The sequence below is a fragment of the Jidongwangia harbinensis genome, assembly GCF_020216025.1.
GTDB lineage: Bacteria > Actinomycetota > Actinomycetes > Mycobacteriales > Micromonosporaceae > Actinoplanes > Actinoplanes harbinensis.
This window is the reverse complement of the sequence record NZ_JAIWNC010000036.1, coordinates 1-111583: the sequence shown is the minus strand read 5'-3', so window position 1 is coordinate 111583 and position 111583 is coordinate 1. Positions and strand designations below refer to the sequence as shown.

The 111583-nt window shown below is 71.9% G+C and carries 107 protein-coding genes, 2 tRNA genes and 1 pseudogene (1 of these 110 cut by a window edge); 49 read left to right on the top strand and 61 right to left on the bottom strand.

Annotation, left to right across the window (positions count from 1 at the left end; translation table 11 throughout):
- A protein-coding gene (locus tag LDL48_RS33605; RefSeq protein WP_225259166.1) for a Gfo/Idh/MocA family protein crosses the window boundary here: on the bottom strand, positions 1-658 show its 5' portion. It extends 356 nt beyond the left edge of the window; the window shows 658 of its 1014 coding nt (coding positions 1-658); the start codon lies at positions 656-658; its stop codon lies off the left edge, out of view.
- A 196-nt stretch (positions 659-854) separates the two neighbouring features.
- Between LDL48_RS33605 and LDL48_RS33600 the strand changes: the two genes are divergently transcribed.
- Complete coding sequence (locus LDL48_RS33600; RefSeq protein ID WP_225259165.1) at positions 855-2321, top strand: methionine--tRNA ligase; 1467 nt, start codon at positions 855-857, stop codon at positions 2319-2321.
- Positions 2322-2412: 91 nt separating this feature from the next.
- The gene (locus LDL48_RS33595) at positions 2413-3237 is read left to right on the top strand and encodes a methyltransferase domain-containing protein (RefSeq protein ID WP_225259164.1); all 825 of its coding nucleotides are present in this window, start codon (positions 2413-2415) and stop codon (positions 3235-3237) included.
- A 1-nt stretch (position 3238) separates the two neighbouring features.
- Here the strand turns inward: LDL48_RS33595 and LDL48_RS33590 are convergent, their stop codons facing one another.
- Genes LDL48_RS33590 through LDL48_RS33580 form a run of 3 tightly spaced genes read right to left on the bottom strand, consistent with a single transcriptional unit; the run spans position 3239 to position 5022 of the window.
- Positions 3239-3550: an HPF/RaiA family ribosome-associated protein gene (locus LDL48_RS33590; RefSeq protein WP_225259163.1), complete on the bottom strand. Its 312-nt coding sequence runs from the start codon at positions 3548-3550 to the stop codon at positions 3239-3241.
- Between the two features lie 16 nt (positions 3551-3566).
- Entirely contained in the window at positions 3567-4289 is a 723-nt protein-coding gene (locus LDL48_RS33585) for an EAL domain-containing protein (RefSeq protein WP_225259162.1), read from the bottom strand.
- A 52-nt stretch (positions 4290-4341) separates the two neighbouring features.
- Complete coding sequence (locus LDL48_RS33580) at positions 4342-5022, bottom strand: YqeB family protein (RefSeq protein WP_225259161.1); 681 nt, start codon at positions 5020-5022, stop codon at positions 4342-4344.
- Positions 5023-5154: 132 nt separating this feature from the next.
- Between LDL48_RS33580 and LDL48_RS44755 the strand changes: the two genes are divergently transcribed.
- From LDL48_RS44755 to LDL48_RS33565, 3 genes are read left to right on the top strand one after another with little or no spacing between them, the layout of a single operon-like run.
- Entirely contained in the window at positions 5155-6282 is a 1128-nt protein-coding gene (locus LDL48_RS44755) for a sensor histidine kinase (protein ID WP_225259160.1), read from the top strand.
- Positions 6279-6959 (top strand): response regulator transcription factor, encoded by a 681-nt coding sequence (locus LDL48_RS33570; protein WP_225259159.1) that lies wholly within the window; start codon positions 6279-6281, stop codon positions 6957-6959. The genes LDL48_RS44755 and LDL48_RS33570 overlap by 4 nt, the downstream gene beginning before the upstream one ends.
- A 58-nt stretch (positions 6960-7017) precedes the next feature.
- Entirely contained in the window at positions 7018-7836 is an 819-nt protein-coding gene (locus LDL48_RS33565; protein WP_225259158.1) for a methyltransferase domain-containing protein, read from the top strand.
- Here LDL48_RS33565 and LDL48_RS33560 read toward each other — a convergent pair.
- The 4 genes from LDL48_RS33560 to LDL48_RS33545 form a co-directional block, all read right to left on the bottom strand.
- The gene (locus LDL48_RS33560) at positions 7833-9320 is read right to left on the bottom strand and encodes a glycoside hydrolase family 130 protein (RefSeq protein WP_308016522.1); all 1488 of its coding nucleotides are present in this window, start codon (positions 9318-9320) and stop codon (positions 7833-7835) included. The two genes, LDL48_RS33565 and LDL48_RS33560, sit on opposite strands and share 4 nt — an antisense overlap.
- Before the next feature lie 8 nt (positions 9321-9328).
- The gene (locus LDL48_RS33555; protein WP_225259156.1) at positions 9329-10414 is read right to left on the bottom strand and encodes a glycosyltransferase; all 1086 of its coding nucleotides are present in this window, start codon (positions 10412-10414) and stop codon (positions 9329-9331) included.
- Entirely contained in the window at positions 10411-11559 is a 1149-nt protein-coding gene (locus tag LDL48_RS33550; protein WP_225259155.1) for a glycosyltransferase, read from the bottom strand. The genes LDL48_RS33555 and LDL48_RS33550 overlap by 4 nt, the downstream gene beginning before the upstream one ends.
- Positions 11560-11691: 132 nt before the next feature.
- The gene (locus tag LDL48_RS33545) at positions 11692-12693 is read right to left on the bottom strand and encodes a glycosyltransferase family 4 protein (protein WP_225259154.1); all 1002 of its coding nucleotides are present in this window, start codon (positions 12691-12693) and stop codon (positions 11692-11694) included.
- Between the two features lie 110 nt (positions 12694-12803).
- On the opposite strand from LDL48_RS33545, the gene LDL48_RS33540 reads away from it, so the two are divergent.
- Positions 12804-14507, top strand: coding sequence for a glycoside hydrolase family 13 protein (locus LDL48_RS33540; protein WP_225259153.1), 1704 nt, complete (start codon positions 12804-12806; stop codon positions 14505-14507).
- Here LDL48_RS33540 and LDL48_RS33535 read toward each other — a convergent pair.
- Positions 14497-14643, bottom strand: coding sequence for a hypothetical protein (locus tag LDL48_RS33535; protein ID WP_225259152.1), 147 nt, complete (start codon positions 14641-14643; stop codon positions 14497-14499). The genes LDL48_RS33540 and LDL48_RS33535 overlap by 11 nt on opposite strands.
- 101 nt (positions 14644-14744) lie before the next feature.
- On the opposite strand from LDL48_RS33535, the gene LDL48_RS33530 reads away from it, so the two are divergent.
- Positions 14745-15236, top strand: coding sequence for a TspO/MBR family protein (locus LDL48_RS33530; protein WP_225259151.1), 492 nt, complete (start codon positions 14745-14747; stop codon positions 15234-15236).
- On the opposite strand, the gene LDL48_RS33525 is transcribed toward LDL48_RS33530, so the two are convergent.
- The 5 genes from LDL48_RS33525 to LDL48_RS33505 form a co-directional block, all read right to left on the bottom strand.
- Entirely contained in the window at positions 15233-16354 is a 1122-nt protein-coding gene (locus tag LDL48_RS33525) for a serine hydrolase domain-containing protein (RefSeq protein WP_225259150.1), read from the bottom strand. The genes LDL48_RS33530 and LDL48_RS33525 overlap by 4 nt on opposite strands.
- A 39-nt stretch (positions 16355-16393) precedes the next feature.
- Positions 16394-16741, bottom strand: a complete 348-nt coding sequence (locus LDL48_RS33520; RefSeq protein WP_225259149.1) for a VOC family protein — start codon at positions 16739-16741, stop codon at positions 16394-16396.
- Between the two features lie 91 nt (positions 16742-16832).
- Complete coding sequence (locus tag LDL48_RS33515) at positions 16833-19160, bottom strand: ATP-binding protein (protein ID WP_225259148.1); 2328 nt, start codon at positions 19158-19160, stop codon at positions 16833-16835.
- A 27-nt stretch (positions 19161-19187) separates the two neighbouring features.
- Positions 19188-19397, bottom strand: a complete 210-nt coding sequence (locus LDL48_RS33510; protein WP_225259147.1) for a DUF5999 family protein — start codon at positions 19395-19397, stop codon at positions 19188-19190.
- Positions 19398-19511: 114 nt separating this feature from the next.
- Complete coding sequence (locus LDL48_RS33505; protein WP_225259146.1) at positions 19512-20321, bottom strand: alpha/beta fold hydrolase; 810 nt, start codon at positions 20319-20321, stop codon at positions 19512-19514.
- Positions 20322-20423: 102 nt separating this feature from the next.
- Here LDL48_RS33505 and LDL48_RS33500 point away from each other — a divergent pair, with 102 nt between their 5' ends.
- Positions 20424-21389 carry a sigma-70 family RNA polymerase sigma factor gene (locus LDL48_RS33500; RefSeq protein ID WP_225259145.1) on the top strand — a complete coding sequence of 322 codons (966 nt, stop codon included), beginning with the start codon at positions 20424-20426 and terminating at the stop codon, positions 21387-21389.
- Here the strand turns inward: LDL48_RS33500 and LDL48_RS33495 are convergent.
- On the bottom strand, positions 21303-21692 hold the full coding sequence (locus tag LDL48_RS33495; protein ID WP_225259144.1) for an STAS domain-containing protein: 390 nt from the start codon (positions 21690-21692) through the stop codon (positions 21303-21305). The genes LDL48_RS33500 and LDL48_RS33495 overlap by 87 nt on opposite strands.
- Positions 21693-21823: 131 nt before the next feature.
- Here LDL48_RS33495 and LDL48_RS33490 point away from each other — a divergent pair, with 131 nt between their 5' ends.
- The gene (locus tag LDL48_RS33490) at positions 21824-22492 is read left to right on the top strand and encodes a sigma factor-like helix-turn-helix DNA-binding protein (protein ID WP_225259143.1); all 669 of its coding nucleotides are present in this window, start codon (positions 21824-21826) and stop codon (positions 22490-22492) included.
- Here the strand turns inward: LDL48_RS33490 and LDL48_RS33485 are convergent.
- Entirely contained in the window at positions 22464-24545 is a 2082-nt protein-coding gene (locus LDL48_RS33485) for an N-acetylmuramoyl-L-alanine amidase (protein WP_225259142.1), read from the bottom strand. The genes LDL48_RS33490 and LDL48_RS33485 overlap by 29 nt on opposite strands.
- Positions 24546-24718: 173 nt before the next feature.
- Here LDL48_RS33485 and LDL48_RS33480 point away from each other — a divergent pair, with 173 nt between their 5' ends.
- Positions 24719-27040, top strand: a complete 2322-nt coding sequence (locus LDL48_RS33480; protein WP_225259141.1) for a putative bifunctional diguanylate cyclase/phosphodiesterase — start codon at positions 24719-24721, stop codon at positions 27038-27040.
- A gap of 10 nt (positions 27041-27050) precedes the next feature.
- Here the strand turns inward: LDL48_RS33480 and LDL48_RS33475 are convergent, their stop codons facing one another.
- Entirely contained in the window at positions 27051-27956 is a 906-nt protein-coding gene (locus tag LDL48_RS33475; protein ID WP_225259140.1) for an NADP-dependent oxidoreductase, read from the bottom strand.
- An 87-nt stretch (positions 27957-28043) separates the two neighbouring features.
- Here LDL48_RS33475 and LDL48_RS33470 point away from each other — a divergent pair, with 87 nt between their 5' ends.
- The 5 genes from LDL48_RS33470 (at position 28044) to LDL48_RS33450 (ending at position 31823) form a co-directional block, all read left to right on the top strand.
- Positions 28044-28628: a hypothetical protein gene (locus tag LDL48_RS33470; protein WP_225259139.1), complete on the top strand. Its 585-nt coding sequence runs from the start codon at positions 28044-28046 to the stop codon at positions 28626-28628.
- Between the two features lie 43 nt (positions 28629-28671).
- Complete coding sequence (locus LDL48_RS33465) at positions 28672-29307, top strand: bifunctional 4-hydroxy-2-oxoglutarate aldolase/2-dehydro-3-deoxy-phosphogluconate aldolase (protein ID WP_225259138.1); 636 nt, start codon at positions 28672-28674, stop codon at positions 29305-29307.
- Positions 29308-29320: 13 nt separating this feature from the next.
- Entirely contained in the window at positions 29321-30244 is a 924-nt protein-coding gene (locus LDL48_RS33460; protein ID WP_225259137.1) for a sugar kinase, read from the top strand.
- Positions 30245-30313: 69 nt separating this feature from the next.
- Positions 30314-30910 (top strand): cysteine hydrolase family protein, encoded by a 597-nt coding sequence (locus LDL48_RS33455; RefSeq protein ID WP_225259136.1) that lies wholly within the window; start codon positions 30314-30316, stop codon positions 30908-30910.
- A gap of 7 nt (positions 30911-30917) precedes the next feature.
- A complete protein-coding gene (locus tag LDL48_RS33450; protein WP_225259135.1) occupies positions 30918-31823 on the top strand; it encodes a GlxA family transcriptional regulator in 906 nt (301 codons plus the stop codon).
- 4 nt (positions 31824-31827) lie between these two features.
- Here the strand turns inward: LDL48_RS33450 and LDL48_RS33445 are convergent, their stop codons facing one another.
- Positions 31828-32724 (bottom strand): pyridoxal-phosphate dependent enzyme, encoded by an 897-nt coding sequence (locus LDL48_RS33445; protein WP_225259134.1) that lies wholly within the window; start codon positions 32722-32724, stop codon positions 31828-31830.
- Between the two features lie 31 nt (positions 32725-32755).
- Between LDL48_RS33445 and LDL48_RS33440 the strand changes: the two genes are divergently transcribed.
- A complete protein-coding gene (locus LDL48_RS33440) occupies positions 32756-33430 on the top strand; it encodes an HAD family hydrolase (protein WP_225259133.1) in 675 nt (224 codons plus the stop codon).
- On the opposite strand, the gene LDL48_RS33435 is transcribed toward LDL48_RS33440, so the two are convergent.
- Genes LDL48_RS33435 through LDL48_RS33425 form a run of 3 tightly spaced genes read right to left on the bottom strand, consistent with a single transcriptional unit; the run spans position 33427 to position 36358 of the window.
- Positions 33427-34329 (bottom strand): GNAT family N-acetyltransferase, encoded by a 903-nt coding sequence (locus tag LDL48_RS33435; RefSeq protein WP_225259132.1) that lies wholly within the window; start codon positions 34327-34329, stop codon positions 33427-33429. The two genes, LDL48_RS33440 and LDL48_RS33435, sit on opposite strands and share 4 nt — an antisense overlap.
- Positions 34322-34885, bottom strand: coding sequence for a nucleotidyltransferase family protein (locus LDL48_RS33430; protein ID WP_225259131.1), 564 nt, complete (start codon positions 34883-34885; stop codon positions 34322-34324). The genes LDL48_RS33435 and LDL48_RS33430 overlap by 8 nt, the downstream gene beginning before the upstream one ends.
- 33 nt (positions 34886-34918) lie before the next feature.
- Positions 34919-36358, bottom strand: a complete 1440-nt coding sequence (locus LDL48_RS33425) for a hypothetical protein (RefSeq protein WP_225259130.1) — start codon at positions 36356-36358, stop codon at positions 34919-34921.
- Positions 36359-36469: 111 nt separating this feature from the next.
- Between LDL48_RS33425 and LDL48_RS33420 the strand changes: the two genes are divergently transcribed.
- The 5 genes from LDL48_RS33420 to LDL48_RS33400 all read left to right on the top strand — a co-directional run bounded on the left by LDL48_RS33420 (position 36470) and on the right by LDL48_RS33400 (position 40665).
- Positions 36470-37432, top strand: coding sequence for a hypothetical protein (locus LDL48_RS33420; protein ID WP_225259129.1), 963 nt, complete (start codon positions 36470-36472; stop codon positions 37430-37432).
- Positions 37429-37857, top strand: coding sequence for an ABA4-like family protein (locus LDL48_RS33415; RefSeq protein ID WP_225259128.1), 429 nt, complete (start codon positions 37429-37431; stop codon positions 37855-37857). The genes LDL48_RS33420 and LDL48_RS33415 overlap by 4 nt, the downstream gene beginning before the upstream one ends.
- Positions 37858-37866: 9 nt before the next feature.
- A complete protein-coding gene (locus tag LDL48_RS33410) occupies positions 37867-39102 on the top strand; it encodes a sensor histidine kinase (protein WP_225259127.1) in 1236 nt (411 codons plus the stop codon).
- Positions 39099-39728, top strand: a complete 630-nt coding sequence (locus LDL48_RS33405; RefSeq protein ID WP_225259126.1) for a response regulator — start codon at positions 39099-39101, stop codon at positions 39726-39728. Before LDL48_RS33410 ends, LDL48_RS33405 begins: the two co-directional genes overlap by 4 nt.
- Before the next feature lie 460 nt (positions 39729-40188).
- Positions 40189-40665 carry an HIT family protein gene (locus LDL48_RS33400; protein WP_225259125.1) on the top strand — a complete coding sequence of 159 codons (477 nt, stop codon included), beginning with the start codon at positions 40189-40191 and terminating at the stop codon, positions 40663-40665.
- On the opposite strand, the gene LDL48_RS33395 is transcribed toward LDL48_RS33400, so the two are convergent.
- Positions 40653-41201 carry a hypothetical protein gene (locus tag LDL48_RS33395; RefSeq protein WP_225259124.1) on the bottom strand — a complete coding sequence of 183 codons (549 nt, stop codon included), beginning with the start codon at positions 41199-41201 and terminating at the stop codon, positions 40653-40655. The genes LDL48_RS33400 and LDL48_RS33395 overlap by 13 nt on opposite strands.
- Before the next feature lie 434 nt (positions 41202-41635).
- Between LDL48_RS33395 and LDL48_RS33390 the strand changes: the two genes are divergently transcribed.
- From LDL48_RS33390 to LDL48_RS33370, 5 genes are all read left to right on the top strand, one after another.
- On the top strand, positions 41636-43030 hold the full coding sequence (locus tag LDL48_RS33390; protein ID WP_225259123.1) for a S8 family peptidase: 1395 nt from the start codon (positions 41636-41638) through the stop codon (positions 43028-43030).
- A 399-nt stretch (positions 43031-43429) separates the two neighbouring features.
- Positions 43430-43963, top strand: a complete 534-nt coding sequence (locus LDL48_RS33385; protein WP_225259122.1) for a winged helix-turn-helix domain-containing protein — start codon at positions 43430-43432, stop codon at positions 43961-43963.
- A 118-nt stretch (positions 43964-44081) separates the two neighbouring features.
- Positions 44082-45419, top strand: coding sequence for an FAD/NAD(P)-binding protein (locus LDL48_RS33380; RefSeq protein WP_225259121.1), 1338 nt, complete (start codon positions 44082-44084; stop codon positions 45417-45419).
- A 194-nt stretch (positions 45420-45613) separates the two neighbouring features.
- Positions 45614-46645, top strand: coding sequence for a S1 family peptidase (locus LDL48_RS33375; protein ID WP_225259120.1), 1032 nt, complete (start codon positions 45614-45616; stop codon positions 46643-46645).
- Positions 46646-46769: 124 nt separating this feature from the next.
- On the top strand, positions 46770-47951 hold the full coding sequence (locus LDL48_RS33370; protein ID WP_225259119.1) for a cytochrome P450: 1182 nt from the start codon (positions 46770-46772) through the stop codon (positions 47949-47951).
- A 54-nt stretch (positions 47952-48005) separates the two neighbouring features.
- Here LDL48_RS33370 and LDL48_RS33365 read toward each other — a convergent pair whose 3' ends face one another.
- Positions 48006-50870: a glycosyl hydrolase gene (locus LDL48_RS33365; RefSeq protein ID WP_225259118.1), complete on the bottom strand. Its 2865-nt coding sequence runs from the start codon at positions 50868-50870 to the stop codon at positions 48006-48008.
- Between the two features lie 158 nt (positions 50871-51028).
- Positions 51029-51727 carry a hypothetical protein gene (locus LDL48_RS33360; RefSeq protein WP_225259117.1) on the bottom strand — a complete coding sequence of 233 codons (699 nt, stop codon included), beginning with the start codon at positions 51725-51727 and terminating at the stop codon, positions 51029-51031.
- Between the two features lie 99 nt (positions 51728-51826).
- Between LDL48_RS33360 and LDL48_RS33355 the strand changes: the two genes are divergently transcribed.
- The gene (locus tag LDL48_RS33355; RefSeq protein WP_225259116.1) at positions 51827-52738 is read left to right on the top strand and encodes a serine hydrolase; all 912 of its coding nucleotides are present in this window, start codon (positions 51827-51829) and stop codon (positions 52736-52738) included.
- On the opposite strand, the gene LDL48_RS33350 is transcribed toward LDL48_RS33355, so the two are convergent.
- Genes LDL48_RS33350 through LDL48_RS33340 form a run of 3 tightly spaced genes read right to left on the bottom strand, consistent with a single transcriptional unit; the run spans position 52716 to position 54627 of the window.
- A complete protein-coding gene (locus tag LDL48_RS33350) occupies positions 52716-53315 on the bottom strand; it encodes a DedA family protein (RefSeq protein ID WP_225259115.1) in 600 nt (199 codons plus the stop codon). The genes LDL48_RS33355 and LDL48_RS33350 overlap by 23 nt on opposite strands.
- Positions 53312-54127 carry an MBL fold metallo-hydrolase gene (locus LDL48_RS33345; RefSeq protein ID WP_225259114.1) on the bottom strand — a complete coding sequence of 272 codons (816 nt, stop codon included), beginning with the start codon at positions 54125-54127 and terminating at the stop codon, positions 53312-53314. Before LDL48_RS33345 ends, LDL48_RS33350 begins: the two co-directional genes overlap by 4 nt.
- Entirely contained in the window at positions 54124-54627 is a 504-nt protein-coding gene (locus tag LDL48_RS33340) for a DUF1990 domain-containing protein (RefSeq protein WP_225259113.1), read from the bottom strand. Before LDL48_RS33340 ends, LDL48_RS33345 begins: the two co-directional genes overlap by 4 nt.
- A 36-nt stretch (positions 54628-54663) precedes the next feature.
- Here LDL48_RS33340 and LDL48_RS33335 point away from each other — a divergent pair, with 36 nt between their 5' ends.
- The 4 genes from LDL48_RS33335 to LDL48_RS33320 are packed head-to-tail and all read left to right on the top strand — an operon-like array spanning position 54664 to position 58963.
- Positions 54664-55662: a diacylglycerol/lipid kinase family protein gene (locus tag LDL48_RS33335; protein WP_372472248.1), complete on the top strand. Its 999-nt coding sequence runs from the start codon at positions 54664-54666 to the stop codon at positions 55660-55662.
- Positions 55659-56660 (top strand): YihY/virulence factor BrkB family protein, encoded by a 1002-nt coding sequence (locus LDL48_RS33330; protein ID WP_225259111.1) that lies wholly within the window; start codon positions 55659-55661, stop codon positions 56658-56660. The genes LDL48_RS33335 and LDL48_RS33330 overlap by 4 nt, the downstream gene beginning before the upstream one ends.
- A gap of 30 nt (positions 56661-56690) precedes the next feature.
- Positions 56691-58166 (top strand): phosphatase PAP2 family protein, encoded by a 1476-nt coding sequence (locus LDL48_RS33325; protein WP_225259110.1) that lies wholly within the window; start codon positions 56691-56693, stop codon positions 58164-58166.
- Positions 58163-58963, top strand: coding sequence for an endonuclease/exonuclease/phosphatase family protein (locus LDL48_RS33320; protein ID WP_225259109.1), 801 nt, complete (start codon positions 58163-58165; stop codon positions 58961-58963). Before LDL48_RS33325 ends, LDL48_RS33320 begins: the two co-directional genes overlap by 4 nt.
- 112 nt (positions 58964-59075) lie before the next feature.
- Here LDL48_RS33320 and LDL48_RS33315 read toward each other — a convergent pair whose 3' ends face one another.
- From LDL48_RS33315 to LDL48_RS33305, 3 genes are all read right to left on the bottom strand, one after another.
- A complete protein-coding gene (locus LDL48_RS33315; protein WP_225259108.1) occupies positions 59076-59882 on the bottom strand; it encodes an alpha/beta fold hydrolase in 807 nt (268 codons plus the stop codon).
- Positions 59866-61497 carry a GGDEF domain-containing protein gene (locus tag LDL48_RS33310; protein WP_225259107.1) on the bottom strand — a complete coding sequence of 544 codons (1632 nt, stop codon included), beginning with the start codon at positions 61495-61497 and terminating at the stop codon, positions 59866-59868. The genes LDL48_RS33315 and LDL48_RS33310 overlap by 17 nt, the downstream gene beginning before the upstream one ends.
- Before the next feature lie 261 nt (positions 61498-61758).
- Positions 61759-63657 (bottom strand): fibronectin type III domain-containing protein, encoded by a 1899-nt coding sequence (locus LDL48_RS33305; RefSeq protein ID WP_225259171.1) that lies wholly within the window; start codon positions 63655-63657, stop codon positions 61759-61761.
- Positions 63658-63735: 78 nt separating this feature from the next.
- Between LDL48_RS33305 and LDL48_RS33300 the strand changes: the two genes are divergently transcribed.
- Complete coding sequence (locus tag LDL48_RS33300; protein WP_225259106.1) at positions 63736-64644, top strand: hypothetical protein; 909 nt, start codon at positions 63736-63738, stop codon at positions 64642-64644.
- Between the two features lie 7 nt (positions 64645-64651).
- Here LDL48_RS33300 and LDL48_RS33295 read toward each other — a convergent pair whose 3' ends face one another.
- The 4 genes from LDL48_RS33295 to LDL48_RS33280 all read right to left on the bottom strand — a co-directional run bounded on the left by LDL48_RS33295 (position 64652) and on the right by LDL48_RS33280 (position 67004).
- Positions 64652-64834 (bottom strand): DUF4236 domain-containing protein, encoded by a 183-nt coding sequence (locus LDL48_RS33295; protein WP_225259105.1) that lies wholly within the window; start codon positions 64832-64834, stop codon positions 64652-64654.
- A 67-nt stretch (positions 64835-64901) separates the two neighbouring features.
- On the bottom strand, positions 64902-65357 hold the full coding sequence (locus LDL48_RS33290; protein WP_225259104.1) for an RrF2 family transcriptional regulator: 456 nt from the start codon (positions 65355-65357) through the stop codon (positions 64902-64904).
- A 72-nt stretch (positions 65358-65429) separates the two neighbouring features.
- Positions 65430-66329, bottom strand: a complete 900-nt coding sequence (locus LDL48_RS33285; protein WP_225259103.1) for a helix-turn-helix domain-containing protein — start codon at positions 66327-66329, stop codon at positions 65430-65432.
- 243 nt (positions 66330-66572) lie between these two features.
- A complete protein-coding gene (locus LDL48_RS33280; RefSeq protein ID WP_014446635.1) occupies positions 66573-67004 on the bottom strand; it encodes an SsgA family sporulation/cell division regulator in 432 nt (143 codons plus the stop codon).
- A gap of 349 nt (positions 67005-67353) precedes the next feature.
- On the opposite strand from LDL48_RS33280, the gene LDL48_RS33275 reads away from it, so the two are divergent.
- The 3 genes from LDL48_RS33275 to LDL48_RS33265 all read left to right on the top strand — a co-directional run bounded on the left by LDL48_RS33275 (position 67354) and on the right by LDL48_RS33265 (position 69100).
- Complete coding sequence (locus LDL48_RS33275; RefSeq protein ID WP_225259102.1) at positions 67354-67782, top strand: TIGR02611 family protein; 429 nt, start codon at positions 67354-67356, stop codon at positions 67780-67782.
- Positions 67783-67850: 68 nt separating this feature from the next.
- Positions 67851-67922, top strand: a tRNA-Val gene (locus tag LDL48_RS33270).
- 671 nt (positions 67923-68593) lie between these two features.
- On the top strand, positions 68594-69100 hold the full coding sequence (locus LDL48_RS33265; protein ID WP_225259101.1) for a hypothetical protein: 507 nt from the start codon (positions 68594-68596) through the stop codon (positions 69098-69100).
- Between the two features lie 274 nt (positions 69101-69374).
- On the opposite strand, the gene LDL48_RS33260 is transcribed toward LDL48_RS33265, so the two are convergent.
- Positions 69375-69746 (bottom strand): hypothetical protein, encoded by a 372-nt coding sequence (locus tag LDL48_RS33260; RefSeq protein ID WP_225259100.1) that lies wholly within the window; start codon positions 69744-69746, stop codon positions 69375-69377.
- Between LDL48_RS33260 and LDL48_RS33255 the strand changes: the two genes are divergently transcribed.
- Positions 69733-70302 (top strand): SMI1/KNR4 family protein, encoded by a 570-nt coding sequence (locus tag LDL48_RS33255; RefSeq protein ID WP_225259099.1) that lies wholly within the window; start codon positions 69733-69735, stop codon positions 70300-70302. The two genes, LDL48_RS33260 and LDL48_RS33255, sit on opposite strands and share 14 nt — an antisense overlap.
- A gap of 134 nt (positions 70303-70436) precedes the next feature.
- On the opposite strand, the gene LDL48_RS33250 is transcribed toward LDL48_RS33255, so the two are convergent.
- The 5 genes from LDL48_RS33250 to LDL48_RS33230 all read right to left on the bottom strand — a co-directional run bounded on the left by LDL48_RS33250 (position 70437) and on the right by LDL48_RS33230 (position 73341).
- Entirely contained in the window at positions 70437-71273 is an 837-nt protein-coding gene (locus LDL48_RS33250) for a hypothetical protein (protein ID WP_225259098.1), read from the bottom strand.
- Between the two features lie 275 nt (positions 71274-71548).
- Positions 71549-72007 (bottom strand): DUF3592 domain-containing protein, encoded by a 459-nt coding sequence (locus LDL48_RS33245; RefSeq protein WP_225259097.1) that lies wholly within the window; start codon positions 72005-72007, stop codon positions 71549-71551.
- Between the two features lie 29 nt (positions 72008-72036).
- Complete coding sequence (locus LDL48_RS33240) at positions 72037-72387, bottom strand: GrpB family protein (RefSeq protein ID WP_225259096.1); 351 nt, start codon at positions 72385-72387, stop codon at positions 72037-72039.
- Positions 72388-72582: 195 nt separating this feature from the next.
- Complete coding sequence (locus LDL48_RS33235) at positions 72583-73104, bottom strand: GNAT family N-acetyltransferase (protein ID WP_225259095.1); 522 nt, start codon at positions 73102-73104, stop codon at positions 72583-72585.
- 109 nt (positions 73105-73213) lie between these two features.
- Positions 73214-73341, bottom strand: a tRNA-OTHER gene (locus tag LDL48_RS33230).
- A 152-nt stretch (positions 73342-73493) separates the two neighbouring features.
- Here LDL48_RS33230 and LDL48_RS33225 point away from each other — a divergent pair.
- Positions 73494-74645 carry an IS110 family RNA-guided transposase gene (locus LDL48_RS33225; RefSeq protein ID WP_225259094.1) on the top strand — a complete coding sequence of 384 codons (1152 nt, stop codon included), beginning with the start codon at positions 73494-73496 and terminating at the stop codon, positions 74643-74645.
- Positions 74646-75065: 420 nt separating this feature from the next.
- Here the strand turns inward: LDL48_RS33225 and LDL48_RS33220 are convergent, their stop codons facing one another.
- Entirely contained in the window at positions 75066-75227 is a 162-nt protein-coding gene (locus tag LDL48_RS33220; RefSeq protein ID WP_225259093.1) for a hypothetical protein, read from the bottom strand.
- 741 nt (positions 75228-75968) lie between these two features.
- Complete coding sequence (locus LDL48_RS33215) at positions 75969-76211, bottom strand: nuclear transport factor 2 family protein (RefSeq protein WP_225259092.1); 243 nt, start codon at positions 76209-76211, stop codon at positions 75969-75971.
- Between LDL48_RS33215 and LDL48_RS33210 the strand changes: the two genes are divergently transcribed.
- Positions 76198-76386, top strand: a complete 189-nt coding sequence (locus LDL48_RS33210) for a hypothetical protein (RefSeq protein WP_225259091.1) — start codon at positions 76198-76200, stop codon at positions 76384-76386. The two genes, LDL48_RS33215 and LDL48_RS33210, sit on opposite strands and share 14 nt — an antisense overlap.
- Before the next feature lie 68 nt (positions 76387-76454).
- Here LDL48_RS33210 and LDL48_RS43870 read toward each other — a convergent pair whose 3' ends face one another.
- From LDL48_RS43870 to LDL48_RS33185, 6 genes and pseudogenes are all read right to left on the bottom strand, one after another.
- Positions 76455-76589 (bottom strand): hypothetical protein, encoded by a 135-nt coding sequence (locus LDL48_RS43870; RefSeq protein WP_255629609.1) that lies wholly within the window; start codon positions 76587-76589, stop codon positions 76455-76457.
- Between the two features lie 745 nt (positions 76590-77334).
- Positions 77335-78195: a hypothetical protein gene (locus tag LDL48_RS33205; protein WP_225259090.1), complete on the bottom strand. Its 861-nt coding sequence runs from the start codon at positions 78193-78195 to the stop codon at positions 77335-77337.
- Positions 78192-78692, bottom strand: a complete 501-nt coding sequence (locus LDL48_RS33200) for a SigE family RNA polymerase sigma factor (protein ID WP_225259089.1) — start codon at positions 78690-78692, stop codon at positions 78192-78194. The genes LDL48_RS33205 and LDL48_RS33200 overlap by 4 nt, the downstream gene beginning before the upstream one ends.
- Before the next feature lie 54 nt (positions 78693-78746).
- Positions 78747-79028, bottom strand: a complete 282-nt coding sequence (locus LDL48_RS33195) for an SDR family NAD(P)-dependent oxidoreductase (protein ID WP_308016521.1) — start codon at positions 79026-79028, stop codon at positions 78747-78749.
- Positions 79029-79189: 161 nt separating this feature from the next.
- Positions 79190-79336, bottom strand: a pseudogene (locus LDL48_RS33190) (pentapeptide repeat-containing protein); the annotation flags it as partial.
- A 104-nt stretch (positions 79337-79440) separates the two neighbouring features.
- Complete coding sequence (locus tag LDL48_RS33185) at positions 79441-79791, bottom strand: hypothetical protein (RefSeq protein WP_225259088.1); 351 nt, start codon at positions 79789-79791, stop codon at positions 79441-79443.
- A 272-nt stretch (positions 79792-80063) separates the two neighbouring features.
- Here LDL48_RS33185 and LDL48_RS33180 point away from each other — a divergent pair, with 272 nt between their 5' ends.
- A complete protein-coding gene (locus LDL48_RS33180) occupies positions 80064-80678 on the top strand; it encodes a hypothetical protein (RefSeq protein WP_225259087.1) in 615 nt (204 codons plus the stop codon).
- Between the two features lie 228 nt (positions 80679-80906).
- Here LDL48_RS33180 and LDL48_RS33175 read toward each other — a convergent pair whose 3' ends face one another.
- Entirely contained in the window at positions 80907-81821 is a 915-nt protein-coding gene (locus tag LDL48_RS33175) for a tyrosine-type recombinase/integrase (RefSeq protein WP_225259086.1), read from the bottom strand.
- Between the two features lie 240 nt (positions 81822-82061).
- Here LDL48_RS33175 and LDL48_RS33170 point away from each other — a divergent pair, with 240 nt between their 5' ends.
- Positions 82062-83168 (top strand): hypothetical protein, encoded by a 1107-nt coding sequence (locus LDL48_RS33170; RefSeq protein ID WP_225259085.1) that lies wholly within the window; start codon positions 82062-82064, stop codon positions 83166-83168.
- 2166 nt (positions 83169-85334) lie between these two features.
- Here LDL48_RS33170 and LDL48_RS33165 read toward each other — a convergent pair.
- Both LDL48_RS33165 and LDL48_RS33160 read right to left on the bottom strand, forming a co-directional pair.
- Complete coding sequence (locus LDL48_RS33165) at positions 85335-86417, bottom strand: winged helix DNA-binding domain-containing protein (protein ID WP_225259084.1); 1083 nt, start codon at positions 86415-86417, stop codon at positions 85335-85337.
- Between the two features lie 12 nt (positions 86418-86429).
- Entirely contained in the window at positions 86430-87542 is a 1113-nt protein-coding gene (locus tag LDL48_RS33160) for an epoxide hydrolase family protein (protein WP_225259083.1), read from the bottom strand.
- Positions 87543-87603: 61 nt separating this feature from the next.
- On the opposite strand from LDL48_RS33160, the gene LDL48_RS33155 reads away from it, so the two are divergent.
- Positions 87604-88584, top strand: a complete 981-nt coding sequence (locus tag LDL48_RS33155) for a helix-turn-helix transcriptional regulator (RefSeq protein ID WP_225259082.1) — start codon at positions 87604-87606, stop codon at positions 88582-88584.
- 429 nt (positions 88585-89013) lie between these two features.
- Here the strand turns inward: LDL48_RS33155 and LDL48_RS33150 are convergent, their stop codons facing one another.
- Positions 89014-89943 (bottom strand): Tn3 family transposase, encoded by a 930-nt coding sequence (locus LDL48_RS33150; RefSeq protein ID WP_225259081.1) that lies wholly within the window; start codon positions 89941-89943, stop codon positions 89014-89016.
- Between LDL48_RS33150 and LDL48_RS33145 the strand changes: the two genes are divergently transcribed.
- Together LDL48_RS33145 and LDL48_RS33140 are read left to right on the top strand one after the other, a co-directional pair.
- Positions 89887-90453 carry a winged helix-turn-helix domain-containing protein gene (locus LDL48_RS33145; protein ID WP_225259080.1) on the top strand — a complete coding sequence of 189 codons (567 nt, stop codon included), beginning with the start codon at positions 89887-89889 and terminating at the stop codon, positions 90451-90453. The two genes, LDL48_RS33150 and LDL48_RS33145, sit on opposite strands and share 57 nt — an antisense overlap.
- Before the next feature lie 41 nt (positions 90454-90494).
- Positions 90495-91709 (top strand): MFS transporter, encoded by a 1215-nt coding sequence (locus tag LDL48_RS33140; protein WP_225259079.1) that lies wholly within the window; start codon positions 90495-90497, stop codon positions 91707-91709.
- A gap of 1198 nt (positions 91710-92907) precedes the next feature.
- Here LDL48_RS33140 and LDL48_RS33135 read toward each other — a convergent pair.
- Positions 92908-93570, bottom strand: a complete 663-nt coding sequence (locus tag LDL48_RS33135) for a response regulator (RefSeq protein WP_225259078.1) — start codon at positions 93568-93570, stop codon at positions 92908-92910.
- On the bottom strand, positions 93567-94835 hold the full coding sequence (locus LDL48_RS33130) for a sensor histidine kinase (RefSeq protein WP_225259077.1): 1269 nt from the start codon (positions 94833-94835) through the stop codon (positions 93567-93569). The genes LDL48_RS33135 and LDL48_RS33130 overlap by 4 nt, the downstream gene beginning before the upstream one ends.
- 121 nt (positions 94836-94956) lie before the next feature.
- Here LDL48_RS33130 and LDL48_RS33125 point away from each other — a divergent pair, with 121 nt between their 5' ends.
- On the top strand, positions 94957-96606 hold the full coding sequence (locus tag LDL48_RS33125) for an alpha/beta fold hydrolase (protein WP_225259076.1): 1650 nt from the start codon (positions 94957-94959) through the stop codon (positions 96604-96606).
- 430 nt (positions 96607-97036) lie between these two features.
- Here LDL48_RS33125 and LDL48_RS33120 read toward each other — a convergent pair whose 3' ends face one another.
- From LDL48_RS33120 to LDL48_RS33110, 3 genes are all read right to left on the bottom strand, one after another.
- Positions 97037-97357: a hypothetical protein gene (locus tag LDL48_RS33120; protein WP_225259075.1), complete on the bottom strand. Its 321-nt coding sequence runs from the start codon at positions 97355-97357 to the stop codon at positions 97037-97039.
- 458 nt (positions 97358-97815) lie between these two features.
- Positions 97816-98268 carry a hypothetical protein gene (locus LDL48_RS33115; RefSeq protein WP_225259074.1) on the bottom strand — a complete coding sequence of 151 codons (453 nt, stop codon included), beginning with the start codon at positions 98266-98268 and terminating at the stop codon, positions 97816-97818.
- Positions 98269-98768: 500 nt separating this feature from the next.
- Positions 98769-99596, bottom strand: a complete 828-nt coding sequence (locus tag LDL48_RS33110) for an enoyl-CoA hydratase/isomerase family protein (protein ID WP_225259073.1) — start codon at positions 99594-99596, stop codon at positions 98769-98771.
- 123 nt (positions 99597-99719) lie between these two features.
- Between LDL48_RS33110 and LDL48_RS33105 the strand changes: the two genes are divergently transcribed.
- The gene (locus LDL48_RS33105; protein ID WP_225259072.1) at positions 99720-100115 is read left to right on the top strand and encodes a winged helix-turn-helix transcriptional regulator; all 396 of its coding nucleotides are present in this window, start codon (positions 99720-99722) and stop codon (positions 100113-100115) included.
- A gap of 220 nt (positions 100116-100335) precedes the next feature.
- Here the strand turns inward: LDL48_RS33105 and LDL48_RS33100 are convergent, their stop codons facing one another.
- Complete coding sequence (locus LDL48_RS33100; protein ID WP_225259071.1) at positions 100336-101016, bottom strand: hypothetical protein; 681 nt, start codon at positions 101014-101016, stop codon at positions 100336-100338.
- A 255-nt stretch (positions 101017-101271) separates the two neighbouring features.
- Between LDL48_RS33100 and LDL48_RS33095 the strand changes: the two genes are divergently transcribed.
- The 3 genes from LDL48_RS33095 to LDL48_RS33085 all read left to right on the top strand — a co-directional run bounded on the left by LDL48_RS33095 (position 101272) and on the right by LDL48_RS33085 (position 107433).
- Positions 101272-102129 (top strand): SDR family oxidoreductase, encoded by an 858-nt coding sequence (locus LDL48_RS33095; protein WP_225259070.1) that lies wholly within the window; start codon positions 101272-101274, stop codon positions 102127-102129.
- Positions 102130-102889: 760 nt separating this feature from the next.
- Positions 102890-107077 carry a polymorphic toxin-type HINT domain-containing protein gene (locus tag LDL48_RS33090; protein WP_225259069.1) on the top strand — a complete coding sequence of 1396 codons (4188 nt, stop codon included), beginning with the start codon at positions 102890-102892 and terminating at the stop codon, positions 107075-107077.
- The gene (locus LDL48_RS33085) at positions 107077-107433 is read left to right on the top strand and encodes a DUF7674 family protein (protein WP_225259068.1); all 357 of its coding nucleotides are present in this window, start codon (positions 107077-107079) and stop codon (positions 107431-107433) included. Before LDL48_RS33090 ends, LDL48_RS33085 begins: the two co-directional genes overlap by 1 nt.
- A gap of 419 nt (positions 107434-107852) precedes the next feature.
- On the opposite strand, the gene LDL48_RS33080 is transcribed toward LDL48_RS33085, so the two are convergent.
- Entirely contained in the window at positions 107853-108716 is an 864-nt protein-coding gene (locus LDL48_RS33080; RefSeq protein ID WP_225259067.1) for an alpha/beta fold hydrolase, read from the bottom strand.
- Between the two features lie 212 nt (positions 108717-108928).
- Entirely contained in the window at positions 108929-109348 is a 420-nt protein-coding gene (locus LDL48_RS33075; protein WP_225259066.1) for a hypothetical protein, read from the bottom strand.
- 312 nt (positions 109349-109660) lie between these two features.
- Here LDL48_RS33075 and LDL48_RS33070 point away from each other — a divergent pair, with 312 nt between their 5' ends.
- Complete coding sequence (locus LDL48_RS33070; protein ID WP_225259065.1) at positions 109661-110521, top strand: TIGR04222 domain-containing membrane protein; 861 nt, start codon at positions 109661-109663, stop codon at positions 110519-110521.
- 155 nt (positions 110522-110676) lie between these two features.
- Here the strand turns inward: LDL48_RS33070 and LDL48_RS33065 are convergent, their stop codons facing one another.
- Positions 110677-111486 carry an aminoglycoside phosphotransferase/kinase family protein gene (locus LDL48_RS33065; RefSeq protein ID WP_225259064.1) on the bottom strand — a complete coding sequence of 270 codons (810 nt, stop codon included), beginning with the start codon at positions 111484-111486 and terminating at the stop codon, positions 110677-110679.
- Between the last annotated feature and the right edge of the window lie 97 nt (positions 111487-111583).

Here is a 111583-nt window from a genome sequence, read left to right as displayed (position 1 = left end):
TGCCCCAGAGGTGCGACTCGGCGCCGTCGCGGTGCCGCAGCGCCACGAACACGTCGTCGTCCCGTTCGCCGCGGCCGTGCATCTCCGCGTACACCCGTTCGGCCGGGCCGCACAGCAGCAGGGCCTGGTCCACCAGGTGGGCGCCGAAGTCGAGGAGGGTGCCGCCGCCGGCGGCGGGCGGCTCGCGGTCCGGCGCCCAGCGCTCGAAGCGCGACTCGAACCGCCGGATCTCGCCCAGCGTGCCGGAACCGGCCAGCTTGCGCACGGTCCGGAAGTCGGCGTCCCACCGGCGGTTCTGGTAGACGCTCAGGGGCACGCCGGCGTCCGCGGCGGCGTCGGTGACCGCGCGGGCCGCCGGCGCGTCCAGGGTGAACGGCTTGTCCACCACCACGGCCAGCCCGAGCCGGATCGCCTCGTGCGCCAGCTCGGCGTGGGTGGCCGCCGGGGTGGAGACGGTCACCGCCTCGACGCCGGCCGCGGCCAGGTCGGCGAGCGTGTCGAAGGCCGGCACCCCGGCGGGCAGCTCGGCCCGGCGTTCCGGTGACCGGGTGACCACGCCGGCGAACGCGACGCCGGCCGCCGACGCCAGGAACGGGGCGTGGAACAGGCGCCCGCCCGAGCCGTACCCCACCAGTCCGAACCGCACCGCCTCCGTCATGGCAGCAGCTTCGCACACGCGGCGGAAATCCGGTTCCGCCGCCGGGGCACCGGATGCCACCATGACGGCATGACCGCACGCCGAGAGCAGATGATGCGCCCCGACCCGGGGCTGTTCGACGTGCGCTGACCACGACCAGGCCCGGTTTCACCGGGCCCGTGGTTCCGCCGGCCCGGTGGCCGGCGGAAGGACCGTCATGACCGACTTCTACGTCACCACCGCCATCCCGTACGTCAACGGCGCGCCGCACCTCGGGCACGCGCTGGAACTCGTCCAGGCCGACGTCCTGGCCCGGCACCGGCGCGCCCGCGGGCAGGGCGTGCGGTTCCTCACCGGCACCGACGACAACGCGCTGAAGAACGTCACCGCGGCGCGGGCGGCCGGCGTGGACGTGCGCACGTTCGTGGCCGGCAACGCGGACCGCTTCGCCGCGCTGCGCGAGCCGCTCGGGCTCTCCTTCGACGACTTCATCCGGACCAGCGCCGACGCCCGGCACGCGACCGGCGTGACGCGGCTGTGGCGGGAGACCGCGGCGGCCGGCGACTTCTACCGCCGCCGGTACGCCGGGCTGTACTGCGCCGGGTGTGAACAGTTCTACCGGCCGGAGGACCTGGTCGACGGCGCCTGCCCGGAGCATCGGGTGGCGCCGGAACCGGTCACCGAGGAGAACTGGTTCTTCCGGTTGTCGCGCTACCGGGACCGGCTGGCCGAGGTGATCGGGTCCGGGCAGGTCCGGATCGAGCCGGCCGCCCGCCGCAACGAGGTGCTCGGCCTGCTGCGCGACGGCCTGGACGACATCAGCGTCTCCCGGCCGGCCGCGCGGGCCGGGGGCTGGGGCATTCCGGTGCCGGGCGACGCGGACCAGGTGGTGTACGTGTGGTGGGACGCGCTGGCCAACTACGTGACGGCCCTGGACGGCGGTGCCGACGGCCCGGCGTACCGGCGCTGGTGGGTGGAATCGGCCGAGCGGGTGCACGTGATCGGCAAGGGCATCGTGCGGTTCCACGCCGTGTACTGGCTGGCGCTGCTGCTGTCCACCGGCCGCCCGTTGCCCACCGCGGTGTTCGTGCACGACTACCTGACCGTGGACGGCGGAAAGATCGCCAAGAGCGGTGGCCGTACCGTGGACCCGGTCGCGCTGGTGGACGCGTACGGCCCGGACGCGCCGCGCTGGTGGCTGCTGCGCGAGGTGGCCCGCACCGGCGACACCGACTTCACCACGGCGCGGCTGGTGCACCGGGCCGACTCGGAACTGGCGAACGGCCTCGGCAACCTGGTGAACCGCACACTGGCGCTGGTGCACCGGTACCGGGGCGGCCGGGTGCCGGCGACCGGTGCGGTGCCGGCCGGATGCGCCGGGCTGCCGGACCGGATCGACCGCGCGCTGGCCGGTTACGACTTCCGGGCCGCCACCGACGCACTGCAGGCGGCGGTGGACGCGGGGAACCGGCTGGTCGAGGCGGAACGCCCGTGGGAGCTGGCCCGGGCCGGTGCGGCGGACCGGCTGGACGCCGTGCTGGGCACGCTGGTCCGGCTGTGCCGGCTGCTGACCGCGGAACTGGAACCGTTCCTGCCGGCCGGCGCGGCCCGGTTGCGCGGACAACTGCGCGACGGTGACCGGGTAGGTCCCGCGGAGCCGGTCTTCGCCCGATTGGGCCGCTAGTATCCCTGCTGCGCAGGGCACTATCCCATGAGCGTTGTCGGATGGTTGACCACCACCCACATCGGGCCGACGCCGGATAAACAATGGGCCGATGGAGCCCGTCCAGACTCATACCCACACCCCGTTCGCCGACGTCGACGCCATGCCGGCCGAGATGATCACTTTGCTCATCGCGGCGCTCGAGGCGATGTCCCGGCATCCGGAGATCCGGCGCGTGCGGCAGATCGCGCACGACGCGCTGCGGCCGGCGTCCGGGCAACGTCTGCTCGACGCGGGATGCGGCGGCGGCGACGTGGCCCGTGGGCTGGCCGCCGAGGTGGGCCCGGACGGCTGCGTGGTGGCGCTGGACTTCTCGGCGAGCACCATCGAGGCCGCCGGGCGGCGGCACGACGGCAGCCCGGTGGAGTACCGCCTCGGTGACGTGTGCGCCCTGGACCTGCCGGACGACTCGGTGGACGGGGTCTGGTGCGAGCGGGTGCTGCAGCACCTGGACCGTCCGGACACGGCGGTCGCGGAGTTCGCCCGGGTCACCCGGCCGGGCGGGCGGATCTGCCTGATCGACACCGACTGGGACTCGCTGGCGTTCGACGGCCTGCGCGAGGATCTGTCCACGGCGCTGTTGCGCTTCAGCCGGGACCAGTTCCGCCGCGGTCAGCTCGACATGGGCCGGTCGCTGCGCCGGCGGCTGCTCGGTGCCGGTCTGACCGACCTGCAGGCCGTGCCGGTGACCTGTTTCTTCGGTACGCCGGAGTCGGCCGCCGTGGTGCTGCCGATGGTGAACCCGGACCTGCCCGCGGACGCCGGGATGTGGCCGGACGGCCTGCGCGAGTCCTGGTTCGCCGAGGTGGACCGCGCGGGGGCGGCCGGCGAGTTCCTGGCCGTGCTGACCCTCTGGGTCGCCGCCGGCACGGTCTGACTCACCCGCCCGCGACGGACCCGCGGCGCAGGTGGCGCAGCTGGCTGTGCAGGCGTTCGTGCATCAGGTCCACGGCCTCCCGGACGCTCGGCGCCATGGCGTGCGCGTGCAGCATCACGCCGTCCGCGTCGACGTGGGCGACCGCCCAGTCCCCGGCGCTCATCGACTCCAGCAGCAACTGGACCTCGAGCACCGGCCCGGGCACCCGCCGCAGCGCGTCGCGGACCTTGTCGATGGCGTACTGCTCGCAGTCCGCCGCGTCGCGGCCGTGTGCGCGGACGCGCGGCACCGGCAGTTCGGCGAGATACGTCATGTCGGCCTCCGACGGCTCAACCGGGCAGGCGGCCGGGTACGGCCATCAGGTAGCCCTGGCCCAGGACCACGCCGAGGCTCTGCAGCTTGTCCCGCTCCGCGTCGGTCTCGATGCCCTCCGCGATGAGCAGGGCGTCGATGTCGTGCGCGAAGCTGACCAGGGACCGGGCCAGGGCCGAACGGACCGGGTCGGCGTCGATGTTCCGGGTGAGCGTGATGTCGAGTTTGATGATGTCGGGACGCAACTGCAGGATGTGACTGAGGCTGGCGAAGCCGGCACCGGCGTCGTCCACGGCCAGCAGGATGCCGGCCTCGCGGAGCCGGTTGGTGGCGGCCACCAGCGCCGGGTAGTCGGTCACCTGGATGTGCTCGGTCAACTCGACCGTGATGTCCCGGTGCGCGTGGGCCAGCAGGGTCTCGCACACCCGCGGGCTCATCAGCGCCTCGACCGAGAGGTTGGTGCTCAGCCACACCCCGGACGGCAGGTCGTCGAGCCGTTCCAGAGCGCACTCCACGGCGAGCAGCTCCAGGTCCACGCCGATCCCGGCGTCGTGGGCGGCCGCGAAGGCGTGCGTGGGCGACGGGAAGTGCTTCTGTTCGAAGCGGGCCAGCGCCTCGTAGCCCCAGACGGTGCCGTCGTCGAGCTGCACGACCGGCTGGAAGGCCATCTCAATGGCCTGGGCATCGATCACTTCGCCGACCGTGCGGCGACTGGTGGTCCCGAGCAGCGAAGGTGTCATGGCCGAAACGATCGGCGCCCTACCTCAACGCATCCTCAATGACAGGTCAGGTTCACCCATCGACCCGGCGCCAGTACTGTCGCTTGCGTTCGTCCCGCACCACGAACCCCAGCCGGGCCAACTCGTCGCGCAGTTCCGCGGTGTCCCGGTCGTCGCCGGTCCGGATCGCCTCCTGCCGTGCCGCGAAGACCGCGTGGGCCTCCGGCGGCACCTGCGGCGAGTCCGGGATCCACCGCCGGTACGCGTCGGCGTACGGGTCGCGGTCCGACCAGGCCACGCCGTGCGCCGCGAACGCCGGCCGCAGCCGCTTCGGGGACAGGTGCGCCGGCTCCCGGGCCAGCTCGCGTCCGGTGCGCCCGAGCAGGACCAGCCGCTCGCCGTCGCGGAACGCCATCGCCACGTCGGCCCGCGGCACCGTCCGGGTCACCCCCGGCCGGTGCAGCACCACGTCGGTCCCGGACACCCGGACGGTCAGCGACTCCGCGTCGATCAGCAGCGCCAGCACCGTGCCGGCCACCCCGCCCAGCACCAGCGCCCCGATCGTCGCCTGCGGCTCCGGAATCTGCCCGATCACCCGGAGCGGCCCGCGCAGCGGCGCCCAGGGCAGCTCGACGGCCCAGTCCGCGAGCCGGTCCAGCAGCAGGCACAGGCCGGCCCCGGCGGCCGGTACGCCGAGCCACACCGCGGCCCGCAGCCACCATGCGGTCGCCACCGTCGTCGTCTGTTCGAGCACACGTCGAGTCTTCGACCCGGCGGCCCGGACCCGCTACGGTCGCCGGGCGACGCCCGGATCGACCAAAGTCGGCGCGCGGATCGACCGTCGGCCGCTGCCCGGCCGGCCCGGTGCCGGGTAGCGTCCGGTGGCGTGTGGCGCGGACGGACGGCCCGGCAGTGGCTGCTGGAGGTGGGCCTCGCGGCCCTGGCCGGCCTGCTCGGTGCCGGTTTCCTGCTGATGTCGGTGGCCGAGGACCAGCCGGGGGCGCCGCTCGCCCTCGAGGTTGCCTCCGGCCTGCTCGCGGGCACCGGGCTGGTGCTGTTCCGGCGGACCCGCCCGGTGGCGCTGACGCTGGTGCTGATCCCGCTCGGCATCGTGTTCGGCCTGCCGATGGGCGTCACCCCGATCGCGCTGTTCGCGGTGGCCCTGCACCGGCCGGCCCGGATCGCGGTGGCGCTCGCGGCGCTGCACGCCGCCGCGGTCGTGGTGATCTACTGGATCGCGCTGGGCGCCACCCGGGCCTACGTCGAGGCGGTCGTCTTCCTGGTCCTGCTGCACGTCAGCCTGGTGGCGGTGGCCATGCTGGTGCGGTCGCAGCGGATGCTGGTGCGGTCCTGGGCCGAGCGGGCGCGGCAGGCCGAACAGGGCCAGCGGATGCGCATCGACCAGGCCCGGCTGGCCGAGCGGGAACGCATCGCCCGGGAGATGCACGACGTGCTGGCGCACCGGATCTCGCTGCTCGCCGTGCACGCCGGTGCGCTGGAGGTGCGGCGCGCGGCGTCCGGTGCGGAGAAGCAGGCGGCGGGCGTCGTCCGGCAGTGCGCGTACCAGGCCCTGGAGGATCTGCGCCAGGTCATCGGGATGCTGCGGGAGCCGGCCGCCGACGACCGACCGCAGCCGACGCTGACCGATCTGCCGGCGCTGGTGCAACAGTCCCGGGACGCCGGTGCCGCGGTCGACCTGGACCTGGCCGCCGGTGACCGGGTGCCCGAGGCGGTGGGCCGGCACGCGTACCGGATCGTGCAGGAGGCCCTGACCAACGCGCGCAAGCACGCGCCGGGCGCGCCGGTCCGGGTGGCGGTGCGGGCCGGCGCCGACGACGGCCTGACGGTCGACGTGGGCAACGTGCTCGCGCCGGGCGGCGGCATGCCCGGTGCCGGCGCCGGACTGGCCGGCCTGCGGGAACGGGTCCAGCTGGCCGGCGGGCGCCTCGAGCACGGTGCGACCGCGGCCGGTGAGTTCCGGCTGCGTGCCTGGCTGCCCGGGCGGCTGCCGTGACCCCGGTCCGGGTGCTGCTGGTGGACGACGACGCGCTGGTGCGGGCCGGGCTGACCATGATGCTGGGCGAGTTCGACGGCATCGAGGTGGCCGGCGCGGTCGGCGACGGCGCGGAGGTGCCGGCCGCGGTGCGGACGCACCGGCCGGACGTGGTGCTGATGGACATCCGGATGCCCGGCGTCGACGGCCTCACCGCCACCGAGACGCTGCGCGCGCGGCGCGAGCCGCCCGAGGTGATCGTGCTGACCACGTTCGACACCGAGGACCACGTGCTGCGCGCGATCCGGGCCGGGGCCAGCGGTTTCCTGCTCAAGCACACGCCGCCCGCGGAGATCGCCCGGGCGGTGCGGCGGGTCGCGGCGGGCGAGCCGATGCTGTCGCCGGAGGTGCTCCGCCGGATGATGACGTACGTCGCGCAGGTGGAGGCGGACGCCGGCCGCGAGCGCGCCCGGGCGGCGCTGGACCGGCTCAGCCCGGGGGAGCGCGAGGTGGCGCTGCTGGTCGCGCAGGGACGGACCAACCAGGAGATCGGTACGGCCCGGCGGATGAGCACCGCGACGGTCAAGGCGTACGTGTCCCGGATCCTGACCAAACTCGATCTCACCAACCGGGTCCAGGTGGCCCTGCTGGTGCACGACGCCCGGGCCGGGCGCGGCGGGGCAGACGCGGTGGGTTGAGCGGACACACCGGACGCCCGGCGTCCGCGCTCAGCCAGCGGAGTTGGATCATGGTCGGATGGAAGCCGCCGGCACGCACCACACGCCCTTCACCGATGTCGACACCCTGCCGTCCGACGAGATCGACTGGATGATCGGGATGCTGGACCGGATGTCCGCGGATCCGGAGATCCGGCGGGTGCGGGAGGTCGCGCGGGCGGCGCTGCGCCCGGCGCCCGGGCAGCGCCTGCTGGACGTGGGTTGCGGCGCCGGCGATGTGGCCCGCGACCTGGCGGCGCGGGTCCGGCCGGGCGGCAGCGTGGTGGCGCTCGACTACTCCGCGAGCACCATCGCGGTCGCGGAGCGCCGGCACGACGGCGGCCCGGTGGAGTACCGCACCGGCGACGCGCAGGCCCTGGACCTGCCGGACGACTCGGTGGACGGCGTCTGGTGCGAGCGGGTCGTGCAACATCTGCCCGATCCGGACGCCGCGCTGGCCGAGTTCGCCCGGGTGACCCGGCCGGGCGGCCGGGTCTGTGTGATCGACACCGACTGGCAGTCGCTGGCCCTCGACGGTGTGCGCGAGGAGCTGTACACGGAGGTGCTGCAGGCGCTGGGCGGACTGTTCACCAAGGCGGCCACCGGCCGGTCACTGCGCCGCCGGATGCTCGCCCGGGGTCTCGGCGACCTGGCCGCCACCCCGGTGACGTTGTTCTTCGGCACGCCGGAGTCGGCCGCCGCGGTGCTGCCGTTCGTCGACCCGGCCGCGCCGACCGGCCCGGTCACCTGGCCCGAGGGGCTGCGGGAGAGGTGGCTCGCCGAGGTGGAGCGGGCCGGAGCGGCCGGCGAGTTCCTGGCCGTGCTGACCATCTGGGTGGCCGTCGGAACGGTCCGCTAGCAGGGCACCATGCGGGCCAGCAGGCGGTCCAGCGGGATGCTGGCGAATCCCACCCGGACGTCGCTGGCACCGTACGGCAGCCAGAACCGGCCGTCGTGCACCATTCCCCCGCAGGAGTAGACGACGTTCGGTACGTACCCCTCGCGTTCCGTCTCGTCCGGGTCCATCAGCCCGTCCGGCAGGTCCGCGATCACCCGCTCGGGGTGCTCCAGGTCCAGCAGCATGGCGCCGATCGCGTACCGCCGCATCGGGCCCACCCCGTGCGTGAGCACCAGCCAGCCGGCCTCGGTCTCCACCGGCGACCCGCAGTTGCCGACCTGGATCAGGTCCCAGCCGCGGTGCGGCGTGAGCAGCGGCGTGGCGTGGTGCCACCGGTGCTGCTCGTCCCGCACGGCCAGGCCGAGCGTCTCCCCGTCGGAGCGGCACAGGGCCAGCTTGCGCCCGCCGACGTAGCGGGGGAACAGCGCCATGCCCTTGTTACGGGCGGCCGGGCCGTGCAGCGTGGTCACCTCGAAGTGGCGCAGGTCCCGGCTGAAGATCACCCGGCCGGAGATGTGCCGGCCGTCGTACGCCGTGTAGGTCGCCTGGTAGGCGGGCCGGCCGTCGGGGTCGACGACCTGTACGAAGCGGGCGTCCTCCATGCCGTTGCTCTCCGCCGGGGTGGCCGGCCAGAGCACCCGCTGGTGCAGGGGCACGGTGGCCGGGAACGTGACGGCGTAGTTGCCGGCGACCAGGTGCCGGATCCGGTCGAGGGTCTCCTGGGTGGTGGACCGGCCCAGCAGCTCGGCCGGCACGTGCCCGATGACCTCCTCGAACTCCTCGTCGGTGTAGCGCTCGGGCAGGGCGCAGGCCAGGTACGCCGAGGCCTCGTTGTCGATCTCCGTGTCGATCAGCGCGGCGGCCAGCTGGTGCCGCATGTGCTTGGCGCCGACCCGGTGCCCGATGGTCAGCGGCCCCTCCCGGTCCTCCAGCCGGATGGCGTCGCCGGGACCGAGGATGGCGCTGCAGAACCCGATCGACGAGATGTGACCCTCGCCGATCTGGCGGAGGCTGATCGCGACCCGCAGCTCGCCCGGTTCCAGATCGCTCTGGTCCGGGTGCGGCACCATCGACGGGTTGCACAGCGCCGCGGCCTCGACCGAGAACTCGTGGCTGAAGTACGCGCCGATCAGCGAGCGGGCACTCGGCGACAGCGTCCGGTCGGCCGGCACCCGGTGGCTGACCACGTCGTAGTGGTGCCCGAAGACGCCGAGCAGGTCGTGGTGCCGGCCGGCGAAGCGGCTCTGCACGTCGTCGAGCAGCCGGACGATCTCGTCCTCGGTGAGCCGCAGGATCCGTTCGATCAGGCCGGAGGCACGGTTCTGCACCAGCTGCGCGTCCTCGCCGGGTACGAACAGCTTGATCACCACGCGTCGCGGGTCCGGCGCCATCACCAGCTCGTGCCGGGTGGCGAGGTCGTCGGTGCGGAGCTCGGGAGTGTCCATCGTTGCGGTCATGCTAGGCCCCCTCCGGACGGCCGGCTCGCCCGATTCGCCAGCCGCCGCGCGTGCTGCAGCGTGGCGACCAGCGCGAGCGTGGACTCGGCACCCTGGTTCAGATTAGGGCCTTCCGGTGTCAGCCCGTCATATCCACCACCCGTCTGGGCGTCGAGCATGACGCTGCCGGTGTCGTTGTCGCCGAGGAACCAGGCGACGGACTGGAACAGCGGTGCGTCCCACCGCTCGTCGCCGGTGACGTCCGCGGCGGTGGCGCAGGCGTCGGCGGTCGCGGCGGCCTCGATCGGCTGCTGGTCGTGGCGGTGCTTCGGCACGTCCGGGCGCCAGCCGCCGACCGGCACGGTGGACAGCCGGCCCTGGTGCTCCTGCATCCGGCACAGCCAGGCCAGCATGCGCAGCCCGTCGCCGAGCAGCGCCTCGTCGCCGAGCAGATCACCGGCCGCGATCACCACCTCGGCCAGGGCCGGGTTCGCGTACGTCAGCTCGGGTTCCGGCCACTCCCACTCCGGATCCGCGCCCGGCGTGCCGACCGCCGTGGCGGCGTCGGCGAGCAGCGCCGCGGCGACCGTGTCGCGCGGGTCGGCGCGCAGCACCTCGGCCGCGCCGAGCCCGGCGAACGTCATCGCCCGCGGCCACGCCGACCGCTGCCGGGCACCGATCAGGAACGCCTCACGGGCCTCCCGCCGGATCCACGGCACCGGGCTGCGGGCGGCGGCGGTGCCCAGTCCCCACAGTGCCCGGCCCCACCAGTCGCCGGTGGACGGTTCGTCGAGCCAGCGCCGGTCGTAGCCGAGCCGGTTGCGGAAGGCGCCGTCCGGTCCCTGCGCGTGGGTGAGGAACGCCAGGTAGCGCTCGGCCAGGCCGGTCACCAGCCCGGTGGGCTGCGGTTCCCGGCTGGCCACCAGCAGCCCGCGGGCCACGTCGTCGACGCAGTAGCCGTGCTCCCGCCGGGGAATGGCGTTGCGGGCGTGTTCCAGCAGGCCGACGTCGTCGGAGAGCCGGGCCAGATGGGACCAGCTGGGCGCCGGGGCGTCGGCGAGCCGGACCGGAGGCGGCACCAGCCGCAGGGCCTGCGCGCTCACGCCGGAACCCTCGCGGCCACCGGGGTACGGTCGGCGAGCAGGCGGGTGGCGAGGGCCTGGTAGCGGGCGGCCACCGCCGGCCAGCGCAGCGTGGGACCGCCGGTCAGGCCGCTGGTCCGGCGCGCGGAGCCCGGGTCGGACAGCAGGTGCCGGACCGCGGCCGCCATGGCCTCCGGGTCCTGGTGCGGGACGAGCAGGCCGGGCCCGTCGGCGAGGAGTTCGACGGCGTGCGGGAACTCGGTGGCCACCACCGGCACCCCGGCGCCCACCGCCTCGATCAGCACGCCCGAGGTGACCTGCTCGGTGGAGTCGTACGGCAGCACCACCGCGTCCGCGGACCGGATCAGCCGGCTCAGCGCGGCCTCGTCCAGGTAGACGTCCTCCCAGCGCACCGAGTCCGCGACGCCGAGATCCCGGGCGAGGGTCTTGAGCGAGTCGCGGTACACGTCGCCGTGCTGTTCCAGGACCTTGGGATGGGTACGCCCGGCCACCGTGTAGGTGGGGCGCGGGTCCATGTCGCCGAGCAGGGCCAGCGCGCGCAGCGCCCACTCGATGCCCTTGCCCGGTCCGAGCAGGCCCCAGGTGAGCATGTGCGGGCGGTCGTGGCGGTCCGGCGGCGCGTCGGTGTGGCTGGCCGCGCCGTGCGGGATCACGGTCACCTTGCGCGGCTCCACCTGGTATCCGGAGGTCAGCCGCTGCCGGGCGGTGTCGGTCATGGTGACAACGGCGTCCGCGGCGGCCACGATCCGTTCCAGGACCGAGCGCTGCAGCGGGTCCGGCGTGCTGAGCACGGTGTGCAGCACCACGATCTTCGGGTTCCGCAGCGCGCGCAGCAGCGGCAGCACCTCGGTGCCGGCGTCGCCCGGGTAGATGCCGTACTCGTGCTGCACGATCGCGACGTCGAAACGGTTCAGCGCGTTGGCCGCGGCCACCCATCCGCCGGGCCGGTCGGTGGCCCAGGTGTGCACCACCCGGGGCGCGGCCTGGTCGACGGCCAGGCCGCCCTGGTCGTCGCCGGCGAGCAGGCGGACCACGCCGTGCCCGGTGGTGCCCCCGCTGAGGTGGGTGGCCAGCGCGGCATTGAAGGTCGCCAACCCGCAACGGGTGGGCGGATAGGTGCTCAGAAAGCCGTACGTGGCAGGCATGGCAACCCTTTCTCCTCGGTGGCTGCCTCCCCGCAGCACGACACCTCGCGCGGACACGGTGACGACCGCGAATCGACTAAATGCACCGATTTACGCGCAATTCATGTCGGGACGGTAACAAGAATGCGCTTATCACCGGATCACTTTGCGATAAACGCGCACATAGTCATCGACCATGCGGTCCGCTCCGAACCGTTCCCGGGCCCGCACCCGGCACGTGCCGCGGTCGATGCCGTCGATCGAGCCGACCGCCGCGACCGCCTCGGTGACCGTGCCCACCAGCCGGCCGGTGACCCCCTCGTCCACCACCTCCGGCATCGACCCCTTGCGGTACGCCACCACCGGCGTGCCGCAGGCCATCGACTCCACCACGGACAACCCGAACGGCTCGGCGAACTCGATCGGGTGCAGCAGCGCGGCGCTCCCGCCGAGGATCCGCCCCCGGTCCTGCGGCCCCACCGAACCCAGGTAGCGCACCCGGTCGCCGTCGATGTGCGGCTCCACCAGCTCCCGGAAGTAGCGGTCGTCGTGCACGATGCCGCAGATGGTCAGCCGCCGCCCGGCGCGGCGGGCGATCTCGATCGCGGTGTGCGTGCCCTTGTCCGGATGGATCCGCCCGAACGCCACCAGGCCGTCCCCGCCGTCCGGGTCGAACGGCAGTGCCTCCAGGTCGACGCCGTGGTAGACGGTGGCGAGGTAGTCCAGGTCCGGACTGCGGTCGCTGTCCGAGATGGAGACGTACGACGAGCGGGCCTTACGGTACGCCGGGAGGATCCGGTCGCCGGAGAAGCCGTGGATCGTGGTCACCATGGGCGCGGCGCAGTGCTGGGAGAACGCCAGCGGCAGCCAGTCCAGGTGGTTGTGCACCAGGTCGAACTCGCCGGACCGGCGCAGCGCGTGGGCCACGTGGATGGCCTCCCAGACCCGGCCGTCGATCTCCGGGTCCTCCTCGTACCCCGTGGGCACGACGCCGTCCAGCGTGGCCTTGGTGACCGAGTCCAGGGTGGCGAACAGGGTCACCTCGACGCCCCGCGCGGCCAGGCCGTCCGCCAGCAGGCCGGCGACGGTCTCCCAGGGCCCGTAGTGCAGCGGCGGCGTGCGCCACGCGATCGGTCCGAGCAGGGCAATCTTCACGGTCGAATCCCCCTAAGCGGTCTAAATCACTCAGTCAGTATGTGACCGCCCGGGCCCCCTTGAGCCCGTTTCCCGGGTTTGGCTCCGCGCCCACGTGTTACAGAGGAACCATGACGGATCTCTGGTGGAAGCGCGCCGTGGTGTACCAGATCTATCCCCGCAGCTTCGCCGACGCGGACGGCGACGGCATGGGCGACCTGCGCGGCATCATCGACCACCTCGACCACCTCGCCGGTCTCGGGGTGGACGTCATCTGGCTGTCGCCGGTGTACCCGTCGCCGCAGGACGACAACGGCTACGACATCAGCGACTACACCGACATCGACCCGGTGTTCGGCACCCTGGAGACGTTCGACGAGCTGCTGGCCGGCGTGCACGCCCGGGGCATGAAGCTGATCATGGACCTGGTGGTGAACCACACCTCCGACGAGCACCGCTGGTTCGCCGAGAGCCGCTCGTCACGGACCGCGCCGAAGCGGGACTGGTACTGGTGGCGGCCCGGCCGCGCCGGCATGGAACCCGGGGCGCCCGGCGCCGAGCCGACCAACTGGGGCTCGGCGTTCGGCGGCTCCGCCTGGCAGTACGACCCGGCCACCGGGGAGTACTACCTGCACCTGTTCTCCCGCAAGCAGCCCGACCTCAACTGGGAGAACCCGGAGGTCCGGCAGGCCGTCTACGAGATGATGCGCTGGTGGCTGGACCGCGGCGTGGACGGGTTCCGGATGGACGTCGTCAACTACATCTCCAAGGACACCACGCTGCCCGACGGCCCGGTGACGCCCGGCACGGCGTTCGGCGACGGCTCGGCGTTCTTCATGAACGGCCCGCGCATCCACGAGTTCCTCCAGGAGATGCACGAACAGGTGTTCGCCGGCCGGGACGCGCTGCTCAACGTCGGTGAGATGCCCGGCGTGACGGTGGAACAGGCACGGCTGTACACCGACCCGGCCCGGCGCGAGGTCGACATGGTCTTCCAGTTCGACCACGTGTGGGCGGACCGCGGCCCCGACCCGTGGGTGCTGCACCCGCTCCAGCTGACCACCCTCAAGTCGATCCTCGGGCGGTGGCAGGCCGGCCTCGCCGACCTCGGCTGGAACAGCCTCTACTGGAACAACCACGACCAGCCCCGGGTGGTGTCCCGCTACGGCGACGACGGCGCCTTCCGGGTGGAGTCGGCCACCATGCTCGGCACCGTGCTGCACCTGCACCGCGGCACGCCGTACATCTACCAGGGCGAAGAACTCGGCATGACGAACGCGCCGTTCGGCGGCATCGAGGACTTCCGCGACATCGAGGCGCTCGGCCAGTACGCCCAGGCGGTGGAGAAGGAGGGCCGGTCGCCCGAGGACGTGCTGACCGTGCTGCGGGCGCGGGGACGGGACAACGCGCGTACCCCGATGCAGTGGGACGCGTCCCCGCACGCCGGCTTCACCACCGGGACGCCGTGGCTCGCGGTCAACCCGAACCACACCGAGATCAACGCGGCCGCCGCGGTCGCCGACCCCGGCTCGGTGTACCACTACTACCGCAGACTGATCGAGTTGCGGCACACCGAGCCGGCGGTGGTCGACGGCGACTTCACCATGCTGCTGCCGCACGACGAGCGGCTGTACGCGTACACCCGCCGGCTCGGCGACACCGAACTGCTGGTGATCGGCAACTTCTCCGCGGACGCGGTGGCGGCCGGCCTCGACGACGCCGAGACCTGGGCCGCCGCCGAACTCGTCCTGAACAACAGCGCGAGCCCGCCCGCGGCGCCCTTGACGCTGGGCCCGTGGCAGGCCGTCGTGTATCGCCGCCGGGTCAGTCGGTGATGGTGTTCCAGGAGTACGCGAGCAGCGCGAACGCGGCACCGAGCAGCGCCAGCGAGACACCGCGGGTGCCGATCGGCAACGCGGCCAGCACGAGCAGGATGATCGCGATGATGTAGAACAGCGCCTGGATGGACATGGGAGAGCCTCGATTCTGAGTGGGGGTTGGCGGGCGCTTGTACCCGCGAAGCCGCCGCGGCTAAACGCATGCCGCGGCGGCCATCGGGGTACACCGGGCAGATGACCGCTCATCCGGCGCATCCGCCGCGCACCGCCTCCGCCGCGTGGCTCGGCCTGATCCCCTTCGGCCTGGCCGTGACCGCGGCCGCGCTGATCGGCGTGCTGGGCGTCACCGGCACCTCCGCCGAGTACCAGAACCTCGACCAGCCGTCCTGGGCGCCGCCGTCCTGGCTGTTCGGTCCGGTGTGGACCACGCTGTACGCCATGATCGCGGTCGCCGGCTGGCTGGTGTGGCGGCGTACCGGCTGGTCCGCGGCGCTCACCGGCTACGCCGCGCAGCTCGTGCTGAACGCGGCCTGGACACCGATCTTCTTCGGCTTCGGCGAGTACGGGCTGGCGCTCGTGGACATCGTGGCGCTGTGGGTGCTGATCGGCGCGACGGTGTGGATGTTCTGGCGGGTGTACCGTCCGGCGGCCTGGCTGCTCGTGCCATACTGGGCCTGGGTGACCTTCGCAACGGCCCTCAACGCCGCCATCTGGTCGGCGAACTAACCCGTCGGGGTGTCCCAGAACGCCATGGCCAGGGCGATGGCCCGCAGGTCGCCGCTCACCCCGCCGGACATCCGGTTCATCGTGTAGGCGAGCGTCGTCCGTGCGTCCAGGTCGACCAGCGCGAACGACCCGCCGTAACCGCCCCAGTAGACGGTGTTCGGGTTCGGCATCAGGCCCCCGCCCAGGGCGAACCCGAGTCCGAACCGGATCTGCATGCCGAGCACCAGGTCCCGTCCGTCGGTCTGTGGCTCCAGCACCTTGCGGCAGCCGGCGGGGGACAGCAGTTGCCGGTTGCCGGACGCGCCGTCGTTGGCGAGGACGGCGAGGATCTCCGCGACGGCGCGGGCGTTGCCGGTGCCGCCGCAGGCCGGGATCTCGGCGCCGCGCCAGGCCCGGCTGCGGGTGTCGGCCACGTCGAGTTCCGGGTTGGTCGCGACGTTGTGCTGCAGGGCGGTGGCGGTGGCCGGGTCGAACGGCGGTTCCGCCGGCGGGATCAGGTCGGCCACCCGGTGGTCCTCGGTGGCGGGCAGGCCGATGTGGAAGTCGGCGCCCAGCGGCGTGGCGAGCTCGTCGCGGAACACGGTGCCCAGGGACCGGCCGGTGATCCGGCGGATCACCTCGCCGATCAGGTATCCCTGGGTCATCGCGTGGTAGCCGGAGGCGGTGCCGGGCTTCCAGAACGGCTCCTGGGCGGCCAGCAGAGCGGTGACCTTCGCCCAGTCGTACAGGTCGTCGCGGGTGATGGGTGCGCGCCAGCCGGCCAGGCCGGAGCTGTGGCTCATCAGCTGCGCGACCGTGACGTCCGCCTTTCCGGCTGCCGCGAACTCCGGCCAGTAGCGGGCCACCGGGGCGGCGAAGTCGAGGTCGCCGCGGTCCGCGACGAGCAGGGCGGTCAGGGCCACCACGGTCTTGGTGACGGAGTAGACGTTGACGATGGTGTCCCGGTGCCAGGGGCGGGTGCCGGCCTCGTCCGCGAAGCCGCCCCACAGGTCGGCCACCGTCTCGCCGTCCACGGTGGCGCAGAACGCGGCGCCGGTGTCCGCGCCGGTGGCCAGGTTGCCGGCGAACGCGGCGTGCACCCCGGCGTACCGGTCGGTGGTGGTTCCGTGCACCGTCATCCGCGGAGCATGACCGGCCGCCGCGCGCCCGGCAACGGATTATCCGGTGGTGCGCAGGCAGAGGTCGAACGGGTGCCCGTCCGGGTCGAGCAGCACCCGCCAGCGTTCCGGCGTGGGCTGGTCGCCGGGCTTGGTGGCGCCCAGTGCGAGGGCCTGCTTCTCCGCGGCGTCCAGGTCGTCGACGTAGAAGTCGAGGTGGTACCGCTTCGGGGTGGTCCGGTCGGGCCAGCCGGGGGCGGAGTACCCGGGCAGCCGGCCGAAGCCGATGCTGGTGGAGCCGTCACTGATCATGGCGTACTCGGTCTCGCTGTGCACCACCTCCCAGCCCAGCACCTGGGAGTAGAAGCGGGCCTGTGCGGCGGGGTCGACCGCATCCAGATTGATCATGGCGAGTGAGGCGAAGCCGGGCATGGTGGGGCCTTCCGACGTGGGTGGTACCGACAGCTGCCATCCTGCCGCCGGAGGCTGACATCCTGTGTCAGGAATTCGGCGGAGCCTGCGCCGCCAGCCACCCGGCCACCTGCGCCCGCGAGGTGAAGCCGAGTTTGCTGAGGATGTTCTCCACGTGGCCCTCGGCGGTGCGCTGCGCCACCACCAGCCGCGCGGCGATCTCGCGGTTGCTCAGGCCCTCGGCGATCAGCGCGGCCACCTCGCGTTCCCGCCGGGTCAGGCCGGACTGGTCGGACGCGGCGCGCGGGGCCGGCACCGGGTTGCGTTCCAGGGCCAGCGCGACCGCCTCGGCGGTGGTCAGCTCGGCACCGCGGCGGGCGGCGGCGTCGTAGGCCCGGTCGCCGAGCCGGGCGCGGACCTGCGACACCGTCTCGTCGTGGAAGTCGTCCAGGCTGCGGAACGAGGCCAGCGAGGCGTGCATGGCCTGCCACATCCGTTCGGACGCGCCGAGCAGGTGCGCCGCCCGGGTGTCGCGGCGTTCCCCGCCGGCGATCCACGCCAGCGACTCCAGCGCCAGGCCGACCGTGAACTGTTCGTCCTCGACCAGCCGGCGTACCTCCAGGCTCTCCTTCGCGGCCTCGGTGGCCCCGGCCAGGTCGCCGTCCCGCCAGCGCAGCACGCTCAGCGCCCACAGCGCGAACGAACGCCACCACACCTCGCCGCTGGCCGTGCCCATGTCCCGGCAGGCGATCAGGTCGGCGTACCCGCGGGCGGGTTCCTGGGCCAGGCCGCGGGTGAGGCCCAGCACCGACAGCGCCCACATCTCGCCGTTGCGCGCGCCGATCTCGCGGAAGCCCCGCAACGCCTGCTCGAACCGGGGCAGCGCGGCGGCGTGGTCGCCGGAGAACATGTCCAGGTTGCCCTCGAGCAGCGCGATGTACGCCCGTTCCACCGACGGCGGCAGTTCCTCGGCCAGCTCGCCCGCCTCGGCCAGCAGCGCGCGGGCCCGGGACCGGTCGTTCTGCACGGTGGCGATCGACGCGGCCACCCGCAGCGCCTTCACCCGGGTCCAGTGCCGCGGTGCCGGCAGGGCGAGGGCCCGGTCCAGCCAGTGCCGGCCCTCGGACAGGAAGCCGCGGACGAACCAGTGGTTCTCCAGGTCGGCGGCGAACCGCAGGGCCAGCTCGGGCGGTCCGGCGGTGACCGCGTACTCCAGGGCCACCCGCAGGTTCGCCTGTTCCTGCCGCAGCCGCAGCATCAGCGCGGCCTGGTCCGGGCTCACCCAGTGCCGGTCGCCGTACGTGGCCAGCCCGGCGAACCACCGGCCGTGCCGGCTCGCCAGCGTCTCCGGTTCGCCGGCCTCGGCCAGCCGCGCGGCGCCGTACTCCCGGACCACCTCCAGCATCCGGTACCGGGCCCGCGGACCGTCGCCGATGCGGGTCAGCACGGACTTGTCCACCAGCGAGGCGATCAGGTCCAGGATGGCGTCGGCGGGCAGCGTGTCGTCCGCGCACACCCGCTCGGCGGCGTCCAGTTCCAGACCGCCGGAGAACACCGACGCCCGCGCCCACAGCGTGCGCTCCGGCTCCGAGCAGAGTTCCCAGCTCCAGTCGATCAGCGCGCGCAGCGTCTGTTGCCGGGCCGGCGCGTTGCGGGCACCGCTGGTCAGCAGGCGGTACCGGTCGGTGAGCCGGTCCAGGATCTGCTCCAGCGACAGCACCCGCAGCCGCGCCACGGCCAGCTCGATGGCCAGCGGTACGCCCTCCAGCGCCTGGCACAGCCGGGCGATCGTGTCGCAGTTCTCCTCGGTGACCTCGAAGTCGGGCAGCACCGCGGTGGCCCGTTCGACCAGTAGCAGCGCCGCCTCGGTGCGGGTCAGCTCGGCCGGGGTGCACCGGGTGGCCGCGTCCGGCACCGACAGCGGCTGCACCGGCAGGATGGCCTCGCCGGCCAGCCGCAACGCCTGCCGGCTGGTCACCAGCACCCGCAGCTCCGGGCTGGTCCGCAGCAGCGTCTCCACCAGGTCCGCGCAGGCGCCGATCAGGTGCTCGCAGTTGTCCAGGATGAGCAGCGCCTGCTGGTCGGCGAGGAACGCGGCGAGGCCGGGCGCGTCCGGGCTGACCGACTCCTCCCGGACCCCGAGCGCCTCGCCGACGGTCACCGCGACCAGGTCGGGGTCCCGCAGTTCGGCCAGCTCGACGAACCACACGCCGTCCGGGAAGGCACGGCGCATCTCGCCGCCGACCCGCTGCGCCAGCCGGGTCTTGCCCACGCCGCCCGCTCCGGTCAGCGTGACCAGGCGGCTGTGCGCCAGCATCCGGCGGACGCCGGTGACCTCCTGTCGCCGTCCCACGAAGCTGGTCACCTCGGCCGGCAGGTTGCCGAGGGAACCGCGCGCGGTCGTGGCGGTGCTCATAGGAGCACGGTAGTGGGTGCGCTCCGGTCAGCGCGGCAGCACGGCGCTCCGGCGGCGGATCGCGGGCCGGTGCGGCGGCACGGCGCGGCCGTCCGGCAGCAGCTCGCCGGTGTCGTCGAACGTCACCACTCCGTTACAGAGCAGGCTCCATCCCTGCTCAGGGTGAGTGATGACGACCCGGGCGGCGTCGTGGCCGGGACTCGCCGCCGGGGGACAGGCCGGTGCGTGATCGCACATAATTGCTCCTTTCCGGCCGCAAATATGCCCCGCCGACGGGTACCCGGACACGGGCGAACTACCTAGTCGGTACCCGAATACTCGTCACACAGCGTGGTGGTGGTCCGAACACGCTCAGCTGTCCTGGTCGAGGAAGGCCAGCGTGGTGGTGGCGAACAACGGGTTGTCGCAGAGGTTGTAGTGCGTCAGCCCGGGCAGGATGGCCAGTGCGTGACCGCCCTTGGGCCGGCCCTCACCCATCCAGCCGCCGTCGCGCAGTCCGCCGTCGAGCAGGTTGAAGATCTCCACGTAGTGGCTCGGCGGGGCCATGTCGGCGTCCGCCGCCAGCACCAGCGTCGGGACCTGCAGGCCGCGGACCTCCTCGGTGAAGTCGAAGTCCTGGGCCATCGCCGCGCCGATCTTGTCGAGCAGCCGGGGGAAGTCCTCGGGGCGCGGCGCCACCCGCTGGTACAGCTCGTACATCGGGGTGTCCTTCATGAATTCCGCGGACGCCGCGCCGACCTGGCCCTGCTGCGCGAGCATCTCCGGGTACACGGCGTCGCGGCGGATGTTCGCCGACGCCGACACCAGGCGGCCCACCGTCTCCGGATGCCGGATCGCGACCTGGAGCGCCACCCCGCCGCCGAGCGAGAATCCCACCACGTCCGGCTTCACCAGTCCGAGGTGGCGGATCAGGGCGGCGACGTCGTCGGCCAGGAACCGGACGTCGAGCGGCCGGTCGATGTCCGCGGTCCGGCCGTGTCCCTGCAGGTCGACCGCGATCACCTGGTGGTGGTCGGCGAGCATGGCCAGCACCGGCCCGAACATCTCGCCCGAGCCGAGGCCGCCGTGCACCAGCACCAGCGGGCGGCCGGCGCCGTGCGTCTCGTAGTACAGGTGCAGGCCGTTGACGTCGGCGTACCGGCCGGTGGCGGAGGTGGTCATCAGGTGCTCCTCGGTTCTCGGTGGATCTGTTGCCGGTACTGACCGGGGCGCGCCCGGAAACTCATCGCGGCCGGCCGGGAAATCTCGATTAGGGTCGTCGGGATGAACGAGGTGGCCGTCGAAGAGCAGTTGGAGACGTACCGGTCGGAGCTGACCGGGTACTGCTACCGGATGCTCGGTTCGGCGTTCGAGGCCGAGGACGCCGTCCAGGACACGCTGGTCCGGGCCTGGCGCGGCCTGGAGAAGTTCGAGGGCCGCTCCGCGCTGCGTTCCTGGCTGTACCGGATCGCGACGAACGTCTGCCTGACCATGCTGGGCAGCGCGCAGCGCCGGGTGCGCCCGGTCGACCTCGGCCCGGCCGGCTCCGGGCGGGCCACCCATGCCGGCGAGCCGCTGCCCGACGAGATCTGGATCGGACCGGTGCCGGACAGCCGGGCGGTGCCGGAGCGGGCCGACCCGGCCGACGTGGTGACCGAGCGTGAGTCGATCCGGTTGGCGTTCGTGGCCGCGCTGCAGCACCTGCCGCCGCGCCAGCGCGCCGTGCTGATCCTGCGCGAGGTGCTGGCCTGGTCCGCCCAGGAGGTGGCCGAGCTGCTCGACACGTCGGTGCCGAGCGTGAACAGCGCGCTGCAACGGGCCCGGGCCACGCTGGCCACCACGGACGCCGCCGCCGAGGTCAAGCGCCCGCTGGACGAGGAGCAGCAGGCGTTGCTCACCCGGTACGTGCGGGCGTTCGAGTCGTACGACCTGGCGGCGCTGACCGCGCTGCTGCACGAGGACGCGACGCTGTCGATGCCGCCGCTGCCGCTGTGGCTGCGCGGCCCGGACGACATCGCCGCCTGGATGTCCGGCACCGGGAGTGGCTGCCGGGGCTCCCGCCTGCTGCCGGTGACGGCGAACGGGATGCCGGCGTTCGGGCAGTACCGTCCGGCCGCCGCCGGGCCGGGACACGAGCCGTGGGCCCTGATCGTGCTGGACCTCTCAGCCGGGGGGATCGCCGCGGTGCACAACTTCCTGGACACCACCCGGCTGTTCCCGCTCTTCGGCCTGCCGCCCCGGCTCGGCTAGCACCTCGCCCAGCCCGGTCAGGCCGAGGAGGTGCCGCAGCGGCGGCCCGGCGCCGTGCAGGACCAGCGACCAGCCGTGGCGCCGGGCGGTCAGGCACAACCGGGCCAGCAGGTCGACGGCCGCCAGGTCCGGCCGGGTCCGGGTCACGTCGCAGACCACCACGCCGCCGTTCCGGCCGCGAAGCGATTCGGCGAGGCCGGCACAGAGCCCGGGCACGTCGGCGCGCAGCACCGCGCCGGGCACGTCGAACCGGATCGCGGTCGGGGCCATGCGGGGTAGACCCGGCACCGCCCGGAAACTCATCGCCGTACGGAATCGGTGACGGTGTGTGATGCGGGTGTCGATACGGGTAGTGATCCAGGTACTTTCCCCGTGTCCGGCGACGGCGCCGCGCCGAAGGATGGAGTTCCCGTACCCGGAGAAGGGGGTCCCCGATGGGCCGCCACGCCGCCGACCGGCCGGCGCCCGGCCACCGTGCCCAACCCGGCCACCGTGCCCAGCTCGGCCGTCCTGCCCAGCTCGGCCGTCCTGCCCAGCCCGGCCATCCTGCCCAGCCCGACCGTCGGCCGCTGCACGCGGACCTGTTCACGCCGGTGCCGGGCAGCGCCGCGGCGCTGGCCGCCGAGCGACGCGCGGTGGCCGCCTTCGAGGCGATGGTCGAGCCGCACCGTGCCGCCCTGTACGAATACGTCCTCCGGCTCACCGACGGTGACCAGGACGCGACCGCCGTCGCGGTCAAGGGGACGTTGTACCGCGCTGCCCAGGACCCGTCCCGATACCCGCAGCGCGCCTCCGCGGTGCGCCCGTGGCTGGTGCTGACCGCGCGCAGCGTGCTGCTCGACGACGACGACCGGCCGGCGCCGCCCGCGCGGGTGCCGCCGGGCCGGCCGCCGACCACGGTGCTCCGGGCCATGAACGACCTGACCGGCGCCCACCGGGACATCCTCGTCGAGCTGTTCTACCGCGGGGTGTCCCTGGAGGACGCCGCCGACGCCCGCGGCGTGCCGGTGGAGACCGTGAAGGCCCGCCTCTACCACGCCATGCAGGCGCTGCGCACGGTGCTCGACGAGCAGGTCAGCGCAGAACCACCAGGCCGTCCATGATCGCGCCGGGCCGGCCCGCGGTGCCCTCGAGCACCACCTTGACGGTGTGCGGGCCGAGCACGCCCCAGTTCCGCGCCCACACCGCCTGCCGGTGCGCGGTCCGGGCCGAGCGCAGGTCCAGCGTGCCGATCAGCTGACCGTCCGCGTACACGGTGAGCCGGCCGGAGGTGGGTGTCCGGCTCGCCGCCAGGGCCGCCGACCGCCCGGTGAACGTCCAGGACATGCTGGCACCGCCGGACACCCCGAGCAGGCCGCTGCCGCCGAGGTGCGCGGGGTTGCGCAGCCGGGTCCACGCGCCGGTCCGTGCGGCCCGGGCCTCGGTGACCACCAGGGGGGTACGGGCGAACGCCACGCCCCGGGCGTTGCCGGCCCGGTCCACGGCGCGCAACGCCCAGGTCGACGCCACCCCGGCCGGTGCCGTACCGGGCCAGGTGCGTGCGGTCACGCCCAGGTTCACCGGCCGCGGCGAGGTCAGCGCCACCGAGCGGAGCCCGCCCGCGTCGGCCGCCGTCCAGCCGAGCCGCACCGGGACGGAGTTGTGCAGCGAGCCGGTGCGCAGCGAGAAGGACGGGCCCTGGGTGAACACCGGCGCGGTCGCGTCGGAGACCACGGTGGCGGCGACGCTGGCGGTCCGGCCGGACAGGTGGATGCCGCGCACCACGACCGTGTGCTTGCCGGGCGCCAGGCGGAGCGTGGTGCGGCGGTGCGCGTTCGGGGTGGCGGCGACCAGTTTGCCGTCCACGTACACGTCGAAGCGGTTGAGCATCGCGGTCGGGGTCCGGGTCGTCCAGAGCGGGCTGATCGTGCCGCGGGTGTAGTAGGTGGCGCCGACCCGGGCGGCGCCGGTCATCCGCGCCCAGCCCAGACCGGCGGGCGCGGCGCCGGCCACGCCGCGGATCGCACCGAGCTGGCCGTAGAGCGTGTCGCCGGGACAGGCGGTGCGGCCCGCGTCGCGGTGGCCGGAGATCCGGTTGAACGTGACGCTGGTGCCCTTGGCGTACCGGTCGCTGCCGTTGGAGACCAGCACGCTGCGGCCGCCCGGCAACTGGCCGTACGCGCCCAGCTTGTACGCCGCGACCTGCGCGATCCGCGTCCGCACGGTGGCCGACACGCCCCGGCCGCGGTAGTCGCCGAGCACCGCGATCGCGCTGGCGTGCGAGTTGAAGCCCATGGTGTGCGCGCCCAGCACGGCCCGGTTGACGCCGCCCCGGCGTCCCTCGAACAGGTTGCCGCAGCGGTCGACCAGGAAGTTGTAGCCGATGTCGTTCCAGCCGTTGCTGAGTACGTGGTAGCGCTGGATGCCGCGGACGATCCGGGCCGAGTCGGCGCACCGGTAGTTGTTCGTGCCGGCGGTGTGGTGGACGAACATCACCCGCACGTCGGTGCTGTACTCCGGCGGATCCGCGACGATTGTCTCGTCGGCCTGCCAGCCGGACCGCGCGGTCATCCGGGGCACCGGCCGGGGCGGTACCGCGACGCCGGCGGCCCGGGACAGCGTGGCCGGGGCCGCCTGCGGCGCGGGCGCGGGATCGGGCGCGGCGGCCGGCGCGGGGGCCGGCATCGGCTGGTCCGGGTCGATCAGGTCGAGGCGCAGGCCGGGCGGCAGCGCGGCGGTACGCCCGAAGCCGGCGCCGAGGCGCGCCTCCACCCCGTCGGACGCGCCCACCCAGACCGGATCGGTGTGGCCCCGGCCGCCGGCGTCCACGCCCGCCCGGTCGGCGGGGGAGCGGCCGTCGCTCTCCAGTTCGTGCCAGTCGCTCCACCGGCCGTCCGCCGCGGAGCGGACCCGCACCCGCACGGTGCCGGGCAGCCGGGTGGCCGGGTCGGTCCAGGTCGCGCCGATCAGGCTGAACGGCCGGGTGGCACGCGGGTGCACCGCGGGCGCCCCGGCCGCGGCGGACCGCGCGGCGGCGGGCGTCAGCGGGACGGTCTGCAGCGCCGGCCCGTCGGCGGGTGCGGTCCGCGCCGAGGCCACCGCCGGTGTGCCGGTCAGGATGACGGCCAGGCCGGCCGCAGCCGCCATGACCCGCTTGATCGTCGGAACCTGGTGCACGCTTCGTCCCCCGCCTGGTCGCCCTCAAGTCGGCCAATTCAGGATGAAACGAATTCACGCTTCGCGTGTCGGGATGGCCATTGCGTGACGGCCGTCACATCCTGGGGTAGAAGAGGCGACCGGCGGCGCACCGGGCCGCTCAACTTCCCGGCCCGGTCTGCCGATGGAAGAGCGTGACCTCCGTCCTGGCCGCGCCCGCCTCCTCGGCCGGCCGCGGAACGCCGCCCGGCGTCCGCCCGGCCGACCGGCGCCGCGGCAGCGCGCCGGCCTGGCTGACGCTCGGCGCCGGCGGTGCCGCTCTGGCGGCGGTCGCGGTGGGGCCGTCGTGGCTGCGCCTGCCGGCCACCGCGGCGGTGATCGGGGCCGGGTTGTGGGCCCTGACGTACGGCATCCGCCGCAATGCCGGGAAGGTGCGATCCGGTCCGTGGCGGGCCCTGCTGGCCGCCGCCTGGTGTGTGGTCGTGGCGATGGTCATCCGGGTGGCGGTGCCGGGCGCCAACACCACGCCGCCGGGGCCGATGGTGCTGCTGCCGGACGTGTTCGTGCTGGCCGGCTATCTCGGCACCGGATACGGCTTCGCCGCCATGCTGCGCCGGCGCCGGTCCGCCGAGGACGACCCGGCCCGGGTCGACGCCCTGCTGGTCGGCGTGGCCACCGCGTTCCTGACCTGGACCTACCTGATCGCCCCGTCGGTGGGCCGGGCCGACTTCGACGCGATCCGGGTGGCCCACGCGTTCTTCCCGGTCATCGACGTGGTGCTGCTCGTGCTGGTGGCCCAGCTGGCCCTGGCCGGTGGCGTCCAGCAGCCCTCGCTGTGGCTGCTGATCGGCGCGTCCGCCACCATGTTCGCCGGCGACGCGCTCTACACCCTGCTGGACGCCGAACTGGCCGACGTCTCCCAGCACACCATCGACTCGCTTTTCCTCGCCACGTTCCTGCTCACCGGCACGGCCGCGCTGCACCCGTCGATGCGTACGCTGATCGAGCCGCAGCGGGTGCTGCTGCGCAGCCTCAGCAAGGCCCGCACCGCGGTGATCGCCCTGGTCGTGGTGGTACCCACCGTGGTCACCACGGTGAAACCGGCCGAGAGCCTGCTGGACGGGGTGGTCCGCGCCGCGCTCTGCACGCTGCTGGTCCTCGCGGTGCTGATGCGGGTGGTCCGGGCGCACAACTCCCGGGCACGTGCGGAGAGCGCCACCCGCCGCCGCGCCACCCACGACCCGCTCACCGATCTGCCCAACCGGGAACTGCTGGCCGAGACGATCACCTCCTGGGGCGACCGGGCCGCGGCCGACAGCCAGGAGATCAGCCTGCTCTTCATCGACCTGGACCGGTTCAAGATGGTCAACGACCACTGGGGCCACCAGGTCGGCGACGAGTTGCTCTGCGCGGTGGCCGCCCGGCTCGGCGCGCAGGTCCGCGGCGAGGACCTGGTCTGCCGGATCGGCGGCGACGAGTTCGTCATCGCGCTGGCCAGCCCGTCGCACTCGAAACTCGCCGAGTCGCTGGCCGACCGGGTCCTCGACGAGTTCCTGCGACCGTTCGACCTGTCCGTCGGGCGGGTGGTCATCTCCGCCTCGATCGGGGTGGCCAAGTCGTTCGGGGGCGCGCAGGCGCTGGAGCTGATCCGGGACGCGGACACCGCGATGTACAAGGCGAAGGGCTCCGGGCGCAACGCGTACGCGCTGTTCGACACGTCGCTGCGGGACCAGGTCCGGGACCGGGTCAACCTGGAACAGGCGTTGCGCCGCGCGCTCGGCAACGGCGAACTCTCCGTCCATTTCCAGCCGATCGTCGAACTGGAGGCCGGCGAGCTGGACGGGTTCGAGGCGCTGATGCGGTGGCACCACCCCGAGTTCGGCAACGTGACGCCGCTGGTGTTCATCCCGATCGCGGAGGAGACCGGGCTGATCGTGGAGAGCGGCGCCTGGCTGCTGCGGGAGTCCGCCCGGCAGCTCGCCGCCTGGACCGCCGCCCGGCCGCCGGACGCGCGCCAACTGCACGTCTCGGTCAACGTCTCGGTCCGGCAGCTGCGCGACGGCGCCCTGGTCGACGTGGTCCGCGACGTGCTGGCCGAGACCGGTCTGCCGCCCGCGGCGCTGTGGCTGGAGATCACCGAGTCCGGCGTGATGGAGGACATCGACACCGCGCTGGTCACCCTGCACGCCCTGCGCGACCTCGGCGTGGTGCTGTGCATCGACGACTTCGGCACCGGCTACTCGTCGCTGAACTACCTGCACCGGCTGCCGGTGGGCATCGTCAAGATCGACCGGGGCTTCGTGGCCGGCGTCGGCGAGGACGGCACCAACGAGCCGATCGTCCGGGCCGTCCTGGCCATGACCCACGCCATGGGCCATCGGGTGGTGGCCGAGGGCGTGGAGACCGAGGTGCAGCGGGACTGGCTCCGGGCCCAGGGCTGCGACCTGGCCCAGGGCTGGCTGCACGGCCGCCCCCAGCCGGCCGACCAGCTCGCCGACGCGGTCCGGGCCGGGTGAGCGGGCCCGGTCACGGCTCGACGATGAGCACCACCTTGCCGCGTCCGTGTCCGGTCTCCACGGCGGCGTGGGCCGCGGCCACCTCGGCGAGCGGATAGGCGCGGACCGGGAGCACGACCCGCCCCCGGGCGGCGAGCGCCACCACGTCCGCCAGGCGCTGCGGCGAACGCCCGGCGCGTACCACCCGGGTGCCGTGCTCCGCGGCCACCTTGTCGTCCACGATCGTGCCGACCCGGTCCGGCGCGACGCCCAGCCGGACCGAGGCGGGAATGGCCACGCCCCCGGCGGCGTCCAGCGCGACCGTGGGCGTCCGGCCGGTCGCCCGCACCGCCGCCTCCAGCCCGTCGCCGTACGCCACCGGGATCGCGCCGAGCTGCCGCAGATAGGCGTGGTTGCCCGGGCTCGCGGTACCGATCACGGTGGCGCCGGTCAGCCGGGCCAGCTGCACCGCGACCGTGCCGACCGAACCGGCGGCGCCGTGCACCAGCAGCACGTCGCCGTCGGTCACCCGCAACTCGGCCAGCGCGCCGGAGGCCGTCTGCGCGGCGGCGACCAGCGCGGCCGCCGTCGGGAAGTCCAGCTCCGGCGGCTTGGCGACGACGTTCTCCGCCGCCACCACCACCGCGGACGCGTGCCCGTTCAGCATCGTCGAGCCGAGCACCTCGTCGCCCGGTACCGGCCCGGACACGCCCGGGCCGACGGCATCGACCACCCCCGAGTACTCCTGGCCGATGCCCTGCGGGAACGTCACCGTGATCCAGTCCATCCGGCCGCGGCGTACCGCGACGTCGAACGGCTGCACACCGGCCGCCCGGACCCGCACCCGCACCTGACCCGGGCCCGGCTCCGGGTCCGGGCGCTCGACGATGCGCAACACGCCGGGCGGACCGAACCGGTCGAACACGACAGCTCTCATGGCGGAGAGCCTGCAAGTTGAAGCCGGCTCGAAGTCAACCGGGCAGGTACCTGAGTTTCGCCGGACGGGCCTCGCTACGGTGGGCGGGTGTCCGCAATCCCGTGGTGGGGCCTGCCCCTGATCGCCGCCGTGTTCGCCCTGGTCGGGGCGCTGGTGGCGCATCTGGTGACGGTCCGCAACGACCACGTCCGTAACCGGGTCCGCCGAGGCCGCCGCTGGTACGCCGAGCGCCGCGACGCGTACGTGACCTTCATGGCCGTGGTGGACCGGGTGACGCACCGGCTCCGCACCGGCGAGGCCACCGGCCGCCGCCCCGACCCGCTGCTCTACCTGGACGAGGTCGGGCCGGCGCTGATGCACGTCCGGCTGCTCGCCTCCGGGCCGGTCCTCAGCGCCGCGATGGCCGTACACCTGCTGTTGGAGAAGCTGCACGCCAGCGCCCAGCCGGCGGCGGTGCCGGGGGTGGAGCCGGAGAAGCACTTCCGCGAGCTGCTCACCCAGGTGCCGCTGGTCATGCAGGAGTTCGAGGTGGCGGTGCGGGAGGAGCTGCAGATCCGGCCGTCGTCGCCGCCGGTCACCGGCGAGGACGCGGCAGACCTGCGCGGACGGGCCCGGTCCTGGCTGCGCCGCCCGCGGCGCCGGACGGCGGACGAGTCCAGTCTCACCCGGTGATCCGGTGGTGGCGGATCGGCCCGCCGGGACGTAGACATGGCGCATGCCCGACAACGATGACGTCACCGCGGCGGTGACCCGGAGCGGCGTGGTCGCCGTGCTGCGCGCACCCACCGCGGACGCCTTCGCGGCGGTCGCCGACGTGCTGGTCGAGGCCGGCGTCACGGCGATCGAGGTGACCCTCACCTCGCGCGGTGCGGTGGAGGCGCTGGCCGGCCTGTGCCGCCGGTTGCCGCCGCACGCGGTGGTCGGCGCCGGCACCGTGCTCACCGCCGACCAGGCGAAGGCCGCGGTGGACGCGGGCGCCGCGTTCCTGGTCTCGCCGGTGTACGACCCGGACCTGATCGCCGGGGTGCGGGTGCCGTTCTACCCGGGCGGCCTGACCCCCACCGAGATCTTCGCCGCGCACCGGGCCGGCGCGCCGCTCGTCAAGCTGTTCCCGGCCGCCACGGTCGGCCCGCGCTACCTCAAGGACCTGCACGGCCCGCTGCCGGAGGTGCGCATCATGCCGACCGGCGGCATCGCCGTCGACGACGTGGCGGCCTGGCTGACCGCCGGCGCGGTGGCGGTCGGCCTGGGCGGCCCGCTGCTCGGCGACGCGGCCACCGGCGGCAGCCTGCCGGCCCTCGCCGACCGGGCCCGGCGGGCCGCCGACGCGGTCGCGTTCGCCCGGTCATGAGCGGAGGTCGGCGGTGAGCGGTCTCTTCACCTTCGGCGAGACCATGGGGCTGGTCTCGGCCGACCGGATCGGCCTGCTGGAGTACGCCCGCGACTTCTCGTTCTCGATCGGCGGCGCGGAGAGCAACGTGGCGATCGGCGTCGCCCGCCTCGGCGGCGCGGCCACCTGGCTGGGCCGGGTCGGCCCGGACGCCACCGGCGACCTGATCGAGCGCCGGCTCCGCGGCGAGGGCGTCCGCACGCTGGCCGTCCGGGACGAGTCGTTCACCGGCCTGATGGTCCGGTACCGCCGCACCGGCGAGCGGCTGCACGTCGACTACCACCGGGCCGGCAGCGCCGGATCCCGCCTGACCCCGGCCGACCTGCCGACCACGGAGATCGAGGCCGCCGCGGTCCTGCACGTCACCGGCATCACCCCGGCGCTCGGCGACTCGGCGCGGGCGTCCGTCTTCGCCGCGGTGGAGACCGCCCGCGCAGCCGGCGTCACGGTGTCCGTCGACGTCAACTACCGGAGCAAGCTGTGGTCCCGCTTCGACGCCGCCCCGGTGCTGCGCGATCTGGTGTCCCGGGCCGACGTGGTGTTCGCCGGTCCGGACGAGGCCGCCCTGTTCCTCGGGCCGGAGCCGGCGCTGGACGGGCTGGTGGCGCTGGGCCCGGCCGAGGTGGTGGTCAAGGACGGTCCGCGCGGCTGCACCGCGGCGATCGACGGCGAGCGGCTGTCGCTGTCCGCGCTGCCGGTGACCGAGGTGGACCCGGTGGGCGCCGGTGACGCGTTCGTGGCGGGCTATCTGGCGGACCGGCTCGCCGGTGCGGCACCGGCCGACCGGCTGCGCACCGCGATCCTGGCCGGCGCGTACGCGGTGACCGTGCCGGGGGACTGCGAAGGGCTGCCGCGCCGGGACGATCTGGCGGGCTGGGGCGGCGACGTGGTGCGGTGACCGGATCGGTCCGGTCACGGTCGCGATGGTGCCTTACCCGGACCGCCCGTCCCGGCCAGACTCGGTGACATGACCAGCGCACTCGTCGTGATCGACGTTCAGGAGTCCTTCCGCCACCGGCCCACCTGGGCGGTGGTCGACAACCCCGGCATCGCGGCCCACGTCCGGTGTCTGGTCGATGCCGCCCGGGCCGCCGGCGACCTGGTGGTGTGGGTGCTGCACGCCGAGCCGGGCAGCGGCACCACGTTCGACCCGGCGAGCGGGCACGTGCGGGTCTTCGCCGAACTCGACCCCGCCCCGGGCGAGCCGGTCCTCACCAAGACCTCCCGGAACGCCTTCACCACCACCAACCTGGCCCAGCTGCTCACCGAACGCGGCATCCGCGACCTGGTGATCTGCGGCATCCAGACGGAACAGTGCTGCGAGACCACCACCCGGGTGGCGGCCGACCTGGGGTACGCGGTCACGTTCGTCACCGACGCCACCGCCACGTTTCCGATCCCGCACCGCGACGCTCCGGCCGACCGGAGCGTGGCCGAGCTGGTGGCGGATCCCCGTACCCTGCCGGCGGCCGACGTGGTGGCCCGCACCGAGTACGCCCTGGCCGGCCGGTTCGCCACCATCCGCCGCACCGCCGACCTGGCCGGCGCGGCCGTGCGAGGATGACCGGATCGTGACCCGGGTGGTGTTCGTGCTGACCCCGCGGCTGCACCTGCTGGACCTGGCCGGCCCGGCCCAGGTGTTCGGCACCGCGGCCGACTTCGGGCACCGCTACGACCTGCGGTACGTGGCCGACGTGCCGGTGGTGGACACCCACCAGGGCGTGGCGTTGCAGGCCGCCACCGACTGGCCGGAGCTGTCCGCCGACGACCTGGTGGTGGTCCCGGGCTGGCGGTCGCCGCTGCGGCTGGGCCGGTTCTCCGCCGAGCTGCTGCACCGGATGGCCGAGCACCACCGGCGCGGCGGCACGGTGGCGAGCGTCTGTGCCGGGGCCGACGCGCTGGGCCGGGCCGGGCTGCTCGACGGCCGGCGCTGCACCACCCATCACGACGTCCAGGACGAGCTGGCCCGCCGCCACCCGCGGGCCACCGTGGTGCGCGACGTGCTGTACGTGGAGGACCACCGGGTGATCACCTCGGCCGGCATCGCCAGCGGTATCGACCTGGCCCTGCACCTGGTCGCGGTCCGGCACGGGCCGGCGGCCGCGGCCCAGGTGGCCCGCGCCATGGTGGTGTACGCCCGCCGCAACGGCGACGAGCGGCAGGCCAGCGCCATGCTGCGGCACCGGGCGCATCTCAGCGACGCGGTGCACCGGGTGCAGGACCGGATCGACGCGCACTTCACCGAGACGCTGCCGCTGGCCGATCTGGCCGCCGGGGCGGGCGTCAGCGAGCGCACGCTGACCCGGCTGTTCGAGACGGCCACCGGGCAGACGCCGCTGCGCTACCAGCAGGTGCTGCGGCTGGAACGCGCCGAGTACCTGATCGGGCACGGCTCCACCGTGGAGGCGGCGGCCCGCGCGGTGGGCTTCGGCGACGCCCGGATGCTGCGCCGGCTGCGGGCCCGCGCGGCGGACTGACCCGTCACACCTCGGGGTGGCCGAACAACCCGGGCAGCCCGCCGCTGTGCAGGAACACCACGCGGCCCTCGCGGGACAGGCCGTGTGCCGCGTGCCGGGCGATCAGTGCGGCCAGCGCCCGCCCGGTGTACGTCGGGTCGAGGAACAGCCCCTCGGTACGGGCGGCCAGCTTCAGCGCCTCGCGGACCGGCTCGGTGAGGGCGTGGTACCCGGCACCGATCTGGCTGCGGTCGATGGTCAGCCGGGCGGGCGGCTGGCGCATGCCGTCCAGCACGGCGCCGACCGCCGCGTACGGGTCCGGGGTCGCGCCGGTGTCCACCCCGAGCACCCGTTCCGCGCCCAGCTCGGCCACCAGTCCGGCCATGGTGCCGCCGGAACCGACCGCGACCACCACCTGATCCAGCTCGGGCAGCTGGCGGGTGAGTTCCCGGGCGCAGTCGACGTAGGCCAGCGCGGACGCCGGTGACGTGCCGCCGAACGGGATCAGGTGCGAGCGCGGTCGCCGCTGCGCCTCCGCCGCGGCGATCTGCTCCAGCGGCGCGGACCCGGCCCAGACGATCTCGGCGCCGGCCAGCCGGTCCAGGATCAGGTTGCCGCGCGGCCGGTCCGGTTCGTCGCCGGCCAGGACCAGCACCGAGCGCAGGCCGAGCCGGGCCGCGGCGGCCGCGGTGAGCCGGGCGTGGTTGCTCTGCGGACCGCCGCTGGTGATCAGCGTGGTGGCGCCGGCCGCCAGTGCCTGGGCGCAGCTGTACTGCAGCTTGCGCACCTTGTTGCCGCCCGCGCCGAGACCGCAGAGGTCGTCCCGCTTGATCCACAACTTGTCGATGCCCAGGGCGGCGGCCAGCCGGGGTGCGGGTTCCAGCGGGGTCGGCCACGTGCCCAGCGGGACGGGGGAGATCACAAACGGGACCCTACTGACTACGCTGCGTCCTGTGAAGATCCGGGGCGTGTTATTTGATCTTGACGGAACGCTGCTCGACCAGGACGGCGCGGTCGACGACGCCCTGCGCCGGTGGCTGCCCACGCTCGGCGTCGCGCCGGAGCCGCACGTCCTGGCCCGGTGGCACGAGATCCAGGAACGGCACCTCGGCGCGTGGCGGGAGCGCCGGATCACGTTCGCCGAACAGCGGCGCCGCCGGTTGCGCGACTTCCTCCCCGAGGTCGGGGTGGCCGCCGCCGCGCCCGACCTGGACCACATCTTCGCCGGTTACCTCCGGTGCTACCAGGCGAGCTGGCGTGCCTTCGACGACGCCGACGACGCGCTCACCGCGGTCGCGGCGGCCGGTCTCGCGGTGGCCGTCCTGACCAACGGCACCACCGAACAGCAGAACGACAAACTGGCCCGGGTGGGCCTGGCCGGCCGGGTCGGGCCGGTCTGGACGGTGGACAACCTCGGCGTGGCCAAGCCGGACACCGGCGCGTTCCTCGGCGCCTGCGCCCGGTGGGGACTGCCGCCGGCCGCGGTGCTCAGCGTCGGCGACCGGCACGACCTGGACGTGCTGCCGGCCCGGGCGGCCGGGCTGTCCGCGGTGCTGCTCGACCGGCACGGCACCGGTCCGGCCGACGAACCGCACCGGGTCGGCTCGCTGCGGGAACTGACCTTCTAGACCACCAGGTGCCAGAGCAGGCGGGTACGCACGACGCGGTAACCGGCCCGCTCGTTCAGCGCCAGCATCGGGGTGTTCGCGGCGCTCACCGTGGTGGTGACGGTGGTGAGGTCCGGCCGGGCCGCGCGCAACCGGGCGGCCAGGGCGAGCTTCACCGCGGTACCCAGGCCACGGCGCCGGTGACCCGGCAGCACCACCGTCGAATGCTGACTCGCGGCCGGCTCCGGGCCCACCTCGACCTCGGTGAACGCCACCACGGTCCGGTCCTCGACGACCGCGCACACCCACAGGTCATGGCCGCCGGTGCGGACCTCCCGCTCCCACCGCCGGATCCGGTCCCGGTCGTAGTGCAGGTCGGCGAGCTGGTGCCCGGCCCCGGGCGCGTCGGCCAGGCTCCGGTACGCCGCCGCGTACGAGTCCACCAGGTCGTCCGGCGCGCCGCCGGTCCAGAACACCGTCCCCGGCGGCGGCTCGCCCGGCACCGGCAGCCCGGCCAGATCCTGGGCCAGGACGACGAGCCGGAGCAGGACGGTCGCGCCGAGCCGGGCCGCGAACCGCTCGCCCGGACCGCCGGCCACCGTGATGCCCTTGAGCGCCGTGTGCGGATGCGCGGCCCGGACCGCGGCGAACAACGCGGTGCCCAGGCCGCGCCCGCGGTGCCGGGGCGAAACGTACAGCCGGACGAAGCGGGCGTCCGCGTCCGGCGCCGACCGGGCCACCCCGGCGACCTCGCCGTCGACGGTGACCGCCCACCGGCGTACCTCCCCGCCGGGTGGTTCGGCCCGCACCCGGGCGGCCAGCGCCGGGCCGTCCGGGCCGGCGCCCGACTCGGCGGCCATGCCCTCGGCCAGCAACGCGCACCAGGTGTCCAGCAACGGGCCGTCGTGCACCTCACGCATGCGGCGCCGGTGCCGGGACGTCCCAGTCCTCGTCGTCCGCGACGTCGCCGACCTGTACCACCCGCACCGGGCGGGCGCGCAGGTAGTCCCGGGCCCCCCGGTCACCGGTCGCGGTCTCGGCGACCCCGGCCCAGTGCTCCCGGCCGAGCAGTACCGGATGCCCGCGCCGGGTGCCGTAGCCGCCGGTGACGAGCGCGTCCGGGGCCGCCAGTGCGGCGATCCGGCGTACCGCCTCGGTGGTGACGCCGGGCATGTCGACCAGCAGCACCATCGCCGCGTCGGCCGGCGTCGCGGCCAGCGCCGCCAGGCCGGCGCGCAACGAGGAGGCCATCCCGGTGGCCCAGTCCGGATTGTCGACATAGGAGAGACCGGGCGCGACCGCCCGCACCCGCGCGGCCTCCGCACCCACCACCACCACGACGGGTACGCAGCCGCCCGCGTCCAGCACCCCGGCGGCGTGGTCCACCAGCCGCCCGTCGCCGTGGCGGACCAGCGCCTTCGGCATGCCGTACCGCCGGCCGGCGCCCGCGGCCAGGACCAGCCCGGCGATCTGCATGGGGCCGAGCCTAACCCTCCGCCCGGTCGGCGGTCAGCGCAGCGCCGCCGGCAGGCCGCGGACCGCGGCCAGCGGAAGCGACGTGCGGATCTGGTACGGCATCCGCCACAACCCGCCGTGCGCCGCCGCGAACGCCTCGTCCCGCCACACCGCCGGTCCCGCCGCCCGCGGGTTCCGCAGCGCGTGCACCAGCAGCAGCGCCATCAGCGTGTTCGCGGTGACCGGGGCGAAGATCTCGACGCCGAACAGATGCGCACCCGCGTACGCGGCCGCCAGCAACCGGTTGTTCACCACCGACCGGGTCCGGGTCGGCGGCGCCACCCCGAAGCACGCCACGGTCTCCCGCCGCGCCACCGTGGCCCGCCAGCGCTGGATCCGTTTCGCCAGCGCGTAGTTCGGGCCCTGCTGCGGCACCAGGTTGTCGGAGATGCCGGGGTCCGCGTCGTCCGGATACTGGGGCAGCAGCATCCGCCCGCCGGAGAGCACCCGGCCGGTCCGGGCCGGCCCGGACCGGCCGCGGTACCGGGACCGGGACTCGGCCACCGCGGCGCCCGGCACCGCGAACACGTCGGTCGGGGTGGCCAGCATCGCCACCGCGGCGTCCGGCCGGGCCGCGCGCACGTGCGTGGTCAGCGCGTCCACGGCCGCGGTCAACGGGACGTACGAGGCGCCCGGCGCGTACACGTAGTTGCCCAGCACCAGCCGGCCGTCGATGCCGAGCAGCCACTGCGCCACCGCGGGCAGGTCGCCGAGCAGGTCGGCGCCGGCCGGCCCGGTCCCGGCCACCGGGCAGATCAGGCGACCGGCGCTCTTCTCGGCCGTCTCCGCCAGGCGCGCCCACACCGCCGGGCGGGGCAGGTCCACGCCGACCACCGTGCCGCCCCAGCCCAGCACGGCGGGCAGCGGGCCCATCTCGGCGCCCGCGCCGAGCACCACCAGCTGCTGGTCGGAGAGGTCCAGCCAGTCCGGGTTGGCGGCCACCTGGCGGACCGCCTCCGCGCAGGACGGCTCGATCGTGCCGGCGGCCACCCAGGCGTCGAGCCGGCGGTGCAGCGCGTCACCGCGCAGCAGGTCACCGCGGTACGGCAGGGACACCTCCCGCTCCGGGGTGCCGCTGCCGGTGACCGTGACCGTCGACAGCGGCCGGTCCGGTTCGGCGCGCAGCGACTCCGCCAGGGTCAGCTCGCCGGCGTCCGACGTGACCCGCATCCGGGCGTGCACCGACGCCAGTCCCGCGGCCGCGATGTCGTACCCGGCGCCGTCCGTGCCCAGCCCGGCCTCCACCAGCGCCCGGAAGTGCCGCAGATAGCCGCGCCGCCAGTCCGGCTCCCGCTCCGCGGCCTCCGCGGCGGCCGGGTCGGCCGCGCGCAGCGCGTCCGCCAGCACCGCCCGGCCCAGCGCCGAACTGCTCCGCCGCCCGTCCGGGGTACGCGGAAAAACGACCTGGTGCGCGGGCGTGCCGTCGGAGTTCACGCGCCCAGTATCGCGGCCTCCTACCCAGGGAGGAGAACCACTCCGACCCCGGGCCGCAGGACGGGCCACCGGACGGGCGATTGCGGGCCGCCGTGTCCCGAGGATCGGGGTATGACTCTCTTACCGCGCCGGGCGGCTCACTGGCACCGCCCGCTGCTCGTGTTCGCCGCCGCCATGGCCGTCCTGGCCGTCGTCACCGCCGTCGGCGTCCTCGTCGACGACCGCGAGGTGACCGGGGCCCGGGCCTGGCTCAAGCCGTTCAAGTTCGCCGTCTCGTTCGTGCTGTACGCCGGCACCCTCGCCTGGCTGCTCAGCCTGCTGCCACGGCGCAGCCGGATCGCCGAATGGGCGACCACCGTGGTGCTCGCCGTCTCGGTGGTGGAGATGTCGATCATCGTGACCCAGGTGGTCCGCGGCCGGCCCAGCCACTTCAACGCGTCCACCCCGCTCGACGAGAACCTGTTCGACATCATGGGCGCGGCCATCATGGTGCTGTTCCTGGCGCACCTGGTGCTCGCGGTCCGGGTGCTGCGCGGCCGGATCCCGGACCGCACCGTGCGGTACGCCGTGGTGGCCGGCATGCTGCTGGCCCTGCTCGGCATGCTCGCGGCCGTGCCGATGACGGTGCCGACCGCGGAGATGATGGCTGCGGGCATCTCCGGCGCACACAGCGTCGGCGTGCCGGACGGCGGTCCCGGGATGCCCGTGACCGGCTGGAGCACCACCGGCGGCGACCTGCGGATCGGGCACTTCATCGGGCTGCACGGCCTGCAGGTGCTGCCGCTGCTGGGACTGCTGCTGCACCGGTCCGCCGGCCGGTGGGCCGAGGCCACCCGGGTCCGCCTGCTGCTCGTGGCCGCGGCCGGGTACGCGGTGCTGACCGCGATGCTCACCGGGCAGGCGCTGCGCGGTCAGCCGCTGCTGCGGCCGGACGCGCTGACGCTGGCCGGATTCGCCGCGCTGGTCCTGGGCACCGCGGTGGCGGTCGCCGCGGTCCTCGCCGCGGACCGGCACCGGCCCCGCCTCGACCCGGCCGCCCCGCAGCCGGCGACGGACGGGATGCTGGTCCGATGACCGGAGCACTGTTCACGCTGACCTTCGCGGTGGCCGCACCGTTCTGGGCCCTGATGATCCTGCTCCCGCGCTGGTCCTGGACCGCACGGATCATCGCCTCGCCGCTGATCGTGGTCCCCGTCGTGGTGATCTACGCGGTCCTGGTGATCCCGGCGTTCGCCGACGTGCTGCCGGCCGTGGCCTCGCCCACCCTCGACGGGGTCCGCGAGCTGCTCGGCACGGCGGACGGCGCGGCGGCGGCCTGGGCCCACATGATCGCGTTCGACCTCTTCGTCGGCCGGTGGGCGTGGCTGGACGCCCGTACCCGCGGGGTCCCGGCCCTGGTGATGGCCCTCGTACTGTTGCTGACCATCCTGCTGGGGCCGCTCGGCCTGCTCGCCTACCTGCTGGTGCGCCCGCGCTGGCCGCAGCCCGACCCGGCCTAGGCTGTCGTCGTGAGATGGCTGACCCGGGTGTTCGACGCGCGGGACACGCTCGTCCGGATGGTGCTGCTGGACCTCAGCGGGATCAGCTACCTGATGATCGGCACCCATGCCGACTTCCGGCCGACCGCCCAGCAGTGGCTGCTCGCCGTGCCCGCGTTCGCGTCCGCCCTGGTCTTCCACCGGCGGCCGGCCGTCAACCTGCTCATCCAGGCCGCCCTGCTGACGGTGGCGTTCGTGATCCTCGAGGACGAGACGATCAACCAGGTCGGCGCGAGCTGGGCGCTGCTGGAGCTGACCATCGCGGCCGGCCGGCGCACGGTGTGGTGGGGGAGCGGCCTGCTCGGCGTCCTCTATCTCGCCTTCTCCCTCGGTGACCCGTGGCGGCAGTTCCTGCAGTCGGTCTTCGGCCTGGGCGTGGTGGTCGGCCTGCCGGTGCTGCTCGGCCTGGTCATCCGCACCAGCCGGGACCTGACCCGGCAGGCCGCCGAGCGCGTCGCCGAGGAGCAACGCAGGCGGGAGTCCGAGGCCCGGGCCGCCCGGGCCGCCGAGCGCAGCACCATCGCCCGCGAGTTGCACGACGTGGTGGCGCACCACGTGGCGTCGATGGTGCTGCGGGTCGGGGTGGCCCGGCACGTCCTGCCCGACCTGGACCCGCGCGTCGGTGAGGTCTTCGACGACCTGCACCGCACCGGTACGCTCGCGCTGGCGGACCTGCGCCGGCTGGTCGCCGTGCTGCGCGACCCCCAGGGGGTACGCGGAGACGCCGCGCTCACCGCGATCGACCCGTCCGCCCTGGCCGCCGCGCTCTCCGGTGCGGTGGAAACGGCGCGCGGCACCGGCCTGATCGTGGACGCCGACATCGACGACGCGGTCGGCTCGGTGGACGCGGTGCGCGCGCTGGCGGTGCTGCGACTCACCCAGGAGGCGTTGACGAACGTGGCCAAGCACGCGGGCACGGCGGCCCGGACCCGGTTGCGGGTGGCGGTGACGGACGGCGACCTGCTCTGGGAGGTCAGCGACGACGGCGGCGGACCGGACGCACCCCCGCCCCCACCCGGCGGCGGGCACGGCCTGACCGGCATGCGCGAGCGCGTCGAGGTCCTCGGCGGCAGCCTGGAGGCCGGCCGGCACGGCGAAGGCTGGCGGGTACGCACCGTCCTGCCCGCCGAGGCGGCCACCACCGGCCCGCGCGCGTCGTCCCCCGCCGGCGATCCGGCCGTGTCCGGCACCCCGGAGCCGGCATGATCCGCGTCCTGCTGGTGGACGACCAGCACCTGATCCGCGCCGGCCTGCGCATGCTCTGCGACAGCGAGCCCGACCTGGACGTGGTGGGCGAGGCGGACAACGGCCGGGACGCGGTCACCCTGGCGGCCCGGCTGAGCCCCGACGTCGTGGTCATGGACCTGCGCATGCCCGGCGTCGACGGCATCACCGCCACCGGCCGCATCCTGGCCGACCGCCCGGCCACCCGGGTGCTGGTGCTGACCACGTTCGGCGACGACGATCACCTGTACCCGGCACTGACCGCGGGCGCGTGCGGCTTCCTGCTGAAGGACGCTCCCCCCACCGAACTGCTGGACGGCGTCCGACGGGCCGCGGCCGGCGACAGCCCGTTCAGCGCCGACGTGCTGCAGCGGCTGGTCCGGCGCGCGGTGCACGCCCGTCCCGAAGCCCCCGCGCCGATCGAGGGCCTCACCGCCCGGGAACGCGACGTGCTGGACCTGGTCGCCGAAGGACTCTCCAACATGGAGATCGCCGACCGCCTCCACATCGGCGTGACCACCGTCAAGACCCACATCACCAGCCTGATGACGAAGACGAACAGCCCGAACCGGGTCCGGCTCGCCCTGTTCGCCCACAACCGCAGCTGAGCCCACCCGTGGGTGCTCCGCCGCCTGCCACGCATCGCCGTTGCACGGGCTCCCGGGGCGGCCGGCGGCACGGCGGTCGTCGGCCGGCCGGAGCTCACGTGGTCGCCCAGCGCGGCCGTTGATGGCGAATCAACCGATATCGCCGGGCGGCTTCCGCGCAGATCTTGGAGGCTTGGTCGAATCTTGGAGCGGAAACGCCCTGGGGGCTGCCCGCCTCCAAGATCTGCCTCCGCCTCCAAGATCTGCACGCATGGGTGCTCGGAACCCATGATCGTTCTTCGAGGCGAACCGCCGCAGGACCACGAGATCTCGGAGATGCCCCGGCCGGCCGAGTGCGCCCTTGCTGAGATTACGTCCACCGGGGCGCTCCGCCACTGGAGCGCTCTACTGGTACACCGACGTCGTTCTCCAGGACCGGCACATCACGAGCCGTCGGGACGCCATCCCGCAGACTCGGCGCATGACTGACGACGTGGTGGGATGCCTGGCCTGTGATCTGACCAGCGGCCGGCGGCCGGTGCCCGGTGGCGTACTGCTGGAGGTCGGCGGATGGCGGGTCGAGCACTGCGTGGGTCCGCTGGGTGTCGGCACGCTGATCGTGAAGCCGGTCCGGCACGTGCGGCACGTGGCGGAGCTGTCCGACGGCGAGAGTGCCGCCCTGGGTCCGTTGTTGCGCCGGGTGGCGGCCGCGGTCACCGAGGTGGTACGTCCCGAGCAGGTGTACGTCTGCCTGTGGTCGCACGACGGCGGCACGCCCGGCCACCTGCATTTCGTGGTGCAGCCGGTGACGCGTGCGGACCTGGACCGGTTCGGTGTCTTCGGCCCGCGGTTGCAACTGGCCATGTTCGACGCGAAGGTCACGCCGGACGAGACCGCGGTCGCCGAGGTGTCCGGTCGGGTCCGGCCGGTCCTGCAGCGGGCCGATCAACCCGGGTGAGGTGGCTCGCTCTCCCGGAGCCCGTGCTGCCGGAGCCGGGACCGGATGTCCGCCGCGGTCCCGTCGAGGCCGGCGATCGGCATCGCGAAACGCAGCCGGCCGGACTTACGCTTGCGCGGCGGCCGGCGGCCCCCGCGGCCGATTCGCCGCACCTGCGACTCGGCGGCGACGTCGACGTAGACGTCCAGCATCGTGACGGGCCACGGCCACCGGATTGCGGCACCGGACACGGCCGCGTACGGCACCACGACGGCGTCCCGGCGTTCCGCGACGAGTTCGAGTTCCTCGGCCCCGAACCGGAGCGCGGGCGGCCGGGCGCGCGTCCACCGCACGGAGAACGCCGTGAATGTCAGCGTGTAGACGGTCACGAAGACGACGCCGCCGACGACGTTCGGCGGGCCGAGGTGACCGGCCAGTGCGGAGAACACCAGCTGGCCGAGGAGCCAGCCGGCGGTAGCGGCGACGGCGCCGAGCACGGCGGTCGCGGACAGGTGTCGACGCGGTGACCACTCGTATCCCACAGCGCCGTTCACCATGAACCGATCATCTCAGCTCCAGGTGCCCGCCACCGGCAGCCGCCGACGGGCGGGCAGCTGAGAGGCCGGGCAGCTGAGAGGCCGGGCAGCTGAGAGGCCGGGCAGCAGAAGGCCGGGCAGCAGAAGGCCGGGCAGCAGAAGGCCGGGGACCCGTGGCGGCGGGTACCCCGGCCTTGATGCCACCAACGTATCGCGTACCGGCCGTTCCTGTCGGCCCGATCCGGTTCGGATTTCCGACCCGATTGCGCGGTGTGCTGCTCCCGGACTGCACCCGGCCGGAGACCTCGTTGCTCCCGACGTGACGGAGCGTCATCTTCTCCGGCTACAGCCGGTCCCTGTCGACCCCCGGCGAAGGGCACCCCCCGGTTATGTCATCGCGTCCAGGTTGGGGGCGCCGCGCTGCGGCGTCCGTTCCGTTCGTCCTCATTCCCTCGATGCTTGCCGCCTTACCCGCGCACGCCGCCGAGCCGTCCGGCGGGTCGGCCGCGCCGGCCTGGGGCGTCGTCGCGGGCACCGACTCGCCCGACGCCGTACCCGGCCGCTACATCGTCACCATGAAGCCGGGTGCGCAGCTGAGCGCGTCCGCGCAGGGCCTGGTGTCGGGCCGGGTGAGCGGTGGGCAGGTGGCCACGACGTTCACCGCACAGCTGAGCGCCGAGGAGGCGCGCCGGGTGGCGGCGGACCCGAGTGTGGGCATCGTCGAGCAGGACCGGGTGATCCGGATCGAGGCGACTCAGAGTTACCCTGTCTGGGGTCTGGACCGGATCGATCAACGCTCCGTCAAGCGTTCGAAGACCTATCGGCCGTTCTCCGACGGCAGCACCGTGCACGCGTACGTGATCGACACCGGTGTCCGGATCGACCACGTGCAGTTCGGCGGCCGGGCCACCAACGGCTACGACTTCACCGACGACGACGCCGTGGCCGGCGACTGCAACGGGCACGGGACGCACGTGGCCGGCACGATCGGCGGCTACTCGTACGGTGTCGCGAAGCGGGTCCGGCTGGTCGCGGTCCGGGTACTGGACTGTCGCGGATCCGGGTACCTGTCGGACATCATCGACGGCGTCAACTGGGTCACCGCCTCGGCGGTCAAGCCCGCGGTGGCCAACATGAGCCTCGGCGGCCCGTTCTCGGCGTCGCTGGAGTACGCCGTGCAGAACAGCATCAACTCCGGCATCACCTACGTGGTGGCGGCCGGCAACGAGAACCGTAACGCGTACTACACGAGCCCGGCCGGGCTGCCGGCGGCGATCACGGTCGCCGCGACCACCTCGAAGGACCGTCGCGCGTACTTCTCCAACTGGGGTGCCACGGTGGACATCTTCGCGCCGGGCGTGAACATCAAGTCGGCGTACCCGAGCAGCCGCACCGCGACCCAGTTCCTCAGTGGCACCTCGATGGCGGCCCCGCACGTGGCCGGCGCCGTGGCGATGGTGCTCGACGCCGCGCCCGGGTTCACCCCGCGCCAGGTGCGTGACTTCCTCGTGGCCCGCAGCACCAAGGGCAAGGTGACGGACCGCAAGCAGTCGCCGAACCGCCTGCTCTTCGTGCCGGCCCCGCCGCCGTCGCCGAAGATCCGGGCGCGCACCGTTCCGATCGCGCACGTCGGCCAGCCGTACCGGATCCAGCTGTCGCTGGAGAAGAACCGGCGCGGAACCTGGTCGATCGCCGCGGGCTCGCTGCCGGCCGGTCTGTTCCTGTCGGCCTCCGGTCAGATCTTCGGTACGCCCACCACGGTGACGCCGCCCCGGGCCGTCGTCGTGAAGTTCACCGACTTCGTGCCGCAGGCCGGAGCCCGTCAGTTCACGCTCCAGGTGCAGCCGTAACCCGTACCGCCCCGGCCGGCCGCCCGGTGGTTCCGAGAAATCGGAGCCGCCGGGCGGCCGTCGTCGTGCACATCCGCGCATGATCGACGGGGTCGTGCCCGGCGTCACACCGTTCCCGCATGCTGGACAGGCTTTGACGCCTCGTCCGGCCCACGCGGAGGATGGCCTCATGCAGCGGCGTGTACGACTCACGACCCGCCTTGTCATCGACCTTCTTCGGTGCGCAAGCGCCCGGTGTCCGCGCTGCCTCTGACCCCTTCGGGTCGCCCCTCGAATGTCCTCGAATGACTGATTCGCGAGCGCATCGTCGCGCCGCTAATTCTACCCGTCATATGGGAAATGTATCGTTCAGGCGGACCGGCCGAGATCCGGCGGCCGCCCACACCACCCGGAGGAAACATGACCGCTCCCGCCGTCGTCGAGACGTCCACCCGCCGTCCCGGCCGCCGGCTGCGCGCCGTACCGCAGCCGGTCGAGGTCCCGCTGACCGTCACCATCAGCATCGACGGCGGCGCCCCGGCCGGCCGCGAGCGCGTGCTCGCCGCCCTGCGTGAGCTGGTGTCCGCGGCCGGTGCGGACGCGGTGTCGCTGCTGCCCGCCGATCCGCCCGCGGCGCCGGCCCTGGCCGCGGTGGAGGACGCCGGGCTGATCACTCTGGAGCCGAAACCGCGCGCCGCGTTCCGGCGCGGGCGGCTGCTGGATCTGAGCCGGCTCGAATTCGACCTGTTGATGTTCTTCGCCACCCATCCCCGGCAGGTCTTCACCCGCAGTCAGTTACTCGCGCAGGTGTGGGGCCACGTGCACACCGGGGCGCGCACGGTGGACGTGCACATCAGCCGGTTGCGTACCAAGCTCGGCGAGCCGGAGCTGATCACCACGGTGTACGGCGTCGGCTACCGCCTCTCCGACGACGCGCCGATCGCGGTGGGCTAGCTGGGGGCGGCCCCGGTCCGGCGGCGCGCCGGTCGGGTCCGTTCGGCGCGGCTCTCGCCCGGCATACCCCGTATCACCTATCGTGTTTATAGGAGATGCGGCGGAGGGGTGGGGCGTCATGCGGCGAACGGTGGCAGTGGTCGGCGGCGGGTGCACCGGAGCGATGGTCGCGATGGACCTGCTGCGATGTACCGGCGCGGACGTGGTCCTGATCGAGCCCGGTGAGCCCGGCGCCGGCCTCGCGTACGGGGCCGCCGAACCGTGGCATCTGCTCAACTCGCGGGCCGGTGCGATGAGCGCCGACCCGGACGATCCCGGTCACTTCGTCCGCTGGGCGGCCGGGCAGGGTCTGCCCGCCGGTCCCGACGACTTCCTGCCGAGGCGGGACTACGGTCGCTACCTCGCGGCCACGTTCGCCGGGGTGGTGGCGGGCCATCCCGGGCGGTACGACCGGCGGCCGGACCGGGCGGTCGGCGTACGCCCGGATGGCACCGGCTGGACCGTCGCCCTGGCCGGCGGCGGTACGGTCCGGGCCGGCGACGTGGTGATCGCCACCGGGAATCCGGCCGGCGCCGCGCCGGTGGCCGTGCCCGCGTCCGGCCGGTACATCGGCGACCCGTGGCGGCCCGGCGCGCTGGACGCGGTGCCCGGTGACGCGCCGGTGCTGCTCATCGGCACCGGCCTGACCGCGGTGGACGTGGTGCTCACGCTGACCGCGCGGGGGACCCGGACCGCGCCGGTGGTGGCGGTGAGCCGGTCCGGGCGGCTGCCGCAGGCGCACACCGCGGCGGCGGCGCCGCCGGTGGCACCGGCCGTGTCCGGCGGCGCGCGACTGCGGGACGTGCTGCGGGCGTTGCGGGCCACCGTGGGGGAGACCGGCGACTGGCGCCCCGCGGTGGACGGGCTGCGGCCGGTGCTGGACCGGCTCTGGGCCGGGCTGAGCCGCGGCGAACAGGACTCCTTCCTGCGCCACCTGGCCCGCACCTGGGAATGCCACCGGCACCGGATGGCGCCCCCGGTCGCCGACCGGATCGCGGACCTGCGCGCCCGGGGCCTGCTCGAGGTGTACGGCGGCGGCGTCGGCCCGATCACCGCAGCCCCCGGCGGATTCCGGGCGGAACCGGCCGCCCGGGACGGTGCCGCGCGGACGTTCGGCGCCGTGGTGAACTGTGCCGGCCCGGGCCGCCTGCCGGGATCCGCCGATCCGTTCGTCGCCGGCCTGCTCGGGTCCGGCCTGGCCCGGGTCGGCCCGCACGCGCTCGGCCTGGACGTCGACCCGGCGGGACGGCTGACCGCCGCGGACGGGACCGTGGCGGACGGTCTGTGGGTGGTGGGCCCGTTGCGCCGGGGCGCGCTCTGGGAGACCACGGCGGTGCCGGAGATCCGGGCCCAGGCGCGCCGCCTGGCCGGCGAACTGGCCGAGGCCCGTCCAGTGCCGCTCCAGGAAGCGGCATAGCGCGGGCCAACCATCCCGAACCGGTCATAGCCGCCACGGTATGGCCCATTGTTTTCCCAGCTCAGAGCCGGTTTGGTCGACTTCTGCCCGAGTATCGCAAACCTTGAGTCAACATCGAGAAACCTAAATACTTCAGGAGCACCGTCCGGTACGCCGGATCCGGCGTACCCCCCCATCCCCCCTGGGAGGATCCAGTGCTCAACCCGAAGCTTCGCCGACCGATCGTCGGCCTGGCCGTCGGCATTCTCGTGGGCAGCGCCTTCGTCGCGTCACCCGCGACGGCGGCACCCACCGCCGCCCCCGACCCCTCCTTCGCCGTCTCCACGCTCGCCGACCGGCTGGGCGTCCAGCTCGGTGACCGCAGCGCCGGCTCGTACGTCGAGTCCGGCAAGCTGATCGTCAACGTCACGGACGCGGCCACGGCGGCGTCGGTCACGGCCGCGGGCGCCACCCCGCGCTACGTCGCCCGCAGCGGGGCCACGCTGGCCGCCGCCCACGGCACGTTGCAGGCGAAGCTCACCACGCCGGGCACCTCGTTCGCGGTCGAGCCGATGAGCAACCAGGTCGTGGTCACCGCGGACAGCACCGTCAAGGGTGCCAAGCTGGCGGCCGTCAAGGCACTGGTGGCCAACCTCGGCGACGCCGCCCGGCTGGAGATCGAGGCCGGCACGTTGTCGACCACCATCTCCGGTGGGGACGCCATCTACACCGGCGGCAGCCGTTGCTCGCTCGGCTTCAACGTGCGCAGCGGCAGCCAGGACTACTTCCTGACCGCGGGGCACTGCACCAACGCCGGTGCGAACTGGACCAACGGCTCGTCCACACTGGGCACCCGGGCGGGCAGCAGCTTCCCGGGCAACGACTACGGCATTGTGCGGTACACGTCGAGCATCGCGCGGCCCGGCACGGTGGGCAACCAGGAGATCAGCAGCGCCCGTACGCCGCAGGTCAACGAGACGGTCTACCGCAAGGGCAGCACCACCGGTACGCGCAACGGCCGGGTCACCGCCCTGAACGCCACGGTGAACTACTCCCAGGGCAGCGTCAGCGGCCTCATCCGTACCACGGTCTGCGCCCAGCCCGGTGACAGCGGTGGCCCGCTGTACGCCGGCACCTCGGCGCTCGGCCTGACCTCCGGCGGCAGCGGCAACTGCTCCACCGGTGGCACCACGTTCTTCCAGCCGGTCACCGAGGCGCTCAGCGTCTACGGGGTCTCCATCTACTGACGGTCATCCCCACCAGAAGGGCCTCCGGCGACGGGGGCCCTTTCTGGCGGGTAGTGCATAGTGGGTGAGGACGCAGTGACTGTCCGTCCATAGTCGAGTCCCCCCACTCGCAAGGAGATCCACCATGACCGCCGAGACCCCGGTCGAATCCCAGCGCAAGGTCGGGCGAGGTGAGCTGGTCCCCGGCTGCCCGGCGCACGCCGAAGCCGACGGCACCTGGCGCATCCAGGACTACGCCACCGCGCGGGCGTTCCTCCGGCGCCACGACACCCGGCAGGCCGGTTTCGCCGCCGAGAACGCCGCCCGGATGAAGGACCGGATGCGGCTGCCGGTGCTGTACCGCGACGGCGCCGAGCATCGGGAGCACCGCCGCCGGACCGCGAAGTACTTCACCCCGCGCCGGGTGGACACCGCCTACCGCGATCTGATGAACCGGCTGGCCGACGAGCAGTGCGAGCGTCTGCGGCAGCACGGCGAGATGGACCTGTCCCAGCTGTCCTTCGCCCTGGCCGTCGCGGTCACCGGGGAGATCATCGGGCTCACCGAGGGGCGCGGCAGCATGGCCCGGCGGCTGAACCGGTTCTTCCACAACCCCGGCGACACCATGGACCCGCGTACCCCGAGGGGGATCTGGAACAAGCTGCGCAGTTCGTACACGGTGGGCATGTTCTACTGGCGCGACGTGCGGCCTGCGGTCGCGGTGCGGCGGCGTGCGCGCCGCGACGACCTGATCTCCCACCTGATCGACGAGGGCTGCCGGGGCAGCGAGATCCTCGGCGAGTGCATCACGTTCGCGGCGGCCGGCATGGTCACCACGCGGGAGTTCATCGTGGCCGCGGTCTGGCACCTGTGCACCGACGACGACCTGCGTGCCGCCTACCTGAACGGCGACGAGCCGCGGCGGCTGGCGATCCTGCACGAGCTGCTGCGGCTGGAACCGGTGGTGGGCAACCTGTACCGGCGGACCACGGTGGACGTGCCGCTCGGTGACGCGGTCGTCCCGGCGGGCGCGCTGGTGGACGTCAACCTGGCCGCCACGAACCTCGACCCGGAGGCGGTGGGGGCGGAACCGGGCGCGGTCTGCCCCGGCCGGTCCCGCGCCGACGGGGTGGGCGACGCGGTCCTGTCCTTCGGCGACGGCCCGCACCGGTGCCCGGGCGCGTACATCGCCGTCCAGGAGACCGACATCTTCCTCACCAAGGTGTTCGCGCTGCCCGGGTTGCGGATGGTGCGCGAGCCGGCGGTGCGGCTGCGTCCCGAGATCGCGAGCTACGAGCTGACCGGGCTGCGCCTGCGGGTGGGCTGACCGGCACGCGCGACGGCCCCCACCCGGCAGGGTGCGGGGCCGTCGCGGGGTGGGTCAGATCGCGCAGCCGAAGACCTTGAACTCCCACAGCGAGTAGCCGTACGGCGTGCCGCGTTCGGTGCCGTACATCCGCACGTACCGCGCGGTCCCGCCGACCGCGTGGGTCTCGTTCCCGCCGGTGCGGTTCGCCACCGTGACCGCCGGGGTCCAGGCGGTGCCGTTCGTCGAGGTCTCGATCCGGTACGCCCGGCCGAACGCGGCCTCCCAGCTCAGTTCGACCCGGCTCAGCGCCTGTGCCGAGCCCAGGTCGACCTGGATCCACTGCGGGTCGGCGAACTCGCTGGACCACCGGGTGGCGGCGTTGCCGTCGACGGCCAGCGCGGGCGGGTAGCTGGGCTCCACGGTGGAGGAGGTGGTGGTCCGGCCCTGCGAGATCAGCGGGCCGCCGGTGCACGTGGGCGGGTCCGGCGGGTTCGACGGCTCGGCCGGGTTCGACGGCTCGGGTCCCGGCGGGGTGCTCGGGTCGGCGACGCCGCCGCCGGTGGCGTTGCCGCCGGACCAGTCCACCGCGCCGCTGGTCACGGTCTTGCCGGCCGGGACGTTGAGGGTCCGGCCGTCGGAGAACGTCACGGTGAGCGCGGTGGCGGTGATGTTCGACGCCACGTACGTCTTGGTGCCGTTCTTGCTGAACACCTTGGCGAGCGGGTGGTTGGCGGTGATCGTCCTCTCCACCAGGCCGAGCGCGGCGAGGTTACGGATCCAGTGGAACGTGTGCGCCTTGCTCTCGCCCTCCTCGGAGGTGAACGAACTGTTCGCCCGGAACTTGGACAGCGCCGCGTCCGGGTCGCCCAGCGCGAGGAACTGCCAGTGCATGTCCCGCCAGACCCCGGGTTCGCCGCCGTTGTTGCGGACCAGTTCCGCGTACGTGTTGCGGACGCTCTCCGGGTGGTCGCCGTAGTAGAGCTGCCCGCCGGTGATCGGCAGCATGTTGATGCCGACGATCATGGCGTGGTCCGGGGAGAACCAGGTGGCGTACGCGCCGCCGGAACCCCACACGATGGCCGTGTAGTTGTGGCCCCACTGGGTCGGGAAGTTCTCGCCGGTGACGTCGAACCAGTATTCGTTGATCGCGGCGGACTGGGTGGTGTGGATCCAGATGCCGGCGTCGCGTACCGCGTTGTTGCCGGTGGCCTGTCCCCACTGGATCAGCGCGTTGGCGAAGTTCTGCCCCTCGGACGAGGACTCCTGGTTGTTGCCCGCGCCGAACGCCCCGTGCCCGGAGGCCCAGTCGTGGCCGGCGTAGATGTCGAAGTCCCGCAGGTACGGGAACCGGGTGTCGCCGCGGTCGTAGTTGTTGGCGTCCCGGATCAGCAGGTCGACCATGCCGCCGTACTGCGAGCTGCGCGCCCAGGCCGGGTCGAACTTGGCCAGCGTGGCCGCGGCGGCGACGAAGTAGCCGTAGTGGAAGTGGTGGTCGTTGAGGTCGACGTCGGAGTTGTACGACGCCGGGTAGCCGATCAGCGTGCCCCAGTTGCGGTCGTAGTAGAACACCCGGCTGGACTTGCCGGCCGACGCGGTGAACCAGTCGGTGATCCGGGTCTTGATGACGGTCAGCGCGGCGTTCCGCACGTTGGTCAGGTTGAGCTGGTCGGCGATCTCCGCGATCCGGGCCGCGCGGCCCAGGCCCTTGCCGGTCCAGTAGGTGTCGTCGCCGCGGAAGTCGGCCGGGTTGCTCAGCTCGTTGTTCAGGAAGGTGGTGACCGCGTTCAGGTCGGTGCCGGACGAGTTGCCGACCGCGGGCACCTCGGGCAGCACGCCGGTGTACTTCATGGTGGTCTGGAACTGGGTGCCGGTGACGATCTTCATCCGGCCGCGCGGCGAGATGTACGTCGGGGCCAGCGGAGTCGACCCGGTCAGGTACCGCCACTGGTGCGGGTAGAGCGCGACCACCGTGCCGGACCCGGAGCCCTCCCGCGCGGTGGTGGTGAACGCGTACGTGGTGTTCACGGTGCCGGTGTTCTGCTGGTACGCGTAGGACACCCGGGTCCCGGTCACGTGCGTGTGGGCGTACGCGGAGAAGGTGTTCATCAGCGCGGTCTTGTCCGCCAGGCTGGTGCCGGACGTGGTGGGCAGCACCGCGACCGAGAAGTAGCCCTTGCCGGCCAGGGTGGACCGGATCTGCTGGCCGTCGGCGCTCCAGGTGGCGCCGGTCGGTGCCCAGGCCACGTAGTCCTGACCGGCGATCGAGAAGGCGATCCGGTTGCCGCTGTTCGACCAGACCGTCGGCGGCCCGGTGACACTCAGCAGGGCGTCGCCGCCGGTGGCCTGGAAGTAGGTGATCGGCAGGCCGTGCCCGATGGTGGCCTTCAGGGTGCGGGTGCCGTCACTCCAGGACGGTGTCACGGTCCAGTCGGACCAGCCGTCGACCAGCGTCTTCGGCGCGTTCAGGCCGGCCACGCCGGCGACCACCTTCTGCGCGTACGGGAAGTGGTATTCGCCCAGGCCGGTGGGGCTGCCGCTGATCGCGGGCTGCTGCTCGTAGGAGAAGCCGAGCCCGCTGGCGAGCGCCCGGTACGCGGCCGGGTGGGCGTACAGCGGCTGCGAGTGGTTGCACTCGTCGCCGACCTTGAACAGCAGCGACGACCACCAGTCGTTGGTCGGCACGGCGCCGGCCGGCGCGTTGGCGGTGACGTTCTGCCGGGGGTTGGTGGAGATCGTGCCGCAGCCCTGCGGCAGCCGGGCGCCGGCCGGCAGCGTCTCGGTGTAGCTGCCGGCGCCGACCGTCGCGGCCTCGGCGGAGCCGGTCAGGGTGACGGCCATGGTGCTGGAGCCGAGCGCCACCAGGGCGGCGGCGGCCAGGCCGGCGAAACGGCGGCGGCGTGGAGCACGGTGCCGGTGACGGGGGAGCGGTGATGGCATGGGGTCGCCTCCGATGGGGACGGGACATGGAGGCGAGCGGCAGCCGGGGACGGTCGGCCGTGGTGTGAGAGCGCTCTCTCCGGTGCCGGAAGATTAACCAGGCGGCCATGTTTCGTCAATGTTTACAACCGTGAATCAGCGCTGGTCGGAAGCTTTTGCTAACGGCTGTTCGTGCTCTCGTCCTCGGCCACCCGCTCCTCGCCGCGGCGGCGCAGCATCTTCAGGCCGGGCAGCCCGACGATCGCCAGATGCAGATCCTGGGTCACCGCCAGCAGGTTGTGCAGATCCGGGCCGACCTGGTCCAGCCGGCGCAGCAGGGGCATCACGTCGTCGACCAGGTGACCGCGCAGCGCCGGCAGGGCGTCCACCATCCGGATCGCCGCGGTGACCTCCTCCGGGGTCAGTTCGTCGACGAACCGCTGGGCCAGCGGCGCCGCCCGGCGCAGCGTGTCGGCGTAGTGCTGGAGCAGCTCGGCCGCCTCGGACGCCGCGGTACCGGCCCGCACCACCACGCCCGAGGCCGCGTCCGAGACGGTTTCCGCCCGGTCCACCACCCGTGCGGCGGACGTGGCCACGGCACCGGCCTCCTGGACCGCCACGGTGGCCACGGCGGAGATCGTCTGGACCTCGCGGATGGCCAGGTCGGCCCCGGTCACCACGCCGTCCACCCGGCGGACCAGGGACTCCACGTCCTCCACCAGCACGGTGATCCGGCTGACCAGCAACTCGGCCTGGCCGAGCAGGCCCAGCATCCGGGCCGGCACGGTGGCGACCGCCGCCACGGTCTCCACCGCCTGGCCCAGGGCGTACCGGGTGAGATCGACGAGGGCGGCGGGCGAGGGCAGGGGAAGGGCCATGAGCCCATTGTGCGGCCGGTGCGCCCGGAACGCCGTGGACACGGCCGACAGCGCCGGCCGTCGGTTACGGTTTGGCCGGTGGCACGGCACGATGCAGGGGTGCCACGAACGCGGAACTGGCTCCTGGCCGTGGCCGCGGTGGGGGTCCTGGGAGGTGCCGGCTTGGTGGGCGTGGGCAGGACGCACGGCTCCGACGACGCGGCGCCGGCGGCCGCCGCCTCCCCGGCCGGTGGATTCCCGGCCGGCCGGTCACCGGCCCCCGCGGACCGCGGCGAACCGCCGGGGGAGGAGCGGCGGCGGCGGGTCCGGGCGCTGGACGCCGCGCTGCGGGAGTACGCGGCCACGGTGCCCGAGTTCTCCGTCGCGGTGCTGGACGCGAGGACCGGCGAGCGTTACGCCTACCGCGGCTCCGAACGGTACGAGACGGCCAGCGTGGTGAAGGTCCAGGTGCTCGCGTGCCTGCTGCTGCGCGCGCAGGACGAGAACCGCGAGCTGACCGGCGAGGAACTCGCCCAGGCCCGGCGGATGATCCGGCTGAGCGACAACGACGCGACCACCGCGCTGTTCCGGCAGCTCGGCCGGGAGAGCGGGCTCACCCGGTGCCACGAACGGCTCGGGCTCACCGCCACCCGGGTCGACAAGGCGTGGGGCCTGACCCGGACCACCGTGGACGACCAGGTCACCCTGCTCGGCAAGCTGGTGGACGCCAGGGGCCCGCTGAACGCGGACTCGCGCAAGCTCGCCTTCACGCTGATGAGCACGGTGGACGAGGACCAGGTCTGGGGCGTGTCCGCGGTGGCCGGGCGCGGCGAGACCACCACGGTGAAGAACGGCTGGCTGCCGCGGTCCACCGAGGAACACCGGTGGATCATCAACTCGGTGGGCCGGGTCACCGGCGACGACGTGGACGTCTCGATCGCGGTCCTGTCGCACGGACACGGCGACATGCCGGGCGGCATCGAGGTGGTCGAGAAGGCGGCGAAACTGACTAGGCGGCACCTGAGGTACTAGGGCTCTCCGGCGCCGCCAGCCGGGCCTCGCGCCGCTTGTTCCACCAGCTCACCGACTGGTTGACCACGAGGATCAGGACGACCGCGGCCACCACGCCCTGCCACGGCTCCGGGAAGATCGAGCCGCCGGCCACCCCGATTCCGGAGTAGACCGTGGCCCACAGCGCGCACGCCGGCAGGTTGGCGATCACGAAGGTACGCCAGCTCAGGCCGAGGAACGCGGCGGCCAGCAGCACCGGCACCCGGCCGCCCGGGATCAGCCGGGACACCAGCAGCACCGGGATCTGCGTGCGCTGCAGGCGCTCCTTCACCGCGGCCAGGTGTTCCTCGTCGCGCAGCCAGCGCAGCCGCCGGGCGAGCTTCTCGCCGCCGGCCCGGCACATCCCGTACATGGCCAGGTCGCCCACGTAGGCGCCGGCCGCGCCGAAGGCGATCACGAACACGATGAGCGGCGGATTGTCGTGGAAGGCGAGCGCGGCGGCCCCGCTCACCGCCGCCCCGGTGGGTACCACGGGCACGATCGCGCCGAACGACACCACCAGGAACAACCAGGCCAGCGCGCCCAGGCCGGCGATCACGCGTCGTCTCCGGCCAGGGTCGCGTCCGGTGAGACCGCGCCGCCCGGGCGTACGGTCAGCTCCGCGCCGTGGGCGAGCAGCCGCACCCGGCTGTCCGGAGCGGTCCGCGCCGCCTGGCGGGCGAACTCCTCGCCGGGCGCGGCGAACAGGTGCGGCCGCAGCCGGCCAAGGCCGGCCGGCCAGAACGTGCCGTAGTGCACCGGCACCGCCCACGCCGCCCGGACCCGGCGCAGCGCCTCGGCCGCCGCCGCCGGGTCGAGGTGGCCGTGCGGCGCCAGCGTGGGACCCCAGCCGCCGACCGGGATCAGCGCCAGGTCCAGCGGGCCGAGGTCGGTCATCGCGTCGAACAGGCCGGTGTCGCCGGCGTACCAGGTGCGCGCGGAGCCCTCCACCACGAAGCCGAGGGCCACCGCCTGCTGCCGCGACCAGGGCCCGCGGCCGCCGGGGTGGGCGGCGGGCACCGCCCGCACCCGGACCGCGCCGACCGTGGTCGACTCGCCGGGCGCGAGTTCCACACAGCGGTCGCCGGCCGCCCGGCCCAGACCGCGGGCGATGAACCCGGCGGCGCCGCGGGGCACCACGAGCAGCGGCTCGCCCGGCAGGGCCCGCAGCGACGGCAGGTGGCAGTGGTCGGCGTGCAGGTGGGAGAGCAGCACCGCGTCCGGCGTGCCGGGCAGCCGCGGGGCCACCCCGGCGCGCCGGCGCAGGTGCACCACGCGATCGGTGAGCAGCGGGTCGGTGAGCAGCGAGACACCGGAGTCCGCCAGCCACACGGTGCTGTGGCCCCACCAGGTGACGCTGGTCCGGTTCACACGTTCACGGTACAGATCCGGCGCAGCGAGCGGCCCAGCAGCCGGGCGAAGCCGTGCTGCACCGCCACCGCCAGCGGGCCGGCCAGGATCGTCGGCCAGCGGGCCGGCCGGCTGAACGCGGTCACCCGCAGCCACACGCCGTGCGCGTCGCGCTCCACGAAGAACGCCTCCTCACCGCGTTCCTGATGGCCCGGCAGGGTGCCGTAGCCGAACCCGGCCCGGTCCGGCTCGTCGATCACGTAGACCACCTCGCACGGCACGGTGAACGGCCCGAGCGTCACGGTGAGCCGCACCCCGGGCGCGGCCCGGGCGGCGTCGGTGCGGATCCGCGCGCCGGCCCGCTGGTGCATCGCGAAGGTCAGCACCGCGTCCTTCGCCCGGGTGAAGGACGCCGGGTCGCCGGAGATCCGCACCCGGTGGTGCAGGCGGTGGTAGCCGGGCGGCAGACGGCCCTCCCGGGTGGCGCCGACCTCGGCATACGTGAACGTGTTCCGCATCATGGTCCTTCCTACCGCACCGAACCCCGACATGCCGTCGTGACGTTGCTCCGGCACACTGACGCCGTGACTGGTCCCCGCTCCGCCGTCGTCGTTAACCCCGTCAAGGTCCCGGACATGGACGAACTGCGCCGTCTGATCGGCGCCGGCCTGTCCCAGGCGGGCTGGCCCGAGCCGGCCTGGTACGAGACCACCCCCGAGGACGCCGGTCGCGGGCAGGCCGAGCAGGCGGTCAAGAACGGCGCCGAGCTGATCTTCGCGTGCGGCGGTGACGGCACCGTGATGGCGGTGGTCACCGCGCTGGCCGGCACGGACGTGGCGATGGCGGTGCTGCCGGCCGGGACCGGCAACCTGCTCGCCGCGAACCTCGGCCTGGCCGGCGACGCGGCCACCGGCGTGGAGGTGGCGCTGGAGGGCGGTCGCAAGCGGATCGACGTGGGCGCGGTCGGCGACCAGTGCTTCGCGGTGATGGCCGGGATGGGCTTCGACGCCAAGATGCTGGAGGGTACGTCGGAGACGGCCAAGAAGCGGATCGGCTGGCTGGCGTACGTCGGCGGCGCGGTGAAGCACCTGCGGGACCGGCCGATGCGGGTCCGGATCGTGCTGGACGGCGGGCGCCCGATGATGCGCCGGCCGCGGACCGTGATCGTGGGCAACGTGGGCCGGCTGCAGGGCGGCGTACGGCTGCTCAGCGACGCCGCCCCGGACGACGGCAAGCTGGACGTGGCCGTGCTGAGCCCGCGGAGCCTGGCGCACTGGGCGTCGCTGGGCTGGGCGGTGGTGCGCCGGCACGAGCGGATCCCGCTGATGGAGACGTACCGGGCCGAGCGGGTGGAGATCCGCAGCAACCGGGCGCAGCCCCGCCAGCTGGACGGCGACCTGATCGACCCGGGCAAGAGCCTGACCGTGCAGATCCGGCACCGGGCGCTGCTGCTGTGCGTGCCGCAACCCGACGGCGACCCCGACCTGGCATACGATTCCGGCGCCGCTCAGCGGGCTGCCGAGGGGGTGCGCGCGGCAGCAGAGGAGGCTGAGTGAGTTCGACCGAACCGGTCCCGGAAACCCGGATGATGCCCGGCGACCAGCTGTCCGCGGACGACGCGTTCCTGGCGTTGCGCCACTACGGTCGCTGGCCGCTGCTGCGGGACGCGTTCGTGCGCTTCCGGTACGGCGACGGCTTCAGCCACTCCCGCGCGCTCGCCCTGCAGCTGTGCCTGGCCATCGTGCCGTTCCTCATCGCGCTGTCCGGGCTCGCCACCGACCTGGGCGCCGAGGAGGGCGGCCAGATCGTCGCGGACACCGTGCTGGCGCTCACCCCGGGTGCCAGCGAGCCGCTGGTGCGCGACCTGCTGCAGGACGACGACCGTACCGAGGAGGCCGGTGAGCTGGCGCTGGCGCTCGGCCTGATCACCGGCCTGGTCGCGCTGACCACCGCGATGGCGCAGATCGAGCGGGGCGCGAACCGCATCTACGGCGTCGAACGGGACCGCCCGGCGCTGCGCAAGTACGTCCGCGCCGCGGCGCTCGCCGTGGTGGCCGGGCTGCCCGCGCTGTTCGGCTTCCTACTGCTGGTGGCGGGCCGGGCGGCCGGCGACTCCGCGGCCGAGCACCTCGGCTGGGGCGGCGGCGTGCGGACCGCCTGGGACTTCGTGCGCTGGCCGCTCAGCCTGGCGCTGATCGTCTTCGCCGTCGGCCTGCTCTTCGAACAGGCACCGCGGCGCAAGCAGCCGGCGCTGTCCTGGCTGCTCTTCGGCGCCGCGGTGGCCACCGTGCTGTGGTGGCTGGCCAGCCTGGCACTGGCCGGGTACGTCCGGATCAGCGACGGTTTCGGCGCCACCTACGGCCCGCTCACCGCCATGATGGCGCTGCTGCTCTGGGCCAACCTGACCGGCATCGCGTTCTTCCTCGGCCTGGCGTTCGCCGCGCAACTGGAGGCGAACCGGGTCGGCGTGGTCCCCGCACCGGAGGATCGCTGGCACCCCGGTTCGGACGACGAACCGCAGACCGACGCGGCCTCCCGGGGCAGCCCGGTGTGAGCCTCGGCGCCATCGGGTAAGAGCGGCGCCATGGTTACCCAGGAGGCCGGTGTGGTCGCCGCACCCGGCGACGACGACGGGAAGATTCGGGAACGAGCCGGCTGGGCGCCGCTGCGGCACTTCGCCGAGCGCAGCGTGCTGGGTCTGCTCGTAGTGGTGGCGATCGGAATCGGCTTCGGCCTGCTCCTGCTGCTGGTCCAGCTCAACGTGGGCCCGGTGCTGAGCGTCGACCGGGGTGTCGCCCGGGAGCTGAACGAGCTGGTCTCGCCGCGGTCGTACCTGGTCAACGCGCTCAACGGGATCTCCCGGCTGGGCGGACGGCCGTTCATGTTCTGGCTGGTCGGGATCACCGTGGTGCTGCTGCTGGTCCGGCACCGGACCCGGCTCGCGGTCTACCTGGTGGTCACCGGCGTCGGCGCGCTGCTGCTCGACCCGTCGGTGAAGGCCCTGGTCGGCCGCCTGCGCCCGGTGGTGGACGCGCCGGTGGCCACGGCACCCGGCAACAGCTTCCCGAGCGGGCACGCCCTCGGCGCCATGGTGGTGTACGGCGCGCTGCTGCTGGTGTTCCTGCCGGCGGTGCGCTACCGCAAACTGTTCATCGCGTCGCTCGGGCTGGTCGTCTTCGCGGTCGGCCTGACCCGGATCGCGCTGGGCGTGCACTACCTGACGGACGTGCTGGCCGGCTGGCTGCTCGGCGCGCTGTGGCTGAGCGTCACCGCGTACGCGTTCCGGGTGTGGCGCCGGGAGGCCGGGCATCCGGTCGCGCCGCTCGACGAGGGCCTGGAACCGGAGGCGGCCGACGCGGTCAAGCCGGCACCGGACTCGGCCCGGCCGGTGCCGCACCGGTGGGTGAAGGCCACCGAGATCCTGACCGGCTGGGCACTCATCTTCGGCGTGCTCTACCTGATCGGGTACCTGCTGAAGAACCAGACCGAGGGCACCTGGCTGGGCCGGTTCGACGACGGCACGGTGCGCTGGCTGCAGACGTTCCGGACGCCGGGGCTGGACGACCTCAGCTGGCTGTGGAGCAAGGCCGGCGACACCCACGCCATCCTGATCATCTCGCTGGTGTTCTGCCCGATCGCGCTGGCCGTCTGGCGGCAGTGGCGGCCGGTGCTGTTCCTGGCGCTCACCATGGTGGGCGAGCTGACGCTGTTCCTCTGCACCGCCGCCTCGGTGCAGCGGGCCCGGCCGCCGGTGGAGCAGCTGGACGGGCAGATGCCCACGTCGTCGTTCCCGTCCGGGCACATCGCCGCCACCATGTGCGTCTGGGTGGCCATCGCGATTCTGATCATGGGCCGGGTCTCGCAGCGGTGGCGCTACCTCGCGGTGGTGTTCGCGGTCGTCATGCCGGCCGGGGTGGCGCTGTCCCGGATGTACCGCGGCATGCACCACCCGACCGACCTGCTCGGCGCGGCGATCCTGACCACGCTCTGGATCGGTCTGCTGTGGTGGGTGCTCCGGCCGAACGAGAAGCCGGCCACCGCCGGAACCCCGGCTCCGTGACGCTCCGCCTGGTCACCTGGAACATCAAGACCGGCGGCGTGGACCGGGGCCGCGGCGACCGCCTCGGTGCCGTCGTCGAGGTCCTCCGCGGTGCCCGGCCGGACCTGCTGGCCCTGCAGGAACTGCGGGACTTCGACCGGCACGGCGGCCGCCGGATGCGGGCGGTCGCCGACGCGCTCGGCATGACCGCGCACCTGTCCCGGTCGGTGTTCGGCCAGCCGGTGGCCGTGCTGGCCCGGCCGCCGCTGCGGTTCACCCGGACCGCCTCGGTGCGGTGGCGGCTGCACCACGCCGCCGCGGTCGCCACGGTGTCCACCGACGCCGGCCCGCTGACCGTGGTGAGCACCCACCTCAACCCGTTCTCGCCGTACCGGCGGCTGCGCGAGGCCCGCTGGCTGGCCGCCCGGTACGCGTCCGGCACCCGCCTGGTGCTGCTGGCCGGCGACCTCAACTCGCTCGACCCGGACACAGACCACACCGGCACGCTGGCCCGGCTCGCCCCGCTCCACCGCCGCCGGCACCTGGCCGCGGACGGGGGCGCGGACACCCGGGCGATGGCCGCGTTCGCCCGCGCCGGCTTCGCCGACCTGTGGCGCGGCGACGGCGACGGGCGGACCGCGCCCACCTCGGCGGGCGGCGGGGCGGAGTTCTCCGGCATGCGCCTGGACTACGTGCTGGCCGGTCCGGCGGCGGCGGGCCTGGCGGGCGGTACCCGGGTGGTCCGCGGCGGCGCCGCCGAGCATGCCTCGGACCACTACCCGGTGGCGGTGGACCTGGACCTCACAGCAGCACGTTGAGCAGCACGGTGAGCACCACCGAGGCGAGCACGGACAGCACGATCATGGTGAGGCAGCCGAGCCCGCCGCCGAACACTCGAACCTCGGTGTTTCCGATACGCATGGGCCTCGCTTACCCGGTAACAGCCCGGGCACGCATCACCGCGGCGAGATGATCGGCGATCAGGTCCGCGCTGCGCCGGCCGGCCGTGGTGAGCGCGTTGTGCCCGGCCCTCGGCACGGTGACGGAGGTGCCGCCGCACAGCGTGGCGACCTGGTGCCGCCAGCGCGGCGGCGCGATCGGGTCCCACTGGCCGCCGAGCACCAGCGTGGGCACGCGCACCCGGGCCAGGTCCGCCTCCACCGCGTTGTGCACCGACCGGCCGAGCGTGGCCCACACCCGCCACGGCTTCGCGTCGCGCATGTCCCGGGCCAGGATGGCGGTCTGCCGCGGGTCCTCCACCAGCAGGTCGACCGCGAACCGCCCGATCAGGCCGCGCCGGTGCCGGGCGGCCGGGTTCGCGGTCGGGCCGGCCAGGATCAGCGCGGCCACCAGGTCCGGCCGGGCGACGGCCACCTCGGCGCCGAACGAGTGGCCCAGCACCGCGACCCCGGACAGCCCGGCGCCGTCCAGCCGGGCGGCCAGGTGCGCGGCGTGCCGGCCCACGTCGAACGCCGTGCGCGGCTTGGCGCTGAGCCCGAAGCCCGGCAGGTCCGGTACCACCACCGGGTGGCGGTCGGCCAGCGCGTGCGCGGTCGGCATCAGGTAGCGGTGCGAGACGGCGAGCCCGTGCAGCAGCACCACGGGCAGCCCGCCGGTGCGGTCGTCCCGGAACCGCTCGTGGCAGCGCAGGCCCGCGACGGTGCGCCACCGGCTCGCCCAGCCGAGAACGGGAGCGGGGGCCGCGAGGGCCAGGGCGAGGTCACCGGTGGTCAGCACCACGGGGGTGTACCCCCGCGGACGCCCCGGTATCCATCACCACCCGGTCCCGACCGCCCCGCTTCGCCGCGTACAGGTTGCGGTCGGCCTGGGACAGCATCGCCGACGGCGTGGTCCGCCCGTCCAGCACGGTGGTGACGCCCACGCTTACCGTCACCGGCAGCGTGCCGGTCACCGGGCCCCACCCGTGCCCCCGGATGCGCAGCCGCAGCCGCTCGCAGCGCTGCGCCGCCCCGGCCGCGTCCACCCCCGGGAAGATCAGCAGGAACTCCTCGCCGCCCATCCGCGCCGCCACGGCCGGTCCGGTCGCGGCCTCCTCCAGCATCTCCGCCACGTGCTGCAGCACGGTGTCGCCGGTGCTGTGCGAGAGCGTGTCGTTCACCCGTTTGAAGTGGTCCAGGTCGACGATGGCGAGCGAGATCGGGGTGCGCCGCACGGCCGCCTCGCCGATCAGGGCGGGCAGCCGCTCGTTGACGTACCGCCGGTTGTGCAACCCGGTCAGCGCGTCCCGGTGCGCCATCTCCCGGAAGTGCTCGCTGGCCCGGCGGGCCTCGGTGGCCTCGAACACCGCCTGCAGCACCCGGGCCCGGGCCTCCCGCTGCGTGGAGTGCAGCGCGGTGGCGTCGGCGTGGAAGGCGCAGTGTTCCGCGTACGCCTCCCGGTACCGCCCGGTCGCCGCGTACAGTGCCGCCTGCTCCTGCCGGACCCGCGCCCGGACCGCGTGCAGCCCCCGTTCCGCGCACATCCGCAGCGCGGCGTCCAGCGCCTGCTGGGCGTCGTCGTACCGCCCGTCCCGCCGCCGCGCCTCGGCCAGCGTGAGCGCGCACTCGGCCAGCGCGTCGCCCTCGGTGCCGACCAGCGTGCTCTGGCCGGCGTCCAGCGCGGCCCGCAACGTCGCCTCCACCGCGGCGTACCGGCCGCCCATCATCTCGATCCGGGCGACCGTGTCGAGTTCGTTGGCGCTGAACTCCCGCCCGCCGCGGTCCCGCACCTGGAGCATCCGGGCGACCAGGTCCCGCGCGGCCGCCTCGTCGCCGTGCTCGTACGCGGTGTACGCCATGTTGTTCAGGATGTACAGCGTCAGCTCGTCCTCGCCGACCGCGACCGCCAGGTCCAGCGCCTCCCGGAACCGCCGGTCCGCCTCGGCGTGCGAACCGGTCTCGTCCAGCGCCACCGCCAGCGCCATCAGATGCCGGCAGCGGATCGCCTCGGGTACGTCGTCGGTGAGGTGCGCGACGCACTGCACGGCGTGCGTCAGCTGCGCCGAACCGTCGCCCACCAGACGGTAGAAGACGGCCAGTTCCCGGTGCGTGCGGGCGAGCAGGTACGGGGTGCCGTGCCGCTCGGCCCAGGCCAGCACCTGGTGCGCCGCCTGACCGCCCTCGGCCGACCGCCCCTCGCGCAGCAGCACGCCCGCGGTGAGCAGCCGGGCCCGGTGGGCCAGCTGCGCGTCACCGAGCTCCTCGGCCCGGCGTTGCGCGGCGGCGGCCGGCTCGATCAGCGTGCGGAACCGCGACATCCGGCGGCTCTCCAGCTCCGCCAGGGTGGCCTCGAGGGCCGCGCGCTCGGCCTCGACCGCGGTGGTACCGGCGATCAGTGCCGTCTCCGTCGTCACCGCACCCCCGCCTCCCGTCGGCCTCCGGCCCGTCCGGCCGGTGGGTGTCCACGTTCGCGGCGCCGGGGTGCGAACCGGGTGCCGAACGGTTGCCGCCCGGTTGCCGTGCTCTGTCTGCCGCTCTGTCTGCCGTGCTCCGTTTGCCGGTGGCGTCGCCGGGCGGCTCGGGCGGAAGCCACGCCGTCGCCCGGTCCAACGCCCGGGGAGCCGCCGGGCTCAGCCGCGCCGGGCTCAGCCGCGCCGGGCTCAGCCGCGCCGGGCTCAGCCGCGCCGGGTGCAGACCCGGGCCGAGGCGGCGACCCGGTCCGTGGAGTACACCACCGCGACCGTGAAGCAGTAGTCGGACTGCTCGTCCAGGCCGTACACCACGTAGTCGACGGCGCCGGCCGGCAACTGCTGGAACGCCTGCGGCGGCTGCCCGGTGCGGCCGCCGGAGATCAGCAGCGGCCCCTCCGCGCCCTTCGGATAGGCCCAGGTCAACGACACGCTGTCGCGGTTGTCACGGAGCCGGACGTTCGTGGGCGCGCCGGGTACGGCCGCGGCGGACGCCCGCGGCGCGGCCGATCCGGTGGCGGCCGACGGCCCGGGCGCCGTGGTCGCGGCCGGCCCGGTGGCCGCCGGTGGGGTCCGCGGCGCGGCCGCCGGTGGGTCGTCACCGCGGGGGAGGGTCACCGCCACCACGGCGGCGGCCACGCCGATCCCGGCCACCAGCACCGCGGCCAGGACGAACGGCTGCCGGGAGGGGGACGGGTCCGGCCGCTCCAGGGGTACGGGCAGCAGGTGGTCGTCGGGGTGCGCGCCGACCGGGGCACTGCCCACCGGCACCTGATGTCCGTCCGCGGTGTACTCCGGGATCCGCCGGCCGGGCAGCGGCAGCGGGGTGTCCGCCCGGGCGTGCCGTCCGGTGAGGTCGCCGGGGGACCGGTGCACGTCGCTGAGATAGAGCGGGGCCTGGTAGACGGCGCCCTTGGGGTCGGTGGGCCGGTTGTCCGGCGCGGGCTGGTCGTCGGCCGGGCGGCGCGGCGCGACCATCGGCGCCACTCCGGGCGTGGTGGGCGTGGCCGGCGGTTCGTCCGGCATCGGGTACGGCATGCCCTGCGGCCCCCCGGGCGCGGCCTGCGGGCCGGCGGGCTCCGATCGTGGTCCGGGCGCGGTGGGCGGAGGTACTGCCGTGACGCCGGCCGGCCCGGGCGCGCCGGTCGGGCCGGGCGTGCCGGTCGGGCCGGGCGTGCCGGTCGGGCCGGGCGTGCCGGTCGGGCCGGGCGTGCCGGTCGGTCCGGCGGTGACGCCGGGCGCGCCGGTCGGTCCTGCCGTGCCACCGGGCACGCCGGACGGCCCTTGGATGGTGGCTGGCGCGCCGGTCGGTCCGGTGGCGACGCCGGACGGCACCGAGTTGACCCCGGGCGCGCCGGTCGGCACCGCGGTGACGCCCGGGGCCGTCTCCGGGCCGGTGGACTGCCGGACCCGGCCGCAGGTGTGCCGCCCGGACGCCCCGGCGGCGGCCAGCGTGCCGAGTTGCACCGCGAGCGGATGATCGGCGGGCAGGTAGCGGGCGCACAGCTCCTGCGCTCGGGCCAGGTGTTCCCGGGCCGCGCCGAGGTGCCCGCACTCGCGTTCCATCGTGCCCAGCCGGGCCAGCATCTTGATCCCGGCGGGGTCGGCGTCGCCGAACACCCGGCGGTGCCGTGCCCACGCCTCGGCCAGCCGGCCCCGGGCCGCGGTGCACTGACCGGCCGCGTGTTCCGCGGTGGCGAGGTCGGCCTCGGCCGCGATCACCCGGGCCGAGTCCCGTCCCTCCCGGTCGATCAACCGTCCGACCAGGTCGTGGTACAGCTGCGCGGCGCGCCCGTGGTTCCCGATCCGGGCCAGCACCGCGGCGTGCGTGGCGGCCGCGGCCAGCGTCCGGTCGTCCTCCGGGCCGTGCAGGCGTTCCTCCGCGGCGTGCGCGAAGCCCGCCCAGGTCCGGGCCGCGTGCGGGTCGCCCAGCGCGATCAGGATGCGGGCGTGCAGGGCCGCGGCGGCGGCCAGTTCCGGCGACGCCTGCCGGGGGTCCTCGGCCGGGTCGAGCGCGCGGTCGAGCACGGCCCGCGCGCCGGCGAGGTCGCCCGCGGACGACAGCGTCTGCGCCCGGGCGGTCAGATCGGCGAGGGGAGGTGACACGTGCCTCATAGTGCTTGGTTGGCCACCGTAGGTACAAGTCCTGGGCGTTTCGGGGCAGGAGACGGTAGAACAAACGCCATGACCGTCGCCGACCTCAAACGCGAGGTGCTCGTCCGTCACCTGGAGGCGTGGGCGCCGGCCGCGCTGCACCGGGCGCGCCGGGCCACCTACGTGCACGGCTACGCGGATGCCGACGGTGGGGCGCTGGCCGAGGCGGCGCTGCGGGTGTTCGCCGAACAGTCCGATCTGGTCCGCGGCCGGGAACTGACCATGGTCGCGGTCGGCGAGGACGTGTCCGCGGTGGCGGGCCGTCTGGCGGCGCTGCCGTCCGGCGCGGGACTGTCCGTGCACACGGTGGGCGGGGGCACCGAGGCGCGGCTCGGGGTGGCGTTGTCGGCGGTCGGCGCTGCGCGCGTACCCCTGCTGGGTTTTCTGGACGGGTCGGCCGCGGCCGGACCGCCCGGGCCGGACACCGTCGCGGCCCTGGCGAAGGGGAAGCCGGCGGAGGCGCTGCTGGTGCTGGCGCCGGGCGCGGTGACCGACGTGGCAGGTTACCGGACCGGTCTGCGGGACTCCGGGTTTCCGCTGGTGGCAGCCGTGGAGCTGGCGGTGGACGAGGCGGCCGGCGAACTGTTGATCTTCGCGACCACGTCCGGGAAGAGCCTGGAAGGCTTCAAGGAGACACTGTGGGCGGTGGACGAGTTCGCCGGGGTGCGGTACAGGGATCCCGGTGACCCGGAGCGGCACCTGATCGACATCTCGCTGACCCCGCACCCCGGGCCGCTGCGCCGGGAACTGCTCGGCCGGCTGGCCACGCTGGGGGAGGCCACGGTGACCGACCTGCGCACGTTCGCGCTGACCGAGACCGTGTACCGCGCGGCCGACGCCACCCGGGTGGTGCAGAGTCTGGTGCAGTCCGGCGCGGTCACCCGGCGGCCGGAACACGGCCGGCTCGGCGGCGACGTGGTGATCGCCGCCGCCGGCTGACCGGGGTTCAGCGGGAGCTGGACTTGTCCTGCTTCCAGGAGAGCGGGCCGGGCAGGTCGACGCGGTGCGCCTTGGCCTTCGAGTTCCACGACCACGGTCCGATCTTGAAACTCCACGACGAGAACCCGTTCTGCGTGAAGTTCAGGATCAGCGGGCCGAACTTCCTGCGGCTGCGGAACATGACGCCCATCGGGATGGTCCTCCTCGGACTAGTTCGTCGATGGGATGCCGATTCCCGTTCGCGCCGGGCGGCAAACTCAGCGTGGTTGCCAGGCGTCCGGCCGGGTGGTCAGTTTCCGCACGTGGGCGGGCATCCGGCCGCTGATCAATTCGGCCAGGCTGACCTCGTCGACGACCTCACGCACGGCCGAGCGGACGGCCACCCAGAGGTTCGGCAGGTTCTCCGCCGCACCGGTGTAGCGGGTCTCCTCGGGGCGCATCCCGCGGACGCCGGCGAGCGGTCCGTCCACGGCGCGCAGGACCTGTCCGACGGTGATGTCCCGGGGCGGCTGGGAGAGCGTGTAGCCGCCCTCGGCGCCGCGCTGGGCGCGGACCACCCCCGCCCGGCGCAGGTCGGCCAGCACGGCCTCGAGGAATTTGCGGGGCATGTCCTGGTCCTGGGCGATGGCTTGGGCGGACATGAGCGACGGATAGGCCTGGGCCAGGCTCAGAGCCGCCCGGACCGCATAGTCACCTCGCGCGGAGATCTGCACGCCACCATCATGCCCCGTGGACGCTCGCTGGCGGTGGCCACCCCCAATTCTATGGGGATATAGGGATTACGCTCAGTCCGCGGGTCGTCGCTGAACCGGTACCGGTCCCGCCGGTGCGGCCGGCCGGGCCCGGAAGGCGCCGGGGCTCAGGCCCGACTCCCGGTGGAAGAACCGGCCGAAGTTCGTCGGTTCCGGGAAGCCGAGCCGGCGTCCCACCTCGGCGACCGAAAGCGTGGTGCAGGCCAGCAGGCGGCGCGCCTCCAGCGCGACCCGGTCGTCCACCACCTGCTTGGCGGTGCGGCCGGTGACCGCCAGGCTGGCCCGGGTGAGGGTACGCACCGAGCACTCCAGCTGTTCCGCGTAGTCCTCGACCCGGCGGGTGCGCGCGTGCCCGTCCTCGAGCGCCCGGCGGAACCGCGCGAACGTCCGGCTCTCCGCGGTCGCCGCCGGGGTGGCCGGGTCGGTGTCGAGCAGGGCGATCCGCAGCAGCAGGACGGCCAGCTGGTGACGCAGCAGCGCGGCCGCCGTCGCGCCGCCGGAGTGCCGCCGGCAGTCCACCGCCAGCTGGGCGACGTCGCTGATCACCGCGTCCTGGTCCTCGCCGGCCAACTGCCAGCGGACCGGTCCGGTGGGTTCGTCCACCCCGACGCCCGCCAGCTCGTCCGCGGTGAGCAGGCGGCGCTCCCAGACCACCAGGTCGGCGTCCAGGCCGGGCCGGTCACCGAAGCGCACGGCCTGACCCGGCCGGACCCAGAGCAGGGTGCCGGGCCGGCCGGGCCACGGCTCGAAGTCGACCTCCACGGTCCCGTGCCCGGCGGTGATCAGAGCGAGCAGATGGTACGGCAGCCGGTGCGTCGCCGGGTCCGGTCCGGCCAGCGCGGTCTCCGGCAACGCGCACGTACCGACCCCGGCCCAGGAGGGCGCCGGTGACGGCAGGGCGGTACCCGGATGGAGCTGGCTGTAGGTGCGCATCGCGGTGACGGTAACCCGCCTCCCACCAGCGACGCACCTAGGCGCACGTGGTTCCGGCCCGGCGGCGGGTGAGATCGCGAATTGCGGCGGCGAAATAGGACATAAACGGCAGATATTCGTCGTTCGTGTCGGAATCCGGAAGTCCGTGCCGGGACCATTCGTTCGTCCGGTCTGTGCCGGTACAAAAGGGCGACCCGCGCGGACCGGCAGTGTCCGCGCGGGTCGCCCCCGATATCGCTGTTGCTATCGACCGGCGAGCAGCCGGTTGACCGCCGCGTCCACATCCAGGTGATCGGATTCCCGGCCCCGCGGCACCACTACGTAGGTGCGCCGAAGGAACCGGACCAGGACACTGCGTGGCACTTCGAAGAGCGCATTGCCGTCGGGCGACGACAATGCCAGGGCGACGAAATCCCCCCTCGGCGTGGCCCACGGCCACACCCGGACGTCGCCGATCCCGGCCGGCTCGTCGAGCCCGGTGACGAGCAGTTCCCGCGCGAAGGACCAGCTAACGGCTTCCCCACCGGCTGATTCTGCGTGGAACAACACGTGCACCGCATACGGGTCGGCTGGGTCGTACCGCAGACTGGCGCGCACGGGCAGAGCCGTGGCGTCAGGCGCTACGAGCCGCAGCGAGGTTTCGACCTCGACGGTCGTTGGACGAATGGTACTCATGGACGAACTCCCCCCGGCACCGCTGCGAGGCTGGTGAACCCCGCTTTCCCATACTCAGGTGATCCCTGTCGTTACGCTCCGCCATACGCTGATCTCACCCAGTAGTGGGAAGACGGTTCCGAAAACCTCTCCAAGCAAGACGTAAAGCGATATCTTGTCCTGTTCTGACCCAGTACTCGGTTCCGCCCGGCGTCGGGTGGTCCAGCAGTTGACTTACTCCGGTAACGTCCATTCCTCCCGGGTAGTGACGGGGCGCCGGAACACTGGGGGATGAAATGGGCGCGAAACACGCCACCGCACCGACGTCGCGCCGCCCGGATGCCCGCACCGAGCCACGAAAGTGAGCGACATGCCCCAATCCGATCGGGTGTCCGATTCGCCGCCGCGGCGCCGATCCATCCACGACCGGCTGGACCGCATCCGCGAGAACCCCACCGGCCGGCTCGCTCTCAAGGTGGGCATCGGCATCCTCGGCGGCCTGGTGGTGGCGGTCGGCATCGTGTTGATCCCGTTCCCCGGCCCCGGCTGGGCCATCGTGATCCTCGGGCTGGCCATCTGGGCGATCGAGTTCGCCTGGGCCAAACACCTGCTCGAATTCACCAAGCGCCACGTCCAGAGCTGGACCCGCTGGATCGGCCGCCAGTCCGTACCGGTCCGTGGCCTGATCGGCGTCCTCGGCATGATCTTCGTGTCCGCGATCGTCTGGGCCTCGGTACGCCTCAGCTTCGGCATCGACCTGGCCGCCGTGGCCTGGGAATGGATCTTCGAGCAGGACTGAACCCGGGGCGCGCCGCACCCCCTGTTCGCACTGCCACGGGATCGTCCGGTACAGTCTGAACCCGTTGCGGGCGATTAGCTCAGCGGGAGAGCGCTCCGTTCACACCGGAGAGGTCACTGGTTCGATCCCAGTATCGCCCACACATAGCCTGAGCAGCGAAAAGACCCACCATCATGATCCACGATGGTGGGTCTTTTGCCCTGATTTTGGGAGCAGGGGTGGCCCCAGCAGGGTGACCTCTCCTAAGACTCAATTGTTCGCTCCCCGGGTGAGCACCACGATGTCGCCATGGTGGTCGCTACTGGCTGCCGGTTTGCGCCGTGTTTTCGTCGCCCGGCCGCATCGGACGGCATGCGTCCGGGCAGTTCTTCGCTGACATCACCCGGCGCCTATCAGGAAGGCATCAGGCCAGATCACGACTGGCGGAACCAGCAGCGGATCTACGCGGTGCTTCATCTCTTCGACGAAGACGGGCACCACGCTGGCTCGTACCTCCGGTTCACTGGCGTGACGGGCGACAGCCCCTGCAGCCGTAGAGGCCGCCGAGCAGGTCCTCACACGCACGGGGCGACAGCACAGCCGACCGACCACTCGCATGGGTGCCGATGCCAAGCAGGGCGCCATTCTGCTTCAGGCGCCGGTAGTAGCCCGCTGGGCGGTCTCGGCGTTCGCGGCTCAACAGAACCCATAGGGACACCCGCGGCGGCCTCAGCCCCGGTGACGCTCCGCGCCGGACAGCCGGCCTCGCGCGCGACCTCGACCACACCGGCCGTCCTGACAGCTGTGACGCCCGGCCCTATCCTCGGGAGCCGTGCGGTCGCGCTCGGAGAACTCGATGTTCGTGCTGATGGTGATCCTGCTGGGGTCACCCGCGGTGTGGTATTTCGTGGGCCGGCTGGAGGGCGCGACGATCATCGGCACCGACCAATGGCGCAACGGGCTGATGGCCGGCGGCATCGGTGGCGGCCTGGCCGCCGTCTGCTGGCTGTGGCGCACCGTCCGGCACCGCAACGACGGTCTCGTGCCGTGGCAGTGGATCACCGTCGGCCTGCTGCTCGTCTGCGCGATACGTCCGCACTCAGTCATCTGGCCCAACGCTCGGCGCGGGCTGCCGACCCCGCCGGTGGACAGCGCCGAGGACGTCGCGATGATCGTCTACGCGATCATCGCCCTGGTGTGCAGCCTGCTGGTCGGTCTGATCCGCGTCATCACCGCGCCGGACAAGTCGACGGACCCGTCCGTGCTCGGACGGACCCGGACCCGGACCCGCCCGCGTCCGGCCCCCTCAAAACACAAGAAACAGCACCAGCGCCGCTGACCAAGGACTTCCTGTACTCGTCAAATGGTTCACCTACCGGGCGGCCGACCGCCGTGGCCCGCGGTCGCGGCGGATCGATCTTGGCCTGCACCGACCGATCGGGGCCCTCGCCCACGGCCACCTAGCTGATGCAGACTTGCCGGCCGTCCGGAGTCTGACCAGCGTCGAACGTCCGCGCCTTATCGGCGGCAGAGGAGTGCACTTGATCTCGGATTTGAGGAGTGTACTCACACCCGGAAACGGTATCGCTTCGCTGCCGGAGGCTTGGTATCAATCATTCCGCTGGGTTGACGAGCAGTCGGAGGACGCCCTCCACAGGACGATATCCGAAGGCGTTTGCAGCGGCACTGGAGTCGTACACCCGGTCGATTGTCCGGGGCAACGGCCATCCCCGGTCGTGAAATGCCGCTGCGACCTTCGGGGCACGCTCGGCAATCACACTCGCTGCATCCTGAAGCAGAGCGACGCAGTCGGCACGCGTGAAGGGGTACTGTCCGGCAACGTTGAAGGTGCCGACGACGGTGTCGTGTGCCGCGGCGCTTGCCGTTGCTGCGGCGACGTCGGCCAGTCTCACGGCTCGGTGCAGTAGGCGGGTGGCCAGCACGGGCAGCGGTTCCGGGAAGCACCGGGCGATGCGCAAGATCATCGAGGAGAGGGTGAGTGCGCCACAGGACGGCTACGATGCTCAACGCGCGTGCAGTCAGCGAATTGAGGATCAAACGGTGAGCAACGCGGTTGACGCCGGTGAGCGGCTGATCCGACTGATCAGGAAGCACGCTGGCCAGGGCAACCACGGGACCGGCTGCGACAGAGCAACGATCCGGGCCGCCGAGCAGCTTCTGTGTGCCGCGTTCCCGCCGTCGTACCGCCGCCTGGTCGAGGAGTTCGGTACCTGGGACATCGCGGGCGCCGAGTTCCTCGGCGTCTACCTCACCTCGGCCGCGGGTGAGACGCTGCTGGGCTCGGTCACCGCGACGCTGGACGCCCGCCGGCAATACGGCATGCCGGAGAACCTCATCGCCGTGATGTATGACGGCATGGGCGGCATTCTGGTACTCGACACATCTCGCCCCGACGCCGACGGGGAGTACCCGGTCCTGGTGTGGAATCCCAACGTCAGAGACCGTGACGACATGGAAAAACTCGGCGCAGATTTCGGCACCGTCGCCCTGGCCATGTGCCAACAGGCCGTGCGCAACTGACCCGCGCCCGCGCCCGCGGCTAAGGGCCGCCGGCCAGCCGACCATCGCGCCCAATCGGACATCGGCTGCATTTCATGCTCAGCCGACGCACGGACGGCGGCAGATCAGTGCACTGGATTTGACCGAGTCCCGTGCTATGGAGCGCTCCTGTGCGGGTCCGCTGTGTTGGCGGGTTCCCGGCAGTCTAACGGGAGCTGAGCTCCGGCAGCGTGATGGGTCGCATCGAGCGACCCCAGGGAAGCGCGTCGTCGGCGAGCCATCGTGCGGGCGGACACGGCGGCGAGCAGGCTGCCGACGACCAGTACCGCGACGGCGGCGATCTTCCTTCGGTGATAGTTCCGCCGGATTTGCTGAATTGCTTCGGCCGATTCCCGTCGATTGGTCAAGTCCTTGGCGCGTTGCCACGTGTCGGCGGCGGCGATCACGCGCATCTCAGCGGCAGCCAGGCTGTCCGGCTCTTCCATAGCAGCCATCTTGCGGGCGTGTCTTCGGTCTAGTTCGGTGAGGCACTCTTGCCGGTACCGCTGTAATGCCACGACGAGCATGTTCAGCTCGGAATCATCGTCCGTGGAGAGGGCCATGATCCGTTCCCTTCCCGAGGGTGAGAACTCCGCCGGCAGCCGGAGGGCAAGCCCGGGGAGAGCGTTCTGGTACGCTTTTTCAATCCGCTCTTCGGCCTCAGCTTGGCTCATGCCCGGTATGGTCGGTGCCCTCATCGCTGTATAACGCATTGTCGAGGCGTACCCGCGCGCGTCAGTCTGGTCTCCGTAATGCATCGATTTGTTGATCGACGCGCTGAGCTTCTGTTCGAACACTTGCGAGCTTTCGTCTGCGCTGATCAGCAGCACGCCGACAGGTACAGCGACCAGCAACAGGGATGCGATCACGGCGAGAGCAACGACGAGCAGCTTGCCACCGAGTCCCTGCCCCGAACGCCACGGAGCACCCGCGAAGCGAGCTACAGATTTCATCTGCATCGTCCCTCACTGCGTGATCTGCAATCGCCTCGCACACAGCGGGCTCCGTTTTCATCGGCACATACGACCGGGGACGTGAGTGTTCAGCGGATGGCATGACCCGCTGCTGAGCCAGTTGAGGGCCGCTTGAGCCACCGCGCCGCAGACCAGGTCTGCCACGCGGTCAGCGGCAGAAGAGGACATCCGGCAACGCTCTCGCAAGCAGGCATCGTACGGCTGAGGTGAAGTCGATTCCCGTCGCACCCACAAGGCGGGAGCCCTGGGTGCCGCTACCTAGCATTCCGACCTGGCCGGTCTCGGATGAACCGGAGGTACACAATGTAGACGACGCAGGCGAGGACCAGCGTGCCGGCCGCTGCGAACATGATCGGGAAGCCTGTCCAACCGTGCCAGCCCCGAATCACTCGTGCCGTTGCGGGCTTATCCGTCCGATAGGAAAGCTTGGCGGTTCGGCCAAGCTGCGGAGGCTCACGGACGGTTCTCGGGTCGGTGTACGTCGTGGTCTCGCCGGTCCGGGTCTGGAATGTGTAGACGGGTCGATAGTGGGTGGTCCAGATTGTTCGGCGCCGATTTGCGGATCGTTCGGTGTGGAAACTGGTCGTGGTCGCTGTCGTGACGATGCCGTCGGTGTGCGGCGACTGGTTTGACCGGATTTCCAGGCCTAGGGCCAGGAAGCCGACGCCGACCGCGACCAGCACTATTGAAGCGGTGACATCCACGGGCCTCATCACCTCAGCGTATGGGAGCTAATCAACGCCTACAGCAAGCCGTTTTCGTGCCCGTGCGGCGGGTGAAGGTGATGGGTTCGACGGGCCGGGCTGGGCTTGCAGAACCAGTGCATGACGTCTTGGCGGTGCGGCGCGTAGCAGTATCCCAGCTCAGCGAGCATGTCGATGCACGGGCGGGACGAGCCGAGGCTGCGGACGCCGATCATGATGTCGATGATGGGCTTGGCGGCCAGGCCGGGGACCGCCGTGCTGCCGACGTGGTGCACTCCTCCGGTGATGTAGGAGCCGAGGGTGGTGGCCAGAGTGCCGGCCTCGCGCTGGAACAGAGCCGGCCACCTCGGGTCGTACGCACGGAGATATATCTGCTCGTCACTCATCATCGGCCCGGGGCACGTTCGTCGGCCATGGCTTCACCGTGCCCTACCGGCGACGACCTCGCGACCCGCGCTGCGTGCCGGCCGCGAGTCCCACCGCCTGACGCGGGATGCCCAAACACCACCGCGAATGGGCGAAGACCTGCAACGAGCGGATCGCGGCAGGTCAGTTAGTTTGCTGTTGTTGCGATGGAACTGTCTCTACACGGTTCTCTGATGCGTCCAGCGGTGTATGGCATAACTCCGCCCTTTGTCCTTAACGAACTCAGGTTCTTCGTCGGTTGGACGGAAACCGGCTGCCAGTGCGACCGACATACTTCCGACGTTGTCTGCTTCGATCTCGAGGTACGTTCGCTGCAGGCCGAGGACGTCGTAGGCGTGCTTGACGAGCCGCGTGAGCGCACGTCTCCCCAGGCCCTGACCTCGATACGGGGCTCCAACGACATAAGCAATGCTAGCCGTGGAGAGATTCAGTGTGACCTCGCCCTGCGGGAGGAGGCCATCCACTGTGATCGCTAAGTGGAGTCGGGTGCCAGCCTGTCGCGCCTGACGAATACCGGTCAGGTAACCCTTCGCGGCCGCTTCATCGAAAGGGCTGGCAATCGGTGTTCGATACGCGATTTCAGGGTCGTCGAAGACAACAATCATTTGGGGTAGATCAGCTTCGGTCCACTCACGCAGCGCGATGTTATCGCCACGGAGTGTCCTGTTATCGGTAGTCACGCCCCATCCTGTCATCGGCAGCCCAGCAGGCCGACCGGCTAAGACGCCGACTACTGACCGTGACGGCTCGTCAGGCAGCGCGCACGGACGGCGGCAGATCAGGATGCTGCGGACCGGAGGGGATTTGAACCCCTGGTGGGGCATGGCACGCCAGCGGCCCCACGCGCTTTCAAGCCGGCCGTGCGTGCCCGAACTACGACTCTAAGCGCTGCAATAACCCGGCTCTGCCACCGGCCCGGACGCAGTATGGGGGTACGGTCCCGGCTGAGCAGCTCATTTCTCGATGACGCCACGCCTATCCGCGGCATGTGAGATGACATGCATCGGCCGGTCGCGGTCGTGGGGTTGAGCCGAGGTGTACGCCGTTCGGGGTGTTGACGAACGGCTGAATGGGGGGGCTCCTCAGCTCAGACGCAGCACATCTTCTGCGTTGGACATCGATGGTCACGGAGCTTGAGGAGGTGCCGATGGCAATCGTAGGCGGCCTGGACATCCACCGGAAGCAGCTGACATTCGACTGGGTCGACGAGCAGAACGACAAGTGGGAACGCGGCCGGATCAGCCCGGCTGACCGGGAACACCTGGCCGACTGGTTGCGCCGGTTCGACCCGGCCGCTGCTGGGCCGGTGGCGTTCGCGATGGAAGGCTGCACCGGCTGGCGCTACATCGCCGAGGAGATGGGCAAGGCCGGCGTGATCGCGCATCTGGCCGAGCCGGCGGAGACGTCAGCATTGCGGGGTCCGAAGCGGCGGGCCAAGACTGACAAGGCCGACGCGAAACTCCTCCGCGAACTGCTGGCGGCGGGTCGGCTGCCCGAGTGCTACATCCCGGCGGGACAGGTCCTCGAGTGGCGTGCCCTGCTGGAGCTCTACCAAGATCTACGGATCCAACACACCGGCTGGGCACAGCGGATCCAGGCGGTGTGTTTCCACCAGGGCACCACCGCACCCGGACAGGCCGGGATCATCCGCGGTGACCGGGCCCGGCTGCGAGCCATCGTCGACGAGCAGCTGTCGATCTCCGGCCGGCTGCAGGTCAACACGGCACTGGCCATCATGGACGTGCTCGCGGAGCACCTCGACCGGCTACGCCGCCGGTTACTGTGCACCGCCCGCGGCGTCAAAGGCACCCGGGCGTTGATGCACGAAATCTACGGCGTCGGCCCGATGAGCAGCCTCGCGCTGTGCGCGTGGCTCGGCGGAGAACAACGCTTCTCGTCCTCCCGCAAGGCCGTGCGGTTCGTCGGGCTGGACATCACCGTGCACTCCTCCGACGGCAAACGCAGCCCCGGCCGGCTCTCCCGCCAAGGCCCGGAAGTGCTGCGCTGGCTACTGTTCGAAGCCGCCAAAACCTCCGCCCGAAGCTGCGCCCCCGGCTACGGCTACTACACCCAGGTCAAAGACCGCTACGACGCGAACCGCGCCTGCCTGTCCCAAGCGCGCCGCATCGTCCGGCACGCCACCCACATCCTGACCAACCTCGGTGACGACGCGTTTACCATCGTCGCCCAACCCGCCGCACCCACCACCATCGCCCGCTGACCCCGCGGGACCGATTGGCGAGGACCGGCCAGCCCGACGTCAACGATGACGGGCACCATCGCGGCCAGCTCCCTACAGCGCACTGTCAGACCGCACCACCACCGCCACCTCAGGCGGTGACCGCGGACGGCCCAGTGAGACTGAGCGGCCGCACCCAGGCAGGGGGCCACCCGATCAATCATCATGTCGCGGACGAACTGTCCGACGGCCATAGGTAAGTCTGGCTGCCACCTCGCCACCACCCGCACGGAAACGCGAGCGATCAACACCGAACCACCGGAGCCGCCCGCCCACCACGCCAATCCCCGCCCACACCAGACTCGCCCAGCCCGACGGCGAGACAATTCCACACGGCTCAAACCACTTCAAACAATCATGAAACCGTCCCTAGACACCAACCCTCATGCAGGTAAGTGCGTCTCAGGTGCGCAGGAACTTGTCTTCGATGACCACCTCGTGCGTCACCTGGACGCGAACACGTCCCACGGCATCGGAGGTTCCGTATTCCAAAACCAGCGCCGTGGTGGTTCCCTTGCTCTCGGCTCGCAAGAGTGTTGCCTGCTCGCGATACAGGTCGACCACGACACCTTCTGCTCTCCGGTGACGGACACGGACACTGTCGTCCGTGACATCCCACGTGATGTGCTCCTCCGCCGCGTCCGTCGGGATTCGCAGTTCCCGTACGTACTCGCCGCCCGAGGTCTCCTCTGTTCGGGGAACCACACCGAAGGCCTCCAGCCCATGCCGCGTCGCCGGCGACTTTGAGTCCAGACACCCTTGCACCATAGAGCCACACGCCGAGAAGACACTCGGTCGTTTCCACGATCGTCCAGTCCACAGGCACGAAATCGCCGCGGGCCGGCGGGCGATCGGATCGCGGCGAATGAGGACGGCTCACCGCGTGCCCGGGTCCGATAGCGCCTATTCAGGATGCCGTTCGTTTATCACGCCTACGACCGCCCCGTGAGTCGCCTCGTACTACTACCGGTTCGGCCTACGGCCTCGGGCGCCCCGGTGCGCCGACTGTCGGGACCCCGAGATACTCACACACGACCCGGCAGGACGATAGTCGATTTCGGACCCCAGCAGCCGCGCGGTCAGCGGCAAATGAGGACGTTCGTCGACAGTGGCTGGGACTCTCGCGACCACGACCAATTTATATCGCGAGGGACGAAAGGGCGATCCGAACGCCCTCATCAAGTTGACAGCGGGCGACCGATAGCCTTGAATATCCAATATTCGCGGAGACTGGAGATGCGATTTCCCTCGAAGACGAGGACAGCGATTTCACGCATGTGCTTCCTTACCTGCTGATCTAGATCGTCAAACTCCGCTTGCCACTCCGCGATGGCCGTATTCCCCTCCAGGTAGAGGTTTCAACAGCTCGCATGTGATGTTGCGCTGCGATTCCTGGACCTTGGTGCGCCAGTACTCGCGAATTCCCGCGTGGTCCCGAATCGGTTCGTCGAGTGCGCGTTCGTGATACGTGGCCGTCTCGGTAAAGACGGTTACGATCAGGTTGGGATCTTGTTTGATCCAGGCCCGGATATAGGTGTCGACCCTCACCTACGACGAGGACCGTTCCCAGATCCGCACCGGCACCGGACCGCAGGTCATGGCCGCCCTGCGCAACGCCGCCATCGGCGCGCTCCGCATCACCGGCGCTACCAACATCGCCGCCGCCAACCGTCACCACGCCCGCGACAGCACACGCCCCCTGGCACTACTCGGCATTACCTGAGGACTTTGCCGGGCCCTGCCCCACACCCCGGCCTCCTCGAGAGGGAGAGCGGTGCGGGACGGGCTGGTTCAGTGCCGGCCGATGCGCCTTCCACCGGTGCGGAGCCTACGCGGCGTGGAACGTGCCCGCAGCATCGCTCGTGCCAGCAGCATGCCGGCCACCACGACGAACTGCCCGCCCAGGATGATCTTGTTGATATCCACCGCAGGCAGCCATCTGACTTTTCCCTCGCGTAGGACATACACACCGAGCGGTTGGCGGACACTCCGAACCCGCCACCCGTGCCTGTTCCCTCCTCGGCCGGACCGGTTCCGCCGCCACCGCCCCCGCCACCGCCGATCTTCGCGACGGGCAGCACGATGGTGCCGTCCTGGGTGATCGGGGCGCCGAACACCTTCCCGGCGTCAGCGCCGTCCATCACCTCGCGCACAGCCGCGATGAGATCCGCGTCGGGCGCCGTCCGTGTCATGGCGTTCTCCTCGGCTAGAACCGCGAAGGGCCAGTATGCGCCGCGAACCGCAGCCCCGGTCAGAGGCCGACGACGACCGGTCCGGGACAAGGGCTCGGACCACGACGTCTCGACGGCACATCATCGCTGCTTCACCGTCCTGCGCCACGGCCGTAGTCCACCCGCGGAATCGGTGCGATGAATCGCTGACTCGTGGATGCGTTCTCGATCGTCGCCTTCATGCGCACCTCGCAGCGGCACTACGTGTCCTACTGCCTGGGCACGGTCCTAACGCACTGGGTTACCTCGTACTGTTCGGTGTTCCTTCCCGGTGACCGCGGGCGGGGGGGCCCCCGGGGTGAACCGCGGGGCGGCCCCCCGGGCCCCGGGCGGGGCCGGGTGGGGTTCGCTGGCGGGGGGGGGGGGGGGGGCGGCCGGGGGTGCCCCCGGGGGCCCCCGCCGCTCGGTCCCGGGGAAGGGACCGGGAGGTTCGGAGCGGATCAGCGTCTGGCGATGGTGGCGGGCCGCTTCACCACGACCGGCTCACCGAAGCGGGAGAGCACCAGATCCTCCGAGGCGGTGAGCAGGCGACTCCCGTCTCCGGTGACGTCCGTCGAACCGACCGCCAGGTGGATGATGCGGCGCGTGGCGACGTCGATGTCGACCGTGCCGCGCTTCTCGAGAGTGCGCTGTCCTGCGGGTCCGGCCTCGACCCCGTACCGGTAGGTGAATCGGTAGGTGTCCACCTTGTGCCTGCCCTTGCCGGTGCGGCCCGCGTATTCGACCTGCCCCGCCTTCTCGAGTTCGGCCAGCAGGTCGCCGGGGCTGGCCGACGCGCCGAGCGCCGAACCCTCCGCGGTGGCGGTCACCTGCCAGCACGCCGCCCGCCCTTCGGACATGCGGTATCGCTGCCAGCGGTCGTCCGGGGCGTTGTAGATGTAGCAGTCGTCCCCGATCTGCCGCTCCTCGCGGGTGAGCTGCGGTTCGCCCGGCATCACCCAGATGCGGTAGCCGCGGTCCCGCACCGGGTCGTACGCGCCCCGGTACGGCCGTTCACTTTGGTTGGGACTGTCGCCGACGTCGAACTGGAGCGAGAAGGTCTGCCGAAACTGGAAGGTGGTGCGCTGGGTGGTCTGCGCGGCCAGCGCGAGGGGCACCGGCTCCGGTTCGCCGGGCCGTACCACCGCGGCCAGCCCGGCCGTCGCCGCGACGGCCGCCACCGCGACCCCGGCGGTCCGGGCGGTCCGGTGGAGCCGGGCGCGGCGGCCGCGTCGCAGCAGGCCGTCGACGGGCGCCGGTCCGTTCTCGTCCGGCTCTGCCAGGTGTTGCAGGGCGTCGGACACCCTCTTCTCGTCGATCATGGCGTGTTCACCTTCTCCTTGTCGTGGAAGCCGGTCAGCAGTTCGCGCAACCGCCGCAGGCCACGCGCGTTCTGGCTCTTCACGGTGCCGACGGTGCAACCCAGGGCCCGGGCGACCTCCCGCTCGGTGAGGTCCTCGCAGTAGCGCAGCACCACCACGGCCCGCTGCCCGGCGGGCAGGGCGAGCAGCGCGGCCCGGACGGAGTCGTCCAGGTTCGGGGGCTCCGCCTGGGGATCGGCCCGGTCCGGCGGGTCGGCCCTCAGATACTCCCGGCGCCGCAGCCGCCACCAGCTGATGTTGCCGTTGACCAGCATCCGGCGCAGATAGGCGTGCGGGTCGCGGGTGGCCGCCCGCCGCCACCGTACGTACAACCGCACCAGGCACTCCTGCAGCAGTTCCTCGCCGCGGTCGCGGTCGCCGGTGAGCAGCCGGGCCAACCGCAGATACCGCCCCCAGTTGGCCTCCACGAAGGCCACGTACTCGGTTTCCCAGACCATGCGCAACTGTCCTCACTCGTCGGCACTCGTGCCACTTCGACGCCGCGGGAGGGGTCAAAGGTTGTCAGGCGTCCCGGGGTCGGCCGGCCGGGATGTGCCCCTGGTGTCCACCGCGTCGAACAGCGCCTGCACCTGCTCCGGCTCGGCGAGGTCGGCGCGGGCCGTGGTGGCCGTACCGCCTCCGTCGACGATCTCCTTGACCACCTCCTCGGCGGTGGCCGGGTTGCCGGCGTAGTGCACCACCACGCCGATGCCGTCCGCGGCGAGCCGGTTGGCCACCGCGCGGCCGATGCCACCGGAACCCCCGGTGACGAGTGCGATCCGTGAGTCGGACACGGCTTCGTCCTGGATGAGAGCCGGGCAGCCGGATGACTGCACCCCAGGTGTTGCCCACTCGGCCGGGCGGGGAGCGGCGGTCTATTGCGGCAAGATCGCCGCGGATTGCGCAACCCGGTGCGACCGGAGCACCCGGAGGCTCCAAACATCAGGTGCGCCCCGTCCAGGTTCGCGCCCCGCAGCTGCGCCCCGCGCAGGTCGGCGCCCTGTAGCTGCGCCCCGCGCAGGTCGGCGCCCTGTAGCTGCGCCCCGCGCAGGTCGGCGCCCTGTAGCTGCGCCCCGCGCAGGTCGGCGCCTTGCAGGTGCAGGTCGTGAAGCTTGATTCCCCTTTGGTGCCTGGGCGGTGCGGGCGCCGGGCGAGGGCGGTGAGCGCCGTTTGCACGTCGAGGTCGGGTTCGGCCGGCAGCGAGGGCTACGGGTAGATCGGCGACCCGGTGTCGCCGTCCAGGACGTGACGGGGGGCGCGGTGCCGGACGAACGCCACCAGGACCTCGACGATATCGCCGGAGTGATCGCCGGAATCGCGCATCACCTGGGCGAGTGCGTGAATACCGCCGATCCGGACGTACAGCTCGGGTGAGCCGAGCCGCTCCAGGGTCTTGGTGAACCTGTCGGTGACCTGTCCCCGGTGTGCCAGGCGGTAGCTACGGGCGGTGTAGAGCAGGCCGACGCCGACCACCAGGGCACCGGCCAACGACACCATCAACAGCCGGGAGTTGTACCGCGATGTCAGCACCGCCGCCGGGTCCGGCGTCCCGGGCACCTCGGGCACCCCGAACAGCCGCGGCGCTGCCCACCGCCGCGAGGTAACCCACCAGCACGACGATCCCCACTGCGCATTCGCCACGACCGTGCACCGAACCGACCGATCGGCGTGACACGCCGTTACGGCCGTCCGCCCGCCGACGCGAACGCTCGACAGCAGAGGGGTACGCGTGAGTCGCGCGGGCCGGGTGTTCGTGCTTCCCGCTAGGACGGTCGGGCACCTGCAAAATGGGGGTGCCTGCAAGCGGCCGACCGGACAGGATCAAAGACGTGAGATCAGCGAACAGGCCGGCTGACGGTCGTGCCGCTTTCGAGGCGAAGCTGACGGACCTTCGCGGCCGCTGCCTCACAGCGGTCGAATACTGGGACGTCCACAACTTCGCCTCGGAACCGGCAGAATGGGACTACGGCGATTGGCACCACGCCGTCATGGGTATCCAACTCCGTACCGACCAGGGACCCGTCACGCTGACCTGGACCGCCGCCTTCTACCCATACGGCGTCGAGGTGTTCCACGACCCGATCACGGATCACTTGGTCTTGGGTGAGGACGGCCCGCAGCGGGTCGGCCCGAGCGACGATCCCCCGGGCGTGTGGGCGCCGTACCTCGGGTCAACGATTCGCGGTGGCGCCTTCCATTGGGAGAGGTTTGAAATCGGCCCGAGCCGGCGAGCAGACGGCATTATCGTCGGGGCCGCGTACACGGTCGACGTGCCGACCGCGCTGCGTGTTGACGTCCCGGCCGGAGCGGTGTGGTTCGTCGCCGCCATTCCGCAGTTTCCTCAGATGCAGCGTGTCTTCGTACCAGGCGACGAGATTATGGTCGTCTTCGCGGCGGACAAGATGCGGGAGATGGGCTTCAATGACCCCGCATTCCTCCAGTGACCGAAGGCCACGGCATCGCGAGAGTGCAGATGCTTCCTTCTCGGAATGGTCGGGCTTTCATCTCGGCATGTTCGGGTGCGTCGGCGATCACGCCCGACCGTCCTCCTTCCGCGTGCTGGTTGATGCGCGCCAGGCGTCGTCCGGCGGGTGATCGGGTAGCCGGGTATCGGACCGCGGGCCGCGAGGCCGTGCTGTCCGGGAAATCCTCTGGTCGCCGGTCCCGGGTGCTCAGGTGCCGGAAGCCATGTAGGCGGCGAGGATGTAGTTGGGGTGCCGGTCGAGGTTCTTTCGGGCTCGGTCGTAGCGCATCGTGGTCTTCGGGTCGGCGTGCCGGGCGGCGATCTGCACGTCGCGCAGGCTGACTCCCGCGTCCAGCATGGTGGTGACGAAGGTATGGCGCAGCATGTGCGGGTGCATCCGGGGCATCCGGATCCCGGCTGTCGCGGACAGCTGCTGGAGCCGGCGGGTCGCGGCGTGTCGATCCATTCGCCGGCCGCGCAGGTTGCGCAGGATCGGCCCTTGCTGTCGGCCGTCGACGGCGCGCTCGATCGCCCGCGCAGCCGCCGGCGGCAACGGAATCAGCACCGTCTTGTCGCCCTTGCCCCGGACCTTCAGGACGCGGTGGCCGTGTTCCTCGCCGAGATCGGCGATGTTCGCACCGCAGGCTTCGAAGATCCGAAGCCCGAGCAGACCGAGCATCGCGATCAGGGCGAAGTCATTACGGTTGGCCGACGACCGCGCGGTCGTCAGCAAGGCTTCGAACTGCAAGTGCCCGAGCCCGAGAGTGGGCGAGTCGGTCGGCATCGGGGGCCTGCGCACGTAATCGGCCGGCGAGTGCGTCAAGATCTGATCGATGACGCAGACCCGGTAGAAGCCGACCACGACTGACAGCCGTCGGGAGACGGTCGAGGGTTGGTAGCGGCGAACCTCCTGCAGCCAGCGCACATAGCGCTCGACTTCAGCCCGGCCCAGGCTTAGCGGATCAAGGTTCCGATCTGCGCACCAGGTCAGGAACACCTTGAGATCGGATCCGGTATGCACCCGGGTCTCACCCCGGTACCGGCCCAGGTACGCGGCTACCGCTGCATGCAGCAGACGCTCGTCGACGACAGCAAGCTGATCGGAAACTGAAGAGGTCGTCATAACTCACGGTGCGTTACCGCCGACATGAGCGCCACCGCCCTCGACGCGGCAAGAGAGTGAGGGAAGTGCACAGTATGACGTACTGGAAGCTGTCGGCCGTTCATACGACCCTGAATGGGCGATACTGCGAGCGCGTTTGCCAAGCACGGGAGCGGACTCCACCACCATGTTCCGATGAGTGCTAATCGACGTCGGACAGCCGTGATGGCGGGGACGGCCCTGTCAGCGTGCCTAGTCGGGGTGACTGTACTGATCCTGGACCCGCCGCGGCAACCATGGGTTTGGGTAGAACGTGCAAGCTGGGTCGCAGCGCTCTGCGCACTCTTACTGACAACTGCTTCACTTCGCGCCGACCGTCGGCAACAGATGGCGGAGTCAGTAGAGCAGTCAAAGATTGCGACTTCTGTGGAGGTGCTCCAACAGGGCGTTCAGACCGGCAGCGCGCCATTATTGCAAGCCGCTCGGGACATTCACCACGTCGGTACCGCACACTATGGCGCCCTTACGCCGAATGATCACGGTTTCAAGACGCCATTCATGATTGTGACCACAATGGGTATCGTTGCTTGTGTCGCCATCGTCGCTGTCGTCTCCCTGGATCCCGCGGGACGGCGCGTGTCAGCGGATCGGCCGACATTGGAGTCAAGCTCTACCGCGCCCACCAAACCGTATGTGATCACACTTAAGACCGGAGTCGACGTCGACACCACGAATGGTGGGCCGCCCGCGGCTGTGGTATTCCCGCAAGGTATCCCCAGGGTCCTCGAACCTCAACCACCGGGAGATTGCGAAAGCTGGTACTCCTGGGGTAAGGAGATTGGCGGCGTCGACTACTTCCACACATACGCGGCCTTCACGGTGTCGGCGCTGTCGTCTGCGGTTCGAGTGCATTCCGCTCGGGTCAAGGTAAAACCTTTGGAACGAAAGGCAGCAGGCGAGTACCCATCGTGTCCGGTTGGGCAACCACCGGTGACATCTTACTTAGATGTCGACCTGGATTCAGCAAAGGTGTCGTACTATTATCCGGCCCCGCCCGATCTGTCGTCCGACGAGCAAACCCGCATGTCGGAAAGCGGAGAGATGACGCCCGGTGGCCTTCTCAGAAAACCGTTCGCTCTCGAGGTTGAACCGGGGAAGTCCGATCGGATTCTTGTGGAGGGTTTCACTGAAAAGTGTTTTTGTTCGTGGTGGCTCGAACTCGACATCGAGGTTGACGGCACGCGGTTCGTTGAGCGGATTGACGACAAAGGTGAGCCGTTTGTGACCGCGCCCAAGTCCGGGGACTATGTCGGCTTGTCATGGGATATGGAGCAAGCGAGATGGTGTGGCCCCTCGGATAATTGCTAGGACGGGCTGGGCAGATCAAAGATCTCGCCTAGTCATATGCGAGAGACGATCGAGTTAATTGGCGAATCCGAACACTACTCAGATCCTTGCCGTTGACACCAGGAAGGTGAGTTCCGCGAGGTTGCCGCATGCGGCAGGGCGCATGATATCGCTAAGAACTCGCCCGCCTACGGCTATCGAACCGCGGAAATCCGACGATTCACACCGTGCTTGCACATTCTCATCTCGACAAATGAGTGGATTGATCTTGGCCTCTCGCGGTCATTTCGCTACGGGACGTAGTCGCCGTTGTTGGGACGTGTCAGGCATTGTGCCGATACGGGGCCATGGTGAGTCGACGTGGGCCGGCTCCCGCGAAACGGCTCTCGATCCTGTGTGTCTGTGTGTCGCTGTTGAACAAGGCGGAAGCGAGGCGCCGCGAGGTCGCGCACACCATTACCGCGTACCCGCTCGACGTCGAACGCACCACCGTGCTCTACCGCGGTGACGGCCCCTACCGGAGATCCGACGCCTCATCGCCGCACTGTTCGTGCGCCGCCCTCGGCCACCACACGTCTGGTGGTGGTCACGCTGGCGCCGCCGACGCCAGCACCAGGCCCGCCTCAGCCACTACAAACGCCGAGGCCACGCCCTCCGCTCACTGCCGTTGCAGTACCAGTGCCCGGTGCGCGCACCGCCGGAGTGCCGCTTGGAAGGCCGCGGGCGATGAGAATCTCGCGCGCTTACAAGCTTCGGGCGGGTCACGGTCGTCGCACGCTACGCCGACGAGACGGACCTATATGTCCGCGCTGTAAGGACGGCCTCCTCCCTGACCGCCACGGTGCTATGCCGACACGAAGAGTGCGACCTGCCGCTCGAGCCCTCTCGCCGGCTGCGGCCGTCCGCCGGTCGTATCGTCTACGACGGCTACCCCACCGGCGTCGGAGTTAGCCGGGCGCAGCGCCACGGCGGACCGTGGCGATCGACGAACTGGCAGCACACGTCGGTGGGCACCAGCGCCATCGGCCGCTTCCTGCGACCCGTCACGTGGTAGAGCGCACCAGCCGACATCCGGCCCGAACGCAACCCGCCTTCGGCAGCGGTGAAGTGTTCAGCGGAAGTTGTGGGGCAGCCGTACGACCCGCCCGGACGTGTGGGACGCCTACCCGGAGATGACCACCGCGGCGCACCAAGCCTCCGGCCACGCCCCGGTCGTTGCCGTCTCGACATCTGAAGTAGAGGCTTGCGGCGGGTCGGTGGACCCCGGCGGCGGCGTGCGCGGTGGTTGTCCACGGCCGTCTGTCGGGGACCTCTCACCCGTTCGGTACCGTGAACAGGCCCAACGCAGAGACAGGACGAGCCACAGTGCCACCGCGCGTGCGATGCAGCGGAAGCGTCGCTAATGGACACTGGCTGCTCGGGGGCGAGAGCGTTAGCGTGGGCCGGCCGGTGTAGCCGGTGGCTTGGAGTAGCACGGCCACGGTAAGTCCGATACAAGCTGGGGACTCGGTGCATTGCTCTCCCGAAACCGGCGGTCGGCTGGGAAGCGGTTGGGGTGGTCACGGGTGGCGCCCGACGCTGTCGAACGGCGTCCAACAGCTTCGGTCTGACCAGCGTTATCTGGGTGCTTGTGCTAGTCAGTGGGCTTATGTCAACCACTACGAAGACGTAGTGGCCGGATCTTGCGCAGGTCCCGACCGGATATATCGCGCTCTGACGGAGTTGGCATAGGCGGCGATGGGGGACTCGTCGCGATGATTGGCTGCTACGAATCCACAATGCGACCACAATCCATCCATGCCGCGTCAGCTGCCCGCATCGGAACCGACCGGGTTCCTTAGCGTGCGAATCGACGTCGACATCCCGAACGCGCCGTCCACGCTGGCGGGAGGCGCTCCGCCGCCCGCGTGTGCACGAGGTTACGACGTAACTCGGCCGGGACACGCCAATCATTCTCGATGAGTTGAAGGAACCTCGGTGCCTCAGCGACGACCCAAGACAGCCGGATTCCATCGTCGGCGGCGCGACGGCTGCGCCGCCGCGTCGTCGACGGCGACCGACCCGAGCCGTGTCTATCGGAAACGGTCGTTTACGTGAGGCCCCAACAACAAGGTCATTGTCAGCGCTAATCGCTGTACTGCCCTTCGGCAACCGCGGACCAGACCGGCGGATCGCTGGTGGAGGACGTCATGGCACCGCGTCAAACCTGACGCAGTGCGCCGCGTCGGGTTCGAGGAATGCGAGCAGGTCGAGCCCTTCCGCCGTCGCGGCGTCCCGGTCGGCGGCGGACAGTGGCAGGAACGTCCGTACGACCAGCGTGGCCTCGCCGTGGTTCTTCTCGACCGTCCACGCCGCCGCGGTGACACCGTCGACGAGCACGGGGTGCGGTACCGGCCCGTGCGGCGTCACCGCCTTGGTGCGGAACTCGTCGGTGACGAATCGGCTGCGGTCCTTGTGGGAGAGCAGCAGGTTGTCGAAGTCGTACAGGAACCGCACGGGTGCCGGCGTGTCCGGATCGGGACGCGGCGCGTCGGGCAGGTCGAGGTACCCGCCGGCGAACTCGACCAGCCGGAGCCTCTCGGCGATCTCGCTCAGCTTCGTCAGCCCGCACCACATCTGGATGTCCTGGACCGTCGCCGGTCCGTACGCGGCCAGGTACCGCAGCACCAGCGTCTCCAGCGACGCGGTCCGCGCCGGTGCATCGACCCATTCGTCCAGCGGCGCGTGCGTCGTGCGGCCGCTGCGTTTCCACACTCCCCGCGGCGGGATCTGCACCACCGGCAGAAGGTTGCGCACCATGTACGCGAGCGCCGCGGGATCGTTGTCGGGCCAACGCTCCAGCAGCGCCTCGCCGAGCTCCGCCGGGGTGCGCGGCCGCTCCGCCAGGATCTCGCGGCCGGCCGCTACCACCGCGTCGGTGTCGAGCTCGCGCGTCCAGCGCCCGTGGGTGCTGTTGCGGAACAGGTCCCGGTCGAGTGCGGGCTGCACGAGCGGGCGCAGGGCCACCGCGTCGGCCGCGCTGACGAAGTGGATCGTCGAACGCATCAACGCCATCCGCACCGCCTGGCGGGAGGTGAGCAGATCGGCCACGTCGGCGGGCCGGCACCCGGCGACACGCGCCCACAGACCTACGTACCAGGTGTGCGGCGTCTGTGCCTGGAGGCCGACGAGGTGCTCGGTCACCTCCAGTGGCGGCAGCCCGGTCCGCCGCAGCAGGAACTGCCGCGCCAACGTGGCCCGGTTCAGCGCCCGGTGATCGAGCACGCTCATCGGCGTCTCCTTCTACTGGTTGTTGCGGAAGAACTCACGCATGTCGGCGACCAGCGTGGCTGGCGCGTCGTGCGCGGAGTAGTGGCTACCCTCGTCGTAGTACCGCCACGAGACGATGTTCGCGTGGTCGCGTTCGCCGAGCGCGCGGATCGACTGGAAGTCGTACTTGAAGTTGGCCAGCCCCAACGGGACCGTCGTCGGCCCCTCCGGCTTGTCGGACGCGTGCCGGTCCTCGAAGTACAGCCGCGCGGCCGACCCGGCTGTGCTGGTGAACCAGTAAATGCTCACGTTCGTGAGCACGATGTCCGGGTCGAGCGACCCGATCAGCTGCGCGCTCCACGCCAACTGGGCCACCGGCGAATCGGCCAGTGCGTGCGCGATCGTCTGCGGCGCGAGCGACTGCATCTTGTCGTGCGCGCCGCCGTTGTCGTTCCACCACTGCAGGAACTGAACCCGGCTTTGGTCCTCTTCGGACATTCCCTGCAACTCGGCCGGGTCGCCCGACGGGAACGAGAACACCTGCGTCACGTGGACGCCGGCCACGTGCTGCGGGTCGACCCGGCCGACCTCCGGTGAGATGAGCGCGCCTGCGTCGTTGCCGTGGACGCCGTACCGCTCGTAGCCGAGGTGGCGCATGAGCTCCGCCCACGCCCGGGCGATCCGGTAGCGGTTCCAGCCCTTCTCTGCGGTGCGGCCGGAGAAGGCGAACCCAGGGATCGACGGGATCACCAGATGGAACGCGTCGGCCGGGTCGCCGCCGTGCGCCCGCGGGTTGCTCAGCGGCCCGATCACGTCGATGAAGTCGAGCACCGAGCCCGGCCAGCTGTGCGTGAGGATCAGCGGCGTCGCGTCGAGCTCCGGCGAGCGAACGTGCAGGAAGTGCACGTTCTGCCCATCGATCGTCGTCGTGAACTGCGGGAAGGCGTTCAGCTTCCGCTCCCAGGAACGCCAGTCGTACCCGTCGCGCCACCGCTGCACCAGCGACCGGACCCGCTCCAGTGACACGCCGTAGTCCTCACCTGCGTCGGGCAGCTCGTCGGTGAAGCGGGCTCGCGCCAGGCGGTCGGCGAGGTCGTCGAGGTCGGCCTGCGGGATGTCGATGGTGAATTCCCGGATCTCTGTCATGCCGAAACGATCTCACCTTATTAGGAGAACAACGTTCCTAATAAGGTGGGATTCTGGAACCATGTTGGAGACGTCCGCGCGCCTGTTGCGCCTGTTGTCACTATTGCAGAGCCCCCGAGACTGGACGGGCACCGAGCTGGCCGCGCGCCTCGAGGTGAGCGGGCGCACGATCCGGGCCGACATCGAACGCCTGCGCACCCTCGGGTACCCCATCGAGGGGCTGCGCGGGGCGGTCGGCGGCTACCGGCTTGGCGCCGGCGCCGACATGCCTCCGCTGTTGCTCGACGACGACGAGGCGGTCGTAGTCACCGTCGCGCTCAAGGCCGCCGCGTCGGGGTCGATCGGCAGCTCACCGGGCGGCGTGGAGGAGACCGCGCTTCGCGCCCTCACCAAGCTCGAACGGGTGCTGCCACCCCGGCTCCGCCGCCGGGCCGCCGCCCTGCGGACGGTCACCGAGTCCGTGCGCCCGGACACGGCCGGCCCGGTCGTCGACCCCGCCGTACTGTCGACGCTGGCCGCCGCCTGCCGCGACCACGAGGGCATCCGCTTCGACTACCAGTCCCATGGCGCGGCGGCCTCCCGGCGCGAGGTGGAACCGTACCGGCTGGTCAACTGGGGCCGCCGCTGGTACCTGTTCGCCTACGACCTGTGCCGCTGCGACTGGCGTACCTTCCGCGTCGACCGGATCAGCCTGCGGACGCCTAACAACCCCCGGTTCACCCCACGCCCGCTGCCCACCGACGACGTGGCCGCGCACGTCTCCCGCGGCGCCTCCGCGGCTGCCTGGCGGTACCGGGCCGCCGTCATCGTCCACGCCCCGGCGGCCGACATCGCGGCCCGTATCAACCCGGCGGCCGGCTCCGTCGAACCCGGCGACGACGGCCAGTCGTGCGTGTTCCACACCGGTGCGGACTCCATCGAGACACTGGCGGTGCACCTGAGTCTCCTCGACGCCGACTTCACGGTCACCGAACCGGTGGAACTGGTCGACCATCTCCGCGCGCTGGCCGCCCGTTACACCCGCAGCACTCGGGCAGGCTGATTGAACCGGCCCCCGAGAACGAACAGAGATGATGTGCGGGAGCGCCTCCCCGCCGAGATCTGACCCGAGGACTCACTGACTACGAGTCCTCAAACGCGAATAGTCGGCCCCGATCGGGAGGGGCTCGCGCACTCACATCCATCAGCCGCGCTCAACGAGGCGCGGCTGACCCATATCCGGCACAGGACACCGAAATCAAGAATTTGTGGTGCTGGGTCAACGGTCGCGACCCTGTTCCACGCCGAACTCATGGGAGCCCTCCGACAGAGCGGCAACCGGCGGCGAGCCATCGCAACCCGTGACGGTGGGTCGGCCGCCGGTACAACCCCCGGCCTGGGCTGCAACCGGCACCCTCGACGCGCCGGCCGGCACCGGTTCCCGGTCGGCGCGTTCAGCCCACATTGGTCGAGGTGGCGGACGTGGTCCCGGCTACTCCTCGACGGCGTCGGGGCCGCGCAGCGGCCGGCGGCCGTCGCCCAGGCCGGGCAAGGCGAAGGAATAGTGGCCGTGCACGTTGATGTGTTTGTACTGGTACGCCGACAGGCGGGCGGCGTCGGCGTCCAAGACCGGGTATCCGTGAGCCTGTAGCGCGTCCAACGCGTGCTCCAACAGGGTGTTCCACAAGGTGATGCAGTTCAGGACCAGACCGAGCGCGCCGAGCTGGCCCTCCATCCCGGCGTACGCCTGGTACAGCTCGCCCTTGCGGCCGTGGAAGACGTGCCGGCCTGAGCCGTGGCGTTGCTCTTGCAGGTTGCGCATGCCCTTGAGGTGCCGGCGGTAGCTGGGGTCGCCGGCGAAGGTCAGCACGTGCAGCGTCTTGAAAATGCGCCCGAAGTACGCGATCGCCTCGCCGAGGTCGGTGAGCCGGCCGTCATTACGCCACAGCTTGGTGTCCGGCAGGTCGGCGAGCACCGGTCGGTAGTCGAAGCCGAGCAAGGTGACGATGCCGAACACCACGTCGGAGTACGAACCGGCATCGGTGATCAGCACCTCCGGCCGCGAGCCGCCGTCGGGGTTGTAGACACGGTCGATGACGTTGGGGGTGTCGCGTGGGGTGCCGGACAGCACCTTGCCAGTCAGCCCGACCGCCTGGTCGGAGATTACGTTCAGCCAGGTCACGCCCTGCTTGCGGGTGAGGTACTCCGGGCGTCCGCGGTCCGCATCCCGTCGACCGCGGCGACCAGCCCACCACCCCACAACTGGGCCAGCGGTGGTGAACCGAGCGACCTGAAAGAGCCTTGCAGGTTTTTCCTGGACGTGTCTAAGATCTGAAAGAGCCTTTCGGATCGAGGGAGAGTTGCCGTGCCGGAGCGTCGTCCCAGCTTTGCCGATCCCGCTGTCCTCGACGCGCTGGCGCATCCGGTCCGCCTCGACGTCCTCGGCTATCTGATGTCGGCCGGCCCCGCCACTGCCTCCGCCTGTGCGCGTGCCGTCGGGGACACCCCGTCGAACTGCAGCTATCACCTGCGGGTGCTCGCCGCGCACGGGCTGGTCGAGCCGGACGACTCCGGTGACGGGCGGTCGCGACCGTGGCGCACCACCCTCACCGGGTTCACGGTCGACAACACCGGCGAGGGCGCGGCCGGGGCGACCGCGGTGCTGGCGGCCGCGATCGAACTCGACCACCACCTGGCCCGCGAATACCTGCGTCGTCGCGCCGAGTTCCCGCGGCACTGGCGAGAGCTGGAGCCGCACGCCTCCTACGGCCTCGCGCTGTCGCCCGATGAGCTGGCCGACGTGCTGCAGCGCATCGATGCGGTGGTCCGCCCCTATCTGCACCCCACCCGCGAGGACGCCCCCGCCGACGCCGAGCACGTGCACCTCTCGCTCATGGCCCTCCCTCGTCCGGGTTTCGGGCGGCGGACGTGACCGCGCCGGGCCCGGCCGACCGGAGTCGTCCGGCGTCCGCCATGGCCGTGCCGGCCTTCCGCCGCCTGTGGATCGCCGGGATGGTCTCCGACGCCGGCGACTGGCTCATGTTCATCGCGCTGCCGCTCGTCGTCCTGCGGCTCACCGGGTCGCCCCTCGGCACCTCGATGGCCTTCATGCTCGCCCTGGCCCCGCCCGTCCTCCTCGCCCCGCTCGCCGGCCGCCTCGTCGACCGGCTGCCACGCCGTACGGTCATGGTCGCCGCGACGCTGGCCCAGGCCGTGTCGCTGCTGCCGCTGCTCGTGGTGCGCGATCGCTCCGACCTGCCGCTGCTCTTCGGCGTCATCGTCGCCCAAGCCACGTTCGCCACCTTCTTCGAGCCCGCGAAGAACGCCCTGCTGCCCGCACTCGTCGGACCCGAACGCGCGATGTCGGCCAACGCGCTGGTCGGGCTGAACAACGATCTCGGACGCATCGTGGGCGGCCCGCTCGGCGGCGTGCTCCTCGCGGTGGTCGGGCTGAGCGGGGTCGCGCTCGTCGACGTCGCGACGTACCTGATCGCCGCGGCGCTGGTCGCGACCCTGCCCCGCGATCGAGCCGGACGGGCGCCGGCCCGGCCCGGCCGGGTCCTCCGCGCGCTGGTCGACCCGGCGACCCGCGCGCCGCTCACGGTCGCGTTCGTCGCCGCCGTCGCCCAGGGCTTGTTCGTGGTGCTGTTCGTCTTCTTCGTCACCGACGTCATCAACGGCTCCGAGGCGGACGTCGGTCTGCTGCGCGGAGTCCAGGCCATCGGCGCGATCGCGGCCGGCGCCCTGCTGGGCGTGCTCGGCGCCCGTCTCGACGTGGTGCGCCTGACGATCCTCGGAGCCGTCGGCTTCGCCGCGATCACCGCCCTGTCGTGGAATCTGTCCTTCGCCACGCACGCCGTGATCGCGTACGGGATCCTCTTCGCCATCGTCGGCGCGCCCGGCGTGCTCCTCGGCGCCGGCCTGACCAGCCTGCTGCAGCGCTCCTCGGCCGACGACCGGCGCGGTCGCACCTTCGCGGCGTTCGGTCTGGTGCAGGCGGGCGGACAGGCCGTGGGCCTGCTCATGGCCGGCCTGCTGCAGGGCATCACGGGCACGCTGCCCCTGCTCGAGGTCCAAGCGGCCACCTATGCGCTGGCCGCCGTACTGGCCCTTCTGCTCCTGCCGCGACGGCTCCCGGGATCTCGCGACAACGCGCGGGAGCTCGCAACGGCCGGTAACAGCTCGTGACGGACGGCGGCGGCCGGTGGCGGAAGGGCACGGCTCCAGCCATGGCGTCCGCGGCGTCGAGGGCGGATTGGCGTTGCGCCGCTCGTGACGGCCGGCAGCGGCTGGTGACGGTCCGGCACCGACAGAGCGGCCCGGACGCGGACCGTCTCCACTGGACGCACACCACCCGCGGCGAGTGAATCCGTCGTTACGACGTTGCGTTGGAAATTTGGTGCAGGACCCATAGAGACTGGTTCGCCTCGCGCCATTTCGGCCAGTGAACATTCGGCCAGCCCGATGTGCGCTGGAGCTGCAGGTGCCTTTACGGAGGACGCGCACCTGTTCAAGGGGTACGCGACTGGCGTCACCGCCGGCTTCAGGACGGATGATGCGAGGCGGATCACATCGGCATCTGCGTGCCTGATTCGATCCGGCTGCCTCAACAGGAACCCCAGGGCGAAGGTCGCGACCCGTTGCGAATCGCCGTCAGCTTGTCCAGCGCTTGAAGTAACGCGGTCTCGTCAAGGCGAAAGGCTCCGGCGACATGGTTGAGTTAACGAACGGGTATGCCGGCGGGGGAGCGGTGACGTAGTAAGACCGGTCGATTCGACTTCACGGGGACGGTTCTGTGCTCCTTGGATGCTCCCTTGAGGCGCAGTCGTCTGGAGTCGGCGGGCGGGACTCGGGCGGGGAGCACCGGCTTGTAGGGGACGAGAGTGTTTTCCTGGTCACCGGTGTAGGTGGCGGACCGGGGGAGCACGGTCACGGTGAAATCCGGTATCACGGGGGATCCGCTGCGTCGCTGCTCCCCGAAACGGCGGTCGGCCGGGGAACAGTTTGGGTTGTCACGGGCGGCGGCCGGTGGTGCCGGACGGCGTTCAACAGCTTCGTTTGACAGCGTCTTCTGGTGTTTGGGCTGTTCAGCGGCTCCCCGCCATACCTTATCGAGGTTAACCCAACGCCGTCCCCGGCGACGACGGCCAAGACGACCTCTACGACGCGGCCACCCACACACCCAGAAGCTCCTGCTCGTGAACGGACCACACCGTGCACCAGCCCTCGATGCCAGCCTCAACGCCATCGACGCACTCGAGCTACTCCAACACGAGGCAGGCTGAAGGCGGCCCGATCCACGACTCTTGACAACTGCTCCAGCGCTGATGGATCCAATTACTCGCCGCGGACCACATCAGCCACCCCAAGGGTGACAAAGCCCTTACTAGGAGCCGGCCCGGACCAGACCGCACTCGTACGCGTAGACCACGGCCTGCACCCGGTCGCGCAGGCCAAGCTTGGTCAGCACCCGGCTCACGTGCGTCTTGACGGTGCCCTCCGAGAGGTAGAGCCGGCCGGCGATCTCGCCGTTGGACAGGCCGCGGGCGACCAGGCCGAGCACCTCGCGCTCGCGGTCGGTCAGCGCGTCGACCGGCGTGGCCGAGATGTCCGGCCGGGGACCCGCGGCGAGGAAGCGGTCCAGCAGCCGGCGGGTGGTGCTCGGCGCCACGACCGACTCGCCCCGCGCCACCACCCGGATCGCCGACAGCAGGTCCGGGGCGAGGGTGTCCTTGAGCAGGAACCCGCTTGCTCCGGCGTGCAGCGCGGCGTAGACGTACTCGTCGAGGTCGAACGTGGTCAGCATGAGCACGCGGATGCGGCCGGCGGGGTCGCCCGCGCAGATCTGCCGGGTCGCCTCGACGCCGTCGACCTCGGGCATCCGTACGTCCATCAGCACCACGTCGGGACAGTGCTCGAGCGCGATCCGGGCCGCCTCGGAGCCGTCGCCGGCCTCGCCGACCACCCGCATGTCCGGCGCGTTCTCCAGGATCATCCGGAAGCCGGTGCGCACCAGCGCCTGATCGTCGGCCAGCAGGACACCGATCATTCTGGCCTCACCCCGATGGGCAGTTCGGCCCGCACCCGGAAGCCACCCCCGGGCCGGGGCCCCGCGTCGAGCCGGCCACCCAGCAGCCGTACCCGCTCACCCATGCCGCGCAGCCCGTGGCCGAGCCCATCGCCGAGCCCGCTGCCGCGCCCCTCGTCGCCGATCTCCAGATGCAACGCTCCCTTCACGTAGGCGACGACGACCTCCACCCTCGCGCCGCGGCCGGCGTGCTTCATCGTGTTGGTGAGCGCCTCCTGCACGATGCGATAGGCCGTGAGGTCGACCGTGGACGGCAGCGGGACGGCGTCGCCGTCAATGCGCAGCCGCACCGGCGTGCCGGCCTCGCGCACCTGGGCGACCAGCGCGGGCAGCCCGTGCAACCCCGGCTGCGGATGCCACGCGTCGTCGACCTCGCCGACGGCGCCGAGCACCCGCCGCATGTCGGCCAGCGAGTCACGACCGGTCTTGACGATCGCGTTCAGCGCAGTCCGGGTGTCGGCGGGCCGGTTGTCGAGCGCGGCCGCGCCGCCCTGGGCCTGCACCACCATCACGGACAGGCCGTGGGCGACGACGTCGTGCAGCTCGCGGCTGATCCGGGCGCGCTCGGCGGCCACCGCCAGCACTGCCCGCTGGCTCTCCCGGGCCCGCAGCTCGGCCTGGTGGGCGCGGCGACTGCGCAGGCCCGACCCGATCGCCCAGGCGGCGACCAGCGTCAGCGACAGCCCTGGCAGGTCGTCCCACGAGATCGCCCAGGCCGACTCCACGGTGAAGCCGGCCGCGTCCGGGGCCGGGGCCGGACCGGGGTCGAGCCCCGGGGCGGGACGAGCCCGGGGCGGCCGCGGCGGCTCGGTCACCGTCGGCGGACCCGCCGAGACCTTGGTGACGGCGAAGGCGCTCGACCCCAGCGCGAGCACCAGCAGGGCTGACAACGCCACCAGGGAACGGACCCAGCCGTACCGGACGGCGACCGTGTAGAGCAGGATCGGCACGCTCAGGTCGACGAGCGTCAGCGGCATGAACCCGGCTAGATGCAGCACCGCGGCGGCGCAGCACAGGACCAGCATCGGCACCGGCCGCGATCGGCGCAGCGCGACCCCGGTGACCGCGAGCACCGTGCCGGTCCACCACAGGCCGTCGCGCACGAACAGCTCGCTCAGCGTCTCGTCGTGCTCCATCACCACGATCGCGAGCAGCAGCAGACCGGCCGCCAGCGTCGCGTCCTGCACCGCCGGTCGCCGCATCCAAGAGGTCAGATGTGCGTCCATGACCCCGTGAGCGTACGGGCCGGCCGGCCTCGGCGAATCACTCTCGAGACGTATGCCGCGCGACCCGGGTACCTCTCGAGACAGACGCGCGTAGCGCGGGGCGAGCCACAGGATGCCGGACATGACTCAACGACGAATACTCAGCATCGGGCTGGCGGTGATCGTCGGCGGCTTCGGCGTGACGGCGCCCGCAACAGCGGCGCCAAGGACCTCGGTCGCCTGGACGTCCTGTCCGTCCTACTCGGACGCGGCGTTGCAGGCCATGGCCCCGCCGGAGCTGCTCGATCGTTTCCGGGCCAACCTGGCCCGCCTGGAGTGCGGCACGATCAGCGTCCCTCTCGACCACGCCCGGCCGCGCGGCCGGCAGATCACCGTCGCCCTGACCCGGATCAAGGCCCTGGACCAGCGCCACCGCCTGGGCAGCCTCGCGCTCAACCCCGGCGGCCCGGGCGGCAGCGGCTACCTGATGCCCGTGCAGCTGCTGACCATGGGCAGCGCGGACGGCATCGATCAGCGCTACGACCTGATCGGGTTCGACCCGCGCGGGGTCGGCTACAGCACGTCGATGGACTGCCCGCCGCCGCAGGGCGAGCCGGACGAGGACCCGGTCGGCCCGGTCACCGAGGAGGCGGCGCGGCGGCGGTACGACAGCGAGGTCCGCGCCAACCTCGCCTGCGGCCGGTCCGACCCCGCCTTCCTCGGCGCCCTGAACACCGAGAACGTGGCCCATGACCTCGACCGGATCCGAGCGGCGCTGGGCGAGCGGACGCTGAGCTTCCTCGGCGTGTCCTGGGGCACCTGGCTCGGCGTGGTCTACCGCGACCTGCACCCGGCCCAGGCGGGCCGGATGTTCCTGGACAGCGTCGCCATCCCGCGCTTCAACCTGGTCGACTTCGCGGACGGCCGGGCGGCGGCGGCGGAGCGCAACGCGCGGCGGATGACGGAGTGGATCGCCGACCGCCACGACGAGTACGACCTGGGCCGGACGCCGGCGCAGGTCAGTGCGGCGATCATCGCGCTGCGGGCCGACTTCGACGCCCACCCGCGCCGGTTCACCGACCTGCCCATCCCGCTCGACGGCGAGTTCATCGCCGTGGCCGCGAGCCAGCCCGCCCCGGTCTGGCCGCTGGCCACCCAGGTGCTCGAGGAGCTGCGAGACGCCACCGGACCCACCGCGCCGCCCACCGTCAAGGAGGTCATCGGCGAGCCGCCGTCCGGTCCGCCCTCCGAGCCCCCGGCCGATCTGCCCGAGCAGAGCAACCGCACGATGAACCACGCCGCGTTCTGCAACGAGGACACCAGCCGGCTCGGCTTCGACGCGGCCTGGGCCGTCTATCAGCGGCGCCTCGCGGACAACCCGATGACCGGCCGGACCAACGGCTTCTCCGCCGGGTGCGCTGGCTGGCCGCTGCCGGCGCAGCCGGTTCACCTCCGTCGCGGCGAGAGCAACCTGGTGCTGTCCGGACACCGCTACGAGACCCCCTCCCCGTACGAATGGACGCCGCAGATGCGTGCCACCGTGGGCGGCAAGGTCTACACCGTCGACGACGACATCCACGGCTCGGTGCTGCAGGTGCCCGAGTGCGCCGCCGACGTGGTGTCCTACTTCGACACCGGCCGGATCGACGGGGGCTGCGCCGGTGTGCAGGCGCCCGCCGAGCGGATCGGCGCGAGCGCTTTGTTCAAGACCGGGGAGGATCTACGGGCGAGACCCGGGCATGAGCTCGTTCACCCCGTCCCTGGGCCGTTTGGCTCCGACCCGCTTCTATGACCACGAGGTGGCGCTGACGCGCGAACGTGTGTGGCGGTCGCTGACCGCCATGCACGTCGCGCCGCGTCCCGCCGACGTGATCGCCGACGTGGGCTGCGGCACCGGATCACTGGCGTTGCTGCCCGGCCCGCGCCGAGCCGCCGGCCCGGATCGTCGGCGTCAACCCCGATCAGAACACACGGCCACGCTGCCCCGCGGCCTGCACCGTGTCCTCAGCTCCGGGCAGACTGGGCGGCGGCGCCGCATCAGTCGAGATCTCCGGTATACCCGATGCCCTAGGTCTGGCGGAGATCGCAACATTGCCGCCCGGCGTAGCGCTTCCTCCAGTCGGCGCCGCAGTGCGAGGCATCGTGATCCCTGGTACTGGACGACCACCGGCGCTACGGGGCGAGATGCCCCCATGGACCTCTCGCCAGCCGCGGACGCTTAATCATCCGGAACTATCGCTTCTCATTGGTTCCGGCTCGTGGGTTCTCTGACCGGCCCGCGCGACAGCGTCGATCAGCTCACTCCATAGTTCCTCTGCGGCTTCGCGAGTTCTGGGGGCCAAGTTTCGGTGTACGACCCACTTGGCGTCAGCCAAGCTCAGACCGGCACCGTCGGCAATGGCCTTGATCGCCGAGATCGGGGAATCGGTGCGCCGCAGCAGTTCCCTGGCTGTCTCGTCCGGGTCGGCGCCGGCGGCGAGCATCGTCCGCGCCGCCTCTGTCAAGAGCCGGATTCGCACGGCTCGCTCTGCTGCGTCGTTCACCTCAGCAGCCTAGCGAGTTCCCCCGCAGCAGATCGATCATGAGTCCACGAAGAGTGCCCCGGTCTGCGGTTGGGAGGCATGCTCAGCGGCTACCGTGCGTCCAGTCTTGGTGGGTGGACCCGCCCGGCAGAATCATGGCGCAGCCCGACTACTCCTGCCCTGAGCTGGCCCAGTTGGTGTCCGGCCTGTCCGCTGCCGGTTGCGTGCTGTCGGTATCGATGCCCGCGGGGCGCTTGGTCCACGGTGACGAAGGCGGCGACGACAAACCAGCGATGTGGGTGAGCGACGACCCGGCACCTGCCGGGCTGTGGCCGCTACTACGGGCCGAGCATCCGCGCTCGGGTTTGTGGCCGCTGCTGCTCGACACGCTGTCCAGCGATCCGCGCCGGCCCTGGGACGACGGTGAGCTGTGGCCGTCGTCGATGTCGCACCCCACTGATCATGTAGATCAGGACGTCCTACGGCGCCTCCCTGGGCAGCTCACCTACGCGAATCTGCACCAACCCATCGTCCTCCCATTCCTGCCGGGATTGAGGAGGAGCCAACTCCACTCCCGCGCATCCGGCCGGAGATGAGAACTCAGCGCAGAGCTGGTCGATCAAGGCGCGGGCTTGCGCCTGGACACGCGGGGAGCCGTCCGGATCGTCGATGCTGAGACCGAGCACTGCAGCCCCCTCGCGAGTAATCGTCAGGATTGCTCCGTAGTGCTCACGCGCGTTCACGTACAACGAGAAACCATCGCCCAGTGCGTCGCCGCGTCCGAGGTCAGCCAAAGCCGCTCGATCGTTGTCGCTCGCAGCGTTGTCGACGTAGGCACGGCTGAAGGCAGCGAACCGCTCATCGCCCGGGTTCTCCCGGTTGACGTAGCGTTCGATGAAGCGGCCGAGAAGATTCGGGTCGCGATGAGGCACCCAGACATATACGTCCGTGCAAGGCGGCATCCGGGAATCTTAAGGATGTGCCATGGAGGTTTCCACGACCTCACATCGCGTGACGGCGCTCCGCCAGCCGCCGCGCACGCTCGGCGGAGTAAATTCGCCGCCGGCAAGACCCCGATGGAAGCCATGCGCGCTCTGAAGCGACGCTTGTCCGACATCGTCTACCGACGGATGGTCGCCGACGCCAAAGCCGTAGGGACGGGCCCGGGAGGACAAGCGGGGGCGACTCTGCAATCCAGCGCGGCCGACCCGAACCCCAAGGCCGATACTTCGGAGAAGTCACTTCCCGGACCCGCCGAACCACAGCCTGGAACACAGCTCCTCACCACCCCTGACACAGAGGGGTGCCAGGTGTGCTCACGGGATCAAGCGGCCGGCGAGTCCGGCAGTCGTCGTACCGCCGCTTCTGGAGGTCTTGGCGCTTCTGGATCTTCTGAGGTAGCAACGGCGGGAGCGCGGCCGGTGACGGGGTGCTACACGGCGAGGCCGCGGAAGAGGCCTTCGAGGTCCTGTTCGCCGTCGCGGGTCTGCGCGCCGTGTGCCAGCCCCGTGCGCATGCGCTGCGTGGTGCCGGGGCGGAAGACGAGTCCGGCCCACGCGTCGTTCTCTCGGGCCAGGCCTTCGGCGTGGTCGTGGGGGACGATTGCGTGCTTGGCCGCCGCGACTACGCCGTCGGGCAGCGCGGCGATGTCGCCGGCGAGGCGGTCGACGAATTCGTCCAGTTCGCCGGCGGGGACGGCGCGGTTGACCCAGCCGTACCGCTCGGCGGTCTCGGCGTCGAACAGTTCGGCGCCGAGTATGACTTCTAGGGCACGGTTGCGGCCGATGCGCTCAGTGAGGTACTGCGTGGCGCCGCCGCCGGGGACGATGCCCATGAGAGCTTCGATCTGGCCGAGGCCGGCCGGGCCGATCGCGGCGAACGCGAGGTCGGCCGCGGCGACGAACTCGGCTCCGCCGCCACGGGCCTTGCCGGCGAGCTTGACGACGGTGACCTGCGGCTGGTGGCGCAACTGCTCTCCGACGGCCTGGAAGACGTTCACGCCGTCCGGCAGGCCCGCCATCAGCCCGGCGAGGGCTTCGGGAGTGGCGGTCATGTCGACGTGGGCCAGGAAGAAGTCCGGGTCGGCGCTGTCGAACACGATCACGCGTACGGAGTCGTCGCCGGACAGGGCGGTGAGCAGGTGTCGCAGCTCGGTCATGACGGCGACGCTGAGGAGGTTGATCGGTGGGTTGTCGATCGTGACGCGGGCGACTCCGTCCTTCCGGCTGACCCTCAAGGTCTGGTACGCGTCGTGACTCATAGGTTCGTTCCTCCGCGGTATTCGCCAGGATCTTGGTTCCTGATGTATACCTACGATGGAACCCGCTCTGAGCTGGGTCAATAACGCACTTTGAGCATCCCAGGGATCATGGAGGATACCGTTGTGGCAGCGTCTGCCCCCGTTTATCGGGCCATCGCCGAGCAGGACCTCGGGTTCCGGTCCGACTGTTCGAGCCGGCCGATCCTCGATCAGATCGCCGACAAGTGGTCGATGATGGCGATGGCGGTCCTGGCCGAGCCACGCCGGTTCAACGAGATCAAGCGCCGTCTCGAGGGTGTGACCCAGCGCGTCCTGACGCAGACTCTGCGCCGTCTCGAACGCAACGGGATGGTCGAGCGTCGTGTGCTGCCGACGTCGCCGGTCGGCGTCGAGTACTCGTTGACCGTGCTGGGCGAGTCCCTGCGTGAGCCGTTCGGCCATCTCTACGACTGGACGGTCGCCAACGCGTCCGAGATTCAGGCCCGCCAGCGCGCCTACGACCGGCGCGTGCGGAGCTGACTCCGAATCGACCTCGATGAAACCGAAGACAGCGGGCCTTCTCTGCGACCGGATTGCACGCACTCACATCCGCATGACCGGGCGGCCGGTGATCGATGCTGTGACAAGGGGGTGATGGGCCAGCGGGCACCGGCAGCGGCGATGCGAGTGCACCGATGCAGCCAATCAGGAGACCATCCCGAAATCGACGCACCAGGGGATGCAGGGATGCGTCGCGGCGCTACACGTGGCCGGTCCACGGCTTTCCAGGGCCGGCTCGGACCGCGCTGCGCCCTGGTGTGAGGCCAAGGACGTCGATCAGGCTGTGGTCTTCGTCCACGGCGTGATGCAGATGCCTGAGCTTGGCGGTGCTGCTGTCTGCGTCGGAGGTGCCGATGAGCTGCCACATGCCGTCGTCGGCATCATGACTGACCAGCAGGACAGGCTCACGGCCCTCAGAGACCTCAAGGGTCTGGATGCAAGTGGTCTCCACCATCCAGTGACGCATCCACCAGGACCGTCGGTCGTACTGCATGACGTTGTCGGTGACCCACCAGACGAACGGCAGATCTTCATGGGCGCGCGCCTGGTCCGCGGTCAGGTCCGGGCCGCCCTGGGGTACGCGCTCAAACGGCTCGTCGGTGAGCGAGAAGGCATGCCCGTCGTCATTGCGGAAGATGACGGCATGGAAGGTGCCACCGCCAGGATTCCCGGCACCGATCCCGATCGACAGCCGGGCGACGCGCGGGTCTGAACCGGTGGTCCAGCCGAACGCGTATGAAGCCAGTTCCCCCCGCGGCCCGACGAACTCCCCGAAAGCACGGCGGTCCATGCCCGTGACGCCGGTGGTAGGCACCTCGAGCAGCGCGCCCTCCAGAACCTGGATATCCACCCGGGCAACATAGCCGGTCGAGAAGAACATCCGGACGCGGTCCGGACACCCGTCACTCGCCATGCACGCCTCCTGAGCAGCCTTACAGGCTGGCCTACGGGGTCACTGCTTTCAGATACCGTCCGTCTGGCAAGTGCATCTCATCTTGCGGCTCTTGGTCGCAGGTTTGGTTCTGTCCGTGACGTCCTTATCCGTCCGACGGTCCGCATATTGATCTCTTGACCTCAACTCCGGTTGAAGTGTCAGGCTTTGCGAGGTCTCACCGGCAGAAAGGGCACACGATCGATGTCCGCAGAACCCACCATCCTGGTAACCGGTGCTACGGGCACCGTCGGCCGTCTCGTTGTTGCCGGTCTCCTCGATCGCGGTGCCCGCGTCCGCGCCTTCGTCCGTTCGCCACAGAAGGCGCGCTTGCCGCCCGCAGTAGATCTGGTGGAGGGCGACATGTCCCGGCCCGACACCATCGCCAAGGCCGCGGCCGGAGCGGATGCGGCATTTTTGCTGTGGCCCGGCTATTCCGCAGGCGGCGCCGCGCAGGTGATCGACGCGTTGGCGAACCACGTCCCTCACGTGGTCTACCTGTCGGCCGCCCGGCTGCAACGCGGCGAGAGTGGTCCTATGCCGGGTGTATGGGCAGAAGTCGAAGCAATTCTCCAGAATGCGCCGGTCACCTCGACGTTCGTGCGAGGTGGAGGATTCGCGACCAACACGCTGGAGTGGGCCGAGCAAATCCGCAACGGCGCGGTCGTAGACATGCCGTATCCCGATGCGGCACGGTCCTTGGTGCACGAACACGACCTCGCCGACATGGTCGTGCAGGCGCTGCTGGACAGTACGCACGCCGGCCGAGCCTACGTTGCCACGGGCCCAGAGGTGCTCACCCAGCAAGATCAGGTGCGGATCATCGGTGAGGTGCTGGGCCGCACGCTGCGAGTGCAGCGCCAATCGCCCGAGCAGGCCCGCGCCGAGTTGACTGAGTCGGCGGGCGAGTTCTTTGCCGAGCAGGCCCTTGCGTATTGGGCCAGCCTCGTGCGCGAACCGGAACGAGTTTCCAGCGACGTCCAAGACATCACCGGTCATCCGGCCCGTTCCTACGCGCAATGGGTCCATGACCACGCGGACAACTTCGCCGCCCCCTCATGACCCCTGACGAAGTTCAGTGGGAGTGCCAGGGTTCTCCGCAGGTCGGCGGAGGTGGGGCGGCACGCGGAAACCGACCTCCGGGCACTTCTCACCCTGGCATGCATGAACACCGCGCAGGAGTCTCGGCCGGCGGATGATGACCTCACGCCGCAGTGGCGTCCGCTTGGTGGTCGGCCTGGTCCGGATGCCATAGCACGCCGTTTCATCGCCTCCCTATTTGCTGGTTGTACGACCGCAGCCGGCCAGGATCGGTCGAGGTGACCGGTGAGATCGCTCGCTCGCGGCTGTCCACCGCAGTGTTTGGTGTGACTCCCATGTGGCATGCGCCTGCTGATCACCGCTGCGCGGGAGTGGCTCAAGCCACCACCCGCCGAGGCCCATCAGCACGCGAGCGCCCAGGCGGCGGTGTCGCGACGGCGCGCCAGTTCCTCCGGGCATGGTGACGATCGGGCGGGGAGCGATCGCAACCGCCGGGGAGCGCCCGGCGCTGCGACGAGGGGACGGGGTAGCGGCCATCGAGTGCGGTCGTTACGCTCCTTGTCATCGTCGAACGGGGATCGATGACGGTCAGAGCGCCGTCGACCGGGTCGAGCCCGTCGTCCGCCACACCGGTCTGACATCCGCCTTCGGGGCATCCGCCTCGCCGCTCCGCCACGGTCCACCGCGCGCCGTCGCGGTGCGCGGCCGTGGACCGACCGCGTTACGCCATTCCAGATCGGCCGGCGAGCCGGCCTGTCGCCGACCCACGGGGGGTTTGTTGATGGCTGTGCCATCCATCGTGTCGAAAATCAGGCGGTCCGGCCGGGGACGTCGTGGCCGGGGCCGCGGCCTCGCCGCCGCTCTCGTCGCGGCGCTCGCGTTGCAGCTGGCCGCGACGGTTCCGGCGCAGGCGGCCGAGGACGACATCCCACTCGCGGAGATGCGCGACGTCGCCGCGGTCGATCTCATCGAGGGCGGTCCGGCGGTCCGGCGGGCAGCGGAGGCAGCCCTGGTCGGCTCCGACGCCGACGTGCAAACCTATTACGAGTCCGGATACCACGTCGCCCGGGAGGCGGACGAGCGGGCGGCGGTGCAGGTGCTCGCCGGCCTGGACGGCCCGTCGACGCGGGCCGCCGCGCTGGCCGCGCTGGAGAAGCCGCGGGCCCAGATGCAGGCGTTCGCCCGCACCGGATGGCAGGCGCCCTGGGACGCCGACGAGCGGCTGCGGGTCTATCACCTGCTCGAGTCCGGCGGTCCGACCGTACGGGCCGCGGCGCAGAGGGCGCTCGACGGCACCGCGGAGGACATCGACCGGTTCCTCGGTGGCGGCCGGGAGTCCGCGGAGCACTCCGACGATCGGCTGGCCGCCACCCGGATGCTGACCGGTGGGCCCGGCAACAGCGGTCCGGTGCTGAACACGGCGGCGGCGCAGGCTCTCAGCGGGTCCGCGGAGGACCTGCGCGAGTTCCTGCGCTGGGGGCAGTTTGTCGCCCGTGCGCGGGACGCGGAGCTGGCGTCGATCCGGAGTCTGACCGAGCAGGCCAGGCAGGCGGGCGAGACCACCTCGCGGGAGGCGCTGGCCGCGGAGGAGTCCTCGACCCGCGCCGCGAACGCGGCCGAGGAGGCCAAGCGGTCCGCGCTCGCGGCGGAGAAGGAGGCCCGGGAGGCCGGGAACGACGCGCGGAAGGCGTCGGCCGCAGCCGGCCGGGCGGCGGATGCCGCGGAGGGGGCCGCGGCCGCGGCCCGGGAGGCGGTGGCCGCGTCCAACGCCGCGATGCGGGCGGCTCGGGTGGCGGCGGACGCGGCCCGGAAGGCCACCACGGCAGCGGCGCTGACGGCGCAGGCGGCGACGCGCGCGCAGAAGGCGGCCGCGGCGGCCCGGTTGAACGCCGGTGACGCCCGGGCGGCGCGCGAGGCGGCGGAGGCGGCACGAGACGCCGCCGCGCGCGCCAAGGAGCTGGAACAGGTCCGCGCCGAGCGGGACCGGGCCCTGGCCCAGGCGCAGGCCGCGTCGGCGGCAGCCCAGCGGGCGAGCGCCAACGCGGACGCCGCGGGCGTCGCGGCCGACACGGCGAGCCGTCAGTCCGGGGTGTCGGCGCACCAGGCGCAGCGGGCGCGGGCCGCGGCGGCGCAGGCCCGGGCCGCGGCGCGGACCGCGGACCGGGCGGCGGACCGGGCCGAGGCGCTGGCCCGGCAGGCGGCGGAGGCCTCCGCGGAGGCGTTCCAGTTCGCCCAGCAGGCGGCGCAGCACGCGGAGAACGCGGTAACGCAGGCGATCGCGGCCGCGGAGGCCGCCGAGCGGGCGCAGCTGTCGGCGGAGGAGTCGTACAAGCACGCGCAGGCCGCGGTGAATGCCGCGAACGTGGCGGTGCAGGCCGCGAACCAGGCCGTCGAGCTGGAGGCACTGGCCCGCGAGGAGGACCGGGCCCGGCTCGCCGAGTGGACCGAGCAGGGCATCCAGACCGCGCAGGCGGCACTCGAGGCGGAGAACGCGCAGCTTGCCGTCGGCGGTGAGCCGGCCGCATGGAACCGGTCGCTGCTGTGGGACACCGCCGAGCAGGACCGCATCGACCCGGCCACCCGGACGCTTCTTGCCGAGGCGACCGCGGCCGGCGCGCCGGCCGACGTGGTACGGGACCGCGGCCGCCGCGCCGCGGCGTCGCTCGTGCAGATCGGCGGCGAGTGGACCAAGCAGGCCGCTCAGGCGGCGCTGGCGGGCGACGAGGCCGAACTGCGGGTGTGGCTCGCCGAGGGACGCCGGGTGGCATCCGGGCAGGACGACCGGGCGCGGGTGTGGCGGCTGATCGACATCCTGCCGGACGGTGCCGAGAAAACCGCCGCGCGGACCGCGCTGGAGGGCGACGACGCGGCGGTCGAGACGTTCCTGCGGACCCGCAACTACTCGGGGAAGCTGGTGCGCGACCGGCAGCAGGCGTACGCGCTGCTGCAGGGCGCAGGTCCGAACCTGACCGCGGCCGCGAACCGGGCGCTTGCCGGTACCCCGCAGGAGTTGCACCAGTTCCTGCGCACCGGCCAGTACCCCGCCCGGGCCGCCGACGAGCGGCTCGAGGTCTACCGGATCGTGGACGGCGCGGACAGCGGGCCGGAGGTGGACGCCGCCGCGAAGGTGGCGCTCGCCGGACCGGCGTCGTACCTGTCGTACTTCCTGACGACGTCCCGGTTCCAGGCTCAGCAGCGGGACCTGGAGCAGGCGGCGCACGTCTCCACGGTGACCAAGTTGATCGCCGAGGCGCAGAAGTACGCGCAGACCGCGCTCGAGGACGCCGACCGGGCCGTGTCGGCGGCACAGCGGGCCCGCGGGTACGCCGCCGAGGCGGACGCCGCGAAGGCTCGCGCCGACCGGGCCGCTCAGCAGGCGGTCGCGCACGCCAACGCGGCCGCGGCTTCCGCGGAGGCGGCGAGGAAGTCCGCCGACGCGGCTGCGGAGTCCGCCGCTGTCGCGCGGAACGCGGCGAACCGGGCCAAGGCGAGCGCCGACCAGGCAGCCCGCTCGGCCGCCACCGCCACCGCGGCGGCCAGCCGGGCCCAGGCGGACGCCGCGGCGGCACACCGGGCCAAGCAGAGCGCCCGCGCGTCCGCCCAGGCGGCCGGGGCCGACGCCGCCGCGGCGGCCCAGGCCGCCAAGGAAGCGACCATCATCTACGCCCAGCGGCTGGAGCAGGCGGAGAGGGACCGGCGGAGTACCGCACCGGGCAGCGGCCCGGGTGGGCAGGGCACCGCGGCGGACAACCACAAGACATGGGGCTGTCTGTCGCTGGACGCGTCCAACGTGTCCAAGGAGTGCCTGACCGTCTTCAAGGACTTCGCCGACGCGCTGATCAACCCCGCGAAGTGCGCCGCGCCGGCGAACGCGAGCACCACCGGCTGCGCCATGCTGGGTGACCTCAAGCAGTTCGCCAAGGAGAACGGCGACCTGCTGCTCGACATGCTGCAGTTCACGCTGATGGCGTGCGGGCTGATCCCCGGCGCCGGTGAGGTCTGCGACGCGATCGACGCCGCGGTGTCGTTCGGCCGCGGCGACTGGGCCGGTGGCCTGCTGTCGCTGGGCTCGGCGATCCCGGTGATCGGGTGGGCGGCGACGGGTCTCAAGGCTTGGAAGAACTCCGACAAGTTCCGCAACATCCAGCAGATCGTCGAGCAGCTCGGCAAGGCCTGCCGGGTCCGGAGGCCCAACAGCTTCGTCCGGGGCACGCGCGTGCTGCTCGCCGACGGCCGGACGAAGAAGATCGAGGAGATCCGCGCCGGGGACTCGGTGGCGGCGGCCGACCCGTACCAGCGCCGCACCGCGGCCAAGGTGGTGGTCGCGACGGTCAGCACCGTGGGCGTCAAACAGCTCGTCGACATCAGCGTCGACGACGACGGCAAGCCGGCCACCCCGCCGGCGGTCGTCACGGCCACCGCGGACCACCCGTTCTGGGTGCCGGCCTCGCAGAGGTGGCAGCCCGCCCGGTCACTCGGCCGCGGCACCGCCGTGCAGACGCTCAGCGGGGAGCGGGCCCTCGTCACCGCGGTGACCACGCGGACGGAGACCCTCCGGGCATACAACCTCACCGTCGACGGCCTGCCCACCTACCATGTGATGGCGGGGGACAAGCCGCTCCTCGTGCACAACGACGGTCCGGCGACGCCGCCCACGGTCTCCGACCAGCGGCTGCAGAACTTCATCCGGGCGCTGTACAAGGGCGTCGGCAACCCCAACCTGGTCGGTGACGGCACCGCGATGTCCGCGGCCAGCAGTGAGGTGTCCGGCGGTGGTCCGGTGGAGGGGCGCAACCACGTGAACAGCACGACGCAGTACCGCAGCGGGCTGCGCAATTGGCTGGCCAACAACCCGAACGCCAGCGAGGCGGACCGGCGGGTCGCGCAGGGGCTGATCAGCTCGATCGACGACGCGCTCAACGGTTCGTACCGCGGTGCGGCCAACTACCCGGGGCTGGACGACTGCTGATGGATACGGGTGAGGTCCTGGTAAGGGAGCTCGTCGACCGGTTCGGGCCGCTGCGCCCGATCCACGCCGAGCATCTCGCGGAGAACGGCGGCGCAGTTCTGCCGCACGTGCTCTTCTGGGACCTCACCCAGGCCGTCGTGGACGCGTTCCTGCGGCCGGAGGCGCCGCTCGACTGGCGCACGTTCCTGGACGTCCTCGATCGCGCGTACGACGGCGGGGACGCCTACCTCCGGGGCATCGTCGAGGTGTCCTTTTTGGAGAACCTGCCGTTCCCCGCGGAGCCGGGGCACGGGATCGTCGATTCCCTCCCACCCGGGCTGCGTACCATCTTCGACCGGGTCAGGCCCGCCGGCTGAGCCGGGGCCGTCCGCCGCCCGGCGGACGGCCCCCGGCTCAGGGCATGCCGGACACGCTCAGCGGGCCGAAGGCAGATGGCCGGCCTCGGGCGCGCGCGGTCAACGCACCCCACCTCGTGGCCCTTGTCCGCGCCGGCGTCCGCCAAGACGGTCCATGTCCGAACCGCCGCGGGTGGCGGCTGGCTGAAGGCGACCGCGTACGAGGACGGGGCCGAGGGCTTCCAGATGCGCGTCGAGGGCACTCTCGCCATGTTGACCGCGAGCGTCGCGTTCGCGCGCCGTCGATCGGGCTGGTTCGCACTGTATTTGGCGCTGAGGCCGCCCTCTTGGCTGCGAAATGTGGTTGGGCAGCTGCTGATTCGACGGTCGTGCGCACTCACGTCGGCAGTTGAGCATGCCTGCACGTTGCTCGGGAGAGATCAGGTGGGCAGCGCGCTGAGGATCGCGGCGGCGAACTCGTCGGGACTCTCCAGGGGCGTGAAGTGCCCGACGCCGTCGAGGTGGCGAAGCCGGACATCGGTGAAGTAGTCATCGAGCCGGTCGGACCACGTACGGGGAAAGAGCGGGTCGTGCTCCGGCCAAAGCACCGTGGTGGGCGTCGTGATCCGGTTGTCGGCCGGCGGCGGTCGCTCGGCGATCGAGCGTGCCACGGCGCCGGCGCCGGCGCGGTACCAGCCGATGGAGGCGGTGAAGGAGCCTGGGTCCGCGTACCCGCTGACGAGGTGATCCAGGTGCTCCTCGGTCATGTCGAATGCCGGACCGGACCAGTGGGTCCAGAAATGGCGCAGGTAGTCGCGCACCGCATCGGAACGGCCGTCGATGAGGCGCTCGGCGAGCCCGAGCGCGTGAAACGGCTGATACCAGAACTCGGCCTGTGCCTGCGGCGTCAGGATCCTGTCACCGATGCCTGGCAGCGGCGGCGACACGACGAGCGCGCTGACGAGGTCGCTGCGGTGCTGTGCCACGGTCTGCGCGATCCGGCTGCCGATGTCGTACCCGGCCAGCACGGGCCGGTGCAGGCCCAATTCCTCGATGAGCCCGATGACACTGCGCGCCTGTGCGTCCGCGCCGTACTGCGCGGCCGGATCGGCTGGGTGCTTGTCGGAACTGCCGAACCCCCGCAGGTCCGGTACGACGATGTCGGCCGCGGTGGACAGCAGCGGGACGACGGCCCGGTAGTCGGTGTGGTCTCCCGGCCAACCGTGCAGCAGGAGTACGGAAGGGCCACCGCCATGCCGCTCGTACGCCAACTGGAAACCGTCGACCAGGGAGGATCTCCGCACGCCGCCGATTATGTCAGCTGTCCTACGCCGACGAATGATTCGTAGCCGGCGTCCGTCATCACGAGCTGATCGAGGCTGACCCGGACGCCGTCGGCGGCCGCCGCTGCCGGGGTATGCGGATGCCTGGGCGGACGTCGCCGATGCAGCCCGTACGGCTCGGTGCAACGCCCGCGAGTACGGGGGACGAGCAGACTTGGCATCCGCGCTGCGGTTCAGCCGGACGGGTGGACCGCGTCGAAATCGAAGGCGTACCGGCCCGCGGACTTGTCGAAGATCACCGGGATCTCCCGTGGCGCCAGGCCGAACTCGGCGATCGCCCAGCCGAGGACGGCCGCGGCCATCCCCTCGTCCTGGTAGTCGATGACGTTGTGCTCGACCACCCGGACGACCACCGTGACCGGCCGCTCGGATGCCCCGGCGAGCACCTCCGAGGCCACGAGACCGAGACCCCGGCCGAGCATGGCCAACTGCTCCGGCGTCAGCTCGCGGGACTCGGTGGCGTCGAGCAGGTAGAGGCCGTCCGCCACCGCCACCGCATCGGGATCCGGCGCGCCGCCGCGGGCCTCGGCCGTCAGGACGATGCGTACGCCCCACGACGCCCGCAGGAACTTGTAGGTGTAGGTGCTACTCACGGGTCGTCACCGAAGCGCTGATGGGTCCTTCGCCCGCCCGGATGATGCCGTGGCCGGCGTGGCCTTCCCGCAACAGGCGGTACCGGTTCATGAAGTCCTCCGCCTCCTGTCACGACGTCGCCCGCATGTCCGCCGTGCGGAACGACGCCAGGTGTCGGCGTCGACAATGCCATGATCTTCGCACCGGGTTTGTCCCACGTGACGCGGCGGCCTCGTTGTTCCGGTGGTAGACGCCCGGGCCGAGGTGCGCCTTGGCCTCACCGGCTCCGGAACCGGTGCGTGCGGTTGCGGTGGCTTGCGACCCTGGGGGCCATGACGAGCGTTCCCGCTACGTGGATCTTGCTCATGCATCTGGGGCTGGCACTCGTTGCGCTCGCTGTGGTCGCCTGCGTGCGCTGGCGGGTTCGGCGCGGCACGGGCCGCGACACACCGGCGCGGCCGCTGGAACTGGCCTATCTGGGCGGCGGCCACCGGCTCGTCGTCTACACGGCGCTGGCGGCGCTGCGCCGGCGCAGACTGGTCCGCGCCGACAGCCGTGGCATCGTCGCCGTCCCCGGTACCGCGCTGCCGGAGGGCACTTCGGCCCTCTACGCCGCGGTGCTGACCGCTGCGCGCGGACCGCGCAGCATCGATGACCTGTTGCACGACACCGAGGTGGCGGCCGCGGCGGAGATGGTCGGTGCCCGGCTTGTCCGCCGGGGCTGGGTCCTGTCGGCACGGCAGCAGAAGCGGATGCGCTGGTACGGCATGCCCGGCTGGGTGGTAGCCCTGTGGTGCCTAACGGCCTTCGGGCTCACCCTGCCGCACTTCTCCGAGCCGGCTCGATCGTTACAGGCCTTGGGACTGCTCGGCCTGGGAGTCTTCCTGGCGATCGGCACGTACCTGGTGGTCGACCTTCCCGTGGTGACCCGGGCCGGAAACGCCGCCCTGCTCCGGGAGCGGGCCGGGCTGAGCGACTCTGCATCATGGTCCCGGCGGGTGGCCGCCAACGGTGAATCGGAACTGTGGCGGATGGATGCCGCCTTCGCCGAGCACGCGGGCGCCTTCTCCGGCGAACTCCCGAAACTGCCGTTCTCCAAGAACAGAACGTTCATGAGCGCCGATTGGTGGCACTTCACGGAACCGTCCGATCACGCCTCTTCCCTCAACGTGAGTGGTGATCCCAAGGTCTGACCATCGCAGTCAGACGCCCGGATCGAGGCCACGCCGGCCGGCTCTCGCCGCCGGGCCGGCCATGGTGCGCCGGTGGGAACTGCGCGACGACTACGGCTGGGGACGACCGTGTGGACGATGCCGCCACCGTCACGGGCCGGCACGCCGAGGAGCACCTATTCGAGCATCACCCTGCGGATCGTGTTGCGGTTCCGGGCGATCCACGAGGCGCTTCGCGCTCGCCAGGTGATGGCCCACAGGATCGGGTAGCCGGTGTCGGTAATCGCCGCCGTGCTGTCGATGGTTATGTCCTGGGTGACCGCCTCGTGGCGGGCGTTGTGGATTGCCACGTCGGCGAGTCGATCGACGAGTTCGGCTCGCGCGGTCCGGGGCAGGCCGTACCCGTCGACGATGGCGCGAGCGTGCCGAGCTCTGGTGAGCGCGTCGGGCAGGCCCTGCATCTCTGCGACGTCGTCGTCGACGAGCTGAGCGTTCAGCCACACCGTCTCGGCGAGTTCCCACAGGCGATCCACCGGGCCGGCGAACTCCCAGTCGATGAGTGCGTCAGGCCGTCCGTGTTCGCCGACGATGTTCCACGGCCCGGGATCGCAGTGCCCGATCACGATGTCGTCGCCGCCCAGCTGGCGCAGCCAGTTCGGCTGCCACACGGCATCGGCGGGCGGCGTGAACGTCGCGGTGGCATCGTGCAGGCCACGCAGCAGCGTCCCTACCGCGCCCACGGCCTCGTCGGACCAGGCGCGCGGATGCGGAGACGATCCCGGGACAAAGCTGTACCCGTCGCCGACCACACGCGGCGCTCCCGCGAAACCAACCTGCTCAAGGTGCCTGAGCAAGGCGAACACCGCGGGCGTCCAAGGCCCGGCCGTCTTCCGCACCACTCCGTCGAGCAGAACGGCATCCGCGACGTGCGTACCGGAGCCCCAGGTACCGAGTTGCTGACCGGAAACCAACTTGAGTGGGGGCATGGGTGATGGCCCGGGGTGGCCCGGGTGGTGGAGAGGTGTTCAGGCGGCGGCGGGGGTGAGGGTGACCTGTAGGCCCAGCGCTTCGAGTTGTTGGATC

Excerpts from the sequence above, each read along its gene's own strand:
- LDL48_RS33600 (WP_225259165.1), top strand. The coding sequence starts at position 855 with ATGACCGACTTCTACGTCACCACCGCCATCCCGTACGTCAACGGCGCG.
- LDL48_RS33595 (WP_225259164.1), top strand. The coding sequence starts at position 2,413 with ATGGAGCCCGTCCAGACTCATACCCACACCCCGTTCGCCGACGTCGAC.
- LDL48_RS33590 (WP_225259163.1), bottom strand. The coding sequence starts at position 3,550 with ATGACGTATCTCGCCGAACTGCCGGTGCCGCGCGTCCGCGCACACGGC.
- LDL48_RS33585 (WP_225259162.1), bottom strand. The coding sequence starts at position 4,289 with ATGACACCTTCGCTGCTCGGGACCACCAGTCGCCGCACGGTCGGCGAA.
- LDL48_RS33565 (WP_225259158.1), top strand. The coding sequence starts at position 7,018 with ATGGAAGCCGCCGGCACGCACCACACGCCCTTCACCGATGTCGACACC.
- LDL48_RS33560 (WP_308016522.1), bottom strand. The coding sequence starts at position 9,320 with ATGGACACTCCCGAGCTCCGCACCGACGACCTCGCCACCCGGCACGAG.
- LDL48_RS33550 (WP_225259155.1), bottom strand. The coding sequence starts at position 11,559 with ATGCCTGCCACGTACGGCTTTCTGAGCACCTATCCGCCCACCCGTTGC.
- LDL48_RS33540 (WP_225259153.1), top strand. The coding sequence starts at position 12,804 with ATGACGGATCTCTGGTGGAAGCGCGCCGTGGTGTACCAGATCTATCCC.
- LDL48_RS33535 (WP_225259152.1), bottom strand. The coding sequence starts at position 14,643 with ATGTCCATCCAGGCGCTGTTCTACATCATCGCGATCATCCTGCTCGTG.
- LDL48_RS33530 (WP_225259151.1), top strand. The coding sequence starts at position 14,745 with ATGACCGCTCATCCGGCGCATCCGCCGCGCACCGCCTCCGCCGCGTGG.
- LDL48_RS33525 (WP_225259150.1), bottom strand. The coding sequence starts at position 16,354 with ATGACGGTGCACGGAACCACCACCGACCGGTACGCCGGGGTGCACGCC.
- LDL48_RS33520 (WP_225259149.1), bottom strand. The coding sequence starts at position 16,741 with ATGATCAATCTGGATGCGGTCGACCCCGCCGCACAGGCCCGCTTCTAC.
- LDL48_RS33515 (WP_225259148.1), bottom strand. The coding sequence starts at position 19,160 with ATGAGCACCGCCACGACCGCGCGCGGTTCCCTCGGCAACCTGCCGGCC.
- LDL48_RS33510 (WP_225259147.1), bottom strand. The coding sequence starts at position 19,397 with ATGTGCGATCACGCACCGGCCTGTCCCCCGGCGGCGAGTCCCGGCCAC.
- LDL48_RS33505 (WP_225259146.1), bottom strand. The coding sequence starts at position 20,321 with ATGACCACCTCCGCCACCGGCCGGTACGCCGACGTCAACGGCCTGCAC.
- LDL48_RS33500 (WP_225259145.1), top strand. The coding sequence starts at position 20,424 with ATGAACGAGGTGGCCGTCGAAGAGCAGTTGGAGACGTACCGGTCGGAG.
- LDL48_RS33495 (WP_225259144.1), bottom strand. The coding sequence starts at position 21,692 with ATGAGTTTCCGGGCGGTGCCGGGTCTACCCCGCATGGCCCCGACCGCG.
- LDL48_RS33490 (WP_225259143.1), top strand. The coding sequence starts at position 21,824 with ATGGGCCGCCACGCCGCCGACCGGCCGGCGCCCGGCCACCGTGCCCAA.
- LDL48_RS33475 (WP_225259140.1), bottom strand. The coding sequence starts at position 27,956 with ATGAGAGCTGTCGTGTTCGACCGGTTCGGTCCGCCCGGCGTGTTGCGC.
- LDL48_RS33465 (WP_225259138.1), top strand. The coding sequence starts at position 28,672 with ATGCCCGACAACGATGACGTCACCGCGGCGGTGACCCGGAGCGGCGTG.
- LDL48_RS33455 (WP_225259136.1), top strand. The coding sequence starts at position 30,314 with ATGACCAGCGCACTCGTCGTGATCGACGTTCAGGAGTCCTTCCGCCAC.
- LDL48_RS33435 (WP_225259132.1), bottom strand. The coding sequence starts at position 34,329 with ATGCGTGAGGTGCACGACGGCCCGTTGCTGGACACCTGGTGCGCGTTG.
- LDL48_RS33430 (WP_225259131.1), bottom strand. The coding sequence starts at position 34,885 with ATGCAGATCGCCGGGCTGGTCCTGGCCGCGGGCGCCGGCCGGCGGTAC.
- LDL48_RS33420 (WP_225259129.1), top strand. The coding sequence starts at position 36,470 with ATGACTCTCTTACCGCGCCGGGCGGCTCACTGGCACCGCCCGCTGCTC.
- LDL48_RS33415 (WP_225259128.1), top strand. The coding sequence starts at position 37,429 with ATGACCGGAGCACTGTTCACGCTGACCTTCGCGGTGGCCGCACCGTTC.
- LDL48_RS33405 (WP_225259126.1), top strand. The coding sequence starts at position 39,099 with ATGATCCGCGTCCTGCTGGTGGACGACCAGCACCTGATCCGCGCCGGC.
- LDL48_RS33400 (WP_225259125.1), top strand. The coding sequence starts at position 40,189 with ATGACTGACGACGTGGTGGGATGCCTGGCCTGTGATCTGACCAGCGGC.
- LDL48_RS33395 (WP_225259124.1), bottom strand. The coding sequence starts at position 41,201 with ATGGTGAACGGCGCTGTGGGATACGAGTGGTCACCGCGTCGACACCTG.
- LDL48_RS33390 (WP_225259123.1), top strand. The coding sequence starts at position 41,636 with ATGCTTGCCGCCTTACCCGCGCACGCCGCCGAGCCGTCCGGCGGGTCG.
- LDL48_RS33385 (WP_225259122.1), top strand. The coding sequence starts at position 43,430 with ATGACCGCTCCCGCCGTCGTCGAGACGTCCACCCGCCGTCCCGGCCGC.
- LDL48_RS33380 (WP_225259121.1), top strand. The coding sequence starts at position 44,082 with ATGCGGCGAACGGTGGCAGTGGTCGGCGGCGGGTGCACCGGAGCGATG.
- LDL48_RS33370 (WP_225259119.1), top strand. The coding sequence starts at position 46,770 with ATGACCGCCGAGACCCCGGTCGAATCCCAGCGCAAGGTCGGGCGAGGT.
- LDL48_RS33365 (WP_225259118.1), bottom strand. The coding sequence starts at position 50,870 with ATGCCATCACCGCTCCCCCGTCACCGGCACCGTGCTCCACGCCGCCGC.
- LDL48_RS33360 (WP_225259117.1), bottom strand. The coding sequence starts at position 51,727 with ATGGCCCTTCCCCTGCCCTCGCCCGCCGCCCTCGTCGATCTCACCCGG.
- LDL48_RS33340 (WP_225259113.1), bottom strand. The coding sequence starts at position 54,627 with ATGATGCGGAACACGTTCACGTATGCCGAGGTCGGCGCCACCCGGGAG.
- LDL48_RS33325 (WP_225259110.1), top strand. The coding sequence starts at position 56,691 with ATGGTTACCCAGGAGGCCGGTGTGGTCGCCGCACCCGGCGACGACGAC.
- LDL48_RS33300 (WP_225259106.1), top strand. The coding sequence starts at position 63,736 with ATGACCGTCGCCGACCTCAAACGCGAGGTGCTCGTCCGTCACCTGGAG.
- LDL48_RS33295 (WP_225259105.1), bottom strand. The coding sequence starts at position 64,834 with ATGGGCGTCATGTTCCGCAGCCGCAGGAAGTTCGGCCCGCTGATCCTG.
- LDL48_RS33285 (WP_225259103.1), bottom strand. The coding sequence starts at position 66,329 with ATGCGCACCTACAGCCAGCTCCATCCGGGTACCGCCCTGCCGTCACCG.
- LDL48_RS33280 (WP_014446635.1), bottom strand. The coding sequence starts at position 67,004 with ATGAGTACCATTCGTCCAACGACCGTCGAGGTCGAAACCTCGCTGCGG.
- LDL48_RS33275 (WP_225259102.1), top strand. The coding sequence starts at position 67,354 with ATGCCCCAATCCGATCGGGTGTCCGATTCGCCGCCGCGGCGCCGATCC.
- LDL48_RS33255 (WP_225259099.1), top strand. The coding sequence starts at position 69,733 with ATGCGCAAGATCATCGAGGAGAGGGTGAGTGCGCCACAGGACGGCTAC.
- LDL48_RS33260 (WP_225259100.1), bottom strand. The coding sequence starts at position 69,746 with ATGATCTTGCGCATCGCCCGGTGCTTCCCGGAACCGCTGCCCGTGCTG.
- LDL48_RS33250 (WP_225259098.1), bottom strand. The coding sequence starts at position 71,273 with ATGAAATCTGTAGCTCGCTTCGCGGGTGCTCCGTGGCGTTCGGGGCAG.
- LDL48_RS33245 (WP_225259097.1), bottom strand. The coding sequence starts at position 72,007 with ATGAGGCCCGTGGATGTCACCGCTTCAATAGTGCTGGTCGCGGTCGGC.
- LDL48_RS33240 (WP_225259096.1), bottom strand. The coding sequence starts at position 72,387 with ATGATGAGTGACGAGCAGATATATCTCCGTGCGTACGACCCGAGGTGG.
- LDL48_RS33225 (WP_225259094.1), top strand. The coding sequence starts at position 73,494 with ATGGGGGGGCTCCTCAGCTCAGACGCAGCACATCTTCTGCGTTGGACA.
- LDL48_RS33205 (WP_225259090.1), bottom strand. The coding sequence starts at position 78,195 with ATGATCGACGAGAAGAGGGTGTCCGACGCCCTGCAACACCTGGCAGAG.
- LDL48_RS33200 (WP_225259089.1), bottom strand. The coding sequence starts at position 78,692 with ATGGTCTGGGAAACCGAGTACGTGGCCTTCGTGGAGGCCAACTGGGGG.
- LDL48_RS33175 (WP_225259086.1), bottom strand. The coding sequence starts at position 81,821 with ATGACGACCTCTTCAGTTTCCGATCAGCTTGCTGTCGTCGACGAGCGT.
- LDL48_RS33165 (WP_225259084.1), bottom strand. The coding sequence starts at position 86,417 with ATGAGCGTGCTCGATCACCGGGCGCTGAACCGGGCCACGTTGGCGCGG.
- LDL48_RS33160 (WP_225259083.1), bottom strand. The coding sequence starts at position 87,542 with ATGACAGAGATCCGGGAATTCACCATCGACATCCCGCAGGCCGACCTC.
- LDL48_RS33155 (WP_225259082.1), top strand. The coding sequence starts at position 87,604 with ATGTTGGAGACGTCCGCGCGCCTGTTGCGCCTGTTGTCACTATTGCAG.
- LDL48_RS33150 (WP_225259081.1), bottom strand. The coding sequence starts at position 89,943 with ATGCGCCAGCGCGTCGAGGACAGCGGGATCGGCAAAGCTGGGACGACG.
- LDL48_RS33140 (WP_225259079.1), top strand. The coding sequence starts at position 90,495 with ATGGCCGTGCCGGCCTTCCGCCGCCTGTGGATCGCCGGGATGGTCTCC.
- LDL48_RS33135 (WP_225259078.1), bottom strand. The coding sequence starts at position 93,570 with ATGATCGGTGTCCTGCTGGCCGACGATCAGGCGCTGGTGCGCACCGGC.
- LDL48_RS33130 (WP_225259077.1), bottom strand. The coding sequence starts at position 94,835 with ATGGACGCACATCTGACCTCTTGGATGCGGCGACCGGCGGTGCAGGAC.
- LDL48_RS33125 (WP_225259076.1), top strand. The coding sequence starts at position 94,957 with ATGACTCAACGACGAATACTCAGCATCGGGCTGGCGGTGATCGTCGGC.
- LDL48_RS33110 (WP_225259073.1), bottom strand. The coding sequence starts at position 99,596 with ATGAGTCACGACGCGTACCAGACCTTGAGGGTCAGCCGGAAGGACGGA.
- LDL48_RS33100 (WP_225259071.1), bottom strand. The coding sequence starts at position 101,016 with ATGTTCTTCTCGACCGGCTATGTTGCCCGGGTGGATATCCAGGTTCTG.
- LDL48_RS33095 (WP_225259070.1), top strand. The coding sequence starts at position 101,272 with ATGTCCGCAGAACCCACCATCCTGGTAACCGGTGCTACGGGCACCGTC.
- LDL48_RS33090 (WP_225259069.1), top strand. The coding sequence starts at position 102,890 with ATGGCTGTGCCATCCATCGTGTCGAAAATCAGGCGGTCCGGCCGGGGA.
- LDL48_RS33085 (WP_225259068.1), top strand. The coding sequence starts at position 107,077 with ATGGATACGGGTGAGGTCCTGGTAAGGGAGCTCGTCGACCGGTTCGGG.
- LDL48_RS33070 (WP_225259065.1), top strand. The coding sequence starts at position 109,661 with ATGACGAGCGTTCCCGCTACGTGGATCTTGCTCATGCATCTGGGGCTG.
- LDL48_RS33065 (WP_225259064.1), bottom strand. The coding sequence starts at position 111,486 with ATGCCCCCACTCAAGTTGGTTTCCGGTCAGCAACTCGGTACCTGGGGC.